Annotated in this window: 100 protein-coding genes and 2 pseudogenes; 59 read left to right on the forward strand and 43 right to left on the reverse strand. The window is 61.3% G+C overall.

Annotation, left to right across the window (positions count from 1 at the left end; genetic code table 11):
• Nucleotides 1-38: 38 nt before the first annotated feature.
• Nucleotides 39-722 (reverse strand): DNA-3-methyladenine glycosylase, encoded by a 684-nt coding sequence (locus DYL61_RS10260; protein WP_135308250.1) that lies wholly within the window; start codon nt 720-722, stop codon nt 39-41.
• Nucleotides 723-896: 174 nt separating this feature from the next.
• On the opposite strand from DYL61_RS10260, the gene DYL61_RS10265 reads away from it, so the two are divergent.
• The 13 genes from DYL61_RS10265 (at nt 897) to DYL61_RS10325 (ending at nt 13364) form a co-directional block, all read left to right on the forward strand.
• Nucleotides 897-2162 carry a glutamate-5-semialdehyde dehydrogenase gene (locus tag DYL61_RS10265; protein ID WP_135308251.1) on the forward strand — a complete coding sequence of 422 codons (1266 nt, stop codon included), beginning with the start codon at nt 897-899 and terminating at the stop codon, nt 2160-2162.
• On the forward strand, nt 2162-2806 hold the full coding sequence (nadD, locus tag DYL61_RS10270; protein WP_135308252.1) for a nicotinate-nucleotide adenylyltransferase: 645 nt from the start codon (nt 2162-2164) through the stop codon (nt 2804-2806). Before DYL61_RS10265 ends, nadD begins: the two co-directional genes overlap by 1 nt.
• A gap of 69 nt (nt 2807-2875) precedes the next feature.
• Nucleotides 2876-3370, forward strand: a complete 495-nt coding sequence (gene rsfS / locus DYL61_RS10275; RefSeq protein WP_003215432.1) for a ribosome silencing factor — start codon at nt 2876-2878, stop codon at nt 3368-3370.
• Nucleotides 3371-3379: 9 nt separating this feature from the next.
• Nucleotides 3380-3847 carry a 23S rRNA (pseudouridine(1915)-N(3))-methyltransferase RlmH gene (gene rlmH, locus DYL61_RS10280; protein WP_003176297.1) on the forward strand — a complete coding sequence of 156 codons (468 nt, stop codon included), beginning with the start codon at nt 3380-3382 and terminating at the stop codon, nt 3845-3847.
• 15 nt (nt 3848-3862) lie between these two features.
• Complete coding sequence (gene mrdA, locus DYL61_RS10285; RefSeq protein ID WP_135308253.1) at nt 3863-5761, forward strand: penicillin-binding protein 2; 1899 nt, start codon at nt 3863-3865, stop codon at nt 5759-5761.
• A 31-nt stretch (nt 5762-5792) separates the two neighbouring features.
• Entirely contained in the window at nt 5793-6896 is a 1104-nt protein-coding gene (gene rodA / locus DYL61_RS10290; protein WP_167497955.1) for a rod shape-determining protein RodA, read from the forward strand.
• A gap of 17 nt (nt 6897-6913) precedes the next feature.
• Nucleotides 6914-7924, forward strand: a complete 1011-nt coding sequence (gene mltB, locus DYL61_RS10295) for a lytic murein transglycosylase B (protein ID WP_135308254.1) — start codon at nt 6914-6916, stop codon at nt 7922-7924.
• Nucleotides 7924-8919, forward strand: a complete 996-nt coding sequence (locus DYL61_RS10300; RefSeq protein ID WP_105698777.1) for a septal ring lytic transglycosylase RlpA family protein — start codon at nt 7924-7926, stop codon at nt 8917-8919. Before mltB ends, DYL61_RS10300 begins: the two co-directional genes overlap by 1 nt.
• A gap of 179 nt (nt 8920-9098) precedes the next feature.
• Nucleotides 9099-10256, forward strand: coding sequence for a D-alanyl-D-alanine carboxypeptidase family protein (locus DYL61_RS10305; protein WP_135308255.1), 1158 nt, complete (start codon nt 9099-9101; stop codon nt 10254-10256).
• An 84-nt stretch (nt 10257-10340) separates the two neighbouring features.
• Nucleotides 10341-10622 carry a DUF493 domain-containing protein gene (locus DYL61_RS10310; RefSeq protein WP_135308256.1) on the forward strand — a complete coding sequence of 94 codons (282 nt, stop codon included), beginning with the start codon at nt 10341-10343 and terminating at the stop codon, nt 10620-10622.
• Nucleotides 10622-11269, forward strand: a complete 648-nt coding sequence (gene lipB, locus DYL61_RS10315; RefSeq protein ID WP_105698780.1) for a lipoyl(octanoyl) transferase LipB — start codon at nt 10622-10624, stop codon at nt 11267-11269. The genes DYL61_RS10310 and lipB overlap by 1 nt, the downstream gene beginning before the upstream one ends.
• 26 nt (nt 11270-11295) lie before the next feature.
• Nucleotides 11296-12297 carry a lipoyl synthase gene (gene lipA, locus DYL61_RS10320; RefSeq protein ID WP_165448252.1) on the forward strand — a complete coding sequence of 334 codons (1002 nt, stop codon included), beginning with the start codon at nt 11296-11298 and terminating at the stop codon, nt 12295-12297.
• A gap of 149 nt (nt 12298-12446) precedes the next feature.
• Nucleotides 12447-13364, forward strand: a complete 918-nt coding sequence (locus DYL61_RS10325; RefSeq protein ID WP_135308257.1) for a S66 peptidase family protein — start codon at nt 12447-12449, stop codon at nt 13362-13364.
• 125 nt (nt 13365-13489) lie between these two features.
• Here DYL61_RS10325 and DYL61_RS10330 read toward each other — a convergent pair whose 3' ends face one another.
• The 5 genes from DYL61_RS10330 to leuS all read right to left on the reverse strand — a co-directional run bounded on the left by DYL61_RS10330 (nt 13490) and on the right by leuS (nt 19637).
• Complete coding sequence (locus DYL61_RS10330; RefSeq protein WP_135308258.1) at nt 13490-14815, reverse strand: lytic murein transglycosylase; 1326 nt, start codon at nt 14813-14815, stop codon at nt 13490-13492.
• 61 nt (nt 14816-14876) lie between these two features.
• Nucleotides 14877-15041: an alternative ribosome rescue factor ArfA gene (gene arfA / locus DYL61_RS10335; protein WP_003176285.1), complete on the reverse strand. Its 165-nt coding sequence runs from the start codon at nt 15039-15041 to the stop codon at nt 14877-14879.
• Between the two features lie 218 nt (nt 15042-15259).
• Nucleotides 15260-16297, reverse strand: a complete 1038-nt coding sequence (gene holA / locus DYL61_RS10340; protein WP_135308259.1) for a DNA polymerase III subunit delta — start codon at nt 16295-16297, stop codon at nt 15260-15262.
• Nucleotides 16298-16336: 39 nt separating this feature from the next.
• Nucleotides 16337-16942 (reverse strand): LPS-assembly lipoprotein LptE, encoded by a 606-nt coding sequence (locus DYL61_RS10345; RefSeq protein ID WP_135308260.1) that lies wholly within the window; start codon nt 16940-16942, stop codon nt 16337-16339.
• Between the two features lie 88 nt (nt 16943-17030).
• Nucleotides 17031-19637: a leucine--tRNA ligase gene (leuS, locus tag DYL61_RS10350; RefSeq protein WP_135308261.1), complete on the reverse strand. Its 2607-nt coding sequence runs from the start codon at nt 19635-19637 to the stop codon at nt 17031-17033.
• A gap of 261 nt (nt 19638-19898) precedes the next feature.
• On the opposite strand from leuS, the gene DYL61_RS31570 reads away from it, so the two are divergent.
• Both DYL61_RS31570 and DYL61_RS10360 read left to right on the forward strand, forming a co-directional pair.
• Nucleotides 19899-20216, forward strand: coding sequence for a hypothetical protein (locus DYL61_RS31570; protein ID WP_135308262.1), 318 nt, complete (start codon nt 19899-19901; stop codon nt 20214-20216).
• A 97-nt stretch (nt 20217-20313) separates the two neighbouring features.
• A complete protein-coding gene (locus DYL61_RS10360) occupies nt 20314-21075 on the forward strand; it encodes a YdcF family protein (protein WP_135308263.1) in 762 nt (253 codons plus the stop codon).
• 133 nt (nt 21076-21208) lie between these two features.
• Here the strand turns inward: DYL61_RS10360 and lnt are convergent, their stop codons facing one another.
• From lnt to miaB, 5 genes are all read right to left on the reverse strand, one after another.
• Nucleotides 21209-22732 (reverse strand): apolipoprotein N-acyltransferase, encoded by a 1524-nt coding sequence (lnt, locus tag DYL61_RS10365; protein ID WP_135308264.1) that lies wholly within the window; start codon nt 22730-22732, stop codon nt 21209-21211.
• Nucleotides 22733-22740: 8 nt separating this feature from the next.
• Nucleotides 22741-23580, reverse strand: coding sequence for an HlyC/CorC family transporter (locus DYL61_RS10370; protein WP_005791724.1), 840 nt, complete (start codon nt 23578-23580; stop codon nt 22741-22743).
• Between the two features lie 42 nt (nt 23581-23622).
• Entirely contained in the window at nt 23623-24081 is a 459-nt protein-coding gene (ybeY, locus tag DYL61_RS10375; RefSeq protein ID WP_105698789.1) for an rRNA maturation RNase YbeY, read from the reverse strand.
• Nucleotides 24074-25078, reverse strand: a complete 1005-nt coding sequence (locus DYL61_RS10380) for a PhoH family protein (RefSeq protein ID WP_135308265.1) — start codon at nt 25076-25078, stop codon at nt 24074-24076. The genes ybeY and DYL61_RS10380 overlap by 8 nt, the downstream gene beginning before the upstream one ends.
• 205 nt (nt 25079-25283) lie before the next feature.
• On the reverse strand, nt 25284-26612 hold the full coding sequence (gene miaB / locus DYL61_RS10385) for a tRNA (N6-isopentenyl adenosine(37)-C2)-methylthiotransferase MiaB (RefSeq protein ID WP_135308266.1): 1329 nt from the start codon (nt 26610-26612) through the stop codon (nt 25284-25286).
• Nucleotides 26613-26743: 131 nt separating this feature from the next.
• On the opposite strand from miaB, the gene DYL61_RS10390 reads away from it, so the two are divergent.
• Nucleotides 26744-27073, forward strand: a complete 330-nt coding sequence (locus DYL61_RS10390) for a DUF1820 family protein (RefSeq protein WP_135308267.1) — start codon at nt 26744-26746, stop codon at nt 27071-27073.
• Between the two features lie 45 nt (nt 27074-27118).
• Here the strand turns inward: DYL61_RS10390 and DYL61_RS10395 are convergent, their stop codons facing one another.
• The 4 genes from DYL61_RS10395 to DYL61_RS10410 form a co-directional block, all read right to left on the reverse strand.
• Nucleotides 27119-27673 (reverse strand): tetratricopeptide repeat protein, encoded by a 555-nt coding sequence (locus DYL61_RS10395; protein WP_105698793.1) that lies wholly within the window; start codon nt 27671-27673, stop codon nt 27119-27121.
• A gap of 225 nt (nt 27674-27898) precedes the next feature.
• Entirely contained in the window at nt 27899-29182 is a 1284-nt protein-coding gene (gene hemL, locus DYL61_RS10400; protein WP_105698794.1) for a glutamate-1-semialdehyde 2,1-aminomutase, read from the reverse strand.
• A gap of 11 nt (nt 29183-29193) precedes the next feature.
• Nucleotides 29194-29823, reverse strand: coding sequence for a thiamine phosphate synthase (gene thiE / locus DYL61_RS10405; RefSeq protein ID WP_135308268.1), 630 nt, complete (start codon nt 29821-29823; stop codon nt 29194-29196).
• 21 nt (nt 29824-29844) lie between these two features.
• On the reverse strand, nt 29845-30642 hold the full coding sequence (locus DYL61_RS10410) for a hydroxymethylpyrimidine/phosphomethylpyrimidine kinase (protein WP_135308269.1): 798 nt from the start codon (nt 30640-30642) through the stop codon (nt 29845-29847).
• Between the two features lie 277 nt (nt 30643-30919).
• Here DYL61_RS10410 and DYL61_RS10415 point away from each other — a divergent pair, with 277 nt between their 5' ends.
• From DYL61_RS10415 to DYL61_RS10430, 4 genes are all read left to right on the forward strand, one after another.
• A complete protein-coding gene (locus DYL61_RS10415) occupies nt 30920-33289 on the forward strand; it encodes a hybrid sensor histidine kinase/response regulator (protein WP_135308270.1) in 2370 nt (789 codons plus the stop codon).
• Nucleotides 33290-33377: 88 nt separating this feature from the next.
• Entirely contained in the window at nt 33378-35033 is a 1656-nt protein-coding gene (locus DYL61_RS10420; protein WP_135308271.1) for an acyl-CoA dehydrogenase family protein, read from the forward strand.
• A 181-nt stretch (nt 35034-35214) separates the two neighbouring features.
• On the forward strand, nt 35215-36687 hold the full coding sequence (gene amn, locus DYL61_RS10425) for an AMP nucleosidase (RefSeq protein ID WP_167497954.1): 1473 nt from the start codon (nt 35215-35217) through the stop codon (nt 36685-36687).
• A gap of 71 nt (nt 36688-36758) precedes the next feature.
• Nucleotides 36759-37394: a pseudouridine synthase gene (locus DYL61_RS10430; RefSeq protein WP_105698800.1), complete on the forward strand. Its 636-nt coding sequence runs from the start codon at nt 36759-36761 to the stop codon at nt 37392-37394.
• Here DYL61_RS10430 and DYL61_RS10435 read toward each other — a convergent pair.
• Together DYL61_RS10435 and DYL61_RS10440 are read right to left on the reverse strand one after the other, a co-directional pair.
• Nucleotides 37389-37598, reverse strand: a complete 210-nt coding sequence (locus tag DYL61_RS10435) for a DUF2788 domain-containing protein (protein ID WP_025999909.1) — start codon at nt 37596-37598, stop codon at nt 37389-37391. The two genes, DYL61_RS10430 and DYL61_RS10435, sit on opposite strands and share 6 nt — an antisense overlap.
• Nucleotides 37599-37813: 215 nt before the next feature.
• Nucleotides 37814-38293 carry an Lrp/AsnC family transcriptional regulator gene (locus DYL61_RS10440; protein WP_003194418.1) on the reverse strand — a complete coding sequence of 160 codons (480 nt, stop codon included), beginning with the start codon at nt 38291-38293 and terminating at the stop codon, nt 37814-37816.
• Nucleotides 38294-38690: 397 nt separating this feature from the next.
• On the opposite strand from DYL61_RS10440, the gene DYL61_RS10445 reads away from it, so the two are divergent.
• Entirely contained in the window at nt 38691-39686 is a 996-nt protein-coding gene (locus DYL61_RS10445) for a DUF6515 family protein (protein ID WP_135308272.1), read from the forward strand.
• Here DYL61_RS10445 and DYL61_RS10450 read toward each other — a convergent pair.
• Nucleotides 39683-40576, reverse strand: a complete 894-nt coding sequence (locus tag DYL61_RS10450; protein WP_105698802.1) for a cation diffusion facilitator family transporter — start codon at nt 40574-40576, stop codon at nt 39683-39685. The genes DYL61_RS10445 and DYL61_RS10450 overlap by 4 nt on opposite strands.
• A 3-nt stretch (nt 40577-40579) precedes the next feature.
• A complete protein-coding gene (locus tag DYL61_RS10455) occupies nt 40580-40999 on the reverse strand; it encodes a polyribonucleotide nucleotidyltransferase (protein ID WP_105698803.1) in 420 nt (139 codons plus the stop codon).
• Between the two features lie 253 nt (nt 41000-41252).
• On the opposite strand from DYL61_RS10455, the gene hrpB reads away from it, so the two are divergent.
• From hrpB to DYL61_RS10480, 5 genes are all read left to right on the forward strand, one after another.
• The gene (gene hrpB / locus DYL61_RS10460; protein WP_135308273.1) at nt 41253-43772 is read left to right on the forward strand and encodes an ATP-dependent helicase HrpB; all 2520 of its coding nucleotides are present in this window, start codon (nt 41253-41255) and stop codon (nt 43770-43772) included.
• Nucleotides 43773-43944: 172 nt separating this feature from the next.
• On the forward strand, nt 43945-45291 hold the full coding sequence (locus DYL61_RS10465) for a short-chain fatty acid transporter (RefSeq protein ID WP_135308274.1): 1347 nt from the start codon (nt 43945-43947) through the stop codon (nt 45289-45291).
• Nucleotides 45292-45328: 37 nt separating this feature from the next.
• Nucleotides 45329-45613: a muconolactone Delta-isomerase gene (gene catC / locus DYL61_RS10470; RefSeq protein WP_105698806.1), complete on the forward strand. Its 285-nt coding sequence runs from the start codon at nt 45329-45331 to the stop codon at nt 45611-45613.
• Nucleotides 45614-45622: 9 nt separating this feature from the next.
• The gene (locus DYL61_RS10475; RefSeq protein WP_135308275.1) at nt 45623-45919 is read left to right on the forward strand and encodes a YciI family protein; all 297 of its coding nucleotides are present in this window, start codon (nt 45623-45625) and stop codon (nt 45917-45919) included.
• A gap of 21 nt (nt 45920-45940) precedes the next feature.
• Nucleotides 45941-46993, forward strand: a complete 1053-nt coding sequence (locus DYL61_RS10480) for a cyclase family protein (RefSeq protein ID WP_135308276.1) — start codon at nt 45941-45943, stop codon at nt 46991-46993.
• 164 nt (nt 46994-47157) lie between these two features.
• Here DYL61_RS10480 and DYL61_RS10485 read toward each other — a convergent pair whose 3' ends face one another.
• The 3 genes from DYL61_RS10485 to DYL61_RS10495 form a co-directional block, all read right to left on the reverse strand.
• Nucleotides 47158-48177 carry an alpha/beta hydrolase gene (locus DYL61_RS10485; RefSeq protein ID WP_135308277.1) on the reverse strand — a complete coding sequence of 340 codons (1020 nt, stop codon included), beginning with the start codon at nt 48175-48177 and terminating at the stop codon, nt 47158-47160.
• 159 nt (nt 48178-48336) lie between these two features.
• Complete coding sequence (locus DYL61_RS10490) at nt 48337-49425, reverse strand: endonuclease/exonuclease/phosphatase family protein (protein WP_135308278.1); 1089 nt, start codon at nt 49423-49425, stop codon at nt 48337-48339.
• A 40-nt stretch (nt 49426-49465) separates the two neighbouring features.
• Entirely contained in the window at nt 49466-50125 is a 660-nt protein-coding gene (locus DYL61_RS10495) for a YciC family protein (protein ID WP_105698817.1), read from the reverse strand.
• Between the two features lie 159 nt (nt 50126-50284).
• On the opposite strand from DYL61_RS10495, the gene DYL61_RS10500 reads away from it, so the two are divergent.
• The 3 genes from DYL61_RS10500 (at nt 50285) to DYL61_RS10510 (ending at nt 52242) form a co-directional block, all read left to right on the forward strand.
• A complete protein-coding gene (locus tag DYL61_RS10500; protein ID WP_135308279.1) occupies nt 50285-51007 on the forward strand; it encodes a DUF2076 domain-containing protein in 723 nt (240 codons plus the stop codon).
• Between the two features lie 106 nt (nt 51008-51113).
• Nucleotides 51114-51605, forward strand: a complete 492-nt coding sequence (locus DYL61_RS10505) for a LabA-like NYN domain-containing protein (RefSeq protein ID WP_181157345.1) — start codon at nt 51114-51116, stop codon at nt 51603-51605.
• A 25-nt stretch (nt 51606-51630) separates the two neighbouring features.
• Nucleotides 51631-52242, forward strand: a complete 612-nt coding sequence (locus DYL61_RS10510; protein WP_135308280.1) for a 3'-5' exonuclease — start codon at nt 51631-51633, stop codon at nt 52240-52242.
• A gap of 140 nt (nt 52243-52382) precedes the next feature.
• On the opposite strand, the pseudogene DYL61_RS10515 reads toward DYL61_RS10510, so the two are convergent.
• Together DYL61_RS10515 and DYL61_RS10520 are read right to left on the reverse strand one after the other, a co-directional pair.
• Nucleotides 52383-52526: pseudogene (locus DYL61_RS10515) on the reverse strand (DUF3077 domain-containing protein); the annotation flags it as partial.
• Between the two features lie 272 nt (nt 52527-52798).
• Nucleotides 52799-53260 carry an Lrp/AsnC family transcriptional regulator gene (locus DYL61_RS10520; RefSeq protein ID WP_105698814.1) on the reverse strand — a complete coding sequence of 154 codons (462 nt, stop codon included), beginning with the start codon at nt 53258-53260 and terminating at the stop codon, nt 52799-52801.
• Between the two features lie 160 nt (nt 53261-53420).
• Between DYL61_RS10520 and yedA the strand changes: the two genes are divergently transcribed.
• Both yedA and DYL61_RS10530 read left to right on the forward strand, forming a co-directional pair.
• The gene (yedA, locus tag DYL61_RS10525) at nt 53421-54317 is read left to right on the forward strand and encodes a drug/metabolite exporter YedA (RefSeq protein WP_135308281.1); all 897 of its coding nucleotides are present in this window, start codon (nt 53421-53423) and stop codon (nt 54315-54317) included.
• Between the two features lie 48 nt (nt 54318-54365).
• The gene (locus DYL61_RS10530; protein WP_135308282.1) at nt 54366-55700 is read left to right on the forward strand and encodes an RNA helicase RhlE1; all 1335 of its coding nucleotides are present in this window, start codon (nt 54366-54368) and stop codon (nt 55698-55700) included.
• A gap of 123 nt (nt 55701-55823) precedes the next feature.
• Here DYL61_RS10530 and DYL61_RS10535 read toward each other — a convergent pair whose 3' ends face one another.
• Entirely contained in the window at nt 55824-57050 is a 1227-nt protein-coding gene (locus DYL61_RS10535; RefSeq protein ID WP_135308283.1) for a TIGR03862 family flavoprotein, read from the reverse strand.
• A gap of 171 nt (nt 57051-57221) precedes the next feature.
• Nucleotides 57222-58142: a histone deacetylase family protein gene (locus tag DYL61_RS10540; RefSeq protein WP_135308284.1), complete on the reverse strand. Its 921-nt coding sequence runs from the start codon at nt 58140-58142 to the stop codon at nt 57222-57224.
• A gap of 76 nt (nt 58143-58218) precedes the next feature.
• On the opposite strand from DYL61_RS10540, the gene DYL61_RS10545 reads away from it, so the two are divergent.
• Genes DYL61_RS10545 through DYL61_RS10555 form a run of 3 tightly spaced genes read left to right on the forward strand, consistent with a single transcriptional unit; the run spans nt 58219 to nt 60292 of the window.
• Nucleotides 58219-58788 carry a GNAT family N-acetyltransferase gene (locus tag DYL61_RS10545; RefSeq protein ID WP_135308285.1) on the forward strand — a complete coding sequence of 190 codons (570 nt, stop codon included), beginning with the start codon at nt 58219-58221 and terminating at the stop codon, nt 58786-58788.
• A gap of 38 nt (nt 58789-58826) precedes the next feature.
• Nucleotides 58827-59696, forward strand: a complete 870-nt coding sequence (tesB, locus tag DYL61_RS10550; RefSeq protein ID WP_135308286.1) for an acyl-CoA thioesterase II — start codon at nt 58827-58829, stop codon at nt 59694-59696.
• Complete coding sequence (locus DYL61_RS10555; RefSeq protein WP_135308287.1) at nt 59693-60292, forward strand: HAD family hydrolase; 600 nt, start codon at nt 59693-59695, stop codon at nt 60290-60292. Before tesB ends, DYL61_RS10555 begins: the two co-directional genes overlap by 4 nt.
• 119 nt (nt 60293-60411) lie before the next feature.
• On the opposite strand, the gene DYL61_RS10560 is transcribed toward DYL61_RS10555, so the two are convergent.
• The 3 genes from DYL61_RS10560 to DYL61_RS10570 all read right to left on the reverse strand — a co-directional run bounded on the left by DYL61_RS10560 (nt 60412) and on the right by DYL61_RS10570 (nt 62807).
• Nucleotides 60412-61359 carry an alpha/beta hydrolase gene (locus DYL61_RS10560; protein ID WP_135308288.1) on the reverse strand — a complete coding sequence of 316 codons (948 nt, stop codon included), beginning with the start codon at nt 61357-61359 and terminating at the stop codon, nt 60412-60414.
• Nucleotides 61360-62247: a KPN_02809 family neutral zinc metallopeptidase gene (gene ypfJ / locus DYL61_RS10565; protein WP_135308320.1), complete on the reverse strand. Its 888-nt coding sequence runs from the start codon at nt 62245-62247 to the stop codon at nt 61360-61362. It lies immediately after the preceding gene.
• Between the two features lie 143 nt (nt 62248-62390).
• Nucleotides 62391-62807: a membrane lipoprotein lipid attachment site-containing protein gene (locus tag DYL61_RS10570; protein WP_135308289.1), complete on the reverse strand. Its 417-nt coding sequence runs from the start codon at nt 62805-62807 to the stop codon at nt 62391-62393.
• 177 nt (nt 62808-62984) lie between these two features.
• Here DYL61_RS10570 and DYL61_RS10575 point away from each other — a divergent pair, with 177 nt between their 5' ends.
• A complete protein-coding gene (locus DYL61_RS10575) occupies nt 62985-63863 on the forward strand; it encodes a DMT family transporter (protein WP_105700223.1) in 879 nt (292 codons plus the stop codon).
• 1 nt (nt 63864) lies between these two features.
• Here the strand turns inward: DYL61_RS10575 and DYL61_RS10580 are convergent, their stop codons facing one another.
• The gene (locus tag DYL61_RS10580; RefSeq protein ID WP_135308290.1) at nt 63865-65199 is read right to left on the reverse strand and encodes an MFS transporter; all 1335 of its coding nucleotides are present in this window, start codon (nt 65197-65199) and stop codon (nt 63865-63867) included.
• 209 nt (nt 65200-65408) lie between these two features.
• On the opposite strand from DYL61_RS10580, the gene quiC reads away from it, so the two are divergent.
• The gene (quiC, locus tag DYL61_RS10585; RefSeq protein WP_135308291.1) at nt 65409-67310 is read left to right on the forward strand and encodes a 3-dehydroshikimate dehydratase QuiC; all 1902 of its coding nucleotides are present in this window, start codon (nt 65409-65411) and stop codon (nt 67308-67310) included.
• A gap of 77 nt (nt 67311-67387) precedes the next feature.
• Nucleotides 67388-68029 carry a TetR/AcrR family transcriptional regulator gene (locus DYL61_RS10590; RefSeq protein WP_135308292.1) on the forward strand — a complete coding sequence of 214 codons (642 nt, stop codon included), beginning with the start codon at nt 67388-67390 and terminating at the stop codon, nt 68027-68029.
• 136 nt (nt 68030-68165) lie between these two features.
• Here DYL61_RS10590 and DYL61_RS10595 read toward each other — a convergent pair whose 3' ends face one another.
• Both DYL61_RS10595 and aroQ read right to left on the reverse strand, forming a co-directional pair.
• Nucleotides 68166-69014 (reverse strand): shikimate dehydrogenase, encoded by an 849-nt coding sequence (locus tag DYL61_RS10595; RefSeq protein WP_135308293.1) that lies wholly within the window; start codon nt 69012-69014, stop codon nt 68166-68168.
• Nucleotides 69011-69451 carry a type II 3-dehydroquinate dehydratase gene (aroQ, locus tag DYL61_RS10600; RefSeq protein WP_135308294.1) on the reverse strand — a complete coding sequence of 147 codons (441 nt, stop codon included), beginning with the start codon at nt 69449-69451 and terminating at the stop codon, nt 69011-69013. The genes DYL61_RS10595 and aroQ overlap by 4 nt, the downstream gene beginning before the upstream one ends.
• Before the next feature lie 196 nt (nt 69452-69647).
• On the opposite strand from aroQ, the gene DYL61_RS10605 reads away from it, so the two are divergent.
• From DYL61_RS10605 to DYL61_RS10635, 7 genes are all read left to right on the forward strand, one after another.
• On the forward strand, nt 69648-70169 hold the full coding sequence (locus DYL61_RS10605; RefSeq protein ID WP_105698989.1) for an RNA polymerase sigma factor: 522 nt from the start codon (nt 69648-69650) through the stop codon (nt 70167-70169).
• Between the two features lie 63 nt (nt 70170-70232).
• On the forward strand, nt 70233-71231 hold the full coding sequence (locus DYL61_RS10610) for a FecR family protein (RefSeq protein ID WP_135308295.1): 999 nt from the start codon (nt 70233-70235) through the stop codon (nt 71229-71231).
• Nucleotides 71232-71451: 220 nt separating this feature from the next.
• Nucleotides 71452-74109, forward strand: coding sequence for a TonB-dependent receptor (locus DYL61_RS10615; protein WP_135308296.1), 2658 nt, complete (start codon nt 71452-71454; stop codon nt 74107-74109).
• Between the two features lie 81 nt (nt 74110-74190).
• A complete protein-coding gene (locus DYL61_RS10620) occupies nt 74191-74811 on the forward strand; it encodes a heme acquisition protein HasA (protein WP_105698992.1) in 621 nt (206 codons plus the stop codon).
• A gap of 165 nt (nt 74812-74976) precedes the next feature.
• Complete coding sequence (locus DYL61_RS10625) at nt 74977-76713, forward strand: type I secretion system permease/ATPase (RefSeq protein WP_135308297.1); 1737 nt, start codon at nt 74977-74979, stop codon at nt 76711-76713.
• Nucleotides 76710-78035, forward strand: coding sequence for an HlyD family type I secretion periplasmic adaptor subunit (locus DYL61_RS10630; RefSeq protein ID WP_135308298.1), 1326 nt, complete (start codon nt 76710-76712; stop codon nt 78033-78035). The genes DYL61_RS10625 and DYL61_RS10630 overlap by 4 nt, the downstream gene beginning before the upstream one ends.
• Nucleotides 78032-79348: a TolC family outer membrane protein gene (locus tag DYL61_RS10635; RefSeq protein ID WP_135308299.1), complete on the forward strand. Its 1317-nt coding sequence runs from the start codon at nt 78032-78034 to the stop codon at nt 79346-79348. Before DYL61_RS10630 ends, DYL61_RS10635 begins: the two co-directional genes overlap by 4 nt.
• A gap of 134 nt (nt 79349-79482) precedes the next feature.
• On the opposite strand, the gene trmA is transcribed toward DYL61_RS10635, so the two are convergent.
• Together trmA and DYL61_RS10645 are read right to left on the reverse strand one after the other, a co-directional pair.
• Nucleotides 79483-80562, reverse strand: coding sequence for a tRNA (uridine(54)-C5)-methyltransferase TrmA (gene trmA / locus DYL61_RS10640; protein ID WP_135308300.1), 1080 nt, complete (start codon nt 80560-80562; stop codon nt 79483-79485).
• Complete coding sequence (locus DYL61_RS10645; protein WP_135308301.1) at nt 80559-81854, reverse strand: NCS2 family permease; 1296 nt, start codon at nt 81852-81854, stop codon at nt 80559-80561. Before DYL61_RS10645 ends, trmA begins: the two co-directional genes overlap by 4 nt.
• A 188-nt stretch (nt 81855-82042) precedes the next feature.
• Between DYL61_RS10645 and DYL61_RS10650 the strand changes: the two genes are divergently transcribed.
• The 4 genes from DYL61_RS10650 to DYL61_RS10665 all read left to right on the forward strand — a co-directional run bounded on the left by DYL61_RS10650 (nt 82043) and on the right by DYL61_RS10665 (nt 86258).
• On the forward strand, nt 82043-82489 hold the full coding sequence (locus DYL61_RS10650) for a DUF4879 domain-containing protein (protein ID WP_135308302.1): 447 nt from the start codon (nt 82043-82045) through the stop codon (nt 82487-82489).
• Nucleotides 82490-82585: 96 nt separating this feature from the next.
• Entirely contained in the window at nt 82586-83092 is a 507-nt protein-coding gene (locus DYL61_RS10655) for a (2Fe-2S)-binding protein (protein WP_135308303.1), read from the forward strand.
• Nucleotides 83089-84078: an FAD binding domain-containing protein gene (locus DYL61_RS10660; RefSeq protein WP_135308304.1), complete on the forward strand. Its 990-nt coding sequence runs from the start codon at nt 83089-83091 to the stop codon at nt 84076-84078. The genes DYL61_RS10655 and DYL61_RS10660 overlap by 4 nt, the downstream gene beginning before the upstream one ends.
• A complete protein-coding gene (locus tag DYL61_RS10665; RefSeq protein WP_135308305.1) occupies nt 84075-86258 on the forward strand; it encodes a xanthine dehydrogenase family protein molybdopterin-binding subunit in 2184 nt (727 codons plus the stop codon). The genes DYL61_RS10660 and DYL61_RS10665 overlap by 4 nt, the downstream gene beginning before the upstream one ends.
• A gap of 139 nt (nt 86259-86397) precedes the next feature.
• Here the strand turns inward: DYL61_RS10665 and DYL61_RS10670 are convergent, their stop codons facing one another.
• The gene (locus DYL61_RS10670) at nt 86398-87645 is read right to left on the reverse strand and encodes an MFS transporter (RefSeq protein WP_135308306.1); all 1248 of its coding nucleotides are present in this window, start codon (nt 87643-87645) and stop codon (nt 86398-86400) included.
• Between the two features lie 317 nt (nt 87646-87962).
• On the opposite strand from DYL61_RS10670, the gene DYL61_RS10675 reads away from it, so the two are divergent.
• From DYL61_RS10675 to DYL61_RS10685, 3 genes are read left to right on the forward strand one after another with little or no spacing between them, the layout of a single operon-like run.
• Nucleotides 87963-89402: a cytochrome ubiquinol oxidase subunit I gene (locus DYL61_RS10675; protein ID WP_135308307.1), complete on the forward strand. Its 1440-nt coding sequence runs from the start codon at nt 87963-87965 to the stop codon at nt 89400-89402.
• 1 nt (nt 89403) lies between these two features.
• Complete coding sequence (cydB, locus tag DYL61_RS10680) at nt 89404-90411, forward strand: cytochrome d ubiquinol oxidase subunit II (RefSeq protein WP_105699004.1); 1008 nt, start codon at nt 89404-89406, stop codon at nt 90409-90411.
• Between the two features lie 12 nt (nt 90412-90423).
• Nucleotides 90424-90591, forward strand: coding sequence for a DUF2474 domain-containing protein (locus tag DYL61_RS10685; protein ID WP_016973853.1), 168 nt, complete (start codon nt 90424-90426; stop codon nt 90589-90591).
• 66 nt (nt 90592-90657) lie between these two features.
• On the opposite strand, the gene DYL61_RS10690 is transcribed toward DYL61_RS10685, so the two are convergent.
• Entirely contained in the window at nt 90658-91782 is a 1125-nt protein-coding gene (locus DYL61_RS10690; RefSeq protein ID WP_135308308.1) for a methyltransferase, read from the reverse strand.
• Between the two features lie 156 nt (nt 91783-91938).
• Nucleotides 91939-92649 carry a helix-turn-helix transcriptional regulator gene (locus DYL61_RS10695; RefSeq protein WP_135308309.1) on the reverse strand — a complete coding sequence of 237 codons (711 nt, stop codon included), beginning with the start codon at nt 92647-92649 and terminating at the stop codon, nt 91939-91941.
• A 368-nt stretch (nt 92650-93017) separates the two neighbouring features.
• Between DYL61_RS10695 and DYL61_RS10700 the strand changes: the two genes are divergently transcribed.
• Nucleotides 93018-93794: a ferredoxin--NADP reductase gene (locus DYL61_RS10700; protein ID WP_135308310.1), complete on the forward strand. Its 777-nt coding sequence runs from the start codon at nt 93018-93020 to the stop codon at nt 93792-93794.
• 45 nt (nt 93795-93839) lie between these two features.
• On the opposite strand, the gene mscL is transcribed toward DYL61_RS10700, so the two are convergent.
• Nucleotides 93840-94256, reverse strand: coding sequence for a large-conductance mechanosensitive channel protein MscL (gene mscL / locus DYL61_RS10705; RefSeq protein ID WP_105699008.1), 417 nt, complete (start codon nt 94254-94256; stop codon nt 93840-93842).
• Nucleotides 94257-94543: 287 nt separating this feature from the next.
• Here mscL and katB point away from each other — a divergent pair, with 287 nt between their 5' ends.
• A complete protein-coding gene (gene katB, locus DYL61_RS10710) occupies nt 94544-96085 on the forward strand; it encodes a catalase KatB (RefSeq protein WP_135308311.1) in 1542 nt (513 codons plus the stop codon).
• A gap of 78 nt (nt 96086-96163) precedes the next feature.
• Nucleotides 96164-97531: a DNA repair protein RadA gene (gene radA / locus DYL61_RS10715; protein ID WP_135308312.1), complete on the forward strand. Its 1368-nt coding sequence runs from the start codon at nt 96164-96166 to the stop codon at nt 97529-97531.
• A gap of 122 nt (nt 97532-97653) precedes the next feature.
• Here the strand turns inward: radA and DYL61_RS10720 are convergent, their stop codons facing one another.
• Nucleotides 97654-98022 carry a PilZ domain-containing protein gene (locus DYL61_RS10720; protein ID WP_135308313.1) on the reverse strand — a complete coding sequence of 123 codons (369 nt, stop codon included), beginning with the start codon at nt 98020-98022 and terminating at the stop codon, nt 97654-97656.
• 174 nt (nt 98023-98196) lie between these two features.
• Between DYL61_RS10720 and DYL61_RS10725 the strand changes: the two genes are divergently transcribed.
• From DYL61_RS10725 to yjiA, 3 genes are all read left to right on the forward strand, one after another.
• Nucleotides 98197-100263 (forward strand): carbon starvation CstA family protein, encoded by a 2067-nt coding sequence (locus DYL61_RS10725; RefSeq protein ID WP_135308314.1) that lies wholly within the window; start codon nt 98197-98199, stop codon nt 100261-100263.
• A 15-nt stretch (nt 100264-100278) separates the two neighbouring features.
• On the forward strand, nt 100279-100476 hold the full coding sequence (locus tag DYL61_RS10730) for a YbdD/YjiX family protein (RefSeq protein ID WP_003194308.1): 198 nt from the start codon (nt 100279-100281) through the stop codon (nt 100474-100476).
• Between the two features lie 156 nt (nt 100477-100632).
• A complete protein-coding gene (gene yjiA, locus DYL61_RS10735; RefSeq protein WP_135308315.1) occupies nt 100633-101592 on the forward strand; it encodes a GTPase in 960 nt (319 codons plus the stop codon).
• Nucleotides 101593-101787: 195 nt separating this feature from the next.
• Here the strand turns inward: yjiA and glyA are convergent, their stop codons facing one another.
• A complete protein-coding gene (glyA, locus tag DYL61_RS10740; protein WP_135308316.1) occupies nt 101788-103041 on the reverse strand; it encodes a serine hydroxymethyltransferase in 1254 nt (417 codons plus the stop codon).
• A gap of 222 nt (nt 103042-103263) precedes the next feature.
• Nucleotides 103264-107115: a sensor domain-containing protein gene (locus DYL61_RS10745; protein ID WP_135308317.1), complete on the reverse strand. Its 3852-nt coding sequence runs from the start codon at nt 107113-107115 to the stop codon at nt 103264-103266.
• A gap of 285 nt (nt 107116-107400) precedes the next feature.
• On the opposite strand from DYL61_RS10745, the gene ettA reads away from it, so the two are divergent.
• On the forward strand, nt 107401-109065 hold the full coding sequence (gene ettA, locus DYL61_RS10750) for an energy-dependent translational throttle protein EttA (protein WP_105699016.1): 1665 nt from the start codon (nt 107401-107403) through the stop codon (nt 109063-109065).
• 357 nt (nt 109066-109422) lie between these two features.
• Complete coding sequence (gene gdhA / locus DYL61_RS10755) at nt 109423-110760, forward strand: NADP-specific glutamate dehydrogenase (RefSeq protein WP_135308318.1); 1338 nt, start codon at nt 109423-109425, stop codon at nt 110758-110760.
• Here the strand turns inward: gdhA and DYL61_RS10760 are convergent.
• Both DYL61_RS10760 and DYL61_RS10765 read right to left on the reverse strand, forming a co-directional pair.
• Nucleotides 110757-110831, reverse strand: a pseudogene (locus DYL61_RS10760) (transcription elongation factor GreAB); the annotation flags it as partial. The gene gdhA and the pseudogene DYL61_RS10760 sit on opposite strands and share 4 nt — an antisense overlap.
• 72 nt (nt 110832-110903) lie before the next feature.
• A complete protein-coding gene (locus DYL61_RS10765; protein WP_135308319.1) occupies nt 110904-111254 on the reverse strand; it encodes a hypothetical protein in 351 nt (116 codons plus the stop codon).
• Nucleotides 111255-111454 lie beyond the last annotated feature (200 nt).

The raw sequence follows: 111454 nt of genomic DNA on the forward strand, positions 1-111454 counted from the left end.
CTGGCATTAGGGCAAGCCCCCTCCCACATTGAGTCCGTTTAAATCAGAAAATAATCGCTGCCTTCGACCTGCCCCCGGCGCAGTGGGTTGCGTGTGCAATACGGCGCATACCCCGCGTCCACAAAGCGATACATCAGATGCTCATCACGCCCGCTCGGAATGCCCAGGCGGGTGGTCTGGATAATCTGCGAAGGCGTTTTGCCCACGTCTTCAACATAGAGCCGTTCCTGGTCAAAACGCTTGGCATCCCACACCGGCACCTTCAACCCCAGCGCCTTGCACAGCAACGTCTGGCCCGCACACAGCTTTTGCGACGGACGCGGCCGGCCGCTGGCATCGGGATTGTTCAACAGCATCTGCGCCAGGCTCGCCGGGCCCGATACTTCATCGACCCACGGATAGCCCGATTTGATCAATACGGCATTGCCCGGCCCCTGGGCACTGAAGTTCAGCGAATCCCCACCGCGGGCGTAGTACATGTAGATGTGGCCACCGTCCAGAAACAAAGCCTTACGCTTTTCTGTGTAGCCCAATGAGGCGTGGCTGCCTTTTTCGGCCACGTAATAGGCTTCGGTTTCAATAATTCGCGCGGAAAGCCAGATTTCGCCGACGCGATGACGGATGACTTTTCCGAGCAAGTCGCGCGCGAGGATTTGTGCATCCCGGTCGAAGAAGCAGTCGGGCAGGGCGCTGGCGGGAAGTTGGGGCGCTGAGCTAGGCATGGCAGGAAGGGTTAATACGGCTAAATGTGACGGAATAATAACAACTCCCAGCTTAATTACGGCTGAACCCCAAGTTTTTACAGTTCATTTCGACCATCCGCCCCTCACCGCTGTCAGTCGGGCGGCGTCACAGCTATAATCTGCCGCTTTCCTCTCTGCCAAGACTCCCTGACCATGACTGAGTCCGTTCTTGACTACATGACCCGCCTGGGTCGCGCTGCCCGCCAGGCTTCGCGATTGATCGCCCGTGCGAGCACTGCGCAGAAGAATCGCGCCCTGCTGGCGGCCGCCGACGCTCTGGATGCCTCGCGCTCCGAGCTTACCGCCGCCAACGAACAGGACTTGGCCAACGGCCGCGCCAATGGCCTGGAGCCGGCCCTGCTGGACCGCCTTGCGCTGACCCCGGCGCGTATCGACGACATGATCGAAGGCCTGCGTCAGGTGGCCAAGCTGCCTGACCCCATCGGTGAAATCCGCGATATGCGCTACCTGCCGTCCGGCATCCAAGTGGGCAAGATGCGCGTGCCCCTGGGCGTGATCGGCATCATCTATGAGTCGCGCCCGAACGTGACCATCGACGCTGCGAGCCTGTGCCTCAAGTCCGGCAACGCCACCATCCTGCGTGGCGGTTCCGAGGCGATCAATTCCAACCGTGCCATTGCGGCTTGCATCCAGCAGGGCCTGGCCGTGGCCGAATTGCCGGCCGAAGTGGTGCAAGTGGTGGAAACCACTGACCGCGCCGCCGTCGGCGCGCTGATCACCATGCCGGAGTTCGTCGACGTGATCGTGCCGCGCGGTGGCAAGAGCCTGATCGAACGCGTCAGCCGCGATGCCAAGGTGCCGGTGATCAAGCACCTGGACGGCGTATGCCACGTGTACATCGACATCGCCGCCGACCTCGACAAGGCGATCCGCATCGCCGACAACGCCAAGACCCACCGTTACGCGCCGTGCAACACCATGGAAACCCTGCTGGTGCACGCCGGCATTGCCGAGCGCGTGCTGCCGCCGCTGGCTGCCATCTACCGTGACAAAGGCGTAGAACTGCGCGGTTGCGTGCGGACCCGTGCGCTGCTGGGGGCGGACGTGATCGAGGCAACCGAGCTGGACTGGTACACCGAATACACGGCACCGATCCTGTCGATCAAGATCGTCGACGATTTGGACGAGGCCATCGAACACATCAACACCTACGGCTCCAAGCACACCGACGCCATTGTCTCCGAGCATTTCAGCGATGCGCGGCGTTTCCTCAACGAAGTGGACTCCGCTTCGGTGATGATCAACGCCTCGACACGTTTTGCCGATGGCTTCGAATACGGCCTGGGGGCGGAGATCGGTATCTCCACCGACAAGCTCCACGCACGCGGTCCGGTTGGCCTGGAAGGCCTGACCAGCGAGAAGTACGTGGTGTTCGGCGACGGTCACGTGCGCACTTGATGGCTAAACGCATCGGGCTGCTCGGCGGCACCTTCGACCCCGTGCACATCGGCCATTTGCGCAGTGCCCTGGAAGTCGCGGATGCCCTCGCGCTGGATGAGTTGCGAGTGATGCCCAACGCGCGGCCGCCCCACCGTGATACGCCGCAAGTGTCGCCGCAGCAGCGCCTGGAAATGGTGCGCCTGGCGGTGGAAGGCATTGCGCCGTTGGTGGTGGACGACCACGAGCTCAAGCGTGATAAACCGTCCTACACTGTCGATACCCTGGAAGTGATGCGCGCTGAAATGGCCGCGGACGACCAGTTGTTTCTGCTTTTGGGCTGGGACGCATTTTGCGGCCTGCCCTCTTGGCATCGCTGGGAGGAACTCCTCCAGCATTGCCACATCCTGGTTTTGCAACGCCCGGATGCCGACAGCGAACCGCCGGATGCCTTGCGCAACCTGCTGGCCGCGCGGTCGGTAAGTGACCCCTTGGCCCTGACCGGGCCGAACGGGAATATTGCATTCGTCTGGCAGACCCCGCTTGCGGTGTCCGCCACCCAGATCCGTCAACTGCTGGCCAGCGGTAAGTCGGTACGTTTCCTGGTGCCTGACGCGGTCCTGGCCTACATCGATGCGCACGGACTTTACCGTGCGTCGAACTGAAAAGGCGCGCTTGAACGTACGCACATTCGTACAGCGAGCGCCCGAACATACGAGCAAAACGAGTTTTATATGACGAACAAAGACGTAAGCAAAGTTAAGCGCAAAGGCACCTTCAAAAGCGCCCCGCTGCCAGTAGAAGCCCATACCGGCCCTGAGCTGGCTGGCGAAGAACTGGTGAAAGTCGCCGTGGCGGCCCTGGAAGACGTTAAAGCCCAGGACATCCAGGTGCTGGACGTGCGCGACAAGCAAAGCATCACCGACTTCATGATCATCGCCACCGGTACGTCGAACCGCCAGATCGGCGCGATGCTGGACAAGGTCCGCGAAGCCGTCAAAGCCCAAGGCGTCAAGCCGCTGGGTGAAGAAGGCAAGGGCGACAGCGACTGGGTGCTGCTGGACATGGACGACGTAATCGTTCACATGATGACCTCCAACGCCCGTCAGTTCTACGACCTGGAGCGTCTGTGGAAAGGCGCCGAGCAGAGCCGTGCCGCTGATGGCAAGCACCACAGCCCGGAAGTGGGCCACGCGCACTTCGACAAGCTCAACAAAGACCAGGAATAAGGAACGGCTGTGCGCCTGCGTCTGATTGCTGTCGGTTCACGCATGCCCAAGTGGGTGGAAGAAGGCTGGCACGAGTATGCCAAGCGTCTGCCTGCTGAGCTGTCGCTGGAATTGGTAGAGATTCCGCTCAATACCCGGGGCAAGAATGCCGACGTGGCGCGCTTTATCCGTCAGGAAGGCGAAGCCATGTTGGCCAAGGTCGGCCCCAACGAGCGCATCGTCACCCTCGAAGTGCACGGCAAACCCTGGAGCACCGAGCAGTTGGCGGTGGAACTGGACCGCTGGCGCCTGGACTCGCGCACCGTCAACTTCATGGTCGGCGGCCCCGAAGGGCTGGCGCCGGAAGTGTGCGCGCGGGCGGACCAGCGCTGGTCGCTGTCGGCGCTCACGTTGCCGCACCCGTTGGTAAGGATTCTGATCGGTGAACAGCTGTATCGCGCCTGGACAGTCCTGTCCGGGCACCCTTACCACAAATAGTCTGCGCCTCTCCCGATGACCCAGCCGATCCGCATCAAGGACCACGAGAAAGACGCACGTCTGGTACGCGCTCGCGTGGTGTTTGGTGCGGTGCTGGTGGTGGCCCTGCTCGGGGTGCTGATCGCCCGCCTGTATTTCCTGCAAGTGATCCAGTACGACTATCACTCTACGTTGTCGGAAAACAACCGGGTGCATGTGCAGCCGATTCCGCCGACCCGTGGGCTGATTTTCGACCGCAATGGCGTGGTGGTCGCGGATAACCGCCCCAGTTTCAGCCTGAGCATGACCCGAGAACGCTCCGGCGACTGGCAGCAGATCCTCGATGTGATTGTCGAGGTGTTGCAGCTCACACCGGAAGACAGGGTGATCTTCGAAAAGCGCATGAAGCAGGGGCGCCGGCCGTTTGAACCGGTGCCGATCCTGTTTGAGCTGACCGAAGAACAGATCGCGCGGATCGCGGTGAACCAGTTCCGCTTGCCCGGTGTGGAGGTGGTGGCGCAGTTGGTGCGGCACTATCCGCAGGGGCCGCACTTTGCCCACTCGGTCGGTTACATGGGGCGGATCAACGAGAAAGAGCTGAAAAGTCTCGATCCGGTGAACTACAGCGGCACCCACCATATCGGCAAGACCGGCGTCGAGCGTTTCTACGAGCCCGAATTGCACGGCCAGGTGGGTTACGAGGAAGTCGAGACCAACGCCCGTGGCCGTGTGCTGCGGGTGCTCAAGCGTACCGACCCGGTGCCGGGCAAAGATATTGTGCTGAGCCTGGACATCAAGTTGCAGGAAGCGGCGGAGATGGCCTTGGGCGGTCGTCGTGGTGCGGTCGTTGCGCTGGACCCGAAAACCGGCGAAGTACTGGCCATGGTCAGTCAGCCCAGCTTCGATCCCAACCTGTTCGTGACCGGTATCAGCTTCAAGGCCTACGCCGAGTTGCGCGACTCCATCGACCGGCCACTGTTCAACCGCGTACTGCGCGGCCTGTATCCGCCGGGGTCGACTATCAAGCCGGCGGTGGCGATTGCCGGCCTGGACGCGGGCGTGGTCACGGCTTCCAGTCGGGTCTTTGACCCGGGCTACTACATGCTGCCCAACTACGATCACAAATACCGGAACTGGAACCGCACCGGTGACGGCTTTGTCGATTTGGACACCGCGATCATGCGCTCCAACGACACCTATTTTTACGACCTGGCCCACAAGCTGGGGATCGACCGCTTGTCGGCTTATATGGGCAAGTTCGGCCTCGGTCAGAAAGTCTCCCTGGATATGTTCGAAGAATCCCCTGGCCTGATGCCATCGCGGGAGTGGAAACGTGCGACCCGTCGGCAGGCATGGTTCCCGGGTGAAACCCTGATTCTCGGCATTGGCCAGGGCTATATGCAGGCCACACCGTTGCAGTTGGCCCAGGCCACGGCGCTGGTGGCCAACAAAGGCATCTGGAACCGTCCGCACCTGGCCAAGACCATCGAAGGCGAAAAACCGGTGGATGACAACCCGATCCCGGACATTGTGCTGCGCGATCCTTCGGACTGGACCAAGGTCAACCACGGCATGCAACAAGTGATGCACGGCGCTCGCGGTACTGCACGCAAAGCCGCCGTCGGCGCGCAATACCGCATTGCCGGCAAGAGCGGCACGGCCCAGGTAGTAGCGATCAAGCAGGGCGAGAAATACGACCGCTCCAAGGTTCAGGAGCGCCACCGCGACCACGCCTTGTTTGTCGGCTTCGCCCCGGCAGATGACCCGAAAATCGTCGTAGCGGTGATGGTCGAGAACGGCGAGTCCGGTTCCGGCGTCGCCGCGCCTGTGGTGCGCCAGGTCATGGACGCCTGGCTGCTGGCCGACGACGGCAGGCTCAAACCCGAATATGGCGGCCCCCCTTCAAGCACCGAGGTTACGGCCAGTGAAGAGTAATTTTGACCGCATCCTCTCCAGCGAGGATGTGATGCGTCGTCGTGCGACGTTACTGCAACGCATGCACATTGACGGCCCGCTGCTGATCCTGTTGCTGACCCTGGCGGCGGGTAGCCTGTTCGTGCTGTATTCGGCCAGTGGCAAGAACTGGGACCTGCTGATCAAGCAAGCGTCGTCGTTCGGCCTGGGCTTGTTGTCGATGGTGGTGATCGCCCAGCTGGAGCCGCGTTTCATGGCGCGCTGGGTGCCGCTGGGTTATGTCGCCGGGGTGTTGCTGCTGGTGGTGGTGGACGTGATGGGCCACAACGCCATGGGCGCGACCCGCTGGATCAACATTCCGGGGGTGATTCGCTTCCAGCCGTCGGAGTTCATGAAGATCCTGATGCCGGCGACCATCGCCTGGTACCTGTCCAAGCGCACGTTGCCGCCGCAGCTCAAGCACGTGGGCATCAGCTTGATTCTGATCGGCATACCGTTTGTGCTGATTGTGCGTCAGCCGGATCTGGGCACCTCGCTGCTGATCCTGGCCGGCGGTGCCTTCGTGCTGTTTATGGGTGGCCTGCGCTGGCGCTGGATTCTCAGTGTGCTCGCCGCCGCCGTGCCGGTGGCTGTGGCCATGTGGTTCTTCTTTATGCATGACTACCAGAAGCAACGGATTCTCACGTTCCTCGATCCTGAGAGCGACCCGCTGGGCACCGGCTGGAACATCATCCAGTCGAAAGCGGCCATCGGTTCCGGCGGCGTATTTGGCAAGGGTTGGTTGCTGGGCACCCAGTCGCACCTGGACTTCCTGCCGGAGAGCCACACCGACTTCATCATCGCGGTCATGGGTGAAGAGTTCGGCCTGGTGGGCATTTGCGCGCTGCTGCTGATCTACCTGCTGTTGATTGGTCGCGGCCTGGTGATCACCGCCCAGGCGCAGACGCTGTTCGGCAAACTGCTGGCCGGCGCGTTGACCATGACGTTTTTTGTTTATGTTTTCGTCAACATCGGTATGGTCAGTGGCCTGCTGCCGGTGGTGGGGGTGCCGTTGCCATTCATTAGCTACGGCGGAACTTCGCTGGTGACATTGCTGTCAGCGTTTGGGGTTTTGATGTCGATTCATACGCATCGCAAATGGATCGCACAGGTTTGAATAAGGTGAAGATGTCAATGCAAGTAATGCGCGGCTGGGCGACTCGGCATGCGTCCTGGATGGGCCTGATTGGCCTGCTGGGCGCGACGCAAGAGGCGCAGGCCGGTGACTACGATGGTTCACCCCAGGTCGCCGAGTTTGTCGGTGAAATGACCCGCGACTACGGTTTTGCCGGTGAGCAACTGATGGGCGTGTTCCGCGAGGCCCAGAAAAAGCAGGCGATCCTCGACGCCATCTCCCGCCCCGCCGAGCGCGTTAAACAGTGGAAGGAATATCGCCCGATGTTCCTCACCGACGCTCGCGTGGCTCGCGGTGTGGACTTCTGGCGTCAGCACGAGGCCGTGCTGGCCCGCGCCGAGCAGGAATACGGCGTGCCGGCCCAGGTGATTGTCGCGATCATCGGCATCGAAACCTTTTACGGGCGCAATACCGGCAGTTACCGGGTGATCGACGCCTTGTCGACCCTGGGCTTCGACTACCCGCCACGTGCCGACTTCTTCCGCAAGGAACTGCGCGAGTTCCTGCTGCTGGCTCGCGAAGAACAGGTCGACCCGCTGAGCCTCAAGGGGTCCTACGCCGGTGCGATGGGCTTGCCGCAGTTTATGCCCAGCAGCTTCCGCGCCTACGCGGTGGACTTTGACGGCGACGGCCACATCAATATCTGGAGCAATCCGGACGACGCCATCGGCAGTGTGGCCAGTTACTTCAAGCGCCACGGTTGGGTAGGCGGCGAACCGGTGGTGGTTCGCGCCGATGTTGCCGGGGATCGCGCCGATGAAGGCCTGACCCAGGGTATCGAGCCGGTCAAGACGGTCGGGGAGTTGCGGGCGCTGGGCTGGTCGAGTCAGAATGCGCCACGCGATGACATGCCAGTGACGGCGTTTCGCCTTGAAGGTGAAAATGGCCCGGAATACTGGATGGGCCTGAAGAATTTCTACGCAATCACGCGTTATAACCGCAGTGTGATGTACGCCATGGCCGTGCATCAGCTGTCAGACATGCTGGTCCAAGCACGGGGCAATAAGTAATGCGGGCATCGCCGTTCAATCAACCGCTCAAGCTGGTGGCGTTCGTCGCATTGTCCCTGCTGGTCGTCAGTTGCTCCACCAGCCGCGGCCCGGCGCAGAAGGGCGGCACTGCCGTCCGCTCGCAGCCCGGCCTGGACATCAACCGCGCGCACAAAGACGGCGCGCCGTGGTGGGATGTGGATGTCTCCAAGATCCCGGACGCCACCCCAACCCTGCATACCGGTGCCTACAAGGCCAACCCGTATACCGTGTTGGGCAAGACCTATTTCCCGTTGCAAGAATCCAAGACCTACGTGCAATCGGGCACCGCGTCCTGGTACGGCACCAAGTTCCACGGCCAGAACACCGCCAACGGCGAAGTGTATGACCTGTACGGCATGAGCGCGGCGCACAAGACCTTGCCGCTGCCCAGCTATGTGCGGGTAACCAACCTGGACAACAACCGCACGGTGATCCTGCGCGTGAACGACCGTGGGCCGTTCTATTCGGACCGCATCATCGACTTGTCCTACGCGGCGGCGAAGAAACTCGGTTACGCCGAAACCGGCACCGCTCGCGTGAAAGTTGAAGGCATCGACCCGGCGCAGTACTGGGCCCAGCGTGGCAAACCGGCGCCGTTGATGCTCAACGAGCCGCAAACACCACAACCGCAAATCACCGCTTCGGCTGGCAAGGTCGAGCAGTGGACGCCACCGCCACAACAGCATGCACCGGACACCGTGGCCGTGCCTCAGGCCGCGCAAGGCAGTTCGATGGCGGGCGGGCAATACCTGCAGGTCGGCGCATTTGCCAACCCGGATGCGGCAGAACTGCTAAGGTCGAAACTCAGCAGCATGGTCAACGCGCCGGTGTTCATCAGTTCCATCGTGCGTAACCAACAAACCCTGCACCGCGTGCGGATGGGGCCGATTGGCTCGCCAAGCGAAGTCGCACAAGTGCAGAACAGCGTGCGCCTGGCCAACCTGGGGCAACCCAGCGTGGTCACCGCCGAATAATAAAAGATTGAAGGTTCAGGCCCGGAGATGGGCTTGAACCCTGGTTGTTGGCTCGTTGAACAATAAAAACCCAGGGGCAAGGGGTGAGCGGGCAACCGAACACGTGACAGTCTGGTAGCGGGCTGTCTGAATAGTTTTGCCCGCGAGGGCAAGTTTCCATTAGCAATTTCGAGAGACGGATGAACATCACCACCTTAGCCAAACGCACGTGCCTGCTTCTTTCGCTGATCATCACCCCGGCCGCCTGGGCGGTTGAAATGGTGCCGGCTTCCCCGCAACTGGCTGCCAAGGCCTGGGTCCTGATGGACGCTGCCAGCGGCAACGTGCTGGTGGAGAACAACGGTGACCAGCGCCTGCCGCCTGCCAGCCTGACCAAACTGATGACGGCCTACATCGCGACCCTGGAAATCCGTCGCGGCCAGATCGGCGAGAACGACCCGGTCACCGTCAGCGAAAACGCCTGGCGCACCGGCGGTTCGCGGATGTTCATCAAGGTCGGTTCGCAAGTGACCGTGAGCGACCTGCTGCACGGCATCATCATCCAGTCGGGTAACGACGCCAGCGTGGCCCTGTCCGAGCACATCGCCGGCAGCGAAGACGCGTTCGCCGACATGATGAACAAAACCGTGACTGACCTGGGCATGACCAACAGCCACTTCATGAACCCGACCGGTCTGCCGAACCCGGAGCACTACTCGTCGGCTCACGACATGGCGATCCTGGCGCGCGCGATCATCCGCGTCGACCCGGTGCACTACGCGATCTACTCCCAGAAAGAGTTCTTCTGGAACAACATCAAGCAGCCTAACCGCAACCTGTTGCTGTGGCGTGACAAGACCGTCGACGGTCTGAAAACCGGCCACACCGAAGAGGCCGGCTACTGCATGGTGTCGTCCGCCGTACGTGATGGCCAACGCCTGATCGCCGTGGTCTTCGGCACCAACAGCGAGCAGGCCCGTGCGGCCGAGACGCAAAAACTGCTGACCTACGGTTTCCGCTTCTTCGAAACCCAGACCTTCTATCAGAAGGGTGCTGAGCTTGCGACCGCTCCGGTGTGGAAAGGCGCGACCTCCCAAGTCAAGGCCGGACTGGCCGAAGACCTGACCCTGACCATGCCTAAAGGCCAGCTGAAAAAGCTCGCGGCCAGCATGACCATGAACCCGCAGTTGGTGGCGCCAATCGCCAAGGGTGACGTGATCGGTAAGGTCGAGGTGAAGCTGGAAGACAAAGTGGTTCACAGTGCCGACCTGATCGCTCTGGACGCCGTCGACGAAGGTGGTATCTTCCGCCGCGTGTGGGATAGCATCCGTCTATTCTTCTATAGCTTGTTCAACTGATAGTGTGCACCTGCAAGGCCCCGTGTTGATCCGACACGGGGCTTTGCCCGTCGCCACGGCTTACGCTTACGAGGCCGTTACGCCATGACCGATAAAGAAGTAGAAGTAAAGGCGCCTAAGATCGAATTCCCTCAGACCGACTATCCGATCAAAGTGATCAGCGATACGGGTGTAGGTCGGGAAGCCGAGGTGATCGCCATTGTGTCCAAACACGCGGAGATCAACCTGGGCATGACCGTGGAGCGTCAAAGCAGCACGGGTAAATACACCACGACCCAGCTGTATATCCTGGCCACCGATCAAGACCAGCTCTACAACATCAACAGTGAACTGCGGGCCACCGGCTTCGTGCACATGGTGTTGTGATGTCACAGGTCCTGGGCTTTCGCGAGCTCGGCCAGATGGACTACGAGCCCGTCTGGCACGCCATGCAGCGGTTCACCAACGAACGCGGCACCTCGGCCCCTGATGAAATCTGGTTGGTGGAACACCCGCCGGTATTCACCCAGGGCCAGGCCGGCAAGGCCGAACACTTGCTGGTTCCGGGTGATATTCCGGTGGTGCAGGTCGACCGAGGTGGCCAAGTGACTTACCATGGCCCCGGACAACTTGTCGCATACCTATTGCTGGACGTGCGCAAGCTCGGTTTTGGCGTGCGCGATCTGGTCAGCCGTATGGAGGCTTGCCTGATCGAGCTATTGGCCAGCTACGGCGTGACCGCTGCGGCCAAGCCCGATGCCCCCGGTGTGTATGTCGATGGCGCGAAAATCGCCTCCCTGGGGCTGCGTATTCGCCACGGGTGTTCGTTTCATGGCCTGGCCCTGAACGTGGACATGGACCTGGCGCCGTTCCGACGGATCAACCCATGTGGTTATGCCGGGTTGGCGATGACCCAACTGAGCGAGCACGCGACACCGATTAAATTTGCCGAGGTAAGTGCCCGGCTGCGTGAGCAGCTCGTCAAACACCTCGACTATGCTGAGCAGACGACCCTTACGGGCGGAATCGACTGATTATGACTACTGATGCAGTGCAAACCATGATCCCGACGCTGGACGTTACCGACCGTCCGGCCCCGGCCCCGCGTGCCAAGGTGGAAGCCGGCGTCAAGCTGCGCGGCGCCGAGAAGGTTGCACGCATCCCGGTGAAGATCATTCCGACCACCGAACTGCCGAAGAAACCCGACTGGATCCGCGTGCGTATCCCGGTTTCGCCGGAAGTCGACCGTATCAAGGCCCTGCTGCGCAAGCACAAGCTGCACAGCGTGTGCGAAGAAGCTTCCTGCCCGAACCTGGGTGAGTGCTTCTCCGGCGGCACCGCCACCTTCATGATCATGGGTGACATCTGCACCCGTCGTTGCCCGTTCTGCGACGTCGGCCACGGCCGTCCGAAACCACTGGACGTCAACGAGCCGGAAAGCCTGGCCATCGCCATCGCTGACCTGCGCCTCAAATACGTAGTGATCACCTCGGTAGACCGCGACGACCTGCGTGACGGCGGTGCCCAGCACTTTGCCGACTGCATCCGCGAAATTCGCAAGCTGTCGCCGAACGTGATGCTCGAAACCCTGGTGCCGGACTACCGTGGCCGCATGGACGTGGCACTGGAAATCACCGCCGCCGAGCCGCCGGATGTGTTCAACCACAACCTGGAAACCGTACCGCGCCTGTACAAGGCTGCGCGTCCAGGTTCGGATTACCAGTGGTCGCTGACCCTGCTGCAGAAATTCAAGCAGATGATGCCGCATATCCCAACCAAGTCCGGCTTGATGCTCGGCCTGGGCGAGACCGACGAAGAAGTGATCGAAGTCATGAAGCGCATGCGCGAACACGACATCGACATGCTGACCCTGGGCCAGTACCTGCAACCGTCCCGCAGCCACTTGCCGGTGCAGCGTTTCGTGCACCCGGACACCTTCGCCTGGTTTGCCGAGGAAGGTTACAAGATGGGCTTCAAGAACGTGGCCTCGGGCCCGCTGGTGCGTTCCTCGTACCACGCAGACGAGCAGGCCAAGCTGGTCAAGGCAAGCCTGGTTTCCTGATGGAAATCTAAGCAGCACCGCAGGTCCAATGTGGGAGGGGGCTTGCCCCCGATAGCGGTGTGTCAGTCAGTAGAACTGTTGCTGACACACCGCCATCGGGGGCAAGCCCCCTCCCACATTTGGTTTGATGCTAATAGGGAGAGTTGTGTATGTCTGTCGCCGTACCCGCATTGCGTGCCGAGGGCACCATCGCCCTGATCGCTCCCGCCGGCCCTGCCGCACTGGACGTCGAAAAAGCCGGACAGTGGATGCGCACTCGTGGCTACGACCTGCGCATCTTCCCCGGCGTCTACGAACGCGACGGCTACCTCGCTGGCAGTGATGAAGTACGCCTGCGCGACCTGCACGCCGCTTTTGCCAACCCTGAAATCGACGCCATCTTCTGCCTGCGCGGCGGCTATGGCACACCCCGCTTGCTTGATCGCCTGGACTTCGACCTGCTGCGGGCCAACCCCAAGCCGTTCGTGGGCTACAGCGACATCACCGCCTTGCACCTGGCCATCAGCCGTTACGCGGGGTTCGTGACCTTTCACGGCCCCATGCTCAATGCCGACCTGCTCGGTGACAAACAACCACCTACCGAGTCTTCATTGCTCAGCCTGCTGCGTGGCCAACTGGGCGCTGGCAGCGTATTGACGCATCCAGTGGCCTACCCGTTGACCACAATTGCGCCTGGCATCGCCTGTGGGCGCTTGCTGGGGGGCAACCTGTCGATGATCGCAGCGGTGATGGGCACGCCTTACGAAATTGATGCAGAAGGCATCATCCTGTTGATCGAAGACGTCAACGAACCGATCTACCGGATCGACCGTTTGCTGACGCACCTGCGGCTGGCGGGCAAGTTGGCGCAAGTTGCCGGTGTGTTGGTGGGGGATGTGGCGGGTGTGGATTCGGCGGCCTTGGAGCGGTTGCTCAAGCAAACCTTCGAACCGTTGTGTATCCCGGTACTGGCGGGGTGGCGCAGTGGGCATTGTGATCCGAACCTGACGCTGCCGATGGGGGCGTTGGTGAGGTTGGATGCGGGGGAGCAGAGGGTGGTGTTGGAGCAGGATGTGGTCTTTAAATAGTTGTTGCCTGTGATGCAGTCATCGGGAGCAAGCCCCCTCCCACATTTGACTGCATTCCAAAGTTGGAACTCGGTCAACTGTGGGAGGGGGCTTGCCCCCGATAGCAATAGCCGCCATAACCAGATTCAACGGCTCTGCAACGACTCCAACAGCCTCACCGTCGGATACCCATCCGCCGGCCACCCCAGCGACTGCTGCGCCGCCCGAATCGCCTTACGCGTATTGGCCCCAATGATCCCATCCGGGTTGCCCGCGTCATAACCCTTGGCACTCAACGCCGTTTGCAACTCAATGCGCTGGGAACGACTCAACGGCAGCTCATCTTTCGGCCAATCACCGCGAATCACACCGCCACCGGTAAACCGCTCCGACAGCAGGCCAACCGCCAGCGCGTAGGACGACGAGTTGTTGTACTTGAGGATTGCGCGGAAGTTATCCAGCACCAGGAACGCCGGGCCACGGTAGCCCGCCGGCAGCAGCAGGGCGGCAGACAGTTGGTCGACGTTCGGCGGCATGGACGCGCCTGGCGGCAGCTGGATGCCCAGTTTCAGCCATTCCGCGACTGTCTTGCGCGTGCCGCCATCGGCCAGGGCGTAATCGAAATTCGCTGGCAGTTGGCGCACTTCGAAGCCCCACGGCTGGCCTTTCTGCCAGCCGGAGCTTTGCAGGTAGTGCGCGGTGGAGGCGAGGGCGTCGGTCTGGCTGTTCCAGATGTCGCGGCGACCGTCGCCGTCAAAATCCACGGCGTGGGTGTTGTAGGTGGTCGGGATGAATTGGGTCTGGCCCATGGCGCCGGCCCAGGAACCTTTCATCTGCTCGGCAGCGATATCGCCATGTTGGATGATCTGCAGCGCCGCCAGCAATTGCGCCTGGGCGAACGCCGGGCGACGGCCTTCATAGGCCAGGGTCGCCAGGGAACGGATCACCGAGTTATTGCCCTGGAACTGGCCGAAGTTGCTTTCCATGCCCCACACCGAGACCAGCGCCTGGCGATCAACGCCATAACGGTCCTCGATACGCTGGAGAATGTCGGCGTTTTTCACCAACAAGGCCTGGCCATTGCGCACGCGCAGTGGCGAGAGGGCGCCGTCGAGGTACTCCCACACCGGGCGGGAAAACTCCGGTTGGCTGCGGTCGGCGCGGATCACCGCCATGTCCGGGGTGACATTGGCGAAGGCGTTATCGAACACGGCAGCGGTGATACCTGCCTGCAGGGCTTGCACACGGAAACCGGCCTGCCATTCGGCAAAGGTCTGGGTCGGTTGGATATCCAGGTTGTCCACGGCCAATGGGGCCACGACGGCGGGGGCTGCAACCGGTGCGGTCTGGAGCGGCGGCAGGGGTTGTGCGTCGGCGGCGGTGGGTTTTTCCGCGCAGGCGACTAGCAGAATGAGGCTGGAGGCAGCGATCAATTGGCGAAGGTGCCAACGACGAGAAAGACAAGAGGGCATGCACAGGTCCAGGGATTACCAATCAGGTGCAGACCTTATCATGCCAGAGGGGCGCTTGCCTTCAGGCAGCCAGAAAGTAAGAAGCCTCCCAGCTATTAGACTGGAAGGCTTCGCGGCGGTAGCTGCCTTTGCCCTTGCCGGCTCGTTCCTGACGGCTGCGGAACAGTGGCTGGGCGATGATGGATTTGGCCTTGTTGGGGCCATGCTTGGATGGCTTTTTGCTCATGGTGGTTACTCTCTGGGTGGGTTTAAGCGGTGCAAATGATCTGCCGAAGTTTGGCGGCTGTAAAGTCCAGCAAGTTTTTAGAAATGTAAACACGGTCAAACTGTGGGAGGGGGCTTGCCCCCGATAGCAATCTGTCAGTTAGCACATCTGAGACTGGCACACTGCTATCGGGGGCAAGCCCCCTCCCACATGGGATTTACAGTGTGCTGAGAGAGGGTTTATTCGGCAGGCAGGCTCAGGCGCTGGCCAGCCATCAACAGCGACAAACGGCTCAAGCTCATCCATGGCGAACCCACCGCCTGGCCCTTGATCTGCGCATCGATGCGCTGGGCTTCCAGCAACAGTTGCGCCCAGCGTTGCGCCGAATGCCGTTGCAGGGCTTTGCTCATCAAGGGTTTGCGCTTGTCCCACACCGGCGGCCGTGCCTGGCTGAAGCATTTATCCAGCGGCGTGCCCTGGCTGTATTGCAGTGCAATATTGGCCAGCACCCGCAGTTCCCGGGCCAGGGCCCACAGGATCACTGGCGGCTCCACGCTTTCGCCGCGCAAGCCTTCAAGCATGCGCAGGGCGTGGGCGGGTTCGCCGTTGAGGATCGCGTCCACCAGCCCGAACACGTCAAAACGCGCACTGTCAGCCACCGCACCTTGCACGGTTTCGACAGTGATCTGCCCGTCCTCGGCCATCAGTTTGAGCTTTTCGATTTCCTGGGCGGCGGCAAGCAAGTTGCCTTCGACCCGAGCGGCGATAAGCTCCACTGCGTCCTGGGTAGCCGACAGCCCCGATTGGGACAGGCGCTGACGAATCCACTGCGGCAACTGGTTGCTGTCCACTGGCCAGATCTGGATGAACTGGGTCTGAGTCCCTTCCACCAGGGCCTTGCCCCACTTGGTTTTCTGCGCGCTGCCATCGAGCTTGGGCAGGCTGATCAGCAGCACCGTGTCTTCGGCAGGCCGCGAGCAGTATTCCATCAAGGCGGCCGCGCCTTTGTCGCCGGGCTTGCCCGAGGGCAGGCGCAGTTCCAGCAGGCGTTTTTCGGCAAACAGCGACATGCTCGCACCGGCTTGCAGCAGCGTACCCCAGTCGAAACTGGCGTCGGCGGCGAACACCTGGCGTTCATCGAAGCCTTGCTGGCGTGCGGCAGTGCGAATGGCGTCGGCGGCTTCCTGGCACAGCAGCGGGTCATCACCGCTGACGATATACACAGGCGCGAGGCCACCTTGCAGGTGTTTGGCGAGTTGGGCAGGGGCGAGTTTCATAGGCAGGATAAACGGGGCGCTTGCGGCGCCCCGTCTGGCTTACTCGACTGGGACTTCAACAGGCGATTGTTTCGGCGTGTTGTCTTCGTACTCTTGCGCGGCCTTCGCGGCGTCGGCGTCAGCCTTGGCCTTGTCGTCTGCGCGTTGTTGCAGAGTTGCGAGTTGTTCCGGGGTCAGCATCGACAGGCGCAGGACCATGCGTTGTACCAGCTCGCGGCGCATTTCCTTGCGTACCTGGGTGACTTCGGAGTCCGAACCCACCAGGTTGTTGCCGTCGTGGCTCACGACTTTCTGCACCTGGATCTTGTCACCCATCAGCGGCAAATGGTCGCGGCCCTGGATTTCGAAGTTGAGCGTAGTGGCCAATTCGATATCGGAGGAGCGGCCAGCACTGGCGTAGCTCAGGTTACGCTGGGTTTCTTTTTCATCCGCCAGGAACAGCTTGTAGGTCGCGCCGGTGTAGACGTGTACGCCACTGTTCTCCAGAACCTGACGCAGCTGGGTCACGGTTTGGCTGTAGGCGTCGCGGGCGCTGACGTCCAGTTCCTTGATCGCCAGTTCGTTGGTGCCGGTGCCGCGCAGCTGGAAGCCGCAAGCGCTCAGCAGTACGGCAAGGCCCATCACCAGCAGATTGCGTTTGATCATTTTGTTGCTCCCCTTGAAACCATGTGGGCCTTATCGAGGCCCTGAAGGCTTTGTTCGGCACGGGGCTTTGGCCCCGCGCCCGATCCGATTAGCTAGCGACGATATTGACCAGTTTGCCAGGCACCACGATCACTTTGCGGATCGTCAGGCCTTCGGTGAAGCGCAGCACGTTCTCATTGATACGTGCGGCAGCTTCGACTTCCTCGCGGGTCGCGCTGGCAGGCATGTCGATCTGGCCACGCAGTTTGCCGTTGACCTGGATCACCAGTTGCAACGTGTCCTGGACCAGGGCGCTGTCATCCTGCACCGGCCAGCGCGCGTCGATGACGGCACCGGTGTGGCCCAGGCGGTTCCACAGGTCGTGGCTGATGTGCGGCGTGATCGGTGCCAGCAGCAGGGTGACCGTTTCCAGGCCTTCCTGAATCAGCGCGCGATCCTGTTCGGTGGCTTGCGGGGCTTTTTCCAGCACGTTCATCAGCGTCATCACTTGGGCGATGGCGGTGTTGAACTTGTGGTTCTGGCCCACATCCTGGCTGGCTTGCTTGATGGCCAGGTGGGTGCTGCGGCGGATGACTTTCTGCTCGTCCGTCAGGCCGGCCACGTCCAGTTTGCCCGGCAGGCCCTGGCTGATATGAGCGTGAGCCAAACGCCAGACGCGCTTGAGGAAACGGTGCGAACCTTCGACGCCGGAGTCGGACCATTCGGCGCTCATGTCCGGCGGCGAGGCGAACATCATGAACAGGCGGCACGTGTCGGCGCCGAACTGGTCGATCATCGATTGAGGGTCAACGCCGTTGTTCTTCGACTTGGCCATCTTCTCGGTGCCGCCGATTTCCACCGGCAGGCCGTCGGCAATCAGTTTGGCGCTGATGACCTTGGCTTTGCTGTCGCGCTCAAGCTCGACGTCGGCCGGGTTGAACCAGGTGTAGGCGCCATTGGCTTCGCGACGATAGTACGTATCGGCGACCACCATGCCCTGTGTCAGCAGGTTCTTGAACGGCTCATCGGAGCTCACCAGGCCTTCGTCGCGCATCAGCTTGTGGAAGAAACGCGCGTACAGCAGGTGAAGAATGGCGTGCTCGATACCGCCGATGTATTGGTCAACTGGCAACCAATGGTCGGCGGCGGATTTTTCCACCAGACCACCCTCGTAGTGCGGCGAGGCGTAGCGCGCGTAGTACCACGAGGACTCGACGAAGGTGTCCATGGTGTCGGTTTCGCGCTTGGCCGGCTGGCCGCATTTCGGGCAGTTGCACTCGTAGAACTCGGGCATGCGCGCCAGCGGCGAACCGGCGCCGTCCGGCACCACGTCTTCCGGCAGCACGACCGGCAATTGGTCTTCCGGTACAGGCACGTCGCCACAGCTGGCGCAGTGAATGATCGGGATCGGGCAGCCCCAGTAGCGCTGGCGGCTGATGCCCCAGTCGCGCAGGCGGAACTGGGTACGCGAGGCGCCCAGGTTCTTCTTGATCAGCGCCACTTCCATTGCGTCGAACGCGCCCTGGAAGTCCAGGCCGTCGAATTCGCCGGAGTTGATCAGCGTGCCGTGTTCGCCGTAGGCGTCTTGCCACGGGGCCGGGTTGGTTTCGCCGGAACTGGTACGCACCACCGATTTGATCGGCAGGCTGTACTTGGTGGCGAATTCGAAGTCGCGCTCGTCGTGAGCCGGCACTGCCATTACGGCGCCATCGCCGTAGTGCATCAGCACGTAGTTGGCGACCCACACCGGCAACTTCTCGCCGGTCAACGGATGCTCGACGAACAGGCCGGTCGGCAGGCCTTTTTTCTCTTGGGTAGCAACGTCGGCTTCGGCCACGCTGCCGCCTTTGCATTCGGCGATGAACGCCTGCAGCTCAGGGTTGTTCTGTGCAGCTTGGGTGGCGAGCGGGTGCTCGGCGGCCACGGCGACATAGGTCGCGCCCATCAAGGTGTCTGGACGGGTGGTGAAGACTTTGAGTGCGCCGGCAACGCCAATGGAGTCGACGTTGTACGGGAACTGCACTTCCATGCCCTTGGATTTGCCGATCCAGTTGCGTTGCATGGTCTTGACCTGTTCAGGCCAGCCCGGCAAATCGTCGAGGCTCGACAAGAGCTCATCCGCGTAGGCGGTGATCTTGAAGTAGTACATCGGGATTTCGCGCTTTTCGATCAGCGCGCCGGAACGCCAGCCGCGACCGTCGATCACCTGTTCGTTGGCCAGTACGGTCTGGTCGATAGGGTCCCAGTTCACGGTGCCGCTTTTCTTGTAGATCACGCCTTTTTCGAACAGGCGAGTGAACAGCCATTGTTCCCAGCGGTAGTAGTCCGGCTTGCAGGTGGTGACTTCGCGGGACCAGTCCACCGCCAGGCCCAGGCTGCGCAGCTGGGTCTTCATGTAGGCGATGTTTTCGTAGGTCCACTTGGCGGGGGCCACGTTGTTTTTCATCGCGGCGTTTTCCGCCGGCATGCCGAAGGCGTCCCAACCCATGGGTTGCAGGACGTTCTTGCCTTGCATGCGCTGGTAGCGGGAAATCACGTCACCGATGGTGTAGTTGCGCACGTGCCCCATGTGTAGCTTGCCGCTGGGGTAAGGGAACATCGATAGGCAGTAGTAAGTCTCCTTGCCTGGCTGTTCACTGACTTCAAAGGACTTTTGCTCGTCCCAGAAAGTTTGGGCGGCGTTTTCTATTTCACGGGGCTGATATTGTTCGTGCATGGCTACTTTTGAACTGAATAGGGGTGGCCTAATCCTCTTCGGTGCAACATTCAGGTTGATCGACACCAAACAGCGGCGCGTCCGTGCCCAAACCCTGCGGGAAGTGGAGTTACAGGAAGCGCCGTAGCATACATGACCCCACTCTATCGAGGGAAACCCTGATTGCACGGCCAGGGCCGTCTGTCGCGGCGCCGGGCAGGTGCAGCCATGGGGGCTACGCTGTTTATTGGGGAGCAAGTCTTTCTTCAATGAGGTGAGGGGATGGTTGAATCGCAGCGAACTTTAACGAAACCGCAGTTGTATGAAGGGTTGATCGACCGTTTGGGTCGGGCATTGGATGCAGCAAGAACCGCAGGCCGATTGTGTAATGAGCGGCCTCAGGAGCTGGAGTTGCGAGGCTTGAGCCAGGCAGAGCTTGAACTGATCAAGGTCTACCTGGAATTGCATCACCCCCGCGCTTCTCCTGGGCAGGCCTCCCCGCCTGCGCAAGAGTCGACGCGTTCGGCCAAGGTGATCTGGCTGAGGGACTTGCCAACCGGTCGAGGCCCGGAAAAGCTTCGAGCTGTACGGTGCAAGTGAAACACAACGTTATCCGAAAACCTTCTCGAAATATGCTGGTAAAGATTGTCGCTAAATCCCGTTGCATCTAGGCTTCGGGCATCTTTGGAGATGCCCGATGCCTTTTCGTTATTTCATTAAACAAGTGTTGTTGCCGCCCGGCATTTTTTTGCTGCTGCTGGCGCTTGCCTGGTGGTTTCGTCGAAGCCGTCCGCGTCTTGCTGGAGCGTGTTTTGCATTGGGGTTCGGCGGGATGTGGTTGATGAGCCTACCGGTGATGGTGGAGTGGAGCGCACGCGCTTTGGAGACCGAACCCGCGTTGGCGCGGGAAAGCTGGGCGACGTTGGCCCAGCGCGCGGATGCCATTGTGGTACTCGGTTCGGGACGTGAGCGCGGTGATCCCGCCTGGGGCGCCGACCAGCCCACTGGTGTCGGCCTGGAGCGCCAGCGTTACGCCGCACGCCTGGCCAAGGCCTCCGGGCTGCCGGTGCTGACGTCGGGTGGCTTGCATTACGGCACGCCGCCCAGTGAGGCCGAGTTGATGGCGGTGTCGATGCAGGATGACTTCGGCGTGACCGTGCGCTGGAAGGAAGAACGAAGCCGCACCACGTGGGAAAACGCGCAGATGAGCGCCGCGATTCTGTTGCCCGAAGGCATCAAGCGCGTGGTGGTGGTGACCCAGGCGTGGCATATGCCGCGTTCGGTGTGGAGCTTCGAAAAGGCCGGTTTTACTGTGGTGCCGGCGCCGGTGGGGTTTCTCGGCGTGGACAATGCCCGACCGCTGGGTGGCTGGATGCCGGAGTTTGTGTCGGTGTGGCGCAGCGGGCAGTTGATCAATGAGGCGGTGGGGCAGGTGGGGTACCAGTTGTTCTACCGCTGACCCCCGCTGATTGAAATGCAGATTAAATGTGGGAGGGGGCTTGCCCCCGATGAGGGCGTGTCAGTGATATATCTTTGGCTGACACACCGATATCGGGGGCAAGCCCCCTCCCACATTGGTTTTTTGTTGTTCTTTAAACCGTTTTGGCCATCCGACTCGCCAACAGCGCCCAACCAAACAGCAGCACACACACAATGATCAACGGCCACGACCGCCATTGCAGGTACGGCGTGAGGTTATGCATCGGCACCACTTCGCCATACAGAATGCCGCGTTCGAACTGCGGGATCTGCACGGTGATCTGCCCAAACGGGTCGATCAGGCCGGTCACGCCGTTGTTGGTGGCTCGGATCATCCAGCGGCCGGCCTCCAGTGCACGCATCTGCGCCATTTGCAGGTGTTGCAGCGGGCCGATGGAGCGGCCGAACCAGGTGTCGTTGCTGATGGTCAGCAGCAGGTCGCTCTGGGCCGAAAGGCTGGCGGCGAACTCCGGGTACACCACTTCGTAGCAAATAAACGGCGCGATGTGATAGCCCTTGGCCTGGAGCATCGCCTGGTCGGCAGGGCCACGGGCGAAGTCGGACATCGGTAGGTCGAAGAAGGCGATCAGCCCGCGCAGCATCTCTTGCAGCGGTACGTATTCACCAAATGGCACCAGCTTCTGTTTCAGGTAGGTGCCGTCGCCTTCGCCCAGCACGGTAATACCGTTGAAGAAGCGTTTATGGTGGTGCACTTCCTGGCGGATCGGCACCCCGGTGATCAGCGCGCTGTGCCGGTCGGCGGCGAACTTGCCCATCATGCCCAAGTAGCCCCCAACCGATTCCATCAGCACTGGCACCGCCGTTTCCGGCCATACCAACAGATCAACCGGCTTGGAGCTGAAACTCATGTCGCGGTACAGCGCCAATTGCGCATTGAGCTGTTCCGGGTCCCATTTCATGCTTTGCTCGACGTTGCCCTGGATCGCGGCCACGGTCAGTGGTGCGCCGGAGGGCGAGGTCCACGCGTGATGCTTGAGCGCCAGGCCGATGGCCCAAGGTGCAACCAGCAACACCAGGCCTGCGCCGATAAACCCGTTGCGCTTGCCGGCCAGCAGGCGCGGCAGGTTGCACAGCAGGGCGGCGGTCAAGGCAATCGCAAATGAAATCAGCCATATCCCGCCCACTGGCGCGAGCCCGGAAAGGGGGCCGTCGAGTTGGCTGTAGCCTGAGTACAACCACGGGAAACCGGTGAGGAACCAGCCGCGAAACGCTTCCTGGCCCACCCACAGGGCGGCAAAGGTCAGTGCATCCGCCAGCGGCGCCTCATTGCGGCGCAACCAGCGCGCCCATACCCAGGCGGGCAGGGCAAAGAACCAGGCGATAGCGGCGGTGAACAGCAGCATCAGGAAACCCGCCAGCAGCACCGAAGCGCCGCCGAAGTGGTGGATGCTGTAGTAGATCCAGCTGGTGCCGGCGCCAAACAGGCCGAAACCGAAACACCAGCCACGGCCCAGGGCCTGGCGTGGGGTCAGGTCTCGCAGCCCGAGATAGAACACGCCGACGGCTAGCAGCGCAAAGGGCCACAGGTCGAACGGCGCCAGCGCCAGGGTGGTGATAGCACCGGCCACCACGGCCAGCAGATTACCGGGCCAGCCGGGAGTGGTGAGACGGCGCATTTCAGTCCTTAACGGGCAATAGGTGTCAGGCGAATCAAGTGAATCCGGCGGCTATCGGCATTCAGGATGCGGAAGCGGTACGCGCCGATCTCGGTGGTTTCGTTACGCTTTGGCAAGTGCCCAAACGCACTCATCACCAGGCCGCCCACGGTGTCGAACTCATCGTCGGAGAACTCGCTGTCGAAGAACTCGTTGAAGTTTTCGATAGGCGTCAGCGCCTTGACCAGGAAGTCTCCGCTTGGCAGCGGCTTGATGTAGCTGTCTTCTTCGACGTCGTGCTCGTCTTCGATATCGCCGACGATTTGTTCCAGCACATCTTCGATGGTGACGAGGCCGGCCACGCCGCCGTATTCGTCGATCACAATGGCCATGTGATTGTGGTTGGCGCGGAATTCACGCAGCAACACATTCAGGCGCTTGGACTCAGGCACGAAGGTGGCAGGACGCAGCAGGTCCTTGATGTTGAAGCTGTCGCCGTTCTCCTTGAGGATCAGTGGCAGCAGGTCCTTGGCCAGCAGGACGCCCATGACGTCGTCGTGGCTTTCACCGATGACCGGGTAGCGCGAGTGCGCCGAGTCGATCACGGCCGGGAGGAATTCCCGCGGGGTCTGAGTCGCCTTGATGCTGATCATCTGCGAGCGCGGGACCATGATGTCCCGCACTTGCAGGTCAGCCACCTGGATGGCGCCCTCGACGATGGCCAGCGCTTCGCTGTCTAGCAACTTGTTCTGATGGGCCTCGCGCAGCAGCTCCAGCAGCTCCTGGCGGTTTTTCGGCTCGTGGGCAAAAGCCTGGGTCAGTTTACCCAGCCATGACTTTTGCCCGTTGCTCGATCGGTCTTCGCTCATAGCGATTACTCTGAATCCTTTATTGTTACAGTTGAGTGTTTTTTAAGCTTCGTCGTCGGCATACGGGTCCGGATGACCCAATTCTGCAAGCAACGTTTGTTCCAGTGTTTCCATTTCCTCGGCTTCGTCATCGTCTATATGGTCGTAACCCAAGAGATGCAAGCAGCCGTGAATGACCAAGTGAGCCCAATGGGCCTCAAGGTCCTTGCCTTGCTCCTTCGCCTCACGCTCGACGACTTCGACGCAGATCACCAGGTCGCCCAGCAGTGGGATATCCAGTAACTCATCGGGTACGTCGGCGGGGAAGGACAACACGTTGGTCGCGTAATCCTTTTGGCGCCAGGTGTGATTCAGTTCACGGCCTTCGGGCTCGTCCACCAGACGAATGGTCAGTTCCGAGTCGGCGGTGCGCTGGCGCAAGGCCAGGGCGCACCATTGGCGGAACTGTTCTTCACTGGGGGCGGGCGCTTCGGTGGCCAGCTGCAGGTCTAGCTCAAGCATCGCGGCGAACGTCCTTCGACAGCCCATCGTCACGGTGTTCGAAGCGCTCGTAGGCTTCGACGATGCGCTGCACCAGCGGGTGGCGCACCACGTCCTTGGGCGAGAAGTGCGTGAAACTGATGCCCGGCACGTCCTTGAGCACTTCAACCACATGGCCCAGGCCCGACTTGGTGCCCTTGGGCAGGTCAACCTGGGTAATGTCGCCGGTGATAATGGCCGTGGAGCCGAACCCGATACGGGTCAGGAACATCTTCATCTGCTCCACCGTGGTGTTCTGGCTTTCGTCGAGGATGATGAAGCTGTTGCTCAAGGTGCGGCCGCGCATGTAGGCCAGCGGAGCGATCTCGATCACCTGGCGCTCGATCAGCTTGGCCACGTATTCAAAGCCCAGCATCTCGTAAAGTGCGTCGTAGAGCGGGCGCAGGTACGGGTCGATCTTCTGCGCGAGGTCGCCGGGCAGGAAGCCGAGCTTTTCGCCCGCTTCGACCGCCGGTCGCACCAGCAGGATGCGGCGCACTTGCTCGCGCTCCAGGGCATCCACGGCACAGGCCACGGCCAGGTAGGTCTTGCCGGTACCGGCGGGGCCGATGCCGAAGTTGATATCGTTACCGAGGATCGCCTTGACATACTTCTGCTGATTCAAGCCCTTGGGGCGAATCATGCCTTTTTTGGTACGCAGGGCCACGCTGGCTTCGGCTACAGGGTTGTTGACCAGGTCTTGCACGGCCGACTCCTGCAGGTACAGGTGCACGATTTCCGGCGACAGCTCACTACCCTTGGTTTCACGGTAGAGGCGGCGCAGCAGGTTTTCTGCAGACGTGGTGAGCTGGGGTTCACCAATGAGCTCGAACTGATTGCCGCGATTGCGGATCTCAATGCTCAGGCGTTGTTCGATCAAGCGCAGGTGCTCGTCGAACTGTCCGCACAGATTGGCGAAACGGCGAGCCTCAAAGGGCTCGAGGAGAAAACGATGGGGTTCTGCTATGGGTGCGTTCAAGGTCGCTTTTAGCCGCCCTTTGGCTGTTGAGGTGAAAGAGAGAATAACGCCAGTGGCGCGGGTACGAAAGCACTTATCTAACGCTGGTCAAATGTGGGAGGGGGCTTGCTCCCGATAGCAGTAGTTCAGCCAGCACATACAGTGACTGACACACCGCCATCGGGAGCAAGCCCCCTCCCACATTCGAATTGTGTTGTTTACAAAATCAAAGCAATAACGACCCGCGCAACGAATGCGGTTGCGCCGCATCGATGTGCACATCGGCAAACTGGCCGATCAAAGTTGGATTATCGCAGCGGAAGTTGACGATTCGGTTGTTCTCGGTACGGCCCTGCAATTCACCCGGGTCTTTTTTCGAGTAGTCGGTGACCAGAATGCGTTGCGTCGACCCGACCATTTGTCGGCTGATCTCGAAACCCTGCTGGTTCAAGCGATGTTGCAGCGCATTCAGGCGCTCTTTTTTCAGCGCCTCCGGCGTTTCGTCCACTAGATCGGCCGCTGGGGTGCCGGGGCGTTGGCTGTAGACGAACGAGTAGGAGAAGTCGAAACCGACGTCTTCGATCAGCTTCATGGTTTGCTGGAAGTCTTTCTCGGTCTCGCCGGGGAAACCGACGATAAAGTCCGAGCTGATGCAGATCCCCGGGACCGCTGCGCGCAGTTTGCGCAGTTTGGATTTGTATTCCAGGGCGGTGTGGTTGCGCTTCATCGCCGAAAGAATGCGGTCCGAGCCCGATTGCACCGGCAAGTGCAGGTGTTTGACCAGTTCCGGCACTTCGGCGTGGGCCTGGATCAGGCTGTCGGAAAATTCCAACGGGTGCGAGGTGGTGTAGCGAATGCGCTCGATACCGTCCACGGCCGCAACTACGCGGATCAGCTCCGCCAGGTCGGCCAAACGGCCATCGTCGGTCTGGCCGCGATAGCCGTTGACGTTCTGGCCCAGCAGGGTCACTTCTCGCACGCCGTTTTCGGCCAGGTGGATGATCTCCGACAGCACGTCGTCAAAGGGACGGCTGACTTCTTCGCCACGGGTGTAGGGCACCACGCAGAAGGTGCAGTACTTGCTGCAGCCTTCCATCACCGACACATAGGCGCTTGGCCCGTCGATACGCGGCTCGGGCAAATGGTCGAATTTTTCGATCTCGGGGAATGATACGTCGACCTGCGGCAGCTTGCTGATGCGTGCGGCATCGATCATTTCCGGCAGGCGGTGCAGGGTCTGCGGGCCGAAGACCACGTCGACATAGGGCGCGCGGTCGCGGATGGCGGCGCCTTCCTGGCTGGCCACGCAACCGCCGACGGCGATCACCATGTCCGGGTTGGCCAGTTTCAATTCACGCCAGCGGCCCAGCTGGGAGTACACGCGGTCCTGGGCGCGCTCGCGGATCGAGCAGGTATTGAGCAGGATCACGTCGGCATCTTCGGCGCGGGCGGTGACTTCCAGGGCCTGGTGTTCGCCCAGCAGATCGACCATGCGCGAGCTGTCGTACTCGTTCATCTGGCAACCGTGGGTTTCGATATAAAGCTTCTTGGCCATGGGAATCGTCAACTGGTGGTAAAGAACCGCGCATTATAGGGGGCATGCCCATTGGTTCCTAGCGTTGTGCATCGGGTGCCATGCTATAGTTCGCGCCCTCTTTTATAGCGCCGATGTGTTACTCGCCCACCATGACCAAACGTGAAGCTCCAATCTACAAGGTGATTTTCCTCAACCAGGGCCAAGTGTTCGAAATGTACGCCAAGCAGATCTATCAGAGCGATCTGTGGGGGTTCCTGGAAGTGGAAGAGTTCGTCTTTGGCGAGCGCACCCAGTTGGTCGTCGACCCGGGCGAAGAAAAGCTCAAGGCGCAATTCGAAGGCGTGGTGCGCAGCTTTGTGCCGATGCATTCGATTGTGCGCATTGATGAAGTCGAGCGTATGGGCACGCCGAAGATCAGCGAAGCGCGGGGCATGGGCGGGAATGTGATGCCGTTTCCGGTGCCGATGCCTGAGAAATAGGGCTGTTGTGGCTAGGGAGGAAGCTCCCTTTCCACAAAAAGCAGCTTAGGGAAGGGGTGAGAAAGGCGAACGTCCATCCGCACTTTGCAGTTGCTGCAAGTAATTGCGGAAAATCTGCCCCAGCACCTGGGTCGCCACTTCCAGCTCATCACGCTGCATATGCTCGGCCACTTCGTCGGCCGTATCCAGTGCATCCTCGGCGCCGTTGACCGCCGCCATTTTCAGCACGATATACGCCTGGACGTTATTCGCCGGCACACCTTCGCCGTGGAAGAACATGGTGCCCAGCTGGAATTGCGCCTCGGCATGCCCCTGCAACGAAGCTTTCTCGAAGTAACTCAAGGCTTTGTTGAGGTCGTGGGCGGGGTTTTTGCTGTCGTGGTAGTACTCGCCCAACTCGTATTGCGCCTGCGCATCCCCACCGTCGGCCTGTTTCTGGCACGCGCTCAGGGCTTCGGCCTGGCTGTCTGGCTGGGTATTGAGGGTGCAACGACCCATCGCTGGGATTAACAACGAGTTACCGCCTGCTTGTGCATGTGCCAGCAGCGGCTGAAGGAGCAACAGGCAGCCCAGAACCAGGGTGCGGCCGGTGCGTTTCATGGGAATCGACTTACCTCTGACGGGGCACGCGGATCCTCGCGGGATCCAATAAGCGCGCATTATGAAATAAGCAGGCCTCTGCTTACAAAGTCTTTACTCGTTTTTCTGCTGGTTGGGCAAGTTATCTGCCGGATTGCAGGTGATTTCTCGAAAAAACTCGGAAACGTCTGTAGGCAAAGTAGCCCATCAGGCACCGTTCGAGCGGTGCCTGATGGTTTTGGCTGGTTATTTCAGTGCAGCGAATGCGCGTTCGGCGGCATCCAGAGTCAGTTTCAACTCGGCTTCGCCATGGGCGATCGAGGTAAAGCCGGCTTCGAAGGCGCTCGGTGCCAGGTACACGCCGCCTTCCAGCATCAGGTGGAAGAAGCGCTTGAACAGATCGGCATCGCTGCCCATCACGTCATCGAAGGTGACGATGTCGTCGGCGCCGCTGAAATACAGGCCGAACATGCCACCGGCTTGCGTAGTCACGAACGGGATGCCGGCCGCGTCGGCGCGTTGTTGCAGGCCGTCCAGCAGGCGGGTGGTGTAGTCGGTCAGTTCGGCGTGGAAGCCCGGGCGGCTGATCAGGCGCAAGGTGGTCAGGCCGGCGGCCATGGCCAACGGGTTACCGGACAGGGTGCCCGCCTGGTACACCGGGCCCAGAGGCGCGATGTGCTGCATGATCGCGCGTTTGCCGCCGAAGCAGCCCACCGGCATGCCGCCGCCGATGATCTTGCCGAAGGTGCTCAGGTCTGGCGTAACACCGTAGTAAGCCTGGGCGCCGCCGAGGGCCACGCGGAAACCGGTCATCACTTCGTCGAAAATCAGCACCACGCCGTGCTTGTCGCACTGTTCGCGCAGGCCTTCCAGGAAGCCCGGTGCCGGCGGTACACAGTTCATGTTGCCGGCGACCGGCTCGACGATGATGCACGCTACGTCCTGGCCCACTTCATTGAGCATCTGCTCAACGGCGGCGATGTCGTTGAACGGCAGGGTCAGGGTGTGCTTGGCGAACGCTGCCGGTACACCGGCCGAGCTTGGCACGCCTTGGGTCAACAGGCCGGAGCCGGCTTTGACCAGCAGGCTGTCGGAGTGGCCGTGGTAGCAGCCTTCGAACTTGATGATGCTGTCGCGGCCAGTGAAGCCACGGGCCAGGCGGATGGCGCTCATGGTGGCTTCGGTGCCGGAGCTGACCATGCGCACCATTTCCATCGACGGCACGATTGCGCACACCAGGTCCGCCATCTCGGTTTCCATGGCGGTCGGCGCGCCGTAGGACAGGCCGTGTTCCAACTGCTTGCGCACCGCGTCCAGCACGTCCGGGTGGCTGTGGCCGAGGATCATCGGGCCCCAGGAACCCACGTAGTCAACGTAGCGTTTGTCATCTTCGTCGGTGACGTAGGCGCCTTCGGCATGTTTGAAGAACAGCGGCGTGCCGCCCACGCTCTTGAAGGCACGCACGGGGGAGTTAACACCGCCGGGGATGTGTTTCTGGGCGTTGGCAAACAGGGTTTCGGAACGGGACATGATCGGGCTCTCTAAACTGAATATTTAAGAAGGTCATTGAAGGCGCGGGCGCGGCGCGTGACTTCCTGGGTGCTGTCGGCGCCGAACAGGCCATGGACCACGGCCAGCAGGTCGGCGCCGTGGGCCACCAGCGGTTCGGCGTTCTCCAGGGTCACGCCGCCGATCACGCAGATCGGCAGGTTCAGGCGCGCGCGGGCCTGGGCGAGCATTTCGACGGTGGCGGCCGGAGCGCCCGGCTTGGTGCTGGAATTGAAGAAACGACCGAAGGCAACATAGCTGGCGCCTTCCTTCGCGGCCTGCTCGGCCAGTTCGATCTGGCTGTGGCAAGTGGCGCCGATGATCGCCTTGGAGCCCAGCAGTGCACGGGCCGGGGTCAGCGGGCCGTCGGTCTGGCCCAGGTGCACGCCGACGCCCAGGCGCGCGGCCAGTTCGGCGTCGTCATTGATGATCAGCTGAGTGCTGTAGCGCGAACACAGCTCCCGCAGCTTTTCCGCTTCGCGCAGGCGCCGGGCTTCGTCGTTGCTCTTGTCGCGGTATTGCAGCAGGGTCACGCCACCGTCCAGCGCCGCTTCGACGTAGGCGAGGAATTTGCCAGCCAACAGTTGGCTGTCGGTAATGGCGTAAAGGCCACGTAGTTTCATCGGGCAGGCCTCTTTTAAGTCTTACGAGCAGAAATCCAGCGGCAAGCGGCGCGGTACAAACTGGCCCTGGCCGAGTTGTTCGGCGTCACGCAGGGTGCGCCAAGTGTAGTTGAGGGCCGATTGCACGGCGCTCACCAGGCCTTCGCCCTGGGCGATCCGCCCGGCCAGTGCGCTGGCCAGCGTGCAGCCGGAACCGTGATAGCTGCCGGGCAGGCGCTGGCAGGTGAAGGTCTGCTGCGTACCGTCGCGGCTGTATAAACGGTTGTGCACTTCGTGCTCATCGCCATGGCCGCCAGTGATCAACAGATGCTTGATAAACGGCAGCAACTTCTCGGCGCATTCGTCGGCGGTGCCTTCGGGCAGCTCGGCGAGGATGCGCGCTTCGGGCAGGTTCGGCGTGGCGATCAGTGAGCGCGGGAACAGCCGCTCGCGCATCGCGTAACCGACTTCGTCCTTGCCCAGGCTGCCACCGCCGCCGGCCCGCAGTACCGGGTCGCACACCACGGGCAAGTGCGGGTGCGCCTGCAGCAGTTCGACCACGGTGTCGACCATCGCGGTGGAGCCGAGCATGCCCAGCTTGACCGCAGCCACCTCGGAGTCGCCAAGCACGGCATTGGCCTGGGCCAGCACCCACTCGCGGTCGAGCACGCGGAAATCGCTGACGTTGACGGTGTTCTGCACGGTCAGGGCGGTGACGGCCGGAGCCGCATGGCAACCCTGGGCGAGCAGGGCTTCGATATCTGCCTGCAAGCCGGCGCCACCACTGGGGTCGTGGCCGGAGAGACAGAGGACAACGGGGCGGGAGCTGTAGATATTCATGGTGCGCGAGCTTACCACCAAAAGGTTTTGGCGTGGCCGTTGGGCGATGCTTGTATTTTGCCGGTTGTGTGACGATTTTCTGGCGCTTTGCAGAGCTGGCAAATACGTCTGAAAGCCGCGTCCTAGAGCCTTTCAAAAAATTATTTCAGTAGTGTCCAATAGCCTTTAATGGCTATGCTAGAGTGGATCCAAATTACTTACTGTATCGCCGGTGTACGTCTTCTCAAAAGGAATGGGGGGCTTTTTGACATAACCGGACAGGCCACGCTGGGGCTCTATGCGCTATTTGCTGATTTTTTTGTTGTGCGGGCTACCGTTGCTCGCCAGCGCCGTCGAGTTCGATCAAAACACGCGAAGCCTGCCGCTGGGCCGGGTCATGCAAGTGCTTGAGGACCCGAGCGGCACCCTCACCATTGCCGAAGTCAGCTCCCCTGCCTACGCCGCTCAATTCAAGCCTCATGACAAAGCCACCCTCAATGCCGGCTATTCGCGCTCGGTGTTCTGGCTCAAGGTCGACCTGCATTACCTGGCCAAAGACCCTCGCGCCCCGCGCTCTTGGTTCCTGGAATTGGCCTACCCGCCGCTGAACCACCTGGACCTGTACCAGAACGATGGCAACGGCGCCTATCGATTGACCACCCGCACCGGCAGCGCGTTGCCGTTTTCCAGCCGCGAGGTGCGCCAGAGTAACTATCTGTTCAAGCTCAATTTCGTGCCCGACCAGCAGGAAACCGTGTACCTGCGCCTGCAAAGCGAAGGTTCGATCCAGGCCCCGTTGACCCTCTGGGCCGGCACCGCCTACCTGGAACAGCAGCCACTGCGCCTCTACGTACTCGGGGCGATCTACGGCGTGTTGCTCGGCATGCTGATCTACAACCTGTTCATCTACCTGAGCGTGCGCGACACCAGCTACCTCTATTACATCTTCTATATCGCCTCGTTCGGCCTCTACCAACTGTCGGTCAATGGCGTGGCCGTGGAGTACTTCTGGCCCAACAACCCCTGGTGGGCGAATGCGGCGGTGCCGTTCCTGATCGGTTCGGCGGCTCTGTTTGGCAGCCTGTTTGCCCGCAGTTTCCTGCACACCGCGCAGCACAGTCGCTGGCTGGACCGCATTCTGCTGGCGCTGGCGGCCTGTGGTGCTGCCGTAATGGCACTGGCCCTGTTGACCAGTTACGCGGTGGCGCTGCGTCTGGCCACAGGGCTGGCGCTGGTGTTCACCGTGACCATCTTCGTCGCCGCCATCAAGGCCTGGTACTGCGGCCAGCGCATGGCGCGGTATTTCATCATCGCCTGGTCGGCGTTCCTGCTGGGCGGGGTGGTCAACACGATGATGGTGCTGGGTTACCTGCCGAATATGTTCCTCACCATGTATGCCAGCCAGATCGGCTCGGCCATTGAAGTCGCGCTGTTGTCCCTGGCCCTCGCGGACCGCATCAACAGCATGCGCGAACAGCAGGCGCAGATCCTGTTTGACGCCAGCCAGAAGCTCGAAGTGCTCAACCAGCAACTGGCACGCAGCAACCGGCTCAAGGACGAGTTCCTCGCGACCCTGACCCACGAACTGCGCACCCCCATGAACGGCGTGATCGGCTCCCTCGAACTGATGCAAACCGTGCCCCTGGACGCCGATCTCGCGCAGTACCAACAAACCGCCGCCGGCTCGGCGCGGGACATGATGCGCATGGTCAACGGCATCCTCACTCTCACCGAATTGCAGGCCGGGCGCCTGAGTGCCCAGCCCCAGGTGTTCAGCCTGCGGGGTGTGCTCGACACCTTGCGTCAGCAGTTCGGGGCCAGCGCCCTGGCCAAGGGCTTGGCGTTTTCCATCGATGTGGCAGTTGAGCTGCCAGACCGTGTGATCGGCGATTCGACCAAGCTGGTCCAATGCCTGGATTGCCTGTTGGACAACGCCGTGAAGTTCACCCACGAAGGCTCGGTGCGCTTGCGTGTGGTGGGGGTGCCCCACAGTGATGGCGGCCTGCGCCTGAGCTTTATCGTGACGGACACCGGTATCGGCTTCGCATTCCTTGATGAAGCTGCGCTGTACCAGCGTTTCTTCCAGCTCGATGGTTCTACTACCCGCGAATACGGCGGCCTGGGCATCGGCTTGGCCATCTGTCGGCAATTGACCGAGCTGCTGGGCGGGCGTCTCACCCATCATTCCGAGCCGCGCAAGGGCAGTCGCTTCCAGCTGGAAATGGAAGTCAGCCCGGTGCCGGCACAGCCCCAGCAAGCGCTTGATAAACACAGGGCCCCGCAGGAGTGTGCGGTGCTGCTGGTGGATGACAACAGCGTCGGCCAACTGGTGGTGCGCGGTATGTTGCTCAAACTCGGTTATCGGGTGAAAACCGCCGACAGCGGGCCGGACGCATTGGCGGCCTTGCAGGGTGAGCGTTTCGACGCAGTCCTGTTGGATTTACCCGAGGGCGGGTTCTCGCTGTGTTGTCAGATCCGTGCCTTGCCCGGCTGCGGAGAGCTGCCGGTAATTGCCTTGAGTGCCTCGTTGAATACATCGGAACGCGAGCAATGCCATGGCATTGGGGTGACTGATCGCCTGGCCAAACCGGTGCGTTTCGAGGCGTTGCAAGCGGTGTTGGAACGCCGGTTGCTGCATTCGCTAGAGGGCGAAAGCGCCGGACATTAGGCGCGTATGTCGCTTTTTTAAGGCGGGTGTCGGTGCTTAACTGAAATTCGGGCCTCAAATCAATGCGGCCTTTTCCAGGAGGCCCGTCATGAACCTGCACCAGTTCGCCGAAACCCACGACGTCACCAACCAGCCCCCATCCCTGGACGGCACCAACCTCTATCGCATCGACCTGCCTCTGCAAGAATGGGCGCGGCGTTTTGGCGCCGGTTGGGCAGAAGGGCGCATGGATGCCTACGGTGCACTGGCGGGCGGGCCGCTGATGGAGGCCGGGTTCCTGGCGAACCAGAACAAACCGGTGTTCAGCAGCCATGACCGTTATGGTCATCGCATTGACCTGGTGGAGTTCCATCCGGCCTACCACGAGTTGATGCGCACCGCCGTCGAGCACGGCCTGCCATCGCTGCCGTGGGCCCACCCGCAACCCGGCGCCCATGTGGCCCGCGCTGCGATGACCTACCTGCACAGCCAGGCCGAAGCCGGCAGCGGCTGCCCGCTGACCATGACCTTCGCCTGTGTACCGGCGCTGCGCTTGCAGCCGGACTTGGCCGACATCTGGTTGCCGAAAATCCTCAACACCCAATACGACCCGCGCAATGTCGGTATCGCCCATAAGAGCGGCGCCACCATCGGCATGGCCATGACCGAGAAACAAGGCGGCACCGATGTGCGCGCCAACACCACCCGCGCCTATCCGGTGGGCGCCGGTGGCCCAGGCCAGGCCTATGAGCTGGTGGGCCACAAATGGTTCTGTTCGGCGCCGATGTGCGATGCCTTCCTGACCCTGGCCCAGACTGACAAAGGCCTCACCTGTTTCCTACTGCCTCGGCATCGTTCGGATGACACGCGCAACGAGTTCTATATCCAGCGTCTGAAAAACAAGCTCGGCAACTGCTCCAATGCCTCCAGCGAAGTGGAGTTCCGTGGCGCCCTGGCCTGGATGATCGGCGAAGAAGGCCGGGGCGTGCCGACCATCATCGAAATGGTTGCCATGACCCGCTTCGATTGCATGGTGGGTTCCAGCGCCCTGATGCGCCAGGCGTTGACCCAGGCCAGCCATCATTGTGCCCATCGTTCGGTGGGTGGCCGGGTGCTCAGTGAGCAACCGCTGATGCAAAATGTGCTGGCCGACCTGGCGCTGGAAAGCGAAGCCGCGCTGGCGCTGAGCATGCGCATGGGCCGCGCGCTGGACCACTTGGGCGATGAGCAGGAAGCCAAGTTCGCCCGGCTGGTGACGGCGGTGGGCAAGTATTGGATCTGCAAACGCGCGCCGGCCATGATCAACGAAGCCGCTGAATGCATGGGCGGCGCGGGGTATGTCGAGGACAGCATCCTGCCGCGCCTGTACCGCGAGGCACCGGTGAATTCGACGTGGGAAGGTTCCGGCAACGTGCAGTGCCTGGACGTGCTGCGGGCGCTCTCGAAAGAGCCCGGGGTATTGGAAGCATTATTCGTGGAATTGGGGGATGGGCACGGCGACCAGCAACTGGCGCGGCATATCGAGCACTTGAAGTCGGCGTTTATGGACACCCAGGACATCCAGTACCGGGCGCGGCAATTGACCGAGGATATTGCGCTGGCGTTGCAGGCCAAGTTGTTGCTGGAGGCGGGGAATGCAGCGGTGAGTGATGGGTTTATTGCCAGCCGCCTTGGAGAGTCGTCGGGGCGGGTGTATGGCACCTTGCCGCGTGGGGTGGATGTGGAGGCTATCGTCACTCGCTCCACCCCCAATCCACTGGTGTAAATACAGTCAAAATGTGGGAGGGGGCTTGCCCCCGATGGCGGTGTGTCAGCTACCCATATGCTGACTGACACTCAGCTATCGGGGGCAAGCCCCCTCCCACAGTGTTAATCGCATTCCAATTTCACTGTTTCGGTGAACTCTGGTTACAGGCAAGATAAAGCCCTGCACGTCAGAACACAGGATGCTTACCGTGACCGAAGCTTTTGTTGTCGTTCAATCCGCCGAAGAGGCCGTCGACCGGCTGGCGGCTCTGCATGAGCGTGCTACCGGCGCGCTCAACCAAGCCCTCAAGCAATACCTCAAGGACCGCGTCGAGCCTGACGCCGAACAACGCGCGCTGTTTCGCTACCCGGAACTGCGCCTGACCTACCATTGCCACGGCGAAGTCCCACAGACCACGCGGGCGTATGCCAAGGTTCAGTTGCCGGGGACGTACAGCGTCACCGTCACCCATCCTGCGGCGTTCCGTAAATACCTGCTGGAGCAACTGGTGCCGTTGATGCACGACTTCACCGTGACGGTGGAAGTGGGCGTCAGCCAGCAGAATATCCCGTACCCGTACGTGGTGGAGCAGGGCGACGAGCTCGCCGGTTCCGGCGTCACCGCCGCGACCCTGGCCCGTGTATTCCCCAGCACCGACTTGTCGGCCGCCACCGATGGCATCGCCGATGGCCTCTACGATTGGGAAAACACCGACCCGCTGCCCCTGGCGCTGTTCGACGCGGCACGCGTGGACTTTTCCCTGCGTCGCCTGGTGCATTACACCGGCAGCGACTGGCGCCATGTGCAGCCGTGGATCCTGTTGACCAACTACCACCGCTACGTTGACCAGTTCATCCTGCATGGCCTGGAACAACTGCGCAGCGACCCGCGTTTTGTGCGCATGGTGTTGCCGGGCAACGTGGTGATCGACAAGGCTATGGACCACGGCGAAGCGTCGGCCATTGCCGCCGGCGTGGTGTGGCACCGCTATCAGATGCCGGCCTATCACCTGCAAGCCAGTGACGGCCACGGCGTGACCCTGGTGAACATCGGCGTCGGCCCGTCCAACGCCAAGAACATCACCGATCACCTTGCCGTACTGCGTCCGCATTGCTGGCTGATGATTGGCCACTGCGGCGGCTTGCGCCAATCCCAGACCATCGGTGACTACGTGTTGGCCCACGCCTATATGCGTCGCGACGGGATTCTCGACCGCGTGGTGCCGCCGAACATTCCGATCCCGGCCCTGGCCGAAGTGCAGTTGGCACTGCAACAGGCGGCGGCCAACGTTACCGGCGAAAAAGGCGAAGAACTGAAAAAGCGCCTGCGCACCGGCACCGTGTTGACCTACGACGACCGCAACTGGGAGCTGCGTTGGGCTCAGGAACGGCCGTTGATCAACCTGTCCCGCGCCGTGGCGGTGGACATGGAAAGCGGCACCATCGCTGCACAAGGCTACCGTTTGCGCGTGCCGTACGGCACTTTGCTGTGTGTGTCGGACAAGCCGCTGCACAGCGAGATCAAGCTGCCGGGTTCGGCCAACGCGTTCTATGAGCGTGCGGTCAGCCAACACTTGAAGATCGGTATCGAGGCGGTGGATTTGCTGCGCACCGAACTCAACTCGTTGCACTCGCGCAAACTGCGCAGCTTCGACGAGCCGCCGTTCCGCTAAGCGGTTGGGATGGTTATTTAACGGTCAGGCCACTAGCATTGTCGGTCCTGACCGTTAGATGTACCGAAGCCATGTCCCGTCCTACCCGTCCCGATTCGCGCCGTCCTGGTGTGAAACCTCCGTATTCCGCTGCACGTCGCGTTGCCAAGGCACCGCCGGCCGAGCCGAAGTTGATTCTGTTCAACAAACCTTTCGATGTGCTGACCCAGTTCAGCGATGAGGGCGGGCGCGCGACCCTCAAGGATTTTATCGACATCCCCGGCATCTACCCGGCGGGACGCCTTGACCGAGACAGCGAAGGCTTGCTGCTGCTGACCAACGATGGCCAGTTGCAGGCGCGCATTGCCGACCCCAAGCATAAGTTGGCGAAAACCTATTGGGTGCAAGTGGAAGGTGAGCCGACCGAAGAACAGCTGCAACGCCTGCGCGATGGCGTGGAGTTGAACGACGGCATGACCTTGCCCGCCGAAGCCCGGCAGTTGGAAGAACCCACGTTGTGGCCGCGCAACCCGCCCGTGCGCTTTCGCAAAAGCGTGCCCACGCACTGGTTGGAACTGGTGATTCGTGAAGGGCGCAACCGTCAGGTACGGCGCATGACGGCGGCGGTGGGCTTGCCCACATTGCGCCTGGTGCGCGTGCGCATTGGTGATTGGTCGATTGACGGCCTGGATCAAGGCCAATGGAAGGAAGTACCGGCGCGTTTATAAAGCGCCGGACTCGATCAGGCCGATCACCACGCTCTTGATGATGAACGCGGCCACGCCCAGCCCCAGCACGAAGAACAGGATGAACGAGCCAAAGCGCCCGGCCTTGGACTTCTTCGCCAAGTCCCAGACGATAAAACCCATGAAGATGATGAGGATGGTGACCAGGCCGGTCATCATCCATTCTTCGAAGAGGGCGGGGTCGATGTTGTTCATGGGGATTTTTCCGACAGAAACAGGCGCGCAGTATAAGGCAGTGCTACAGACACAACATTGACCTGGATCGAAGTGCAATCCAAATGTGGGAGGGGGCTTGCCCCCGATGGGGGTGTGTCAGTCAACACATGCATCAACTGACAGATTGCTATCGGGGGCAAGTCGAATCGTCGCACCGCCCCTCCCACATTGGGTTTTCATTGGTCTTAAGTGCGCAGGTGAGTCAGGGGCAGTTCAGTGCTATTGAGCACCTGGTTCAGCACAAAACTCGAGCGCACACTGGTCACCCCTTCAATCCGGGTCAAATGCCCGAGCAGCAGTTTCTGGTAGTGATCCATATCCGGCACCACCACTTTCAACTGATAGTCCGCGTCCATCCCGGTTACCAGGCTGCATTCCAACACCTGAGGCAAGGTGCGAATCGCGGCTTCGAAGTTCTCGAAACGCTCCGGTGTATGCCGGTCCATGCCGATCAGCACGTAGGCCGTGAGGCTCAGGCCGAGCATCTTGCGATCGAGCAGCGCAACCTGGCGGGCGATGTAGCCGTCGTCCTCCAACTGCTTGACCCGGCGCGAGCACGGCGACGGCGACAAGCCGATGCGTTCGGCCAGCTCCTGGTTGGAGATCCTCGCATCGCGCTGCAATTCCGCCAAAATACTCAGGTCGTATCGGTCAAGCTTGCTCATTGGGTTGGCCTTTGTCGTAACTATTGCGACGAATTATCCATGAAGGGTTAAAAATTGCGCAAGCACTGTTTATTGACGCAATCTTCGCAATCCTATGTCGGGCGCGGGCGGGTATCGTTACCAACAGAATCACCGCCTGGACAATAGTCCAAAGCAGCTCGCCCAATCAGGCCCGCTGCGGCCGCCACCCCAGCAGGGTTGAGCCGGCCTCCAGGCTGCACACTGTCCACAAGACGGCGTGAGGTGAGCCAACGTCAAAAGCGTTGAGCCAGGACGAAGTTCTCAAGGGGTGGCCGACGGGTCACCCCTTTTCTTTTGCCTGCTGATAACCTGTCCGAGAACCGGGCCGTGGTTTTCCAGTCTCATGTACAGGCCCCAATCCGCAGTGAGGAATAGCATGAAGCGCATCTGGCGTTTGGCAGGTGTTGGTTTGCTGATGGTCACCGTTGGCGCCCACGCGGTGGCCGACGAACGTGATAACGCACCGCGTCCTGAAGGCGGTGGGCAACATGAACGAGGGCAGGGCGGCGGTGGGCGACAAGGCAACGAACAACCGCGTCCGCAAAATAACCAGCCGCGCCCGCAGAACCCGCATTTCGAACAGCGGGGGGCGGGCCAATGGCAAGGCAGGCCGCAGGGTAATGAACAGGGTCGACCGGTCCAGCAACCGCAGCCGTCGAACAACCTGCCGATCCAAAGTCGCCCGGACACCGTGCGCCAGACCCAGGAGCCGCGCCAGGGCAACTACCGTGATATTCCGCGCCGTAACGACGGCAATCAGCACTGGGAGGCCGGTGGCCCAGGCTCGCGCCCTGGCGACAATCGCTGGCCAGGCCGCCCCGACGGACACGGCAATGGCTGGGGGCCTGGCCCACAACATCGCCCCGGTTATGTGATCGACCGCTTCCCCGACCGCAACTACCGCGTGCCTTACCGTGGCCAGGATTACTTCTATTCCGGCGGCTACTGGTATCGCCCGCAAGGCCCGCGTTATGTGGTGGTGAGGCCTCCTTATGGCATACGCGTGCATTACTTGCCGGATTACGCCCGTGAAGTGTGGATAGGCAGCGCGTTGTTCTTCCTCGCAGCGGGCTCTTATTACACCTACGAAAGCAGCACCCAGCAGTACGTGGTGGTGCAACCGCCGACCGAAGTCCCGGTGGCCCAGCCTGCGCCGCAAGGCAATGGTTATGACGTGGTCGCTTACCCGGCCAACGGTCAGTCACCGGCCCAGGTGCAACAGGATGGCTACGACTGTTATCGCTGGGCCGTGCAGCAAAGTGGCTTCGACCCACAGCAAGTCACCTATGCCCCGGACCCGGCGGTGGTGCAAACCTACCGTCAGGCCCAGGGCAATTGCCTGGCCAGTCGTGGCTACCAGGTGCAGTACTAGGCCTTGTTACCCGTGACCACTTCCCGCGGGTCGGCGTGCACCAGCACTTCGGCGCGCGGGTAGGCCTGGTGAATGGCATCGGCGGCCTGGTCGCTGATGCCGTGGGCGACTGACAGGGTCAACTCGCCCGGCAATTCCAGGTGCAACTGCACAAACCAGTGGTTGCCCGAAATGCGCGTGCGCAGGTCATGTGCACCCAACACCCCCGGCACGCCACGGGCCAGTTCCAGCATATGCTGGCTAACCTCCGCTGGCAGTTCCTCGTCCATCAATACCGCGAAACTTTCCCGTGCGATCTGCACCGCGCTCCACAGAATGTAGGCGGCGATACCCAGGCCGAACCACGCATCCACTTGATGAAAGCCCATGCCCGCCAGTACCAGCGCCACCAGGATGCTGCCATTGAGCATCAGGTCCGAACGGTAATGCAGCGAGTCCGCGCGCACGGCGTTGGAGCCGGTTTCGCGGATGACCCGGTGTTGCAGCATCAGCAAGGCGACGGTCAGCACCAGGGAAAAGATGATCACGCCAATGCTCAACCACGGCGCGCCCACCGGTTCCGGGTGTTGCAGGCGCTCATAGGCCTGGAAGGCGATCAACACCGCGCTGCCACCGATAAACAGCGCCTGGGCCATGCCCGACAACGATTCCGCCTTGCCATGCCCATACCGATGATCGTCATCGGCGGGGCGCAGCGCGTAGTGCACCGCGAGCAAATTCAGCAACGAGGTCACGCCGTCCAGCAACGAGTCGGTCAACCCGGCGAGCATGCTCACCGAGCCGCTGAGCCACCAGGCGATGGCCTTGGTGATAATCAGCGCACAAGCCACGCCCACCGAGGCGCGAGTGGCCAGGCGCAGGAGCCTGGCGTGTTCGGGGCTGCTGGTCATGGATCAGGCCGCCGGTTGCAGGCCGAGGGACGCCAGTTGCTGCACGCTGCCCTTGAACTGGATCAGACGCGGGTCGTCCAGCGGCAACGTGCGGCCGGTTTCTTTCTGGATGATGGATTGCAGCTTGGCGTTATCGACCTTGCCGTCAGCGCCAATGGCTTCGTGGAGTTTCGCCGGGTCGACCTGGGCGGTCTTGCCCGGTTCGAAGTAGATGGCGCCAGTGGCGAAATCCACACCAAAGGCGATCAGGCCGGGGATCACATAGAACAGCAGGCCGATGGCATCGAGCACGGCGATGGTCGGGTCGATCTTGCCGTCGATCTGGCCACGGCGGTCGGGGTAGAAGATCGAACCGCAGGCCGTCAGTTGACTCAACAGGGTGACGGCGAGGACACCGCCGATGACACGGGAAGCGATACGCATGGGGGAATCTCCAGAACATGTTTAAAAGTGACTATAAGCCAGATCGACCAGGCGACAATGAACCAATGTGGGAGGGGGCTTGCCCCCGATAGCAATCTGTCTGTTGGTGCATGTGTTGACTGACACACTGCCATCGGGGGCAAGCCCCCTCCCACAGTAGACCGTGTCCACAGTCCAAGTGGTGGTGCCTTTGAGACCATCATCGGCACTCAGCCGTTCGCCGTTATACTCGCCGCTCTGCTTTGGAGCCAGTATGAATTCGTTGCCGATCGATGATGTTTTACCCGCCCTGCGTGACGCCTTGGCGACGCGCCATGAAGCCGTGCTGGAAGCGCCCCCCGGCGCGGGTAAAACCACCCGCGTGCCCTTGGCGTTGTTGAACGAGCCATGGCTGGCCGGGCAGACCATTTTGATGCTGGAACCGCGTCGATTGGCCGCCCGCGCAGCAGCGGAACGACTGGCCAGTGAGCTGGGGGAAAAGGTCGGCGAAACCGTCGGCTATCGCATTCGCCTCGACAGCAAGGTCGGGCCCAACACCCGTATCGAAGTGGTCACCGAGGGCATTCTCACCCGCCGCTTGCAGGATGACCCGGCGCTGGACGGCGTAGGTTTGCTGATCTTCGACGAGTTCCACGAGCGCAGCCTCGACGCCGATCTCGCGCTGGCCTTGAGCCTTAACGGCCGCGACCTGTTTCGCGATGAACAGCCGCTGAAAATCCTGCTGATGTCCGCCACCCTCGAAGGCGAGCGCCTGGCGGGCTTGCTGGACAACGCACCGATCCTGCGCAGCGAAGGGCGCATGTTCCCGGTGCAGATGCGCTGGGGGCGGCCTTATCAAGCCGGCGAATTTATCCAGCCGCGTTTGGTGCAAACCATCCTCGAAGCCCTGCATGACGAAACCGGCAGCGTGCTGGTGTTCTTGCCTGGGCAGGCGGAAATTCGTCGAGTCAACCAGCAACTGGCCGACGCCCTGGGTGATCGCAACGATGTGCTGTTATGCCCGCTGCACGGCGAACTGGACCTCAACGCCCAGCGCGCCGCCATCGACCCGGCCCCCGCCGGCAAACGCAAGGTGGTACTGGCCACCAACATCGCCGAGACCAGCCTCACCATCAACGGCGTGCGCGTGGTGATCGACGCCGGGCTGGCGCGGGTGCCGCGTTTCGACCCCGGCAGCGGCATGACCCGCCTCGACACCCAGCGCATCTCCCGCGCCAGCGCCACCCAACGTGCCGGTCGGGCAGGGCGGTTGGAGCCTGGCGTGTGTTATCGGTTGTGGTCCGAGGACCAGCATGAAGGCTTGGCGGCCTACAGCAGTGCGGAAATTCTTGCGGCCGATCTGGCCGGATTAGCCTTGCAGTTGGCGCGCTGGGGCGTCACCCCTGATCAATTGGTGTGGCTGGATGTGCCGCCAACCGCCGCCTATGCCCAAGCCCAGGAGTTGCTGGTGCGCCTTGGCGCCTTGAATGACGACACACTCACCGCCCATGGCCAGAAAATGGCCGAACTGCCGGCTCACCCGCGTATCGGCCATTTGCTGCTGCGTGGTCAGGAACTGGGCTTGGCGGCGACAGCGTGTGATGTGGCCGCGCTGTTGGGTGAGCGCGATATCTTGCGCGGTGGCGGCGCGGATTTGCACAGCCGCCTGGCGCTGTTATCGGGCGAAGAACGCGCACGCGGCACCCAAGGCGGCGTACAGCGGGCCAGGCAACTGGCACGGCAGTATCGAGGTTATCTGCGGGGGCAGGCGATGCAACCGGTGGCCGATCCCGATCACCCGCGCTGGCTCGGCGCCTTGCTGGCGCTGGCTTACCCGGATCGCGTTGCCCGGCAACGTCGCCCAGGCGGCGCCGAATATCGCCTGGCCAATGGCCGTGCCGCGCTGTTCGCCGAGGCCGACAGCTTGATGAAACAACCGTGGCTGGTGGTTGCCGATCTGGGTAGCCGACAAGGCCAGCGCGAAGAACGCATCTACCTGGCGAGCGACCTTGATCCGACGCTTTTCGAGGATGAGTTGGCCGACCTGGTGCGCTCGGTCGATGAGGTCGATTGGGATGAAAAGGAAGGCGTGCTCAAGGCCGAGCGGCAGTTGAAGGTGGGGCAGTTGGTGCTGTCCACCGCGCCTCTGCCCCACCTGGATGAGCACACCCGTTCGCTTGCGCTGGTCAACCTGGTGCGACGCAAGGGCCTCGAACTTCTGCCCTGGAACCCTGAATTGCGGCAATGGCAAGCGCGGGTGGGGCTGCTGCGTCAGTTGGATATTCAACAAGGCCAGGGCGAGAGCCAATGGCCTGATCTGAGCGATGCCCATCTGCTGGAGACGCTGGAGGACTGGCTCACGCCGTACCTGGGCAAAGTCACCCGGCTCAGCCACTTCAGTCAGCTGGACCTGTCTTCCATCGTCAGGAACCTACTGCCATGGCCGCTTCCACAAGCGTTGGAGGCCCAGGCGCCGCAGGCGATTCAAGTGCCGTCCGGGTCGAACATTCGCATCGACTATTCACAGTACCCTCCCGTCCTGGCGGTGCGACTGCAGGAGCTGTTTGGCCTGGCGCAAACACCGCGCATAGCCCAGGGCCGACAGGTCCTGACGTTGCACCTGCTGTCCCCGGCCCGCAGGCCGGTGCAGGTCACCCAGGACCTCGCCAACTTTTGGCGCAGCACCTATGGGGACGTGAAGAAAGACCTTAAAGGCCGATACCCCAAACACTATTGGCCCGAAGACCCATTGGTGGCCGAGGCGACCGCACGCGCCAAGCCAAGGGGGACGTAGCGCTTCGTTTCAAGGTTTCCAGGTCGGAAGACGCATGTCGTTCGATTACCGAACAGATAATCGAGCACCGGGTTGTACGGGCCTGACCCCTTGGCTACCGTGCTGTCGTCCTGCGCGCCGAGACTGGCGACGCGGCTTGACCTGACAGAAAAAAAATAAAACGGAGTCATCATTGAACAAACTCACCGGGTTTTTCACGGAGTTGATGCGTCGCTACCTGCCTGATCCCTTTGTCTTCGCCATCGGCCTGACCTTATTGACGATGGCGCTTGCGGTACTCGTCGAAGGGCAGAACCCGGTTCAGACGCTGCAAAGCTGGGGCGATGGTTTCTGGAGCCTGCTGGCGTTCACCACCCAGATGGCCGTGATCCTGGCCATGGGTTATGCGTTGGCCGCCTCGCCGTTGATCGACGGGCTCCTCGAGAAGATCGTCAGCCGCGTCAAAAGCCCACACGCGGCGATCATTGTTGCCACCCTGGTCGGCGGTATCGGCAGCTACCTGAACTGGGGCTTCGGCCTGGTGATCGGCGGCATCGTGGCGCGCAAGCTCGCGCTTCGCGTACGCGGGGTGCATTACCCCCTGATCATTGCCGCGGCGTACAGCGGTTTTACCCTTTACGGCCTGGGGCTTTCCGCGACGATTCCGGTGCTGATCTCCACGCCTGGGCATCCACTGGAATCGAAGATGGGCCTGATCGGGCTCAGCGAGACGATCTTCTCACTGCCCATGCTCCTGACGGCAGCAGCCGTGCTGATCACCATGCCACTGCTCAATGCCTGGCTGCATCCTCGACGGGCGGAAGACATCGTTGAAGTGGACCGCACCCTCGACGAGCGCCAGGACAACAAAGGCGCCGCCAAGGTCGATGAGTTGTTCGCCGACGGCACCCTCGCTTCGCGCCTGAACAACAGCCGTCTGCTGAGCCTGTTGATCGGTGTGCTGGGCCTCGGCTATCTGGTCATGCACTTCGTCAATGGCGGCAGCCTCGACCTCAACAAGGTCAACTTCCTGATTCTGTTCCTCGGCGTGCTGCTGCTCGGCACGCCGGCCAACTACATTGCCAAGCTGACCGAAGGGATCAAAACCATCAGCGGCATCATCCTGCAGTACCCGTTCTATGCGGGCATCATGGCGATGATGCACAGCTCGGGACTGGTCGACAGCATCTCCCGGGTTTTCGTCGAGATTTCCACTGCGCAAACCCTGCCGTTCTGGGGGTTGCTGAGCTCGTACGTGATCAACTTCTTCGCGCCATCGGGTGGCGGTCACTGGGCCATCCAGGGGCCATTCATGATCGAGGCCGCGAAGTCGCTGAACAGCTCGCTGGCCCAGACGTCCATGGCCGTCATGCTGGGCAATGCCTGGAACGACCTGGTTCAACCGTTCTGGATTCTGCCGGCGCTGGCCCTGTCACGTCTCAAGCTCAAGGATGTGATGGGCTACACCGTGATCATCATGCTGTGGGTCGGCCTGATTTATATCGCTGCGGTGCTGCTGTGGGGCTACCTGAGCCACTGATGCCACTGCCATACAGACAATAGAAATAGGTACGCCAATGCTTTTTCTGGTCCAGATGCACGTGAACATTCCCTCGACATTCGATCCGCAGGAAGCGGCCAGGCTTATCGCCGAAGAGAAGGCTTTTTCACAGGAGCTGCAGCGCGATGGCCGCTGGCGGCATTTGTGGCGGGTGGTGGGGCAATACGCCAACTACAGCGTGTTCGACGTTGCCAGCAACGATGAGCTGCATCAGTTGCTCAGCGCGCTGCCGCTGTACCCGTTCATGACGATCCAGGTGACGCCGCTGGCGCAACACCCATCTGCCATTAGTGCCAATTGAGGGCTGCCGATGCCGTTTCTGATCGAGACCTGGGATAAGCCAGGCAATCAACAGCTGCGCCGCGACACCCGCGATGAGCACCTGGCGTTTCTGGCGCAGCACAAGGCGTTGCTGCTGGCCTGCGGTGCCAAGCTTCACGACGACGGCACTGACCAGGGCGGCGGGCTGTATGTGGTTGACCTGGCTACACGGGAAGAAGCCGAGCAGTTCATTGCCTCGGACCCGTTCCACCGGGTCCAGCTATTTGAACGGGTGGCGATCACGCGCTGGCGCAAAGCCTACGTGGCGGGTGAGTGCCTGCTTTAACTTTTGTAGCGGGAGTACTTCATGTCCAATCCACGCTGGGCGCGTCGCCCCGAAGGGTCCAACTGGGGTGACTTTGGGGCTGACGATCAACTCGGTCGCCTGAACCTCATTACCCGCGAAAAAACCCGCCAGGGCATCGCGCAGGTCATTGAGGGCAGGACGTTCTGCTTGAGCCTTCCCCTGGATTATCCCGGTGGCAACGGGCTCAACCCCAACCGGCACCCACCGGTTCTGCGACCCACGTTGCGACGCGGCCAGGTCAATTTCAATTGCCTGCTGGGCGAACTGGAACCCGGCCGGCCCGACGTACTCAGCGATGACTTGGCGATCCTGCATTTGCAGTACTCGACCCAATGGGACGGCCTTGCCCACGTTGGCTCGCTGTTCGATGTTGACGGCAGCGGCACAGCCAAAGCGGTCTACTACAACGGCTTTGCGGCGGGTGAGCATGTGGTGGGCCCCACCACGGCGGACGACTGTGGCATCCAGGATCACATGCGCGATACCAGTACCTCGGCCGCCACGGCATTGGGTATCGAGCAAATGGCGCAAAGCTGTGTGCAAGGTCGTGCTGCACTGATCGACCTGCGCGCGCACCTGGGTGACGCCCGTACCCTGGTCGGCTACGACACGCTCATGCGGGTATTGGAGGCTGATCGGGTGGAGGTCGAAGCGGGCGATATCGTCTGCCTGCACACCGGTTTCGCCGACGTCGTGTTGGGCATGCAACGCAAGCCCGATGCCCAGCGGCTGAGCGACAGCTGTGCGGTGCTCGATGGCCGTGATGAGAAATTGCTGCAGTGGATTACCGACAGTCAATTGGCGGCGATTGCAGCCGACAACTATGCCGTCGAGGCACACCCCGCGACGGGAGGCGATGCCTGCTGTGCGGCGCTGCCGTTGCACCAGCACTGCCTGTTCAAACTGGGCGTGCATCTGGGCGAGTTATGGCACCTCACCCCTCTGGCCAACTACCTGCGTTCGGTGGGCCGCTATCGATTCCTGCTGACCGCGCCCCCACTACGACTGCCGGGTGCTGTTGCGTCACCGTTGACGCCGGTGGCCACCGTTTAAAGGCACTTGTAGTGAGCGGGCTTGCCCCGCGCTGGGGGGCGAAGCCGCCCCAAATCCATACACCTCGGTCTGGCTGAAACACCGCGGTGCCAGGGTTTAGGGCGGCTTCGCCACCCAGCGCGGGGCAAGCCCGCTCACTACAGAGTTTCCAGTCACAAGGTGAATCAGTTCAGGTGCGCTTTCAACTCACCCGCCGCCTGACGCATCGCTGCTTTCACTTCCGGGATATTGCTCAGCGGGTTGAGCAAACCATAGTCATGGATCATCCCGTTGTAGCGCACCGCCGTCACGTCCACACCGGCTGCGTCGAGCTTGCGGGCATAGGCCTCGCCTTCATCGCGCAGTACGTCCAGGCCAGCGGTTTGCACCAGCGCCGGTGGCAGGCCAGTCAGTTGCGCCGGGGTTGCCCGCAGTGGCGATGCGTAGATCTCGGCGCGTTGCTTGGCGTCGGTGGTGTAGCTGTCCCAGAACCAGCTCATCATGTTTTTGGTGAGGAAGTGGCCTTCGGCGTACTGCTTGTACGACGGGGTGTCGAAGTTCGCATCGGTCACCGGCCACAGCAGCAACTGGAAGCGCAGTTTCGGTGTGTTCTGCTCCTTGGCTTTCAGGGCCACCACCGCCGCCATGTTGCCGCCGACGCTGTTACCGGCCACTGCCAGGCGGGTGCTGTCGACGTTGATCTGCTTGCCATGCTCGGCCACCCAACGGGTCGCGGCGTAGGCCTGGTTGAAGGCGGTCGGGTAGTGCGCTTCCGGGGACGGCGTGTAGTCCACGTACACCGCTACCGCGCCGGAGCCAACCACCAAGTCACGAATCAGACGGGCGTGGGTCGGGTAGTCGCCGAGCACCCAGCCACCGCCGTGGAAGTACATGAACACCGGCAGCTCACCCTTGATGTTGGCGGGACGCACGATGGTCAGCTTGATGTTCTGGCCATCCACCTTGATGGTCTTGTCGCTGACTTCAATGCCGGACATGTCCACTTTCACCGAGTTCTGCGCGCCGGTCAGGACCGCACGTGCATCCTTGGGGCTCAGTTGTTCAAGCGGGCGACCGCCGCCGGCGGCCAGGGCGTTGAGAAACGCCTGGGTCTGATGCTCGGGCACTGCGGTGTCGGCGGCGTAGGCGCTGCCGATGGACAGGGCGAGGACGGTGGCGGTCAGGGCTTTTTTGAAAGTGTTCATGTCGTTTGCGCTCACTTGAAGTATTGGAATTGGAGGGCCGCTTCAGCGCCTCTGGCTGTCTGCGTGCTGGCTTGGGAGTGAATTTACGGCCTGATCGAGTGAGAGACAATTAGGCTGAATCGAGATTAATTGTCCCCTTTGCGGGGACAATTCTGTGAGCTACTGCGCGGCGGGCAGCAGGAAGCGTGCAATCACCGGCAAATGGTTGGAAATACGCAGCGTGTCGTCCTGGCGCACCTTGGCCTCTACCCGCTTGATACGCGGGCTGTAGAACAGGTAATCGAGTGTGCGATCCGGGCCCTCCACGCTCGGGTCATTGGGAAAGTTCGTCAGCCATTGCTCACGGTCGATACCGCTGGCTTGGCTGTTGCTCGGGATCATCGGGTATTTGTCCCACAGCAGGTGCAGCTCGCTGTCTGGCGAATACTGCCCGCGTTTGCTGGCATCCAGGCGTAGGAATTGCCCCAGGGGCAGCAGGTTGAAATCCCCGCCGATCAGCCACGGCGTGCCGCGACCTTCGAATTTATCCAGCAGTTTGACCGTGGTGTGTACCTGTTCCTGCACCGCGCTGCGACCGGGAGCGTCACCGTCCAGGCGGGTATTGAGTACCGCCAGTTGACCACCGTCGCTCAGGGGCAGATAGGTCAGCAACAGGGCCGGCTTGGGTTGAAACTGACGACTGATGAAGTTGGCGGGCGACACCGGCAATTGCAGGCGCTCGGCGTGTTCGATCTGGTAGCGGCTGAGGGTTGCGAGTTTGCGCCCGACGCTGCCAAAGATGTGCCAGTCGGGCACGAAGTCGGCCTTCCAGTCGAAGGCTTGGGTGCTGCACGGGTAGAGGTCGGCCAGGCGCTCTTGCAGCAGGGCGAGTTGGTCCTGGTAGTGGGAGGGCTTGGCGTTTTCGTCGAGTTCCTGCAGCAGCAGAATGTCGGGTTGTTCGTCGCGAATCACCCGCGCCACTTCGTCGAGGCTGGCGGCCATGTCTTCTACGGTGGGGCGCTCGTCGGGGCCGGAGCCATCGGCGGTGTCGTACCAGAACACATAGTTTTTGCCGGCCAGGTATTGCACGTTCCAGGTCATCACCTTGAGCGCCTGCCCCGGCAACAGCGTCGGTGCACGCGGTGCTACGCAGCTGACGGGCAGGGTTTGCTTGGGTTCCGGGCGCCAGGTCAGGCTGTAGATCAGGGTGGCGAGCAGGCCTGCGATGATCAACAGGCCCAGCAGGGTTATGCGCAATAAACGGGTCATCGGCTCGGCTTATAGCGTTTCAGAGGAGCCACGGAGCATATCACCGCGCGTCGGCATCGCCACCGATCAGCATGAATAAACGGAACAGGACGACGCTGGTAAACAGTTGCAGGAAGCTGTGGGCACTGTCCATCAGCAAGCCCAGCAGCGGCGCCGGGTCTGGATAGGCCGCAACGCTGGCGCCCTTGAGCAGCCACAGCGGCGTCATCACGCACAGCAGGCACAGCAGGATTCGCCAGAAATGCCCGCGGGTCAGGCGCAGGCTTTCTTTCATCGCCTCCAGCGCCGACATGCCGCGCAACACCAGCAGGTATTCGGCAAAGGCCAGCAGCACCATCAGAATCAAGCCCGGCAGGAAATACAGCGACAGCCCCAACAGAATCAGCAGCGTGCTCATGGCCGTCAGCAGGGCGAAGCGCGGCCACAGGGTCAGGGCCATGGCCCACACATCCTTGGTGCGCGGCGACTCGCCTCGAGTACGGGCATCGAGAAACAGGATCAACGCGCCGGTGTACAGCGGGTACACCAACAATCCCACCACCACGCTGTAACCGGGGAAGGCATCCGGGCCGACGGCGTGGTTGAGCACCTGTTGCAGCAGGGCTTCGAGAATCACCAACGGCAAGCACAGCTGCACGATGGCGCCCAGGTTGCGTTGGGTGAAACGGAAGGAGTCGCGCAGTACGTCTAACGGATTCATCAGGTTCATCGCAGGCCTAAAAGCAAGGGCGACACTTTAACCGATCAGGAGCTTCGGCACGCAAACGTAAACCTTGAGTAAAGACCATTGAAACAACTGGTAACAGCCCCATAACTAGCGCGTACTCACGATTTCTACCGGCAATCTAACGAGGTCGCCATGAACAGCGAAGAGCAAACCCTGATCGATGGACTGTTTTCACGGTTGCAGCAAGCCGAAACGGATTCAGCCCCCCGCGACGCCCAGGCCGAGGCGCGGATCAAGGAGCATATGACTCGCCAACCGGCGGCCGGGTACTACATGACCCAGTCGATTCTGGTGCAGGAACACGCGCTCAAGAGCCTCGACGCGCAGAACAAGCAACAGGCGCAGCAGATCCAGCAGTTGCAGGATGAATTGCAGCAGGCCAGGTCCGCGCAACCGGCGCCGTCGAGCGGCGGAGGGTTTTTGTCGAGCATCTTTGGTGGCGGTTCCCGTGATCCGCAACCGGCACAGGCTGCCCCGTCGTCTTCTGGCGGCTGGCGTGAACCGGCTCGCCCGGCATTCAATCAACCGGCACCGCAGCAGAATTATCAACAGCCACCGGCCGCACCTGCTGGCAGCGGCTTCTTGGGCGGCGCGATGAAAACCGCTGCGGGCGTGGCCGGGGGTGTATTGCTGGCCGAGGGCATCAGCAGCCTGTTCCATCACAACCAGCAGCCGCAGATTGTCGAAGAAATCATCGAGCAACCGGCACCGGCCAGTGACCAAGGCGGTTGGGGCAACGATGACCAACGCTTTGCCGGCAATGACAGCTGGGGCAGCAACAACTCGGATAGCTTTGCCGACAGCGATTATTCCGACGACTCCTCTTCCTTCGGCGACGACGATTCCTTCGTCTGACCCACCTCAAACCCGGGGCGCATCGTCGCCCCGGTCTGATTTTTCCCGGCAACCGGCTCGCGGCTGGCATACTGGCAGCCTTTTCGGGCCCTGATGCCTGGCTGTTATGAGGGAAAGCGCGGTGAAGAAAATTGCAGTATTTGCCGATGTGCAAAACCTCTACTACACCGTTCGCCAGGCCTATGGTTGCCACTTCAACTACGCCGCGCTGTGGGCTGACATCAGCTCGCGCGGGCAGATCGTCGAGGCGTACGCGTATGCCATCGACCGTGGCGACAGCAAGCAGCAGCAATTCCAGCAGATCCTGCGCAACCTGGGCTTTACGGTAAAACTCAAGCCTTACATCCAGCGCAGCGACGGCTCGGCCAAGGGCGACTGGGACGTGGGCATCACCATCGATATCATGGACGCCGCCGACCACGTCGACGAAATCGTCCTGGCCTCGGGCGACGGTGACTTCGACATGCTGCTCGACCGGGTTATCCACAAACATGGCGTGCAGGCTGTGGCCTATGGCGTACCGGGGCTGACGGCGAACTCACTGATACGCGCCGCCAGCCGCTACGTGCCCATCGAAGGCGCGTTGCTGCTCAAATAATGGCTTGAACGGAGTTGGAACAGGTTTGGAACGTATAGCGGTCATCGACTTTGAAACCACCGGCATCACCCCGAGCAGCCACTGCCGGGCCACGGAAATCGCGGTGGTCATCCTTGAGCGCGGCCAGATCGTGGACCGCTACCAGAGCCTGATGAACACCGGCGTGCGCGTCCCCGCGTTCATCGAACAACTCACCGGCATCAGCAACGCCATGCTGCGCAGCGCGCCACCGGCCGAGCGGGTGATGAACGAAGTGAATGAGTTCGTCGGCACCACGCCACTGCTGGCGCATAACGCTGCGTTCGACCAGAAATTCTGGGACTACGAGTTGGGCCTGATCCGCCGCACCCGTTTGCAGAAATTCGCCTGTTCGCTGTTGCTGGCGCGGCGGTTGATGCCTACGGCGCCGAATCACAAACTCGGCACATTAAATGCCTTCGCCCAACTGCCACACACCGGCAAGGCTCACCGGGCGATGGCGGATGCAGAAATGGCGGCCAACCTGACCGCCCATCTGGCCCAGGAACTGCGCAGCACCCACGGCTTGCGCGAACTGTCCCATGACCTGCTGTGTACGTTGCAGAAAGTGCCGGCGGCGAAGATCAACGAGCATTTGAAGAAGCATCGCGGGTTCTGAGCCCGAGCCCGGCTTTCAATATCAATGAAATTCAAATGTGGGAGGGGGCTTGCCCCCGATAGCGGTGGATCAGCCAGCTTATTTGTAGCTGACACACTGCCATCGGGGGCAAGCCCCCTCCCACATTAGTTATGTGGTGTTCATCGAGACTGTGTGCAATCCAGAGCCTGATCCACCACCACCTTCGCCATCTCCACCAAATGCATCACCGCCCGTTGCTGCGCGCTCAGCACTTCCCCCGACGCCTGCACCGTCTCCACCGCGCAATGCAGCAAATCCGCCGCATCCATCGGGGGCAAGCCCTAATGCCAGTCAGTTAAGGCAAAGACTGTACCTGTGGCGAGGGAGCTTGCTCCCGCTGGGCCGCGAAGCGGCCCCAAAAAATGGGCCTGCTGCGCAGTCCAGCGGGAGCAAGCTCCCTCGCCACAGGTTACTTTTTATCCTTCCGATCTCTTAACTGACTGGCATTGGGGCAAGCCCCTCCCACAGTTGACCGGGTTCCAACATGAGAATGCGGTCAAAATGTGGGAGCAGGCTTGCCTGCGATAGCGATAGGTCAGCCACCATTTTTCCCATTGCCCTCCAGTTGCCCCAACGGCACCCGCCGCTCTATCGCGCTCGACAAGATGATCGAGGTCTTGCTGAACCCGAACTTCGCCACGCGGTTGATCAGGTTCTCAAGCTCCGGCATCGAGCCCACCGCCGCTTGCATGATCACGCACGGGTCACCGGTTACGCGGTGGCATTCGGTCAGTTCGGGGATTTCCGCCAGGGCGTCGTACACCTTCTGGCTGCCATGGTTGGTCAGCCTCAGTTCGATCATGCATTGGATCGGCAAACCGACTTTGGACAGGTCCACCTTGGCCTGGTACCCGGTGATCACGCCACTGGCTTCCAACTTGGCGACTCGTTCAGCCACGGCCGGGGCCGAGAGGTTTACCTTGCGTGCCAGTTGCGCGTAGGACGCGCGGCCGTCTTCGAGCAGGGCGCTGAGGAGCATGCGGTCGTATTTGTCCATGATAAGGCTCCTGTTGCACGTGGCTTTCGAAAGCACGGTTTATAGCCTTCATAACCATGCTTTGAAAAGTGTATGGGCGGTTTAAACAGGTTTTGTAACTTATGTTCAGCAGGCCGCTTTTCTAGAATAAGCGTCCTTCCTCCTGCCATAGAGCCACCCAATGCCTGGCCCACGTCGCTTTCCCTTACCGTTGATCGCCGCTTTTTTTGCGTTGTATGTGATTTGGGGTTCCACCTACCTGGTGATCCGCATTGGCGTGGAGTCCTGGCCGCCGTTGATGCTCGGCGGGATTCGCTTTTTGGCGGCGGGGGCGGTGATGTATGGCTTCTTGCGCTGGCGCGGGGTGCCGGCGCCGACCTGGGAACAGTGGAAGGCCGCGGCCAAGATCGGCATTTTGCTGCTGACCTTCGGCAACGGTGGGGTGACGTTGGCCGAGCACTCGGGTGTGTCGTCCGGGGTGGCCGCGCTGGCCGTGGCGACGGTGCCGTTGTTTACCTTGCTCTGTGGGTTTTTCTGGGGGGCGCGTAATACCCGTCTGGAATGGGCCGGTGTGTTTTTGGGGATCGCCGGGATTGCCATGCTCAACATGGGCAGCACCTTGCAATCGAGCCCGACCGGCGCCGCGTTGCTGTTGTTCGCAGCGGCGTCGTGGGCCTTTGGTTCGGTGTGGAGCCGGCGCCTGCCGTTGCCCCAGGGCGCCATGGCCAGTGCGGCGGAAATGCTGGTGGCCGGTGTGACGCTATTGATCGGCAGCGCCCTCTCCGGTGAGCGCCTGCACGCCATGCCGCCGATAGAAGGTTGGCTGGCCCTGGCGTATCTGGCGGTGTTCGGCTCGATCATCGCCTTCAACGCCTACATGTACCTGCTCAAGCACGTGCGTCCGGCGGCGGCGACCAGTTATGCCTATGTGAACCCGGCGGTGGCAGTGTTGCTGGGGATTGTCTTCGTCGGCGAGACCATTGGCCTGGAAGAGGCCCTGGCCATGCTGGTGATCATCAGCGCCGTGCTGTTGATCAGCCTGCCCCAGTGGCGCAAGCCCAAGCCGGAAATAAGGTAAACTGCGGCCCATTGCGTTCCTTGCGCTGAATTTTCCTACGGTAACTACATGACTTTCGCCACACTTGGCCTGATCGAACCCTTGCTGCGCGCCCTTGAGACGCTCGGCTACCAGACCCCGACGCCGGTGCAGGCGCAAGCCATTCCGGCGGTGCTGGCCGGTCGCGACCTGATGGCTGCGGCCCAGACCGGCACCGGCAAGACCGCCGGTTTCGCCGTACCGCTCCTGCAATTGCTGACGATGGAAGGGCCGAAAGTCGCGCCTAACTCGGCGCGTGCGCTGATCCTGTGCCCTACTCGTGAACTGGCCGAGCAGGTTCACGCCAGTGTCGCCGAGTACGCGCAAAACCTGCCGCTCACCACCTACGCGGTGTACGGCGGCGTGAGCATCAACCCACAGATGATGAAGCTGCGCAAGGGCGTCGACATTTTGGTCGCCACCCCTGGCCGGCTGATCGACCTGTTCCGCCAGAACGCGCTGAAACTCAACCAGCTGCAAACCCTGGTGCTGGACGAAGCCGACCGCATGCTCGACCTGGGCTTTTCCGAAGAGCTGGCGAACATCTATCGCATGCTGCCGAAGAAGCGTCAGACCCTGCTGTTTTCCGCGACCTTCTCCGATGACATCCGCCAGTTGGCCGGGCAGATGCTCAATGACCCGCTGAGCATCGAAGTCAGCCCGCGCAACGTTGCCGCCAACACCGTGAAGCAGTGGATCGTGCCGGTGGACAAGAAGCGCAAGCCGGAGCTGTTTGTGCACCTGATGCGCAAAGGCCACTGGAAGCAGGTGCTGGTGTTCGCCAAGACCCGCAACGGTGTGGACGCGCTGGTGGATAAGTTGCAGGGCCTGGGCGTCAATGCCGATGGCATCCATGGCGACAAACCGCAGGCTACGCGCCAACGTGCGTTGGACCGTTTCAAGTCGAGCGATGTGCAGATTCTGGTGGCTACGGATGTGGCGGCGCGTGGTTTGGATATCGAAGACCTGCCGCTGGTGGTCAACTTCGACCTGCCCATCGTTGCCGAGGATTACATCCACCGTATCGGCCGGACTGGCCGAGCAGGCAACACCGGTGAGGCGATTTCCCTGGTGTGTGCCGATGAGGTGAACATGCTCTCGGCCATCGAGATGCTGACCCGTCAGACCCTGGCGCGCCATATGGAACAGGACTTCGAACCGGAACACCGCGTGCCGGAGACCGATGCCAGTGGGCAAGTGGTGAAGAAGCCGAAGAAACCGAAGAAGCCGAAAGCGTCCGGCGGTGGCGGTAAGCGCAACCTGGGCAAGTGGGTGGACAGCGGCGAAGTGGCGCCGGCGGAGCCTTCGATCAAGCCGGTGCGCAAGGTGCCGGTGTTTAATACCGGGCCGCGTAAGAAGAAGTGATTTTGTGTTGTAGCTGAGGGCCTCATCGGGGGCAAGCCCCCTCCCACATTTTTGACCTGTGAATACATTTAAAGTGTGGGAGGGGGCTTGCCCCCGATGGCGGCCTTGAACTCAACAAAGACCTCAGCCCTTAAGCCACTCCACCATCCCCCGCCCAGCCGCCCGCCCACTGGCAAAACACCCGGTTAGCAAGTAGCCGCCCGTCGGCGCCTCCCAGTCCAACATCTCCCCGGCACAAAACACCCCCGGCATTTGCTTGAGCATCAACCGCTCATCCAACGCCTCGAACGGCACGCCGCCCGCCGTGCTGATCGCCTCATCCATCGGCCGAGTCTTAACCAGGGTCAAGGGAAGCGCCTTGATATCCACCGCCAATTGCGCCGGATCACTGAAATGCCCAGCAGGCGCCAACTCCCGCAACAACGCCGCCTTCACCCCATCCAACCCCAATTGACTGTGCAAATGCTTGCTCATCGAACGTGAGCCACGGGGCTTGGCCAGCGCGGCTTGCACCTTGTTCAGCGGCTTGCTCGGCAGCAAGTCGATATGCACCGTGGCCGAGCCGTCGCGGTTGATTGCTTCACGAATCGGCGCCGACAGCGCATAGATCAAACTGCCTTCGATGCCGGTGGCGGTGATCACGCATTCACCGAGCCGGGGTTTGTCATCCCCTAAGCCAATGGCGACATTTTTCAACGGTGCGCCAGCGAATTTGCTGACCATCAATTCGCTCCAGGCCGACACCTCAAACCCGCAATTGCTCGGTTGCAGCGCAACGTAAGGCACGCCCTGGTCTTCCAGCAGCTTGAGCCAGGCGCCATCTGAGCCCAGGCGCGACCAACTGCCACCGCCGAGGGCCAGCAGCACCGCATCGCTGTGGACAACTTTTTCGCCGTCGGGGCTGTGGATAACTAACCCACCGTCATCCGCCCAGCCCGTCCAGCGATGTCGGGTGTGGATAACCACGCCCTGGTCCCGCAGGCGCTTGAGCCAGGCGCGCAGCAGTGGGGCGGCTTTCATGTCGGTAGGAAATACACGGCCGGACGTGCCGACAAAGGTTTCGATCCCCAGCCCGTGTATCCATTCGCACAACGCCTCGGCGCCAAACGCCCGCAGCAACGGCGCCATGTGCGGCGCACGTTCGGCGTAGCGCGACAGGAACGCCGGGTAATCTTCGGAGTGGGTGATGTTCATGCCGCCCACGCCGGCCAGCAGGAACTTGCGCCCCACCGATGGCATGCCGTCGTACACGTCGACCCGCACGCCCGCCTGGCTCAGGACTTCGGCGGCCATCAGCCCGGCGGGGCCGCCGCCGATAATGATGACGTGGTGAGGAGCGGTCTGGGACATGGCAAAGGCTACGGTCGAATAAACAGGCCGAGCATTCTACCCGACGACGACGCAAACGCCTGATCAAAAAACGTACAGCTTCCTACAGGCCATACAGATAGTGTCTCTCAGACGCTTACGCTCAAGTTATCCACAGGCCGTTCCACAGCCATTGTGGGTAAGGTTCACAACTCAATGACAACCTGATGACGTCCACACCCGTTGTGCGCTGTGGTGCAGGATGCCGTGGCGGCGGGCCAGGGCCGGGCGGTCTTTGCTGTAGCCGCCGCCGATCACGCCCATTACCGGGATATCGCGGCCCAGGCAGTGGCGCATCACGCTTTCATCGCGGGCGGCCACGCCTTCGTCTGTCAGCTTGAGGTAACCGAGGGCGTCGTCCTTGTGCACATCCACACCGGCGTCGTACAGCACCAGGTCGGGCTGGTACAGCGGCAGCAGGTAGTTGAGCGCGTCGTCCACCACCTTGAGGTAGTCGCCATCGCCCATGCCCATGGGGAGTGGGATGTCCCAATCGCTCTGGGCCTTGCGCGCCGGGAAGTTTTTTTCACAGTGCAGCGACACGGTGATCGCCTCTGGCGTGTCGTGCAGGATGCGTGCGGTGCCATCGCCCTGGTGCACATCGCAGTCGAAGATCAGTACGCGGTTGACCCGGCCGCTGGCCAGCAGGTAGTGGCTGATCACCGCCAGGTCATTGAAGATGCAAAAGCCCGCCGGGTAATCGTAGTGCGCGTGGTGGGTGCCGCCGGCCAAGTGGCAGGCCAGGCCATGTTCCAGGGCTTTTTCGGCGGCCAGGATCGAACCACCCACCGCCCGTACGGTGCGTCGGGCCAGGGCTTCGTTCCACGGCAGGCCGAGGCGGCGCTGGTCTTCGCGGGACAGTTCGCCGCCCATGTAGCGTTCGATGTAGTCGGGGGCGTGGGCCAGGGCCAGGATCTCCGGCGGGCACAGCTGTGGGCGCAGCAGTTGGCTGTCCTCGGTCAGCCCGCTGGACACCAGGTGGTCACGCAACAGGCGGAACTTGTCCATGGGGAAGCGGTGGTCCGCCGGGAACTCGGGGCTGTAGTCGTCGTGGTAGATCAATGGCAAAGGCATGGGATTTTCTGACGGGAACCTGCGACGCATCTTACCCGCGTTGTACACTCTCGCACATGGCAAGGGGAGGGGACCCATGGAGCCGATACTCGAACTGGAAAGTGCACGCCTGGTGCTGCGCCAATGGCGCGACAGCGACTTGCCGGAATTTGCGCGCATGTGCGCCGACCCGCAGGTGATGCGTTATTTCCCGGCCATGTTGAGCCATCTGGAGAGCGCCGCCATGATCGGGCGCATTCGCGGGCACTTCGCCGAATACGGTTTTGGCCTGTGGGCCTTGCAGCGCAAGGACACCGGCGAATTTATCGGCCTGACCGGGTTGCTGCATGTCGGCTTTGATGCAGCCTTCACCCCAGCGGTGGAAATCGGCTGGCGCCTGGCCCGTGAACATTGGGGCCTGGGTTACGCCAGTGAAGCGGCGTGGACCGCGCTGCGCTGTGGGTTCGACCGCGTGCAGTTGGACGAGATCGTCGCCTTTACCACCGAAGCCAATCTGCCATCACAAAAAGTCATGCAGGCCATCGGTATGCATTACGATCCCCAGGCAGATTTTGAACACCCCAAGGTCGCAGCCGATGACCCGCTGCGCCATCATGTGTTGTACCGCATCTCCCGCGCCCAATGGTTGGACACGTTGCACGGATAAGCAGCCCGGAATGCCCCATCGATTGTAGGAGTTGCTCTATGAGCCAAGTATTGGAAGATCTGGTGGACTTGCTGACCCTGGAGCCGATCGAGGAAAACCTCTTTCGCGGCCGCAGCCAGGACCTGGGTTTTCGCCAACTGTTCGGCGGCCAGGTGCTGGGCCAGTCGCTGTCGGCTGCCAGCCAGACTGTAGAAGACGCGCGGCACGTGCATTCCCTGCACGGTTATTTCCTGCGTCCAGGTGATGCCGCGTTGCCCGTTGTCTACTCGGTGGACCGCGTGCGCGATGGCGGCAGTTTCAGCACCCGTCGTGTCACGGCGATCCAGAAAGGCCATCCGATCTTCACCTGCAGCGCTTCGTTCCAATACGACGAGCAAGGCTTTGAACACCAGAGCACCATGCCCGTGGTGGTCGGCCCGGAGAACCTGCCGTCGGAGCTGGAACTGATCCAGCAACGCGCGCACCTGATCCCCGAGCACATGCGCGACAAGCTGCTGTGCCCCAAGCCGATTGAAGTGCGCCCGGTCACCGAAAAAGACCCGTTCAACCCGCAGCCGTCCGACCCGGTCAAGTACGTGTGGTTCCGCGCCGACGGCGCCCTGGCCGACACCCCGGCGCTGCATAAATACCTGCTGGCCTACGCCTCGGATTTCGGCCTGCTGACCACGTCGCTGCTGCCCCATGGCAAGACCGTGTGGCAGAAAGACATGCAAGTCGCCAGCCTTGACCATGCGCTTTGGTTCCACGCCGACCTGCGCGCCGACGACTGGCTGCTATATGCCATGGACAGCCCATGGGCCGGCAATTCCCGCGGGTTCTCCCGTGGCAGCGTGTACAACCGTGCCGGGCAACTGGTGGCGTCGGTGACCCAGGAAGGTTTGATTCGCCATCGCAAGGATTGGGCATGAGCCTGTCGGACGTTAAACATTGGGTGTTCGACATGGACGGCACCTTGACGGTGGCCGTGCATGATTTTGCGGCGATTCGCGTGGCCCTGGAGATTCCGCCAGAGGACGACATCCTCACGCACTTGGCGGCGTTGCCGGCGGACGTGGCGGCGGCCAAGCATGCGTGGTTGCTGGAGCATGAGCGCGAGCTGGCGGTGGGTTCCGTGGCCGCCGAAGGTGCGGTGGAGTTGGTACGTGAATTGGCCGCCCGTGGCTATCGCCTGGGCATCCTGACGCGCAATGCGCGGGAGTTGGCGCATATCACCCTGGAGGCGATTGGCCTGGCGGACTGCTTTGCCATCGACGATGTGTTGGGGCGGGATGATGCGCAACCCAAGCCGGATCCGGATGGTTTGTTGAAGTTGGCGGCGGCTTGGGATGTGGCGCCAAGCGAGATGGTGATGGTGGGGGATTATCGCTTTGACCTGGATTGCGGCCGGGCGGCGGGGACGCGCACGGTGTTGGTCAACTTGCCGGAGAACCCGTGGCCGGAGTTGGTTGACTGGCATGCCGAAGACTGCTCGGCCTTGCGCCGGATGATCCAGCCCAAGCAATGAGGTCAAATGTGGGAGGGGGCTTGCCCCCGATAGCAGAGTGTCAGTCAGCTAATCTGTAGCTGATACACTGCAATCGGGGGCAAGCCCCCTCCCACATTTGAACCGAGTTCGTCCAGTGACTACTGGGGGAACAACACCCTCTGCCCCTCAGGCGACGTAAACATCCCATCCCCGTTATGCCCCACCCCTGGCACTTCCACCAACTGATGCCCCAGCTGCGGATGCCGCTGCTTGAGGTAGTCGAAGTAGTTGTGCCCACGAATCAGCCGATACGCGCCCTGAGCCTCCGCTTCACAGCCAATATCCAGCGCGTGATGTTTCGGGTCGATGTCCTGTTGGCCCAACAGGTAGGTGATGTCGCGTGACACATAGGTCTGCTCAACTTGCACTGCGCCTTTGGCGTAGGCCGGCAGCTTGTTCAGCCCGTATTTCCAGTCATTGAAGCCGGGGCAGGTGGCCGGGTCGAACTTAACCGGGCGTTGCGGGGTGAAGTAGGCGTAGGACGAAGGATTGGCCACCACGTAACGCAGGCGGATGGCTTCGGCTTGCAGTTTCGGGTGGTCGTGGCTGAGGAGGGCAAAACGCTGCACCACCTGGCCACCGCCGGAATGCCCGGCCACGACGATTTCTTTCAGCGCCGGGAACAGCTTGCGATTGCCCAGATGCTTGATGATTTGGTCGAGTGCGCCGTAGGAACTGATATGGCCTGGGGCGGTGGAGGGTTCACCGGCCATCCAGCCGTTGTCGGTCCAGCGCAGCACTTGATCGTCCACATGCTCGTGACGTGCGTCCGACTCAATCAGGAAGCGTGGCGCGATCACCAGGGTGTTGGCGCCTTGCCCGGCATTCGCGGCAGCCTTTTCGCCGCTTTCCAGATAGGTCTGCGCATCGCGAAGGCGACCATGCACGATGATCAGCGCACGCGTAACGCCGGGCAGGGGTTGGCGCCAATCCTGGCTCAAGCCGACGCTAAGGTCGCCGGCGTTCAGGTGAAATCGATCCAGGTCAGCAGCCAACGTTGAACAACTGACCAGCAGTCCCAGCAGCCATCCCCATCGTTTAGTCATTTAAAGGCTCTTGGCGGAAAAGGTGTCGCATTGAGTGATCTGGCCCTGGGCGAAGCCGGTCTTGAACCAGCGCACGCGCTGTGCCGAGGTGCCGTGGGTAAACGAGTCGGGCACCACACGGCCTTGGCCCTGTTGCTGCAAGCGGTCATCGCCAATGGCGTTGGCGGCATTCAAGGCTTCTTCAATGTCGCCGGGTTCCAGCCAGTTCAGGCGTTTTTGCGCTCGGTTGGCCCATACGCCGGCAAAGCAGTCGGCCTGTAGCTCCTGGCGGACCAGCAGGCCCCCATCGCCTTGCATCTGGCGACCTTGCTGGCGTGCGGACTGGATCTTGGCCGAAATGCCCAGCAGCGTCTGCACGTGGTGCCCGACTTCGTGGGCGATCACATACGCCTGGGCGAAGTCGCCGGCGGCCTGGAAGCGTTGGGACATTTCGCGGAAGAAATCCAGGTCGAGGTACACCTGTTGGTCCGCCGGGCAGTAGAACGGGCCGCTGGCCGAGGTGGCGCCACCGCAGGCGGAGTTTACGCGGCCGCGGAACAGGATCAGTTTCGGGTTCTGGTACGCCACGCCGTTTTCCTTGAACACCTGGGCCCAGGTGTCTTCGGTGTCGCCGAGGATCGCCCGCACGAAATCGGCTTGCTCATCGTTGGCCGGCGGCGCCTGGCGCGTCTGGGTGCTGACCGACGGTGCCTGTTCCATCTGGCCGCTGAGCTGGCCGAGGATCTGCAACGGGTCTTGGCCGGTGATCCAGCCAATGCCGACGATCAGCAGAATCGCGCCCAGGCTCAGGCCCTTGCCGCCGCCGAAGCGCATGCCACCGCCACCACCGCCGCTGTCATCGCGGGCATCCACTACGTTGTCGCTGCGTCGGCCTTTTTTCCATAGCATCGTGGCGGTCCTCTTTGTGAGCTGTGTGTAACTGTGGCGAGGGAGCTTGCTCCCGCTGGAGTGCGAAGCGCTCCCAAGCTTTTGGGGCTGCTGCGCAACCCAGCGGGAGCAAGCTCCCTCGCCACAAGGATTGAGTATGGACGTTATTGGCGGCAGTAACCTTCGCCGCTCACCACGATCAGGCAGTCCTTTTTATCCGCCAGCCATTTCAGGCCAGTGTCTGCGCCGTCACCAGCACGCAGCAGTTGCGGGCCGTCCGGGCGGTTGAAGGCGATGCCGTCTTCGTTGGCTTCACCCTTGAAGGTGCCCGCATCGTCGGCGTCGAGGCCGTATTGCATGGTGAGGAGGTAATGCCCGCGGCCAATGCTGTCGTCCTTGGCGATGGTCAGGTAGAGGCCTTCGACGCCGATCCATTTACCCACCCATTGGTCGGTGGGCGGGGTTTCTGGCACCAGGGTCGCCTGCACCGAGGCCGGTGCAGGTTTGGGGGCGTCCTTGGTCTCTTGATTACAGGCAGTCAGCAGGGCAAGGGCAGAAACAACAAAGAGGGCTTTTTTCATAGCAGCAAGGCCTTGGTTAAAAAGTGTACAACACCGGGTCAACGTGCAGCGTTGGACTCAAATCCCGTGATTTAGTGCGCTGTTCGCACGGTGTTTGGTTATGCTCTTGGGGCAGACGCAGGCCCGGCTGCTAGATTACCGGGTTGAATGCCACCGCGCGCCCCGCACGAGAACTCAATGACCGTCAGTACCCCCCTTTCCGGCGTCAACCATCCCTTCAAAGGCATTCTGTTGATTGTGGTGGCGACGTTCCTGTTCTCCAGCCACGACGCCTTGTCCAAATACCTCGCCGGGTTTTACCCGATTGTGATGGTGGTGTGGGCGCGCTACCTGGTGCACACCTTGCTGATGGCCGGGATCTTCCTGCCGCAGTCGGGCCTGCGGGTGCTGCGCAGCAAGCGGCCGGGGATGCAGGTGGTGCGGGCGCTGTGCCTGCTGGGCACCAGTTTGTTTTTCACCGCGGCGTTGCATTACATCCCGCTGGCGGAAGCCACGGCGGTGAACTTCCTGGCGCCGATCCTGGTGACCGCGCTGTCGGTGCCACTGCTTGGTGAACACGTGACGCGCGGCCAATGGCTGGCGGTGATCAGCGGGTTTATCGGCGTGCTGATCATCATCCACCCCGGCGGCGAACTGTTTACCCCGGCGGTCTTGCTGCCGCTGTGTTCGGCGCTGTTCTTCTGCTTCTACCAACTGCTCACGCGCATCCTCAGCCAATACGACACACCGACCACCAGCAACTTCTTTGCCGGGTTGTGCAATACCTTGGTGATGAGTGCGTTGGTGCCGTTCTTCTGGCAGATCCCGACGCTGTGGCATGCCGCGCTGATGCTGGCGCTGGGCACCTGTGGGATGACCGCGCACTTGATGCTGACCCAGGCGTTCCGCTTTGCGGCGCCAGCGTTGCTGGCTCCGTTCGGCTATTGCCAGATCGTGTTTGCGGGGTTGTTGGGCTGGCTGGTGTTCAGTCATACCCCCGACTTGACCACGGTGGTCGGCATCGGGGTGATCTGCATGAGCGGGTTGGCCGCTGCCTGGCAGCAGCGGCGCAGGTAAGTTACAGGTCTACGGTAGGAATCTTGCGCGGCGCCATGAAGTACATCCAGGTCAGCGCGAGGAAGTACATCGCCGGGATCAGCGTGAACAACACGGTGTAGTTGTTGTTCGTCACGGTGAGGATATGGCCGACGATCTGGGTCATGAACATGCCGCCGATGGCCGCGCACATGCCGCCGAAACCGAACACAGTGCTCATCATGTGCTTGGGCGTGTAGTCCATCACCAGGCTCCAGATATTCGCGGTCCAGGCCTGGTGCGCACCGATGGCCAGGGAGATGGCGAACACCGCGACCCACAGGTGGCTGGAACCGGCCGCCATGACCACGCCAACGATGCAGCAGGCAAACAGCAGCATCGACAGCAACCGCGCCTTGATCGAGTTCATGCCACGGCCGATCAGGAATGACGACAGAATCCCGCCCCCCACGCTGCCGAAGTCGGCGGTCAGGTAGATGATGATCAGCGGAATGCCCATCTGGGTCACGTTGATGCCCAGGTTGTATTGCTGGTTCAGGAACGGCGGCAGCCAATACAGGTAGAACCAGAACACCGGGGCGGTCAGCGCGTAGGCAATGGCGAACGCCCAGGTGCCGCGCATGCGCAGGATACGGCTGAACGGCACGCCCGGTTGTTCCGGTTCGGCTTGCTGTTGCACGTAGTCCAATTCGGATTGTTTAACGGTAGGGTGGTCTTCCGGGTTGTAGTACTTCAAGCCCCAGCACACCAGCCAGATCAACCCCAGTGCCGCCATGCACAGGAACGCCGCCTGCCAGCCCCATACGTGCAGGATCAGCGGCAGCAGCATGGGCGTCATCATCGCGCCGACGTTGGTGCCGGCGTTGAAGATCCCGGTGGCCACTGCGCGCTCTCCGGCAGGGAACCACAACCGCGTGGTCTTGACGCAGGCCGGGTAGTTGGCGGCTTCGGTCAGCCCGAGGATAAAGCGACAGACCATAAAGCCCACCGCCGAGGTGGCCAAACCGTGGGCGCCGGTGGCCAGGCTCCACAGCAGCACGGCGCAGAAGAACACGCGCTTCACGCCGATGCGGTCGATCAAGCGGCCTTGCAGCACAAAGCCAATGGCATAGCCGACCTGGAACCAGAAGTTGATGTTGGCGTAGTCCATCGCCGTCCAGCTCATTTCCTTGGCGAGGATCGGCTGCATCACGCCCAGGGCTGCGCGGTCGATGTAGTTCAGGGTGGTGGCGAAGAACACCAGGGCCAACATGCCCCAGCGAGTTTTACCCACGGCCAGGGCGCCGCGGATTTTATCGCCGATGCCGGCGTGCGGGGTGCCCGGGCGCGCGGCCAGGACGGTGTTTTGCAGAGGCATGAGGTCGTACCCGTTTTTGAAATTTTTATGGTGTGTTCTGGGTCTTGTTACTGAATCGATGGTGCGCAGCGGTTAAAAAATCGTCAATTCGCCAAATCGGCAAAGTGTTCGATAATCGCACCAAAAACTAACCGGTTCGTACATTTTAATTGCTGCCACTAGGCTGGGGGCGATAATTTGCCACAAACAACAATTGCCGGGAGTCGTCCATGCAACGTTCCATTGCCACCGTTTCCTTGAGCGGCACCCTGCCGGAAAAACTCGAAGCCATTGCCGCCGCCGGGTTCGATGGGGTCGAGATCTTCGAAAACGACTTGTTGTATTACGACGGCAGTCCGCGAGAAGTTAGGCAGATGTGCGCCGACCTGGGCATTGCCATCACCTTGTTCCAGCCGTTTCGCGACTTTGAAGGCTGCCGCCGCGACCGCCTGGCGCGCAACCTGGAACGGGCCGAGCGCAAATTTGACCTGATGCAAGAGCTGGGCACTGACCTGGTGCTGGTGTGCAGCAATGCGTCGGCCGATTGCGTCGGCGATGAACGGATTTTGCTGGATGACTTGAGCCTGCTCGCCGAACACGCAGGCCGCCGTGGCGTGCGCATTGGCTATGAAGCGCTGGCCTGGGGCAAGCATGTGAACACCTGGCAACAGGTATGGAGCCTGGTGCGGCAGGTTGATCACCCGGCGCTCGGCGTGTTGCTCGACAGCTTCCACACCCTGTCCCTCAAGGGCGATCCGAGTGGGATTGCCCAGATCCCCGGCGACAAGATCTTCTTCGTGCAAATGGCCGACGCGCCGATTCTGGCCATGGATGTGCTGGAGTGGAGCCGGCATTTCCGCTGCTTCCCCGGCCAGGGTGAATTCGACTTGGCGGGCTTCCTCGCGCCGATCATCAAAAGTGGCTACACCGGTCCGCTGTCCCTGGAAATTTTCAACGACGGTTTCCGCGCTGCGCCAACCCGTGCCAACGCGGCAGATGGCCTGCGTTCCTTGTTGTATCTGGAAGAGAAAACCCGCGAACGTTTGCAGCAGGAAGCGCCCGCGCAACCGGTCGAGGTCCTGTTCGACACCCCGGCCGCCAGCGAGTACGACGGCATCGAATTCCTCGAATTCGCCGTGGACGAAAGCCTCGGCGCCAAGCTGACCCACTGGCTGGAGCGCCTGGGCTTCGTCAAGGCCGGGCAACACCGCTCCAAGAGCGTGAGCCTGTTGCGCCAGGGCGATATCAACCTGATCCTCAACTGCGAACCTTATTCCTTCGCCCACAACTTCTTCGAAGCCCACGGCCCGTCGTTGTGCGCCACGGCGGTGCGGGTCAAGGACAGCGCCAAGGCCCTGGAGCGGGCGGTGGCGTACAAGGGCCAGCCCTATCGCGGCCTGGTCGGGCCCAACGAGCTGGAGTTGGCCGCCGTGCGTGCACCCGATGGCAGCCTGATTTACCTGGTGGACCAAAACGAGGGCGGCCTGTACGACACCGACTTCAACTTGCAGGCGAGCACGGCCTCCAGCGGCGGCCTGCTGCGCATCGACCATATGGCCATGGCCCTGCCGGCCGACAGCCTCGACAGTTGGGTGCTGTTCTACAAGAGCCTGCTGGATTTCGAAGCCGATGACGAAGTGGTGCTGCCTGATCCCTACGGCCTGGTGAAAAGCCGTGCGCTGCGCAGCCGTTGCAGCTCGATCCGCCTGCCGCTGAATATTTCCGAGAACCGCAACACCGCCATTTCCCACGCGCTGTCGAGCTATCGCGGCTCGGGTGTGCACCACATTGCCTTCGACTGCACGGACATTTTCGCCGAGGTGCGCCGGGCCAAAGAGGCTGGCGTGCCGCTGCTGGATATCCCGCTCAACTATTACGACGACCTGGCGGCGCGCTTCGATTTTGACGATGAGTTTCTCAGCGAACTGGCGTACTACAACGTGCTGTACGACCGCGACGCCCAGGGCGGTGAGTTGTTTCACGTGTACACCGAGCCGTTCGAAGGGCGGTTTTTCTTCGAGATCATCCAGCGCAAGAACGGTTATGCCGGTTATGGCGCGGCCAATGTGGCGGTGCGCCTGGCCGCCATGGCCAAATCCCGCAGCGGCGCGGTTCGCCAGGCACGTTTATAAGGGCAGGGGAGGTGCTTCCTTCGGGGAGCATCGCGGCCCATAATCACCGCCTGCATAACACTGGCCGTGAGCGCACCATGACCTCCGAGGCACCCCGCAAGAGTCGTAAGAACAATCCGGAAAAGACCCGCGAAAACATACTCCAGGAAGCCATCGTCGAGTTTGTCCAGCAGGGCCTTTCCGGCGCCCGCGTGGACGCCATCGCCGAGCGCATCCACACCTCCAAGCGCATGATCTATTACTACTTCGGCAGCAAGGAGCAGTTGTACGTCGAGGTGCTGGAGAAGCTCTACGGCGATATCCGCAACACCGAAACCCGCATGAACCTCACCGCCCTGGAGCCCCGCGAAGCGATCCGGCGCCTGGTGGAATTCACCTTTGATCACCATGACCAGAATGTGGATTTTGTGCGCATCGTCAGCATCGAAAATATCCACAATGCCGAGTACGTAAAGCGCACCAACACCATCAAGGCGATGAACAGCAAAATCCTTGAAGGGCTGGGGGAAACCTTGCGCCGTGGCGCCGAGCTGGGCTTGTTCCGGGAAGGGCTGGAACCGTTGGACGTGCACCTGCTGATCAACTCATTCAGCTTTTACCGGGTGTCGAACCGGCATACGTTCAGTGAGATCTTTCAGATCGAACTGTCGGATGAGGCGATCAAGCAGCGGCATCGGGAGATGATTTGTGAGTCGGTGATGCGGTATCTCCAAGCCTGAGACCTCAAGTTGGAATGCATTCAAAATGTGGGAGGGGGCTTGCCCCCGATAGCGGTGGATCAGTCAGCTTATCTATTGCTGACCCACTGTCATCGGGGGCAAGCCCCCTCCCACATTTTAAATTTCATTTTGCCAGTCAGGTATTCATGCTCTGAAAGTGCGCCAGCATCCTCTGCGCATCCGCCACTTCCCCACTGAACAACTCAAACGCCTTCACCGCCTGGAACACCGCCATATTCCCCCCATCCAGCGTACGACACCCCAACGCCCGCGCGTCGCGCAGCAGTTGGGTCTCCAGCGGGAAATACACGATCTCCGCCACCCATAACTCAGCGCGCAAAAAGCCCGCTGGCACCGGCGTACCCGGCAACTTGGCCATGCCCATCGGCGTGGTGTTCACCAACCCATCGGCCTCGGCCATGGCGTTTTCCAGGTGCTTGCCGACTTGAGCGCGGCCGCTGCCAAAACGCTGTGCAAGGTTATCCACCAGGTCGTGGGCGCGGGCCAGGTCCACGTCGAAAATACTCAGCTGCTCCACACCTTCGGCCAACAGGGCATGAGCCACCGCCGCACCCGCACCGCCGGCGCCCATCTGCACCACGCGTTGGCGGGCTGCATCATTCAAGTTGCGCCGAAAACCTTCGGCAAAACCCAGGCAGTCGGTGTTGTGGCCGATACGTTTGCCGTCCTTGAACACCACCGTGTTGACTGCACCAATGCCCCGCGCCTCGTCGGACAAGTCATCCAACAACGGTAGGATCGCCTGCTTGCATGGGTAGGTAATGTTCAGTCCGGTAAAGCGCATCAACTCGGCGGCGTCCAGCAGGTCGGGCAGGGCGTTGAGGTCCAAGTGCAGGGGCTCAAGGTCGATCAGGCGATACAGGTAGCGCAGGCCTTGGGCGTCACCTTCCTGTTCATGCAGGGCGGGGGTGCGGGACGCCTGGATGCCGGAGCCGATCAGGCCCGCGAGAATGCGCGGCTTCATGCCTTCAACACCTGGCTGAAATGCTCCAGGGCGAGGTGGTAGCCATGACTGCCGAACCCAGCCAATACGGCTTTGGCGATAGGCGACACAAACGAGTGATGCCGGAACGCTTCACGGGCATGCACGTTGGATAAATGCACTTCGATCACCGGCACTTCACTGGCGACCAGCGCATCGCGAATGGCGACGGAGGTGTGGGTCCAGGCCGCCGGGTTGATCACGATACCGGCGCATCGGCCGCGGGCGCCGTGGATCCAGTCCAGCAATTCGCCCTCGTGATTGGTCTGGCGAAATTCGATTTTCAGGCCGAGTTGCTCAGCACTGCGACCGCACAGGGCGGCGACATCGGCCAGGGTTTCATGGCCGTAGGTGGCGGGTTCGCGGGTGCCGAGCAGGTTGAGGTTGGGGCCATTGAGTACCAGCACGATTGGCGGCATTGAGGGATCTCCACAGTTCTTGTTAGTTGTGCGGATAAAATGTACTGAATGGTTAATTTGGTCAATTGGCCCAGGAATATCTGTTCGATTATCGAACCCTTATCAAGGGCGCGGATCGGATTAGATATCAATTGAAAATCATTCTCGACAACGCTTAAGATGCCCGCCTGTTTCCTTTACATTCCAGGGAGTCGGTTTGTCGGACGTGGATCTCAAAGGCCTGTTTCTCAAGCATGCCGATACCCTGCGCGGGTATCTGGCGCGCAAGGTACGGGACCCGCAGTTGGCCGCAGACCTGGTGCAGGAGAGCTTCCTGCGCCTGGCGGAAAAACCGGCCGGCGAGCGCATCGACAACTCCCAGGGCTATCTCTATCGAACGGCGAGCAATCTGCTGATCGACCATATTCGCCAGGAAGCGCGGCGCAAGACAGACTCCGTGCCCCACGAGGCGCTGGCCGAGATTGAAGATGAAGTGGCCGGGTTGGAGGCTCAGGCAATGGCGCAGCAACAGCGACTGGCATTGAAGCAGGCTCTGGCGGAATTGCCGGAACGCACCCAGCAGATTTTCCGTCTTAACCGCATCGAAGGCATGACCCACGCCCAGGTCGCCCGGCACCTGGACATTTCCGACAGCTCCGTGCAAAAGCATCTGGCCAAGGCCCTGGCCTATGTGATGCAGCGCCTGCAGGACGGCGAGGTGGCATCATCCGACGAATGAATTACCGAAATACGCCAGGTCAGACGTCACAGCGTTACATAACGAAAAATTCGAGATTCACACGTGAATAGCCAGGGTCCGCAACAGCACAGCATTACCGAGGCGGCCGCCGACTGGGCGGTGCGCCTGCACGCCGGTGCCCTGACCGACCAGGAGCAGGCCGAGCTGCGCCAGTGGATCGCCCGCGACAGCCGCCACGAAGCCGCGTTGCGCTTTGCCGAGCAGACGTGGGCGGCGTTGGGCGAAGTGCATAAAGACGAACCGGTGCACCGCCGGCGCCCGGCGTCCACGGTGATGCCTGTGCGTCGCTCCAAGCGGCGAAGGCCCTGGCAGCGGGCAGCCGCCGTGGCGTTGGTCGTGGTGGTGGCGGGCGTTGGCTGGCTGCGCGGCCCGGACGTGGTGCTGCGCCTGCAAGCCGACTACGTCACCCAGAAGGGCGAAGTGCGCACGGTGCAGTTGGCCGATGGCAGCCAGGTGGAGCTGGATTCCGACAGCGCCATCCGCCTGGAGTACGACGGTGTGCAGCGGCGCGTCAGCCTGATCCAGGGCTCGGCGATTTTTGACGTGGCGCCCATGGTCGGCCAGGAAACCCGGCCGTTCGTGGTGCAGAGCGCCGGCGGGCAAACGCGTGCGCTGGGCACCCGATTTGTGGTGGCGCGCGAGGACGACAGCCAGGCCTGGGTCGGCATGTTGGCGCACAGTGTCGAGATTTCACTGCCTACCCAACCGAAAAAAGGCGCGGCCGCCCGCGTGCTCAAGGAAGGCCAGGCGGCACGCTACAGCCCGCAGGAAGGCATCGTGCCCCTCGATCAATTCGATGTGGAACGTGCCACCAGTTGGCGGCGTGGTGTGCTGATTTTTGATCGGCAACCGCTGGCCAAGGTGGTCGAGCAGCTTAATCACTACCGCCCCGGACGCGTGGTGTTGACTGACTCGGCCCTGGGCGAGCGTGAAGTCAGCGGCGTGTTCCGCCTGGACATGCTCGACACCGCCCTCGCGACCCTGACCCAGGAACTCCAGGTGCAACGCCTGGACCTGGCCGGCCTCAGCCTGATCTATTGATTCTCCCCTGTAGGAGCGAGCTTGCTCGCGAAGAACCTCAACGATAACGCGTACATCCAGGATGAGCGCGTCGTCTACGAGTTCTTCGCGAGCAAGCTCGCTCCTACAGGTATTTAAAAAACTTTCAAAAAATTCTTACTGACTTCCTGCGCGTCGCACGTCTTGCTAGGTGAGAAGCATTCGCATAAACAAAAAATCGCTTAGCGCAGGGAAACCAGCAATGTCAGCACTCAACAAGGGGCGCATCACCGGTAGTCGGTTGGCCCTGGCCATTCACTTGGGACTGTTCGCCGCCGTGGCGCCCGTGTATGCCGCACAGCCTCAGGTGAAGGCTGCCCAACCTGCGGTGCTGATGATCGACATCCCTGCGCAATCCTTGGGCAGTGCCGTGCTGACCTTCGCTGACCAGGCGGGCCTGCAAGTGCTGTTCGACAGCCAGCGCCTGGCCGGTTTACAGAGCACGACGGTGAAGGGGCAGTACGGCGTGCAGGAAGGGCTGGCGCGGTTGTTGGGCAATGCGCCGGTGGAATATCGCTTCACCGGCGAGCGCCAGGTCACCCTGACCCGTGTCGAGCAGGGCGACGCCGCTTTGGCGTTGGCGACCACTACGATTACTGGCTTGCACCCCAATGACTGGGTGTATTCATCGCCGCACTCGGTCAGCGTGGTCGGGCGTGAGCAGTTGGACCGCAACCCGCCGCGCCATGCCGCCGAGATGCTTGAAGAAGCTCCGGGCGTCTACTCGGCCGTCAGCCAGCAAGACCCCGGCTTGTCGGTGAACATCCGCGGTCTCCAGGACTATGGCCGGGTCAACATGTCGGTCGATGGCATGCGCCAGAACTATCAGCAAAGTGGTCACCAGCAACGCAACGGCACGCTGTATGTCGATTCGGAGTTGCTGTCCGAAGTCGTGATCGAAAAGGGCGCGACATCCACAATGGGCGGTGCCGGTGTGATCGGTGGCGTCGCCAACTTTCGCACCATCGAGGCCGCCGACTTGCTTAAAGACGGCAAGGAAATCGGCGGGCGCGTCCGTGTGACCACCGGCCTGGGTGGGCGCAGCAACGGCACGCACTTTATCGGCAGTGCGGCGTTTGCCGTGGGCACCGATGTGTGGGACATGCTGGTGGCGGCCAGTGAGCGGCACCTCGGTGATTACAACCCAGGCACCAAGGGCAGCATCGGCGATCTGCGTACCGGCAGTTCTTTCCTGCCGGCCAGCCAGGACCGGATCAAGAACTCCACCGTCGAATACACCGGCTCGGTGATGCGTTCCCGCCTGCTCAAGCTGGGCATCAACCTGCCGCAGGATCAGCGCCTGCAACTGAGCTACCTGACCACCGAAGTCGACTATGACGACGTCAACATGATGACTGCCGAAAAAGCCCAACTATGGGAAAAACTCGGTAGCAGCAACGTCACCGCGCAGAACTTTGCGCTGGACTACAGCTACACCCCGGACAACCCACTGATCGACTTCAAGGCCAAGCTCTACCACGTCGACACGCGCAATGATCAGACCACGCTCACCCGTGGTAGCACCAAGGGCTACGAGGTCACCTACCAGACCAATACCTACGGCTTTCAGGGCCAGAACACCTCGACGTTCGGCTTGAGCGAGCTGTCCGTGCTCAAGGCCAATTACGGGCTGGAGTTTTTCTACGACAAGGTGCGACCGGACTCTAACCAGGCGGTGGCCGCCGACTCGGCAGTGGAGGCCACGGCGGCGGAAAGCATCACGCCCAAAGGTGATCGGGCGATGGCCAGCCTGTTCGCCCGCCTGGATTACGATTACGACAACTGGCTGAACGTTAACGCAGGCCTGCGCTACGACCGCTATCGACTGCGCGGCAAAACGGGTTTGAACACCCGCACGTTCGTCATCGGCACTACGCGGCAAATCGGCTTGCCCATAACCTATGACGTGGATCGGGAAGAGGGGCATTTCTCGCCCACCTTCGGCTTGTCGATCAAGCCGGGCGTGGATTGGCTGCAACTGTTTGCCACGTACGGCAAGGGTTGGCGCCCGCCGGCCGTCACCGAGTCGCTGGTCAGCGGTCGGCCCCATGGCGGGGGCTCGGAGTCGATTCTTCCTAACCCCTACTTGAAGCCTGAGACGTCCACGGCCTGGGAGCTCGGTTTCAATGTGTTCAAGGAAGACCTGCTGTTCACCGATGACCGTGTGGGCATGAAGGTGTCCTACTTCAATACCCGCGTGGATGACTTCTCTTACATGGCCCTTGGCGTGCAGCCGCCGGGTTATGGCATTGCCAATATCGGCAACGCGGCATACGTCAACAACCTGGAGACCACCCGTTTTCGCGGCCTCGAATACCAATTTGATTACGACGCAGGCTTTGCCTACGGCCAGTTGAACTACACGCGCATGCTCGGCAGCAATAAGTTCTGCAGCAAGACGGCGTGGCTGGGCGGTGTCACCAAGATTCAGAGCGGGACAGGCTCCCGTCCTCCGGTGGTCGCGATGGTGCCGGATGATGTGGCCAATGGCGCCCAGAGCTGCAACGCCATCCTGGGCTCTTCCGAACACATGCCGATGGACCGTGGCACCGCAACGCTGGGCGCGCGGTTCTTTGAGCGCAAGTTGGATGTCGGCGTTCGTGCCCGCTACAGCGCCGGTTATTACGTCAAAGGCGGCGTCGGCGTGACCACTTCCCAAACCGGCGTCTACCCGGCCGACTGGAAGCCCTACACCGTCTACGACCTCTACAGCAGCTACCGCGCCACCGACCAATTGACCCTGCGCCTGGCCATGGAAAACGTCACTGACCGCGCCTACCTGGTGCCGTTGGGGGACGTGTTGGCCTTCACCCTGGGCCGTGGCCGCACTGTGCAGGGCACCGTTGAATATCAGTTCTGACCGATTTTGCCCAGTGACGGGCAAAACCACAGCAGGCACAGGCTTGCTGCGGAGATACCACCCCATGACTTGGAGTTTTGCATGAGCATTTCTATTTCATACAGCACGACCTACGCCGCCAATACCGTTGCCGAGTACCTGAGCGACTGGTCGGCTTTCTTTGGCGACCTGAACCACCGTGAAGGTTCGGTCAAAGAGGGTACTAACACTGGTGGTTTCAACCCTGGCCCGTTCGACGGCACCCAATACGGTGTGTCGAGCACGGTCAGCAACGCGGCCGTCGTTGCTGACGGCGACCTGCATTACACCCTGTTCAACCCGCCAGCACACACGCTGTGGGGTTCGCTCGACGCCCTGAACCTGGGCAGTGTTTTGGCGGGCGGCGCTACCAGCGGCGGCTACACCATCACTCATCAGGAAGTCAGCTTCACCGACCTGGGCCTGTCGAGCCTGCAATCGGAAGGCCAAAATGGCCAGGTGCATCAGATCATCTACGGCCTGATGAGCGGCGACAGCACCGCGCTGGCCTCGGCTATCGACTCCCTGCTCAAGGACATCGACCCAAGCCTGTCGATCAACTCCACGTTTGACCAACTGGCCGCTGCCGGTGTGGCGCATGTGGATTCGGCGTCGGTCGCCGCTGCCGACGTGGCGCTGGTGGGCGTGCAAGACGTGCCTCAGGACTTCGCGCTGGCGGCCTGATGTCATGAAAAAAGCGAATGGAAGATCACTCTCCCATTCGCCGCATTACACCGCCGTCGCCCAAGCCTTCTAATTCTTCAGCGACGGCGGTGCCAAATTCTGCGCAGCGTCGTATCGCCTGTCAACGCGGCGAGGCTGCACGCTTAACCCTTCGAGAATCCCCAGATGCGCCACGCCGGCAACGAAACCCTGGCCGCCCTCACGGCCTATAAAAGTGGCTTCTTCAACATCGGCCTGTTCTCGGCGGTGATCAACCTGCTGATGCTGGCTCCGGCGCTGTACATGTTGCAGGTGTACGACCGGGTGCTGGCCTCAGGCAATCAGATGACCCTGTTGATGTTGACGCTGATGATCCTCGGCCTGTTCGGCTTGATGGGCGCGTTGGAATGGGTGCGCAGCCAGGTGGTGATCCGTCTTGGCACGCAGATGGACATGCGCTTGAACCAGCGGGTGTACGACGCCGCGTTCGAAGCGCAACTCAAGGGCGGCACCCAGGCGGCGGGCCAGGCCCTGAATGACCTGACCACCTTGCGTCAGTTCGCCACTGGCCAGGCGCTGTTCGCGTTTTTCGATGCGCCGTGGTTTCCGGTATACCTGCTAGTGATCTTTATGTTTCATCCATGGCTTGGCCTGTTGGCGTTGGGCGGTGCGGTGCTGTTGATCGCGCTGGCCTGGATCAACCATCGCGTAAGCCAGGCGCCGATGGCCCTGGCCAGCCAGTTGGCCATCAGCGCCAGCCAGCAGGCCACCACCAACCTGCGCAATGCCGACACCATCGAAGCCATGGGCATGCTCGCCACGTTACGCGCGCGCTGGTTCGGCCAGCATCAAGCGTTCCTGGCCCAGCAGAACCTGGCCAGCGAAAAGACCGCTGCCGTCACCGCGTGGTCCAAGGGCGTGCGGCTGGCGTTGCAGTCGTTGGTACTGGGGCTGGGCGCGTTGCTGGCGGTGCAGGGCGATATTACGCCGGGGATGATGATTGCCGGTTCGATCCTGATGGGCCGGGTGTTGAGCCCCATCGACCAACTGATCGGCGTGTGGAAACAATGGGGCTCGGCGCGCCTGGCGTTTGAGCGGTTGTCGCAATTGCTCGAAGCCAATCCAGCGCGCGCGGTACGGATGAGCCTGCCGGTGCCAAAGGGCCAACTGACGCTGGAGCACATCAGCGCCTGCGCACCGGGTAGCCGTCGACCGGCGCTGGCGAATTTGGGATTCAACCTGCCGGCGGGCGAAGTGCTGGGGGTGATCGGGCCGTCGGGCTGCGGCAAATCCACCCTGGCCCGAATCGTGGTGGGTGCCTGGGCGCCGTTGTCCGGCAAGGTGCGGCTCGACGGCGCCGACCTGGCCCAGTGGGACAAACAGCAACTCGGCCCACACATCGGCTACCTGCCCCAGGACATCCAACTGTTCGCCGGCAGCATCGCCGATAACATCGCGCGGTTCGCCGAGGTGGACGCCGATAACGTCCTGGCCGCTGCACAAATGGCTGGCGTGCACGAGATGATCCTGCAACTGCCCCAAGGCTACGACACGATGCTCGGAGAGGGCGGCGCCGGTCTGTCGGGCGGCCAGAAGCAACGCGTGGGCCTGGCCCGGGCGCTGTACGGTTTGCCCGCGTTGATCGTGCTGGATGAACCCAACGCCAACCTTGATGAGGTGGGCGAGCAGGCGTTGCTCCAGGCCATCGCCCAGCTCAAGCAGCAGCGCCGCACGGTGATTCTGATTACCCACAAACCCAACGTACTGAGCCTGACCGACCAGTTGCTGATCCTCAAGGACGGCCAGTTGCAGGCCTTCGGGCCGACGGCGCGGGTGTTGGAGGCGCGGCAGAAACCGGCACCGGCCAAGCCGGTGTCGACCATGAGCATGAGCTACCGCCTCGGTGAAGGAAAACAGGCATGAGCGTGAGTAAACCGGTGTTGGCCAGCGATCAGCCGAATAACGTGTTGGCGCTGGATGACAAAAAGTATTCGCGGCTGGGGTGGTGGCTGGTGTTGGGCGGCTTCGCCGGTTTTATCGGCTGGGCGGCGCTGGCGCCGTTGGACAAGGGCGTGGCGGTGTCGGGCAAGGTCATGGTCTCGGGGCATCGCAAGACGGTGCAGCATCCGGCGGGTGGCATTGTCGAGCGTATCGAGGTGCGTGATGGCGATGTCGTCAATGCCGGTCAGGTGTTGCTGCGTTTAAAGGAAACCCCATTGCGCGGGCAGATGCAGTCCCTGCGCAGCCAGTACCTGGCGTCCCTGGCCAGCGAAGCGCGTTTGAGCGCGGAAAGTGAAGGGTTGTCGGCGATCACTTTCGGGCCGGAACTGCTCAATGATCCGGAAGCGGCGGCCACGTTGAGCCTGCAACGCCAACTGTTCAGCAGCCGCGCCCAGGCATTGGCCACCGAGCAACAAGGCTTGCGCGAAACCATCGCTGGGGCCGAGGCGCAATTGCGTGGCACACGGGATTCCCAGGCGAGCAAGGTCCAGCAACGGGCCGCTTTGAATGAGCAACTGCACGGGCTGCGGGAACTGGCGCGTGACGGCTATATCCCACGCAATCGCCTGCTGGACAGCGAGCGTTTGTACTCCCAGGTCGACGGCAGCATCGCAGAAGATTACGGGCGCATCGGCCTGCTGCAACGCCAGGTCATGGAGCTGCGTCTGCGCATCCGCCAACTCGGCGAAGACTTCCAGAAAGACCTGCGCGGCCAGTTGGCCGAGGCCCGTACCCGCAGCGATGACCTGCGCAATCGCCTGGCCTCCGCTGAGTTCGAATTGGCCAACAGCCTGGTGCGTGCACCCGCGTCCGGGGTCGTGGTCGGGCTGGAGGTGTACACCGAGGGCGGCGTGATCAAGCCCGGCCAGGCGCTGATGGACATCGTGCCCCAGGGCGAACCGCTGCTGGTGGAAGCACGAGTGCCGGTGCAGATGATCGACAAGGTGCACCCCGGCTTGCCGGTGGAGCTGATGTTCCCCGCGTTCAACCAGGCCACCACGCCACGGGTGGCGGGCGAGGTAACGCTGGTGTCCGCCGACCGCCAAGTGGATGAACGCACCGATGAGCCGTATTACACCGTACGCGCCCAGGTCAGTGCGGCCGGTATGCAACAACTGGAGGGCGTGCAGATTCGTCCGGGCATGCCGGTGGAAACCTTCGTCAAGACCGGCGAGCGCTCGATGCTCAACTACCTGTTCAAACCGCTGCTGGATCGTACTCACATGGCCTTGGTGGAAGAATGAAGGCGCTGTTTTTTACCCTGTGTTTGAGCTGTGCACCGGTGGCGCATGCCATGGGTTTGCTGGATGCCTACGACTTGGCCCTACGCAATGATCCGACCTTTCAGGCAGCCATCCAGGAACGTGAGGCGGGCGAAGAGAACCGCGTGATCGGCCGCTCGGCGCTGCTGCCGAACCTGTCATGGAGCTACAACAATTCGCGCAACGAGTCCGAAGTGACGGCGGGAGATGTCACCAGCGACCGCGATTACCGCAGCTATGCGTCGACCCTGACCTTGCAGCAACCGTTGCTGGATTACGAAGCCTACGCACGCTTTCGTCAGGGCACGGCCCAGGCGCTGATGGCCGATGAACGTTTTCGCGGCAAGAGCCAGGAACTGGCGGTACGGGTGCTCAGTGCCTACAGCCAGGCCTTGCTGGCTCAAGAGCGCATCGAATTGAGCCGGGCGCAGAAACGCGCGTTTGCCGAACGCCTGCAACTCAATGACCGCTTGCTCAAAGGCGGTGAAGGCACGCGCACCGATGTGCTGGAAACCCAGGCCCGCCTGAGCCTGGCCCAGGCCGAAGAGATTGAGTCACTGGATGCCCAGGACAGTGCTTTGCGCGAGCTGGAAGCCATTGTCGGCCAACCGTTGCAGGTCGAAGCACTGGCACCGCTGACCCGCCAGTTCGACATCCCGCCCCTGGAGCCCAACCGCTTCGAAACCTGGCGCGAGATGGCCATGGCCAACAACCCGGAACTCAAATCCCAGCACCATGCGTTGGATGTGGCGTCGTATGAGGTTGAGCGCAAACGCGCCGGGCATCTGCCCAAGGTCAGCCTGTACGCCACCAGCCGCCAGACCAGTTCCGATTCGGAAAGCAGCTACAACCAGAAGTACGACACCAACAGTGTCGGCATCCAGGTCAGCCTGCCGTTGTTTGCCGGTGGCTCGGTGTCGGCGTCTACACGCCAGGCGGCGAACCAGTTGTCCCAGGCCCAGTACGAACTGGACGCCCACACTTCGGCGACGCTGGTGGAGTTGCGCAAGCAGTTCAACCTCAACACCAGCGGCGCGGCGAAAGTGCGCGCCTATGAGATGGCGGTCAGCTCTGCCACGGCCTTGGTCACCGCCACCCAAAAAAGCGTCACGGGGGGCGAGCGGGTCAACCTCGACGTGCTCGACGCCGAGCAACAACTGTTCAGCGCCCGCCGCGACCTGGCCACTGCGCGGCATGCGTATTTGCTGGCGAGGATTCAGTTGAAGTATTACGCGGGGTTGCTGAGTGAGCAGGACTTGCGGGCGTTAGCGGGGTATTTCCAGCCGTCGGCATGATGCCAGCACAGAGATCCACTGTGGGAGGGGGCTTGCCCCCGATGGCGACGGGTCAGCTTGCGCGTGTGTTGACTGACACACCGCCATCGGGGGCAAGCCCCCTCCCACATTTGGATCTACTGTGTCCTGAGGACTTAGCGCCGGGTCAGCAACACCCCAGACTCCATATGATGCGTCCACGGAAACTGGTCAAACATCGCACACTGGGTAATGCGGTGCGTGTCATGCAGTTGCGCAATGTTGGCCGCCAACGTCTCCGGGTTGCAGGAGATGTACAGGATGTTGTCGAAGCGCCGGGTCAGTTCGCAGGTGTCCGGGTCCATGCCGGCACGCGGCGGGTCGACGAACACGCTGCCGAACTCGTAGCTTTTCAGGTCGATGCCATGCAGGCGACGGAACGGGCGCACTTCGTTCAGCGCTTCGGTGAGTTCTTCGGCGGAGAGCCGCACCAGCGTGACGTTATCCACCGCATTTTCATCGAGGTTGCTGAGCGCGGCGTTGACCGAGGTCTTGCTGATCTCGGTGGCCAGCACTTTGCGCACACGGGTTGCCAACGGCAGGGTGAAGTTGCCGTTGCCGCAATACAGCTCGAGCAAGTCATCCGGGCGATCGCCCAGCGCTTCATAGGCCCAGTTGAGCATCTTCTGGTTCACCGTGCCGTTGGGCTGGGTGAACGCGCCCTCGGGTTGGCGATAACTGAACGTGCGGCCGCCGACCTCGAGTTTTTCCACCACGTAGTCGTGGCCGATCACATCACGCTTGCCCTTGGAGCGGCCGATGATGCTCACGTTCAAGTCCGCAGCCAGTTTGTTCGCGGCAGTGTGCCAATGCTCGTCCAGCGGGCGGTGATAGCACAGCGTGATCATCGCATCGCCGGCCAGCGTGGTAAGGAACTCCACCTGGAACAGCTTGTGGCTCAGGGCGGCGCTGGCTTGCCAGGCGGCCTTGAGCTGCGGCATCAACTGGTTGATGCGCAGGCTGGCGATGGGGAATTCTTCGATCAGGATCGGCGTGCGTTTGTCGTCCTGGGAGAACATCGCGTAATGGCGCTCACCGCCTTCGCGCCACAGGCGGAACTCCGCGCGCAGGCGGAAGTTCTGCAACGGCGAGTCGAATACCTGCGGCTCCGGTGCATCGAACGGGGCCAACAGGTCACGCAAGCGCGTGACCTTGTCTTGCAGTTGAGCGGTGTAGCGTGCGGCGTCAAAAGTCATGCGTTGAACCAGCCCAGCTTGATCACGAACAGAATCGACAGAATCACCAGCGCCGGGTTCAGCTCACGGTAGCGGCCCGAAAGCAGCTTGATGGCAGTCCACGCGATGAAGCCGAAGGCGATGCCGTTGGCGATGGAGTAAGTGAAGGGCATCGCCAGGGCGGTGATCACCACCGGCGCTGCCACAGTAATGTCGTCCCAGTCGATTTCGGCCAGGCCCTGGGTCATCAGCACGGCCACGAACAGCAAGGCCGGTGCAGTGGCGAAGGCGGGAACGCTGGCGGCCAATGGCGAGAAGAACAACGCCAACAGGAACAGGATCGCTACCACGATGGCAGTCAAACCGGTACGGCCGCCGGCGCTCACGCCCGCAGCGGATTCGATGTAGCTGGTGGTGGTCGAGGTGCCCAGCAGGGAGCCGGCCATGGCGGCGGTACTGTCGGCGATCAGCGCACGGCCCATCTTTGGCATGTGGCCGTCCTTGCCCATCAGGCCGGCGCGCTTGGCCACGCCGATCAGGGTGCCGGAGTTGTCGAACAGGTCGACGAACAGGAAGGCGAAGATCACGCTGACCAGGCCGATATCCAGCGCACCCTTGATATCCAGTTGCAGGAAGGTCGGCGCCAGGGACGGCGGCATCGAGACCACGCCGCCGAACGGGGTCACGTTCAGGGCAATGGAGACGATGGTCACGGCCAGGATGCCGATCAGCACCGCGCCACGCACGGCCAGGGCTTCCAGCGCGACGATCAGCACAAAACCGAATGTGGCCAGGATAGGCGCGGCTTTGGTGAGGTCACCCAGGCCCACCAGCGTGGCCGGGTTCGCTACCACGATTTCGGCGTTATGCAGGGCGATCAGCGCCAGGAACAGGCCGATACCGGCGGCAATCGCCGAGCGCAGGGGCAGCGGAATGGCGTTGATGATCCACTCGCGAATGCGAAAGATCGACAGCAGGAAGAACAGCACCGCCGAAATGAATACCGCACCCAGCGCCACCTGCCAGGTATGGCCCATGTGCAGCACCACGGTGTAGGTAAAGAAGGCGTTGAGGCCCATGCCCGGCGCCAGCGCGATCGGGTAGTTGGCGATCAGGCCCATCACGGTCGAACCGATGGCGGCGGCCAGGCAGGTCGCGACAAAGATCGCGCCCTTGTCCATGCCGGTCTCGCCGAGGATGCTCGGGTTCACGAACAGGATGTAGGCCATGGCCAGGAACGTGGTGATACCCGCGAGAATCTCGGTGCGCACATTGGTGTTGTGGGCTTTGAGTTGAAACAGCTTTTCCAGCATGCCGGCTCCCTGTGACGCTATCTTGCGTCGTGATTTGTTGACCTCTAAGTCAAAGCACAAACTGCGCCAAGCGCCTGTGGATTCAGAGAGGATCGGAAAAAGCGGCGCATCATACCAGCAGCCGAGGCTGTGTGGCGCATGGCCTTGAGGCATACTGCGCCGACGTTTAAACGAAGGTCACCCGCCCCATGAAAAAAGCCAACGCGTGGAGTCTAGCTCTGATCTCCTGTATCAGCCTGTGGCTCGCTGCAGCACCGGCCTGGGGCGCGACTGCACCGGCCTTGAGCGAGGTGCGCGTGTTCAAGGTCGAATCGGCGCGCTGCACCGAAACCATCCCGGAGCGGGCGCAGGGCACGCAAATGTGCACCCATCGCGGGCCCACCAAGGTCTCGGTGATGGAAGTCGGCCTGGGTAACAACCCCATGGGCCGCTTCGACGGCGCCGAATTGAACGGGCAACGCACGCCGGTGTGCCAGGTCGGCAACATCAGCCAGGTGTGCAGTGGCGCGGGCACGGTGATGGGCTACATCTATGTGTTCGACGTCAATGTCGAGGCCCCGGGCTGGTTTGAATACACCAACTCGTCGATCAACGGCCCGCAGAACACCTTGAAGACGCTGCTCAATATCCGCTGATCAATCCCCTTGAACGCTCAAAACCCCGGGCAGTCGTACCCCTGAGACGGCGACTTTCCTGAACGCCGCGGACGTACACCAACCCGTGAGGTGTTTATGAGCGCAACTCCCAATGGCGCGGCGGTTCAACCGTTCGTCAGCCACCCGATTCGCCTGCGCCTCAATGGCCAGGACCGCCAACTGGATGTGTTGCCCTGGACCACGCTGCTGGACCTGCTGCGCGAACACCTCGACCTGGTCGGCAGCAAAAAGGGCTGCGACCACGGTCAATGCGGCGCTTGCACCGTGTTGCGCGATGGCAAGCGGATCAATGCCTGCCTGACCCTCGCCGTGATGTGCGACGGCGCCGAGTTGACCACCATCGAAGGCCTGGCCAGCGGTGACGTGCTTCACCCAATGCAACAGGCGTTCATCAAGCACGATGCTTTCCAGTGCGGTTACTGCACCCCCGGCCAGATCTGTTCCGCCGTGGGCCTGGCCAATGAAGGCCGCGCCCAAGACAGCGCGCAAATCCAGGAACTGATGAGCGGCAACCTGTGCCGCTGCGGTGCCTACAGCAATATCCGCGATGCAATTGAAGATGTTGTAGGAGGTGAACGATGAATCCCTTCCATTACAGCAAACCGGCCAATGTACACGACGCCGTGCACCTGAGCAGTGCCGCATCGCGATTCATTGCCGGGGGCACCAACCTGCTGGACCTGATGAAAGAAAACATCAGCCGCCCCGAACACCTCATCGACATCACCGGCCTGCCCCTCAGCGATATCCAGCAAACCGACGCCGGCGGCCTGATGATTGGCGCCCTGGTGAGCAATGCCGACCTGGCCTGGCACCCGCTGATCGAACAGCGCTACCCGTTGTTGTCCCAGGCCATCCTCGCCGGCGCCTCGCCACAATTGCGCAATATGGCGAGCACCGGCGGCAACCTGTTGCAGCGCACCCGCTGCTATTACTTCTACGACGCCGCGGTGCCGTGCAATAAGCGCGAGCCCGGCAGCGGCTGCCCGGCGCGCACGGGCTTGAACCGCATCCATGCGATTCTCGGCGCCAGCGAGCAGTGCGTCGCGACTCATCCGTCAGACATGTGCGTCGCCCTGGCCGCACTGGACGCACGCGTGCATGTGGAAGGGCGCGGCGGTGCGCGGGTGATCGAGTTTGCCGACTTCCATCGGCTGCCTGCCGATGCGCCGCAACGTGACAACCAATTGGCCGACGATGAGCTGATCACCGCCATCGAACTGCCCGCCAACCCGCTGGCGCAACACAGTCACTACCTGAAAATCCGCGACCGCGCTTCCTACGCCTTTGCCCTGGTCTCCGTGGCGGCCGCCCTTGAGTTGGACGGCGAGCAGATTATCGATGCACGCCTGGCCCTCGGCGGCGTGGCGCATAAACCCTGGCGGGACCGCGCAGTGGAAGCTGCGCTGATCGGTCAGGCGGTCAGCCGCGAAACCTTCAGCCACGCCGCCGATGCGCTGCTGCAAGACGCCGAGCCGTTGGCGCACAACGGTTTCAAGATCAAGCTGGCCCGCCGCGCGATTATCCGCGCCTTGAGCGACGCCGCCGTCGCAGGAGAACAGCCATGAGCGCCCTCGGCAAACCTCTGGACCGGGTTGACGGTCTGCTCAAAGTCACCGGTCAGGCGCGCTACGCCGGTGAGTTTGCCGAAGCAGGCCTGCTGCATGGCAGCGTGGTCTCCAGCACCGTGGCCAAGGGGCGGATCACCAGGATTGATGCCTCCAGGGCCCTGGCGCTGCCGGGTGTGATCAGCGTTATCGATCACCTCAACCGCCCGAAAATCGCCAGCTACGACGCCGCCTTCGAAGACGCCGACGCCGCCGATGGCTCGCCGTTTCGTCCGCTGTACAACGACCGCGTGCTGTACAGCGGCCAGCCGCTGGCCCTGGTGATCGCCGATAACCTGGAGTTGGCGCGGCATGCCGGCTCCCTGATCGACATCGAATACGCCACCGAGGCCTTCGACACCGACCTGCTGGCGTTGCAGGACCAGGCCCATGCCTCACCGCAGGCGCCACCCGAGCCGCGTGGAAATTTCCAGGCGCAATGGGCTGGGGCGGCGGTCAGCCTGGATCTGCACTACAGCACTCCCATCGAACACCACAATCCCATGGAGCCCCATGCCAGCACCGTGCTGTATCAGCCGGACGGCACGCTGCATATCCATGACAAGACCCAAGGCCCGCAAAACTGCCAGGCCTACGTGCAAAAGGTATTCGGCCTGGATAAAAGCCAGGTGCGGATCTTCGCGGCGTTCGTGGGCGGCGCTTTCGGCTCCGGGTTGCGCCCGCAATATCAGCTGCCTTTGGCGGTGATGGCGTCGTTGGCGCTTAAACGTTCGGTGCGTGTCACGCTCACCCGCCAACAGATGTTCACCTTTGGCTACCGCCCGCGCACCTTGCAGCGTTTGCAAATGGGTGCCGCCGCCAACGGCAAGCTCATGGCCATCGGGCATACCGCCATTGGCCAAACCTCGCGCTTCGAGGATTTCAGCGAACACGTGGTGGAGTGGAGCGGCATGCTTTATCACTGCGACAACGTGCAATTGACCTACAAACTGGTGCCGCTGGACGTGTTCACGCCGCTGGACATGCGCGCACCGGGCGCTGCCCTCGGGGTGATCGGCCTGGAGTGCGCCATGGACGAACTGGCCTGCGCGCTGGGCATCGACCCGGTGCAACTGCGTCTGATCAATTACGCCGAACGCAACCAGAACGAAGACAAACCCTGGTCGAGCAAGGCTCTGCGCGAGTGTTACCGCGAAGGTGCCGAACGGTTCGGCTGGAGCGCACGCAACCCGGAACCGCGCAGCATGCGCGATGGCCGTCAGTTGATCGGCTGGGGCATGGCCGGTGGTGTGTGGGAAGCCATGCAGATGAAGGCCAGTGCCAAGGCGCGAATCGATGCACAGGGCAAATTGACGGTGAGCAGTGCCACCACCGATATCGGCACCGGCACATACACGGTCATGACCCAGATCGCGGCGCAGGCCAGTGGCGTGGCGGTGGAGGATGTGAGCTTTCTGCTCGGCGATTCGTCATTGCCGACAGCACCGTTACAGGGGGGCTCATTTACCGTTTCGTCGGTCGGGACGGCGGTGCAGCAAGCCTGTGAGGCGCTGAACGCCAAGTTGCTGGAAGTCGCCAGGCAAACGTATCCGGTGTTCAAGGAGGCCGAGGCCGTGCGCTTTGAAGACGGTCAGCTCCATACCGGTGACGTGGGTGTGTCATTGGCGCAGTTGGTCAAGGACGCGGGCGAAGAGGCGCTGGAAGTACAGGTCGACAGCGAGCCCGACAAAAAGCGCGAAGGTTATTCAACCGCGACTCACTCGGCGGTGTTTGTCGAAGTGCGGGTGGATGAAGACCTGGGCACCGTCAAGGTCAGCCGCGTGGTCAGTGCGATTGCCGCCGGGCGGGTGGTCAACCCCAAGATGGCCCGTAGCCAGATCCTCGGTGGCGTGGTGTGGGGCATCGGCATGGCCTTGCATGAAGAAACCCAGATCGACCATCAACTAGGGCGCTACATGAACCACAGCCTGGCCGAGTATCACATCCCGGTAAATGCGGATATCGGCGACGTTGATGTGGTTTTTGTCGAAGAACACGACGAGATTGTTAATGCGTTGGGGTCCAAGGGGGTCGGTGAGATTGGCATTGTCGGCGTGGCGGCGGCGGTGGCGAATGCGGTTTATCACGCCACTGGGAAGCGGGTGCGAGATTTTCCCGTCACCCTGGATAAGGTGCTGTAACTCGATCTTCCAAACGCCGAAGATCCAAATGTGGGAGGGGGCTTGCCCCCGATGAGGGAGTGTCAGTGATATATCTTTGACTGACACACCGCTATCGGGGGCAAGCCCCCTCCCACATTGGCCTTATTGCCAAATTGGGCTAGGCGGCGGACTTGATGTTTTCTTCCACCGGCACATGCATCCGATCCCGATTCGCCAGAGTCGGGAACAACTTGATCCACACGCCCGTGACCACCAGCGTACCAATCCCGCCCATGACCACCGCTGGCACCGTGCCAAACCAGTGAGCGGTAATCCCCGATTCAAACTCACCCAACTGATTCGACGCACCGATAAACAGCCCGTTGACCGCACTGACCCGCCCGCGCATTTCGTCCGGGGTTTCCAACTGCACGAACGACGCGCGGATCACCATGCTGATCATGTCCGCCGCGCCCAACACCACCAGCACGCCCAAGGAAAACCAGAACGAGGTGGACAGGCCGAAGGCGATGGTCGCCACGCCAAATATGCCGACGGCGGTGAACATCACGCGGCCCACGTGGCGATCCACCGAAAACCGCGCCAGCCAAAGCGACATCAACAACGCGCCCACCGCCGGGGCAGAGCGCAACAGGCCCAGGCCCCAGGCCCCCGTCAGCAGGATGTCCTTGGCGAACACCGGCAGCAATGCGGTGGCACCGCCCAGCAGTACGGCGAACAGGTCCAGGGAGATGGCGCCGAGGATGTCCGGGCGGCTGCGGATAAAGCGGATGCCGGCCAGCAACGAATCCAGGGTGGCCTTGCCCTTGTTGAGCGGAGTCTGGCGGGCGGGCAGGTTGAGGGTCAGCACGCAGGCGATGATGTACAGCGCCACGGTGGGGCCGTATACCCAGACGCTGCCGAACGCATACAGCAAACCGCCGAGCGCCGGGGCAACGATGGTGGCCAGTTGCTGGGCCGACTGCGACGAGGCCACTGCACGCGGAAACAGCGCACTGGGCACGATGCTTGGCAGCAGCGCCTGGGTGGTGGGCATTTCAAAGGAGCGCGCGGCGCCGAGCAGGAAGGCGAGGATAAAGATCATCTCGCGGGTCACGTTGCCGGTCAGGCCGCCGATGGCCAGGGACAGGGCGATCAGCGCCTGTACGGTCTGGCAGATGGCCGCTACCTTGCGTCGCTCATAGCGGTCCGCCACATGCCCGGTGTGCAGCATGAACAACACGCGGGGCACGAACTCCACCAGACCCACCAAACCCAGGTCCAGCACATTGCCGGTCAGTTGGTAGAGGTTCCAGCCGATGGCGACGGTAAGCATCTGGAAGCCGCTGGCGGTGAAGATGCGCGCCAGCCAGAAAGCGATGAAAGGGCGGTGATGACGCAACAGCAACACGGGTTCACTAGGCATCGGGCGTTCAGGTCAGGGCCGGAGGGAGCGCCGAGATTATCATCAAGTTGTAACAGATGGTTGCAGGATCTGATCTGAGGCAGTCTGTCACGCGGCAAAAGACCACAACGTCCTACAGCCAAATCCGGACTACTCTTTCAGCAATGCTTGATCCAGATCAACACCTCCCCAGGGATTGGTCTGGCGGCCTCAGGGCCAGATTCCCGACGTGGTTGGTTAAAAAAGAAACGAATTGAAATTCGACAGACTCCATATCCGTGGGGGCAGTGGGTGCAGGCTCCCGCCAGCAGCCGGTATTACCTGACAGAGGAAGACTTATGTTCGGTTTGGAGGCGCTAGATCTCGCCCGAATTCAATTCGCATTCACCATCTCGTTCCACATCCTGTTCCCGGCGATCACCATCGGCCTGGCCAGTTACCTTGCGGTGCTGGAAGGCTTGTGGCTCAAGACCCATAACGACACCTACCGTGACCTCTACCATTTCTGGTCGAAGATCTTTGCCGTCAACTTCGGCATGGGCGTGGTTTCCGGGTTGGTCATGGCTTACCAGTTCGGCACCAACTGGAGCCGCTTTTCGGACTTCGCGGGCGCCGTCACCGGGCCGCTTCTGACGTATGAAGTGCTCACGGCCTTCTTCCTTGAGGCCGGTTTCCTCGGGGTGATGCTGTTCGGTTGGAACAAGGTGGGGCGCAAGCTGCACTTCTTCTCCACCGTGATGGTGGCTGTCGGTACGTTGATCTCCACGTTCTGGATTCTGTCGTCCAACAGCTGGATGCAGACGCCCCAGGGCTTTGAAATCATCGATGGCCGCGTGATCCCGACCGATTGGTTCGCTGTGGTGTTCAACCCATCGTTCCCTTATCGCCTGGCACACATGGCCACGGCGGCCTTCGTGGCGACGGCGTTCTTCGTCGGTTCCTCGGCGGCCTGGCACTTGCTGCGCGGCAAGGACAACCCGGCGATCCGCAAAATGCTCTCGATGGCGATGTGGATGGCGTTGATCGTTGCGCCGATCCAGGCGGTGATCGGTGACTTCCACGGCCTCAATACCTTGAAGCACCAACCGGCAAAAATTGCCGCGATTGAAGGCCACTGGGAAAACATCGGCAACGAGCCGACACCGTTGATCCTGTTCGGCTGGCCGGACATGAAAGCGGAAAAAACCAAATATGCCGTGGAGATCCCGTACCTCGGCAGCCTGATCCTCACCCACTCCCTGGATAAACAGGTGCCGGCCCTCAAGGAATTCCCGCCTGAGGACCGCCCCAACTCGACCATCGTGTTCTGGTCGTTCCGGGTCATGGTGGGCCTGGGCTTCCTGATGATCTTTACCGGTCTGTTCAGCCTGTGGCTGCGCCGGGGCGACAAGATGTACACGTCCAAGCCGTTCCTGTACCTGGCGTTGTGGATGGGGCCGTCCGGCCTGATCGCGATTCTTGCCGGCTGGTTCACCACCGAAATCGGTCGCCAGCCGTGGGTGGTCTACGGCTTGATGCGCACGGCGGATGCGTCTTCCGGGCATAGCCTGGCGCAGATGACCATCACCCTGGTGTTGTTCGTGGTGGTGTACTTCGCGCTGTTCGGCGCAGGTCTGGGCTACATGATGCGCCTAGTCCGTAAGGGGCCTCAGACCCACGAAGGCAGCGAGCCTACCCACGGCGGCCCTGGCCAGAAACGTACACCGGCCCGTCCGTTGTCGGCTGCCGATGATGGCGGCGATGACGACCACACCCACATCCAGCACAAGGGGCATTGAGATGGGTATTGATCTTCCGCTGATCTGGGCCGTGATCATCATCTTCGGCATCATGATGTACGTGGTCATGGACGGCTTCGACCTGGGTATCGGCATCCTCTTTCCGTTTATCCCCGGCAAAGTCGACCGTGACGTGATGATGAACACCGTCGCCCCCGTGTGGGACGGTAACGAAACCTGGCTGGTATTGGGCGGTGCGGCGTTGTTTGGCGCATTCCCGCTGGCGTATTCGGTGGTGTTGTCGGCGTTGTACTTGCCGCTGATCCTGATGCTGATCGGGCTGATCTTTCGCGGCGTGGCGTTCGAGTTCCGCTTCAAGGCCAAGGACCACAAGCGTCACCTATGGGACAAGGCGTTTATCGGCGGCTCGATTGCGGCAACGTTCTTCCAGGGGGTGGCGCTGGGCGCATTTATCGACGGCCTGCCGGTGGTGGACCGCCAGTTTGCCGGCGGCTCGCTGGACTGGCTTACGCCGTTCACGATGTTCTGCGGCGTCGCGCTGATCGTGGCCTACGCGTTGCTGGGTTGCACCTGGCTGATCATGAAGACCGAAGGTTCATTGCAAGAGAAGATGCACAACCTGGGGCGGCCACTGGCTTTCGCGCTGCTGGCAGTGATTGGCATTGTCAGTATCTGGACGCCGCTGGCGCACCCGGAAATCGCTTCGCGCTGGTTCACCCTGCCAAACCTGTTCTGGTTCCTGCCGGTGCCGATCCTGGTGTTGGTGACTCTGTACGGGCTGATCCGCGCCGTGGCACGTAATGCGCACTACACACCGTTCCTGCTGACGTTGGTGTTGATCTTCCTCGGCTACAGCGGCCTGGGTATCAGCCTGTGGCCAAATATCATCCCGCCGTCGGTGTCGATCTGGGATGCCGCCGCGCCACCGCAAAGCCAGGGCTTTATGCTGGTGGGCACGTTATTCATCATCCCGTTTATCCTGGGCTACACCTTCTGGAGCTACTACGTGTTCCGCGGCAAGGTCACCCACGAAGACGGTTACCACTAGGAGGGTCGTTGCATGTCCGGCAAACCTACGTTGCAAGAGATCGAACAGGCCGAGAAGCAGCCGTTGTGGCGGCGTCTGGGGTGGCTGGCGATGATCTGGACGGGCAGCGTGCTGGCCCTGTTTATCGTGGCCAGCCTGATGCGCATGTTCATGAATGCGGCGGGCCTGACCACCCACTGACATCCCGATCCGGGCTTTGCGGCCCGGCTTTCCAACCCTGCCCCTCGCAAGAGCGGCAGGGTTTTTTTATTTGCGCGCTTTGAGGATGACGAATTTCGGCGTGGTGGCCACTTGTTCGACGCCACGAAACAGCCGTGCCAGTTTGGTGTGATAACCCAGGTGGCGATTGCCGACTATATAGAGGGCGCCGCCCACCACCAGGGTTTCGCGGGCCTGCTGGAACATGCGCCAGGCGAGGAAGTCGCCGACCACCTGCTGTTGGTGGAATGGCGGGTTGCACAGCACCACGTCCAGCGAGTGGGGTTCCTGGCCAGCCAGGCCATCGGCGGCGCGCAGGGTGACGTCGCGGTCGCCCAGGGCCGCCTGCCAATTCTCGGCCGCCGATTGCACGGCCATATAAGACTCGTCCACCAGGGTGTACTGCGCGTCGGGGTTTTGCAGTGCGCTGGCAATCGCCAATACGCCGTTGCCGCAACCCAGGTCCGCGACACGGGCGCTGCCGAGGTTGTTTGGCAGGTGCGGCAGGAAGGCGCGGGTGCCGATGTCCAGGCCTTCGCGGCAGAACACGTTGGCGTGGTTGAGCAGTTCGATGGCTGGCGAGTCCAGGGTGTAACGGGTCGGGTAGGGCGAGACCGTCAACGGGCGGTCTTCAACGGTGGCGATCAGCAACCTGGCTTTCTTCACGGCCAATGACGCCTGCATCGGTCCGATATAGCGCTCAAGCAAATCACCGGCCGCCCGTGGTAGGTGCTTGATCATGGCACCGGCGATGACTTGCGCGCCGGGGGCCAGTTGGCCTTGCAGGCGAATCAGCTGTTCTTCCAGCAGTGCCAGGGTCTTGGGCACGCGGATCAGTACCCGGTCGAACGGGCCCGTTGGCACTTGGCTCGCGGGGATGAAGCGCACTGCATCAAAGGCCTTGCCGTTGCGCGCCAGGTTTTTCTCCAGGCCTTGCGCGGCGAGGAAGGAATCGCCGCTCGACGTCACCTGCACCCGGCCCTCCAGGCTGGCGGCCAGGGCACCGAAACTGTCATTCAGCACCAGTACGCGGGTAGTCGCCGTTGGCTGTTGCTCAGCTAAATAGCTGAGCAAGTATTCGTCGGCCGCATCGAACGCTTGCAGCGGATCATTGTGTTGCTCTGGCTGGCGGATCAGATCGAGCTGGGCGAAGGGGCTGTCGAGCAGGGGCATGGCGGGGGAGGCTCTGGGTCATCGTGAGAGGTCGGCAGTCAGCTGCGCGACCCTCTGAGTGAACTGCGAGGCGGCCTTTGGGCTGCATCAACACTCAGAATCGGGCGTAAATGTTACTTTTTTTCCAGAGGGATTACATGCGGTGTTTCTGTGGGGTTAAAAGCAGCCCATTTTAGAGGCCCTGAGTACCGCGGCGATCTTGTTGTTGACCCCCAGTTTCTTGAATGAACTGCTGATATGAAAGCCCACCGTGCGCTCCGACAAGCAGAGAATGGTGGCGATGTCCGATGCGGTCTTGCCCATGGCTGACCACTTGAGGATTTCCGTTTCCCGAGGGGTCAGTTGGCTGACGGGTTTGACGCTAGGCTCATCGGCATATTTCTGCGCGACGACCGCGTGCATGGCGTGACACAACCACAGCACCTGGCCAGCTTTTTCGTACAGTTCCTCCGGGCTGACTTCGCCTTCACCCCGTGCGAGGGTCAGCATACTGAACACACCCTGAAAGTCATGAACGGCCTGGGTCCAGCCCAAGTGCACACCGTGGAGTTGGGCCAGCTCCCATAAATTGGGTGCAGCGCCGAAGACTTTTTTCTCCCAGACCAGTGGTAGTACGCAGCGCTTACAGTGTGTCACTACGGGATCAACGTCGAAAAAGTTTGCTTGCTTATAGAGTGTGTTCCATTCGTTTGGATAGTTATTGAGTCGGATCGGTTTCGTTCGGTTGTTAGGTTGTTGTGAACTCATGGTAAAGGAACAGAATTGAAAGCCGAGTTCTAAGGTTTGGTTGATGACCATTTCAAAAATACTGGTGATCTCGTTCTCGCCTTCCAGTTTGGGGAGTCTAGTGTTGCGCCAGTTGATCATTGGTAACTCTCCATGGGGTGTACGCGGCCTGGGTACGTCCAGAACCCCAAAGCTGCACGGAAATGAGTGTAGGACATTGGCTACGTTACGAGAGGAAATTTTCGTTCTTGCGCGATGAGGTTTAAGAAGTTTTCGGCAGATTTGTTAGTTAGCTTTGTAAATATTAAGTTGGTTTTTTGAGAGTTTTTAATAGGTTGAAGTCGCTGTAATGTTTAACTAACAGTTTGTTGGTAAGCCTGATAAGAGTGTTAATCGCGAATTGATTAAGGGTGCTATTAAATCGCCAGTCTAAGATGCCACTACAAACCATCAGTGTTTCCGTAGGTCACTTTGAGGGACACTAGGGCACCTGTAGAACGGAGCCCCCCATGACGGCCAGTGCTGAGAAATTTACCCGCCAGACCTTGCTCGACGTGCAATCGCTGACCCCCAGCCTGTTTACCCTGCGCACCACCCGTGATCCGGGTTTCCGGTTTACGGCGGGTCAATTCGTGCGCCTGGGAGTGACCAAGGCCGATGGCCGCACCGTGTGGCGCGCCTATTCCTTGGTGTCCTCGCCGTTCGATGAGCATTTGGATTTCTTTTCCATTGTCGTTCCGGGTGGCGAGTTCACCAGTGAGCTGAGCCGTCTCAAGGTCGGCGATACCTTGATGGTGGAACGCCAGGCCACGGGTTTCCTGACCTTGAATCGCTTTGTCGACGGCCGTGACTTGTGGATGCTGGGCACCGGCACCGGGGTGGCTCCGTTCCTGTCGATCCTGCAAGACTTCGAGGTCTGGGAGAAATTCGAGCGCATCGTCCTGGTCTACAGCGCGCGGGAAGCCAAGGAATTGGCCTACCAGTCGCTGATCAAGGAACTGGGCGAGCGTGAATACCTGGCCGAATACGCCCACAAGCTCACCTACATTCCAATCGTTACCCGTGAACAGCACCCGGGCACGCTGAATGGGCGCATTACCACATTGATCGAAAATGGCGAGCTGGAGCGCGCCGCCGGCGTCGAGCTGACCCCGGAGCATTCCCGCGTATTGATTTGCGGCAACCCGCAAATGGTCGATGACACGCGCCAGTTGCTCAAGCAGCGCGATATGAACCTGAGCTTGAGCCGACGCCCTGGCCAGGTGGCGGTGGAAAACTACTGGTAATAAAAAAGGCGCCTCAAACGGGCGCCTTTTTCAAACCGGCTTTGGTTATAACGGTTTGTCGTTCTGTGCCTTGAGCAGATCGCGGATCTCGCCCAGCAACACTTCTTCCTTGGTCGGCACTGGCGGTGCACTGGGTGCCACGGCCTCTTCGCGCTTCAGGCGGTTGATCGCCTTCACACCCATGAAGATCGCAAACGCGATGATCACAAAGTCGATCACGCTCTGGATGAACTTGCCGTACGCCAGCACAACCGCCGGGGCATCGCCCTGAGCCGCCTTGAGCGTAATCGCCAGGTCACCGAAGTCCACGCCACCGATCAACAGACCGAGCGGCGGCATCACCACGTCGCCTACAAACGAGGAAACAATTTTGCCGAAGGCGGCGCCGATGATAATACCGACGGCCATGTCGACCACATTACCTTTGACCGCGAAGGCCTTGAACTCACTGATCACGCCCATAGGTTATTCCTTGTTACAGATGAGAAGGGTGGGGCTCAGTGTAAGTCAGTCGTAGAGGGCTTGCCCGACACAACTGTTAACACTGTTAGTTTTTATCGACACATTAAATCGCAAATAGTTTGCAAAGTGCCATCAATCGCGCGCGAATTACCCATAATTTCAGTGGGTTACCAGACTATTTTCTTTATCGGGTTGGTACTGCTTTTCTATTTATCTTCTGGGCTCCAGCTCACTAGCCTCTGGCAAGCACAACTGAATGTGCATTAGAAAAACCAGAGGAAACCTCGATGAAAAACCCAATGAGCCGTGGGCCAATATCCGCGCGATCCGCGCTGGTTCTGGTAACCGCCAGCCTGCTTTCCCTCTCTGTACACGCCGCCAACCTCACCCGCGATAACGGCGCTGCCGTCGGCGACAACCAGAACTCACAAACCGCCGGTGCCAATGGCCCGGTGCTGCTGCAAGACGTGCAGCTCATCCAGAAGCTGCAGCGCTTCGACCGCGAGCGCATCCCTGAGCGCGTTGTACACGCCCGTGGCACCGGCGCCCACGGCACCTTCACGGTCACCGATAACCTCAGCGACCTGACCAAGGCCAAGGTCTTTGCGGCAGGTGAAGCCACCCCGGTGTTCGTGCGTTTCTCCGCCGTGGTCCACGGCAACCACTCCCCGGAAACCCTGCGCGACCCCCGTGGCTTCGCCACCAAGTTCTACACCGCCGACGGCAACTGGGACCTGGTGGGCAATAACTTCCCGACCTTCTTTATCCGTGATGCGATCAAGTTCCCGGACATGGTTCACGCCTTTAAACCGGATCCACGCACCAACCTGGATGACGATTCCCGGCGCTTCGACTTCTTCTCCCATGTACCCGAAGCCACGCGCACGTTGACCGAGCTGTACTCCAACTCCGGTACACCCGCCAGCTACCGGGAAATGGATGGTAATAGTGTGCACGCCTACAAGCTGATCAACGCCAAGGGCGAGGTGCACTACGTCAAGTTCCACTGGAAGAGCCTGCAAGGCATCAAGAACCTCGACCCCAAGCAAGTCACCGAAGTGCAGGGCAGGGATTACAGCCACATGACCAACGACCTGGTCACCCACATCAACCAGGGCGACTTCCCCAAGTGGGACCTGTACGTGCAGGTACTCAAGCCTGAGGACCTGGCCAAGTTCGACTTCGACCCCTTGGATGCCACCAAAATCTGGCCGAATGTGCCCGAGCGCAAAGTCGGCCAGATGGTGCTGAACCGCAACCCGGCCAACGTTTTCCAGGAGACCGAACAAGTCGCCATGGCCCCTGCCAACCTGGTGCCGGGCATCGAGCCCTCGGAGGATCGCCTGCTGCAAGGCCGGATATTTTCCTACGCCGACACCCAGATGTACCGCCTGGGCGCCAACGCGCTGCAACTGCCAATCAACGCACCACGGGTAACCGTCAACAACGGTAACCAGGACGGCGCGATGAATTTCGGCAAGACCAGCAGCGGCGTGAACTACCAGCCGAGCCGTCTTGAGCCTCGGGAAGAACCACAAACCGCACGCTACAGCCAGTCGGCGCTGGCGGGCAGCACCCAGCAGGCGAAGATTCAGCGTGAGCAGAACTTCAAGCAGGCCGGTGACCTGTATCGCTCGTTCAATAAGAAAGAGCGCCAGGACTTGATCGACAACTTCGGCGGCTCGCTGGCGACCACCGATGACGAGAGCAAGCACATTATCCTGTCGTTCCTCTACAAGGCCGACCCGGAGTACGGCGCTGGGGTGGCCAAGGTCGCCAAGGGAGACCTTGCACGGGTAAAAGTGCTGGCAGACAAATTGACTGACTGATCGCAGGTTTCGGCGAGGCGCCCTTGATCGGGCGCCGCGCTGAGCTATCATCGCGGTTTTTCGGTTGGAGGTTCTCAAATGGCAAAGGCCAAGCGCATGTACGGCTGCACGGAGTGCGGCGCGACCTTTCCCAAGTGGGCCGGCCAATGCGGCGAGTGCGGCGCATGGAACACCCTGACTGAAACCATGATCGAGAGCGGCGGCGCGGCTGCCCCCAGCGGTCGTGCCGGCTGGACCGGGCAACAGGCGCAGATCAAGACATTGGCTGAAGTCAGCGTCGAAGAAATCCCGCGTTTTTCTACCGCGTCTGGCGAACTGGACCGTGTGCTTGGCGGTGGCCTGGTGGACGGCTCCGTAGTGCTGATCGGTGGTGACCCCGGTATCGGCAAATCCACCATCCTGCTGCAAACCCTGTGCAGCATCGCCAGCCGTATGCCGGCGCTGTACGTCACCGGTGAGGAATCCCAGCAACAAGTGGCCATGCGCGCCAGGCGCCTGGGGTTGCCCCAGGACCAGCTGCGGGTCATGACCGAGACCTGCATCGAAAGCATCATCGCCACGGCGCGTATCGAAAAGCCCAAGGTCATGGTGATCGACTCGATCCAGACGATTTTCACCGAGCAATTGCAGTCGGCACCCGGCGGCGTATCCCAGGTGCGTGAAAGTGCGGCGCTGTTGGTGCGCTATGCCAAGCAGAGCGGCACGGCGATTTTCCTGGTGGGCCATGTGACCAAGGAGGGCGCGCTGGCCGGGCCGCGCGTGCTGGAACATATGGTCGATACCGTGTTGTATTTCGAGGGCGAATCCGATGGTCGCCTGCGTTTGTTGCGAGCGGTGAAAAACCGTTTCGGTGCAGTCAACGAATTGGGCGTGTTCGCCATGACGGATCGGGGGCTGAAAGAAGTCTCCAACCCTTCGGCGATTTTTCTTACCCGCGCCCAGGAAGAAGTCCCAGGCAGTGTGGTAATGGCAACGTGGGAAGGCACCCGGCCAATGCTGGTGGAAGTGCAAGCGCTGGTGGATGACAGCCATTTGGCCAACCCACGGCGTGTCACCTTGGGCCTGGATCAGAACCGCCTGGCGATGTTGCTGGCGGTGCTGCACCGGCATGGCGGCATCCCGACCCATGATCAGGACGTGTTCCTCAACGTGGTGGGCGGGGTCAAGGTGCTGGAGACCGCGTCGGACCTGGCGTTGATGGCGGCGGTGATGTCCAGCTTGCGTAACCGGCCACTGCCCCATGATTTGCTGGTGTTTGGTGAGGTGGGCTTGTCGGGTGAGGTGCGGCCGGTGCCGAGTGGCCAGGAGCGGTTGAAGGAGGCCGCGAAGCACGGCTTTAAACGGGCGATTGTGCCCAAGGGTAATGCGCCGAAGGAGTCGCCGGCGGGGTTGCAGATTATTGCAGTGACGCGCTTGGAACAGGCGTTGGATGCCTTGTTCGAATAATCAACAACACTGATAAACCCATGTGGGAGGGGGCTTGCCCCCGATAGCAGTGTGTCAGGCACTTATCTGTCACTGACATACCGCAATCGGGGGCAAGCCCCCTCCCACATTTGTTTTGCCTGTCAGGTAACCAGCAACGCCGCCAACTCTCGGTGCAGCTCCTCCTCATCTCCCAGATTCAGCTCGACAAACCGCCGCAAAAAGCTGATCGAATCCAGATCAATGTGCTGGCACACAAACCCCAACTGTCCATGATCCTCATGGGTCAGCCGCACTTGCATCTTGATGTGGGCCTTCGGGTCCAGGCGAATATCCACATCGAACGGCAGCGCCTTATTCCCCTTCCAGTCTTCGGGCCGTTGCACCAACAACCCCTTTAACGACAAATCCACCAATTGCACCGGCCATTCCCGGCCGTTTTGCCGAAGTTCGGTCTTGGCATCAAAGGCGATCCGGCGAAAACGACGACGGTCAGACGGCTGTTCGGTCATGGTGAAACCCTCTGTGGATAAAGGGATTGTAGCCCTGCGCCATCATTGGGCATTTATTTCGGCTTTTTTCGCCCGGAGAAGGCTCTAGACCAACGTAGGGGGGTGGTCTTTAAAGCCAACAGCGCTAAACTCGGAACGGCTGTCCTTTCTGTCCACCCTGGCTGGAATATAAAAATGAAAAATAATAATAGCCTGCTACGCCACCTACCCTGGCTGGTGCTGGCAATCGTAGGAGCGTGCGCCCTGGGCGTAGTGGCCTTGCGCCGCGGCGAGGCGATCAACGCCTTGTGGATTGTGGTCGCTGCTGTGGCCATCTACCTGGTTGCTTACCGCTACTACAGCCTGTTCATCGCGAATAACGTGATGCAACTCGATCCACGGCGGGCCACCCCCGCAGTGCTCAACAACGATGGTCTGGACTATGTGCCGACCAACAAACACATCCTGTTCGGTCACCACTTTGCGGCGATTGCCGGTGCAGGCCCGTTGGTCGGCCCGGTGCTGGCGGCGCAAATGGGCTACCTGCCCGGTACGCTCTGGCTGATTGCCGGCGTGGTGCTGGCCGGTGCGGTGCAGGACTTCATGGTGCTGTTCCTGTCCACCCGTCGCAACGGCCGTTCCCTGGGGGATATGGTCCGCGAAGAGATGGGCCGCATTCCGGGAACCATCGCGCTGTTCGGCTGCTTCCTGATCATGATCATCATCCTCGCGGTGCTGGCGCTGATCGTGGTCAAGGCCCTGGCCGAAAGCCCGTGGGGCATTTTCACGGTAATGGCGACCATCCCGATTGCGATGTTCATGGGCATCTACATGCGCTACATCCGCCCGGGCCGCATCGGTGAAATCTCGATTATCGGCGTGCTGTTGCTGCTGGGCTCGATCTGGCTGGGCGGGCAGATTGCCGCTGACCCAGTGTGGGCCAAGGCCTTTACCTTCACCGGTATTCAAATCACCTGGATGCTGATCGGCTACGGTTTCGTTGCCGCAGTATTGCCGGTGTGGCTGATCCTGGCACCGCGTGACTACCTGTCTACGTTCCTGAAAATCGGCACCATCATTGCCCTGGCCATCGGCATCCTGGTCACCATGCCAGAGCTGAAAATGCCCGCGCTGACCCAGTTCATCGACGGCACCGGCCCGGTGTGGAAGGGCGGTCTGTTCCCGTTCCTGTTCATCACCATCGCCTGTGGCGCGGTATCGGGTTTCCATGCGCTGATCTCCTCGGGCACCACGCCCAAGCTGCTGGATAACGAAACCAACGCCCGTTACATCGGTTACGGCGGCATGCTGATGGAGTCGTTCGTGGCCATCATGGCCATGGTTGCCGCTTCGGTGATCGAGCCAGGCGTGTACTTCGCCATGAACAGCCCGGCCGCAGTGGTTGGCGGTGATGTGGTGGCTGTGGCGCAAACCGTCAGCAGTTGGGGTTTTGCGATCACGCCAGAGGCGCTGCAAGCCGTGGCCCATGACATCGGTGAAACCACCATCCTGGCCCGTGCCGGCGGTGCGCCGACCTTGGCGGTCGGTATCGCGCAGATCCTGCACAGCGTACTGCCGGGTGAAAACACCATGGCGTTCTGGTACCACTTTGCGATCCTGTTCGAAGCGCTGTTTATCCTGACGGCCGTTGACGCCGGCACCCGTGCCGGTCGCTTCATGCTGCAAGACCTGTTGGGTTCGTTCGTGCCGGCGCTCAAACGCACCGAGTCCTGGACCGCCAACCTGATCGCCACCGCTGGTTGCGTGGCGATGTGGGGTTACCTGCTGTACCAAGGTGTGATCGACCCACTGGGCGGCATCAACACCTTGTGGCCGCTGTTCGGTATCTCGAACCAGATGCTGGCGGGTATCGCGCTGATGCTGGCCACCGTTGTGCTGATCAAAATGAAACGCCAACGCTACATCTGGGTGACCATGCTGCCAGCGGTCTGGCTGCTGATCTGCACCACCACGGCGGGCTTCATCAAGCTGTTCGACGCCAACCCGGCGGTGGGCTTCCTGTCCCTGGCCAAGAAGTACAGCGATGCCCTGGCCAACGGCCAGATCCTCGCCCCGGCCAAGAACATCGACCAGATGCAGCACGTGATCTACAACGCCTACACCAACGCAACGCTGACGGCGCTGTTCCTGTTCGTGGTATTCAGCATCCTGTTCTATGCGCTCAAGGTCGGCGTCGCCGCCTGGGGCAACAAAGAACGTACGGATAAAGAAGCCCCGTTCCAGGCCGTGCCGGACGCGTGATCGAGGATTGCAGCCATGTTCAATGACATCAGTCGCCTCGGTAAATACCTCGGTCAGGCCGCGCGCCTGATGGTCGGCATGCCCGACTACGACACCTACGTCGAGCATATGCAAACCAAACACCCGGACAAGCCGGTGATGGACTACAAGGCGTTCTTCCGGGAACGCCAGGAAGCCCGTTACGGTGGCAAGGGTGGGCCTAAATGCTGCTAACTCGGTAATTTTGAGTCAGTGGTGATCCCATGTGGGAGGGGGCTTGCCCCCGATTGCGGTATGTCAGTGACCGATAAGTGCCTGACACACTGCTATCGGGGGCAAGCCCCCTCCCACATTTGTTTTGTGTTCCTTCAGTTATAAGGAGAACTGTCTTTGTCCTCTCCCATTCCGGTAACGATCCTCAGCGGCTTCCTTGGTGCTGGCAAGACCACCTTGCTGCGCCACTTACTCAAAGCCGAACACGGGCTGAAAATCGCCGTGATCGAAAACGAATTCAGTGACGCCGGTATCGACACCCAGCTATTGGGCGACGAACCGGTGCAAGTCATGACCCTGTCCAACGGCTGCGTGTGCTGCACCATCCACACCGACCTGACCAAAGCCCTGTATCTGTTGCTTGAACGCCTGGACAGCGGCGAAATCGCCTTCGACCGCCTGGTGATCGAAACCACCGGCCTGGCCGACCCAGCGCCGGTGGCGCAAACCTTTTTCATCGACGAGGAACTGCGCGAGCGCTACATCCTCGACGGCATCATCACCCTGGTGGACGCCGCTCACGCCGAGCATCACCTGACCCAGACCATCGCCCAGGCGCAGATTGGTTTTGCCGACCGCCTGCTGGTGAGCAAGCGCGACCTGGTGGATGACGCCACCTTTGACGCGTTGAGCGAGCGCCTGACCCGCATCAACCGCCGCGCGCCGATCCGTGTGGTGGACCACGGCACTATCGACCTGGCTGAATTGCTGGATGTACGCGGTTTCAACCTCAACGCCGGCATGAGCCTGCGCCCGGTGAGTGCCGCGCCGTCCATCGACCGCATTTCCAGCCTGGTGCTGCGCACCGAGCAGCCGCTGGATATTGATCGGCTCAGCGAGTTCATGAATGAGCTGCTGGAAGATCATGGCAAGCAGTTGCTGCGCTATAAAGGCGTGCTGAATATTGCCGGGGAAGATCGGCGGATGGTGTTTCAGGGTGTGCTCAAACTTTACGGTTTCGACTGGGACACCGAGTGGGCCGAGGGCGAGGCGCGGGAGAGTGTGATTGTGTTTATTGCTGATGAATTGCCCGAAGACAAGATTCGCGAGGGCTTCCAGCGGGTCTACCAACCCTGACTTGAAATACGATCAACTGTGGGAGGGGGCTTGCCCCCGATTGCGGTGGGTCAGACAGCCCATCTATGACTGACACACTGCCATCGGGGGCAAGCCCCCTCCCACAGTTGATTGCATTTCAGGTTGAGAAAGCAGTGTCTTCAGGCACAAAAAAGCCCGGCTCAAGAGCCGGGCTTTTCATTCAAGCAACTGCAATCAAGCGCCGTACACCGGCAGCTTCTTGCAGATGGCCTTGACCTTCTCACGTACCGCGTCGATCACGGTTTCGTTGTTCAGGTCAGCCAGGATGTCGCAGATCCAGCCAGCCAGTTCCTTGCACTCTGCTTCCTTGAAGCCACGGGTGGTCACAGCCGGGGTGCCGAAGCGCAGGCCCGAGGTGACGAACGGCGAGCGTGGGTCGTTTGGCACGGAGTTCTTGTTCACGGTGATGAAGGCTTTGCCGAGGGCAGCGTCAGCATCTTTACCGGAAATGTCCTGCTTGATCAGCGACAGCAGGAACAGGTGGTTTTCAGTACCGCCGGACACCACGTCGAAGCCGCGCTCGATGAACACGCTGGCCATGGTCTGGGCGTTCTTGACCACTTGTTGCTGGTAGGTCTTGAACTCAGGTTGCAGCGCTTCCTTGAAGCAGATCGCTTTGGCGGCGATCACGTGCTCCAGTGGGCCGCCTTGGGCGCCTGGGAATACGGCAGAGTTCAGCTTCTTCTCGATGTCGGCGTTGGCGCGAGCCAGGATCAGGCCGCCACGTGGACCGCGCAGGGTCTTGTGGGTGGTGGTGGTCACCACGTCAGCGAAAGGCACCGGGTTCGGGTAGACGCCAGCGGCGACCAGACCGGCTACGTGAGCCATGTCAACGAACAGGTAGGCGCCGACCTTGTCAGCGATCTCGCGGAAACGTGGGAAGTCCAGGATCTGCGAGTAGGCAGAGAAACCGGCCACGATCATTTTCGGCTTGTGTTCAACCGCCAGGCGCTCGACTTCGTCGTAGTCGATCAGGCCGTTGGCATCGATACCGTATTGAACGGCGTTGTACAGCTTGCCGGAGGAGGAAACGCTGGCGCCGTGGGTCAGGTGACCGCCGTGGGCCAGGCTCATGCCCAGGATGGTGTCGCCGCCTTGCAGCAGGGCCAGGTACACGGCGCTGTTGGCTTGGGAACCGGCGTGCGGCTGGACGTTGGCGTAATCGGCGCCGAACAGCTCTTTGGCGCGGTCGATGGCCAACTGTTCAACCACGTCGACGTACTCGCAACCGCCGTAGTAGCGCTTGCCTGGGTAGCCTTCGGCGTACTTGTTGGTCAGAACCGAACCCTGAGCCTCCATGACCGCTGGGCTGGTGTAGTTTTCCGAAGCGATCAGCTCAATGTGCTCTTCCTGGCGCACGGCTTCTTGCTCCATGGCGGCAAAGAGATCGGCGTCGTACTTGGCAATAGTCAAATCACGGCTGAACATGGCGGTCCTCAAGGATCGGGGGCAGAAAAGGAGGGCATTCTAACCCAATGGGTTTTAGATGGCATATGAAAGGACATCATGTCGCGGACAAGTGGGGCTCATCTGGGGATAGGCGGTGACTGTGAGGGCCTCATCGGGGGCAAGCCCCCTCATACATTCGAGCGCATTCCAAGGTGGGAGGGGGCTTGCCCCCGATAGGGCCAGTGGCCTCACCCCAGAACCTCAGTCGAACATGAACAGCGCATCATTGCTGAACTGCGCCTCGAACCGATTCGCCGGCATCGGCCGCCCAAACAGATAACCCTGCACCTCATCGCAACCATGTTCACGCAGGAAATCCAACTGCTCATGGGTCTCCACACCCTCGGCGATCACCGCCAGGTTCAAGCTGTGGGCCATGGCAATAATGGCGCGGGCAATCTGCGCATCCTGCTCGCCGGACGGCAGGCCATCGACAAAGGTGCGGTCGATCTTCAACACGTCGATAGGGAATTGCTTGAGGTAGTTGAGCGACGAATACCCGGTGCCAAAGTCGTCCACCGCAATGCTCAGCCCCAGGTTTTTCAGGCTGTCGAGGATGTGCATGGCTTCGTTGACTTCGCGCATCAGGATACTTTCCGTCAGCTCCAGCTCCAGGCACGCCGGCGGTAGGCCGGTGTCCTTGAGGATGGTGGCGATGCGCGTGCCCAGTTGGCCGTCGGAGAACTGTCGCGCAGAGATGTTCACCGAGACTTTCGGCACCCGCACCTTGTTCTGGTGCCAGGTCTTGAGTTGGCGGCAGGCTTCGCTGATCACCCAGTCGCCCACGTCCACCACCAGGCCCAACTCTTCCAGCACCGGGATAAAGTCCCCCGGCGGCACCAGGCCACGTCGCGGGTGGCGCCAGCGCAGCAGGGCTTCGGCGCCGGTCAGGCGTTTGCCGTCGCCGCTGAACTGCGGCTGGTAATAGAGCACGAACTCGTTCTGGTCCAGGGCGTGGCGCAGGTCGCTTTCCAGTTCCAGGCGTTCCAGGGCGCTGGCGTTCATGTCGGACTGGTAGAACTGGAAGTTGTTCTTGCCGCGTTCCTTGGCGTGATACATCGCCGTGTCGGCGTTTTTCATCAGTTGGCTCAGCTCGTTGCCGTCTTGCGGGCTGAGGGCGATGCCGATACTGGCGGTCACAAAGAACTCGCGGCCTTCCAGCACGAACGGCTTCACCAGGCTGGCGAGGATCTGCTCGGCCACGTGAATCGCGCGGTTCAACGCCATCTCGCGGCTGACCCGTGGTTGCAGGAGCAAGGTGAACTCATCGCCGCCCATGCGTGCCACGGTGTCGTCTTCGGCCACGCAGCCGAGCAGGCGGGTCGCCATCTCCTTGAGCATGCGGTCGCCGGCGGCGTGGCCCAGGGAGTCGTTGATCGGCTTGAAGCGGTCGAGGTCGAGGAACATCAGTACCACCCACGACTTCTGTCGTTCGGCCGCCTGCAATGCTGTATGCAAGCGGTCCTGGAACAGGGTGCGGTTGGGCAAGTGGGTCAGGGCGTCGTAGTAGGCCAGGCGGTGGATGCGCTGTTCGCTGGCCTTGCGCTCACTGATATCGCTGAAGAAACACACGTAGCTGGCCAGGTCGCCTTCGTCGTCGAACACCGCCGTAATGCCGACCCATGCCGGGTAATGCTCGCCGTTGCGGCGCTTGAGCCACACTTCGCCTTCCCAGGTGCTGTGCTGGTGCAGTTGCTTGAGCACGTAGCGCAGGTGGGATTCCTGCTGTTCGTCGACGGTGAGCAGGTTCGGCAACTGGTCCAGCACATCGCTGACCGCGTAACCGCTGACGCGGCTGAATGCCTCGTTGGCCTGCACGATGTAACCCGCAGGGTCGGTAATCAGGATCGCCGAGGTGGAGTGCTCGAAGACCGTGGCCGCCATGCGCAGGTCTTTCTCGGCGCGGCGTTGCTGGCTGATATCGCGGCCCACACCGAGGATGCCTTCGAAGGTGCCGTGTTCGTCCCACACCAGTACCAGGCGTAGCTCAATCGGCACTTTGCGACCATCGGCGCGCAGGCAGTCAAACAGGAACAACTGAGTCTGCATTTCATCGCGCAGCTGGTTCAGCGCCTCGGCATCGCCCAGCGCACGGCTGACTTGCTCCACCAGGCTATAAATGCCGCTCAGTTGCTGCGGGTTGGCAACGATCGACTGCCAGCCGTTCTGGAATACCCAGTCCACGTCATAACCGAGCACCGCATTGACCGAGGGGCTGATGTAGTTGAGGGCCAATTGGCTGTCGGTGGAGCAGATGACGTCGCTGATGCTTTCGGCGAGCATGCGGTAGCGCTGTTCGCTGTCGCGCAGGGATTCGCTGGCTTCGATCTGGTCGGTGATGTCCTTGGCCACGCCAATGATGCGTGTGACCACGGCGGTCTTGTCCCGGGCCAGGGCCTGCTCGCGGATATCGAAGCGGCGCCATTGGTTGTTCCGATGGCGAAAGCGCAGTTGGCATTGCAGTTGTGTGGTGTAGCCGACCTGGCGCTGCTGTTGGCGCAGGTCGTGGTAATGCTCGGCGTCCTCGGGGTGCAGCAGGATTTCCCAGAAGTATTCGCCCATTTGGTGCAGTTCGGCCTTGTTATAGCCGAGGGTGTGGCCCAGGTGGTGGTTGCTGAAAATCATGCGCTGGCTGATCACGTCCTGCACATACAGGTGATCGGGCACGGTGCGCACCACGTCGGACCAGAAACTCTCACGCTCCACCAACGACAATTCGATCAGCTTGCGGCTGGTGATATCGCTGATGCTGAGGATCACCGCCTTGAAGTCATCGCGCTGTTCCGGCAGGCGCATCACCAGCCACAGGTATTGATCGTTGCTGGCGGCATCCTTGAGCTGAATTTCCAGCTCAAGCTGATCCTGTCGGGTCAGGACGGCTTCGAGTATCTGGTAACCAATGGAGGTGGCGTTGCGCGGGCAGTCATCGATCAGGCGCTCCCAGGCTTCTTCGCAGGAACCCACGTTCAACAGGCGTACCGCCACCTGGTTGACCTCGGTGATGCGCAGTTCCTTGAGCAATTGCTGGCGCTCGATGGGGTTGTCCTGCAGCCAGGTGTGCAACTGCGCGCGGGTCTCCAGTTGGGCCTTGGCGAAGAACGCATTGAGGCCCGACAAGTCCAGCACGCACAGCGCCACGCCGGTGCCTTCGAAAATATCCTGATACCGCCGCCGGCCCTCATGCACCTGGCGTTGGCGACGGCGCATGTTCAGCAGCACGATCACCGGGATCAGCGAAAATGCCAGGCCCAGCAGGCACTTGCCGATAAACGCGGGCAGCAGTTGCTCAAGCACTGCGGTGCGGTCGAACAGCCCGCGCAATTGCCAGTCGCTTTTGCTCAGGGGGGTCACCAGCACGCTTTTATTCAGCTCGTCCGGCGTCAGGGCGCTGGCCCATTGGGCTGGCATGCCGCTGTCACGGCTGATGACCTGGTGGTTGAGGCGATTCTCGATGGCCCACATCGGCCGCTGGCCCTGGCCGTCCTGGCGCGTCAGGTTGGCCAGGTAGCTGGGCGCCAGGCGCAGCACCCAATACACCCTGGAGCCGCCGCTGGGCTGGTGCAGTAATAGATAGATGAGGCTGCCGTCGTTGTTGTTGCTCAGGTAATACGACTGGGAGTGGCTGCGCTGCACCAACTCTTCGAGCCAGGCGGCGTCCTGGCTGTCGCTGGCGCTGTCGATGATCATTGCGCCGCTGGGGGCGAGCAGGGCGATGCTGCGCAACTCCGGCAGGGAACGCTGCAAGGTGTGCATCAACGCCTGTTGTTGTTCGCTGTCGTGGGGCGGCTCGACCATCGGCAGCAAGTTCAGGGCGATTTTTGCGCTGAGGGCCATGTTCAGGCTGATCTGTTCAGCCAGATCGGCGCTGTAGTCGATGGTGTATTGCTGCTGGTTCTTCTGGTTTTGCTGTAGCTGGTCAAGCAGTTGCCAGAACAATAACGCGAGCAGCAAAAGGACAAGCGTCGCCAATGCGCCTTTGAGGGTGCCGTGCAGGGGCGCTCCCGGCGCTATATGAGCGGCGCGCAGGGGAGTTGGCGGCGTGACTTTGGACAAGCTGTGATCCTGCGGTTTGGCTGGACTGGCGCGCGACGTGCACTATAAGCCGGGCGCCCGGAGGGCGGCTAGCATGCCTTGACTTGTGGCAAAGTGCCAGCCCCGCTTGGCTGGACTGACCAAGCGCATTCAGGTAGCTTTGCCGGTTACGCGGGGGCGTTCCAGCCCCAGACATTCAGGCTTTTTCCGCACGCAGGCATTGATCACCGTCAACGGCCCGCGCGGCGCATGGCCTGGCACGGGCTTCGCCCGCTTAATTCATCAGTCACTGACGCTAGGTTCACCATGGCTCAATACGTCTTCACCATGCATCGGCTGGGCAAAGTTGTCCCTCCGAAGCGGGAAATCCTGAAAAACATTTCGCTGTCCTTTTTCCCTGGCGCCAAGATCGGCGTACTCGGCCTCAACGGTTCGGGTAAGTCCACGCTGCTGAAGATCATGGCTGGCGTCGACACCGAGTTCGAAGGCGAAGCCCGCCCGATGCCCGAGCTGAACATCGGTTACCTGCCGCAAGAGCCGCAGTTGGATCCGTCCAAGACCGTGCGCGAAGTGGTTGAAGAAGCCGTCAGCGTGATCAAGGACGCTCAGGCCCGCCTGGACGAGGTCTACGCCGCCTACGCTGAGCCGGATGCCGACTTCGACAAGCTGGCCGCCGAACAGGCCAAGCTTGAAGCCATCTTGCAGGCCGGCGACGGTCACAACCTGGAGCGCCAGCTGGAAGTCGCCGCCGACGCGCTGCGCCTGCCGGCGTGGGACGCCAAGGTCGAACACCTGTCCGGTGGTGAGAAACGTCGTGTGGCCCTGTGCCGCCTGCTGCTGTCGGCGCCCGACATGCTGCTGCTCGACGAACCCACCAACCACTTGGACGCCGATTCCGTCGCCTGGCTGGAACATTTCCTTCACGACTTCCCGGGCACCGTGGTTGCGATCACGCACGACCGGTACTTCCTGGACAACGTTGCCGGCTGGATTCTGGAACTCGACCGTGGCGCCGGTATCCCTTACGAGGGCAACTACTCCGGTTGGCTGGAAGCCAAGTCCGACCGTCTGGCCGCCGAATCCAAGCAGCAATCGGCCCACGAAAAAGCCATGAAGGAAGAACTGGAGTGGGTGCGCAAAGGCGCCAAGGCCCGCCAGTCCAAGTCCAAGGCGCGTCTGCAACGCTTTGAAGAAATGCAGTCGCAGGAATTCCAGAAGCGTTCGGAAACCAACGAGATCTACATCCCGGCCGGTCCGCGCCTGGGTGACAAGGTCATCGAGTTCAAGAACGTTTCCAAAGGCTATGGCGACCGCGTGTTGATCGACAACCTGTCGTTCTCCATGCCAAAAGGCGCAATCGTCGGCGTTATCGGTGGTAACGGTGCGGGTAAGTCCACGCTGTTCCGCATGCTGATGGGCAAGGAAACCCCGGACTCCGGCAGCATCGAGATCGGCGAAACCGTGCAACTGGCCTGTGTGGACCAGAGCCGCGACGACCTCGACGGCAGCAAGACCGTGTTCCAGCAGATTTCCGACGGCTCCGACCAGATCCGCATCGGCAACTATGAAATCCCGTCGCGCACTTATGTGGGCCGTTTCAACTTCAAAGGCGGCGACCAGCAGAAGTTCGTCAAGGACCTGTCCGGTGGTGAGCGCGGTCGCTTGCACCTGGCCCTCACCTTGAAAGAGGGCGGCAACGTGTTGCTGCTCGACGAACCGTCCAACGACCTCGACGTTGAAACCCTGCGTTCCCTGGAAGAAGCCCTGCTGGACTTCCCGGGCGCCGCCATTGTGATCTCTCACGATCGGTGGTTCCTTGACCGCGTCGCGACTCACATCCTGGCGTACGAAGACGACTCCCAAGCAGTGTTCTTCGAAGGCAACTACACCGAGTACGAAGCGGACCGTAAGAAGCGCCTGGGCGAAGCCGCTGCCCAGCCGCACCGCGTGCGTCACAAAAAACTCGCCTGATTCTGGCAGGTTTAAAAGAACGGAGCCTTCGGGCTCCGTTTTTTTTTGCATGCTCTCAGGTAGACCGAGTTGGATTCATTCGCGAGCAAGCCCGCTCCCACATTTGATCGGGTTTCCAGATAAGAATGCGGTCGAATGTGGGAGGGGGCTTGCCCCCGATGGCTGTCTCACTGTTGGTGCATAACCCTGATCTGAAATCCCTTATAAGGTGCAAAAAAACCTGTTTATTGGATTTATTTATATCCAATGCACCATTTAAATTCACAAAGGCGACATTTTGCCCTGTCGCAGTGCGAAATGAATTGATAAAGTCCGGCTCAATCTCTGTTAACAACTAAAAATCTGCCGAGACTTTTGATGATCGAATCCGTCGAATCCTTCCTTGCCCGCCTCAAAAAACGCGACCCTGACCAGCCTGAATTCCATCAGGCGGTGGAAGAGGTCCTACGCAGTTTGTGGCCGTTTCTTGAAGCCAATCCCCATTACCTGACCTCAGGCATCCTGGAGCGCATCTGCGAGCCGGAACGTGCGATTACTTTCCGAGTGTCGTGGGTGGATGATCATGGCAAGGTCCAGGTCAATCGCGGTTTCCGTATCCAGATGAACAGCGCCATTGGTCCGTACAAAGGCGGCTTGCGCTTCCACCCGTCGGTGAACCTGGGTGTGCTCAAGTTCCTGGCCTTCGAGCAAACCTTCAAGAACTCCCTGACCTCGCTGCCCATGGGCGGCGGCAAAGGCGGCTCGGACTTCGACCCCAAGGGCAAGAGCGACGCCGAAGTCATGCGTTTCTGCCAGGCCTTCATGAGCGAGTTGTACCGCCACATTGGCGCCGACGTGGACGTGCCGGCTGGCGATATCGGCGTGGGCGCCCGGGAAATTGGCTTTATGTTTGGCCAGTACAAGCGCCTGAGCAACCAGTTCACCTCCGTGCTGACCGGCAAGGGCATGACCTACGGCGGCAGCCTGATCCGCCCGGAAGCCACCGGTTTCGGCTGTGTGTACTTCGCCGAAGAAATGCTCAAGCGCGACGGCCAGCGGGTTGAAGGCAAGCGCGTGGCCGTGTCGGGCTCCGGCAACGTGGCGCAATACGCGGCACGTAAGGTCATGGACCTGGGCGGCAAGGTGATTTCCCTGTCCGACTCCGAAGGCACCCTGTACGCCGAAAGCGGTTTGACCGAAGAACAATGGTTGGCCCTGCTGGAGCTGAAAAACGTGCAGCGCGGTCGCATCAGCGAACTGGCCGAGCGTTTCGGCCTGGAATTCCGCAAGGGTCAAACTCCGTGGGAGCTGGCCTGCGACATCGCCCTGCCATGCGCGACCCAGAACGAACTCGACGCCGATGCCGCCCGCACCCTGCTGCGCAACGGCTGCCTCTGCGTGGCCGAAGGCGCGAACATGCCGACCACGTTGGAGGCTGTGGATATCTTTATCGAGGCGGGCATTCTGTTTGCACCGGGCAAGGCGTCCAACGCCGGTGGTGTGGCCGTGAGTGGCCTGGAAATGTCACAGAACGCCATGCGCCTGCTGTGGACCGCCGGCGAAGTGGACAGCAAGCTGCACAACATCATGCAGTCGATCCACCACGCGTGCGTGCACTATGGTGAAGAAAACGGCCGGATCAACTACGTCAAAGGCGCAAACATCGCCGGTTTCGTAAAAGTCGCCGACGCGATGCTGGCCCAAGGCATCGTCTAAGCCTCGGGCTCAATGCGCAGCACTTCGATCAACTGATCGCCGACGGGGCGCTTCCACAGCACCTCGTCACCGTGCCACGTCGCAAAACGCGATCGTTCCCACGCTCCGCGTGGGAATGCAGCCCTGGACGCTCTGCGTCCGCTTTAGCGATAGGCCCTCGCGGCATCGCGGTCTTTTTCCCGTTGCCAGTCTTGATCCCGCTCATCCCAGTGACGTTGCTTGTAGTCGCGCAACTCTTCGTTCTCACGCATGGCCTTGCACTGGCGAAAACCGTCTTCCCAGCCTTCGGCGTATTCGCGGTCTTTCAGATAGCGCGGCACATTCTTGCGAAACTCCCCGCTGATCACCCCAGCCGCCTGGCGACCGCTGCTGCAACCGTCGTCAAAACCATCGGCAAACGCCGGGGGATAACCCTTGGCCAACAAATCCTGATGGGTTGATTGGCAACCCGCCAGCCACACCACCGCACACAGCATTACCGCATACCGCCACATGGCGTACTCCCTGGCCGTCTACCGGCTGATAGGGAGAAGTTTAGGTCGGGAATTGTCGGGGCGGTGTGAAAGGCAGGTGAGAAAGGTGTTGGATGTGGGAGGGGCTTGCCCTAATGCCAGTCAGTTAAGAGATGACAGGAGCAACACCGCCTCTGTAGTGAGCGGGCTTGCCCCGCGCTGGGTGGCGAAGCCGCCCCCAA

It is taken from the genome of Pseudomonas nabeulensis (assembly GCF_004682045.1).
GTDB classification, from domain to species: Bacteria; Pseudomonadota; Gammaproteobacteria; order Pseudomonadales; family Pseudomonadaceae; genus Aquipseudomonas; species Aquipseudomonas nabeulensis.

Coding starts and splice junctions, on each gene's coding strand:
- DYL61_RS10260 (WP_135308250.1), bottom strand. CDS start 722: ATGCCTAGCTCAGCGCCCCAACTTCCCGCCAGCGCCCTGCCCGACTGC.
- DYL61_RS10265 (WP_135308251.1), top strand. CDS start 897: ATGACTGAGTCCGTTCTTGACTACATGACCCGCCTGGGTCGCGCTGCC.
- nadD (WP_135308252.1), top strand. CDS start 2,162: ATGGCTAAACGCATCGGGCTGCTCGGCGGCACCTTCGACCCCGTGCAC.
- rsfS (WP_003215432.1), top strand. CDS start 2,876: ATGACGAACAAAGACGTAAGCAAAGTTAAGCGCAAAGGCACCTTCAAA.
- mrdA (WP_135308253.1), top strand. CDS start 3,863: ATGACCCAGCCGATCCGCATCAAGGACCACGAGAAAGACGCACGTCTG.
- rodA (WP_167497955.1), top strand. CDS start 5,793: ATGCGTCGTCGTGCGACGTTACTGCAACGCATGCACATTGACGGCCCG.
- mltB (WP_135308254.1), top strand. CDS start 6,914: ATGCAAGTAATGCGCGGCTGGGCGACTCGGCATGCGTCCTGGATGGGC.
- DYL61_RS10300 (WP_105698777.1), top strand. CDS start 7,924: ATGCGGGCATCGCCGTTCAATCAACCGCTCAAGCTGGTGGCGTTCGTC.
- DYL61_RS10305 (WP_135308255.1), top strand. CDS start 9,099: ATGAACATCACCACCTTAGCCAAACGCACGTGCCTGCTTCTTTCGCTG.
- DYL61_RS10310 (WP_135308256.1), top strand. CDS start 10,341: ATGACCGATAAAGAAGTAGAAGTAAAGGCGCCTAAGATCGAATTCCCT.
- lipB (WP_105698780.1), top strand. CDS start 10,622: ATGTCACAGGTCCTGGGCTTTCGCGAGCTCGGCCAGATGGACTACGAG.
- lipA (WP_165448252.1), top strand. CDS start 11,296: ATGATCCCGACGCTGGACGTTACCGACCGTCCGGCCCCGGCCCCGCGT.
- DYL61_RS10325 (WP_135308257.1), top strand. CDS start 12,447: ATGTCTGTCGCCGTACCCGCATTGCGTGCCGAGGGCACCATCGCCCTG.
- DYL61_RS10330 (WP_135308258.1), bottom strand. CDS start 14,815: ATGCCCTCTTGTCTTTCTCGTCGTTGGCACCTTCGCCAATTGATCGCT.
- arfA (WP_003176285.1), bottom strand. CDS start 15,041: ATGAGCAAAAAGCCATCCAAGCATGGCCCCAACAAGGCCAAATCCATC.
- holA (WP_135308259.1), bottom strand. CDS start 16,297: ATGAAACTCGCCCCTGCCCAACTCGCCAAACACCTGCAAGGTGGCCTC.
- DYL61_RS10345 (WP_135308260.1), bottom strand. CDS start 16,942: ATGATCAAACGCAATCTGCTGGTGATGGGCCTTGCCGTACTGCTGAGC.
- leuS (WP_135308261.1), bottom strand. CDS start 19,637: ATGCACGAACAATATCAGCCCCGTGAAATAGAAAACGCCGCCCAAACT.
- DYL61_RS31570 (WP_135308262.1), top strand. CDS start 19,899: ATGGTTGAATCGCAGCGAACTTTAACGAAACCGCAGTTGTATGAAGGG.
- DYL61_RS10360 (WP_135308263.1), top strand. CDS start 20,314: ATGCCTTTTCGTTATTTCATTAAACAAGTGTTGTTGCCGCCCGGCATT.
- lnt (WP_135308264.1), bottom strand. CDS start 22,732: ATGCGCCGTCTCACCACTCCCGGCTGGCCCGGTAATCTGCTGGCCGTG.
- DYL61_RS10370 (WP_005791724.1), bottom strand. CDS start 23,580: ATGAGCGAAGACCGATCGAGCAACGGGCAAAAGTCATGGCTGGGTAAA.
- ybeY (WP_105698789.1), bottom strand. CDS start 24,081: ATGCTTGAGCTAGACCTGCAGCTGGCCACCGAAGCGCCCGCCCCCAGT.
- miaB (WP_135308266.1), bottom strand. CDS start 26,612: ATGGCCAAGAAGCTTTATATCGAAACCCACGGTTGCCAGATGAACGAG.
- DYL61_RS10390 (WP_135308267.1), top strand. CDS start 26,744: ATGACCAAACGTGAAGCTCCAATCTACAAGGTGATTTTCCTCAACCAG.
- DYL61_RS10395 (WP_105698793.1), bottom strand. CDS start 27,673: ATGAAACGCACCGGCCGCACCCTGGTTCTGGGCTGCCTGTTGCTCCTT.
- hemL (WP_105698794.1), bottom strand. CDS start 29,182: ATGTCCCGTTCCGAAACCCTGTTTGCCAACGCCCAGAAACACATCCCC.
- thiE (WP_135308268.1), bottom strand. CDS start 29,823: ATGAAACTACGTGGCCTTTACGCCATTACCGACAGCCAACTGTTGGCT.
- DYL61_RS10410 (WP_135308269.1), bottom strand. CDS start 30,642: ATGAATATCTACAGCTCCCGCCCCGTTGTCCTCTGTCTCTCCGGCCAC.
- DYL61_RS10415 (WP_135308270.1), top strand. CDS start 30,920: ATGCGCTATTTGCTGATTTTTTTGTTGTGCGGGCTACCGTTGCTCGCC.
- DYL61_RS10420 (WP_135308271.1), top strand. CDS start 33,378: ATGAACCTGCACCAGTTCGCCGAAACCCACGACGTCACCAACCAGCCC.
- amn (WP_167497954.1), top strand. CDS start 35,215: ATGCTTACCGTGACCGAAGCTTTTGTTGTCGTTCAATCCGCCGAAGAG.
- DYL61_RS10430 (WP_105698800.1), top strand. CDS start 36,759: ATGTCCCGTCCTACCCGTCCCGATTCGCGCCGTCCTGGTGTGAAACCT.
- DYL61_RS10440 (WP_003194418.1), bottom strand. CDS start 38,293: ATGAGCAAGCTTGACCGATACGACCTGAGTATTTTGGCGGAATTGCAG.
- DYL61_RS10445 (WP_135308272.1), top strand. CDS start 38,691: ATGAAGCGCATCTGGCGTTTGGCAGGTGTTGGTTTGCTGATGGTCACC.
- DYL61_RS10450 (WP_105698802.1), bottom strand. CDS start 40,576: ATGACCAGCAGCCCCGAACACGCCAGGCTCCTGCGCCTGGCCACTCGC.
- DYL61_RS10455 (WP_105698803.1), bottom strand. CDS start 40,999: ATGCGTATCGCTTCCCGTGTCATCGGCGGTGTCCTCGCCGTCACCCTG.
- hrpB (WP_135308273.1), top strand. CDS start 41,253: ATGAATTCGTTGCCGATCGATGATGTTTTACCCGCCCTGCGTGACGCC.
- catC (WP_105698806.1), top strand. CDS start 45,329: ATGCTTTTTCTGGTCCAGATGCACGTGAACATTCCCTCGACATTCGAT.
- DYL61_RS10475 (WP_135308275.1), top strand. CDS start 45,623: ATGCCGTTTCTGATCGAGACCTGGGATAAGCCAGGCAATCAACAGCTG.
- DYL61_RS10480 (WP_135308276.1), top strand. CDS start 45,941: ATGTCCAATCCACGCTGGGCGCGTCGCCCCGAAGGGTCCAACTGGGGT.
- DYL61_RS10485 (WP_135308277.1), bottom strand. CDS start 48,177: ATGAACACTTTCAAAAAAGCCCTGACCGCCACCGTCCTCGCCCTGTCC.
- DYL61_RS10490 (WP_135308278.1), bottom strand. CDS start 49,425: ATGACCCGTTTATTGCGCATAACCCTGCTGGGCCTGTTGATCATCGCA.
- DYL61_RS10495 (WP_105698817.1), bottom strand. CDS start 50,125: ATGAATCCGTTAGACGTACTGCGCGACTCCTTCCGTTTCACCCAACGC.
- DYL61_RS10500 (WP_135308279.1), top strand. CDS start 50,285: ATGAACAGCGAAGAGCAAACCCTGATCGATGGACTGTTTTCACGGTTG.
- DYL61_RS10505 (WP_181157345.1), top strand. CDS start 51,114: ATGAGGGAAAGCGCGGTGAAGAAAATTGCAGTATTTGCCGATGTGCAA.
- DYL61_RS10520 (WP_105698814.1), bottom strand. CDS start 53,260: ATGGACAAATACGACCGCATGCTCCTCAGCGCCCTGCTCGAAGACGGC.
- yedA (WP_135308281.1), top strand. CDS start 53,421: ATGCCTGGCCCACGTCGCTTTCCCTTACCGTTGATCGCCGCTTTTTTT.
- DYL61_RS10530 (WP_135308282.1), top strand. CDS start 54,366: ATGACTTTCGCCACACTTGGCCTGATCGAACCCTTGCTGCGCGCCCTT.
- DYL61_RS10535 (WP_135308283.1), bottom strand. CDS start 57,050: ATGTCCCAGACCGCTCCTCACCACGTCATCATTATCGGCGGCGGCCCC.
- DYL61_RS10540 (WP_135308284.1), bottom strand. CDS start 58,142: ATGCCTTTGCCATTGATCTACCACGACGACTACAGCCCCGAGTTCCCG.
- DYL61_RS10545 (WP_135308285.1), top strand. CDS start 58,219: ATGGAGCCGATACTCGAACTGGAAAGTGCACGCCTGGTGCTGCGCCAA.
- tesB (WP_135308286.1), top strand. CDS start 58,827: ATGAGCCAAGTATTGGAAGATCTGGTGGACTTGCTGACCCTGGAGCCG.
- DYL61_RS10555 (WP_135308287.1), top strand. CDS start 59,693: ATGAGCCTGTCGGACGTTAAACATTGGGTGTTCGACATGGACGGCACC.
- DYL61_RS10560 (WP_135308288.1), bottom strand. CDS start 61,359: ATGACTAAACGATGGGGATGGCTGCTGGGACTGCTGGTCAGTTGTTCA.
- ypfJ (WP_135308320.1), bottom strand. CDS start 62,247: ATGCTATGGAAAAAAGGCCGACGCAGCGACAACGTAGTGGATGCCCGC.
- DYL61_RS10570 (WP_135308289.1), bottom strand. CDS start 62,807: ATGAAAAAAGCCCTCTTTGTTGTTTCTGCCCTTGCCCTGCTGACTGCC.
- DYL61_RS10575 (WP_105700223.1), top strand. CDS start 62,985: ATGACCGTCAGTACCCCCCTTTCCGGCGTCAACCATCCCTTCAAAGGC.
- DYL61_RS10580 (WP_135308290.1), bottom strand. CDS start 65,199: ATGCCTCTGCAAAACACCGTCCTGGCCGCGCGCCCGGGCACCCCGCAC.
- quiC (WP_135308291.1), top strand. CDS start 65,409: ATGCAACGTTCCATTGCCACCGTTTCCTTGAGCGGCACCCTGCCGGAA.
- DYL61_RS10590 (WP_135308292.1), top strand. CDS start 67,388: ATGACCTCCGAGGCACCCCGCAAGAGTCGTAAGAACAATCCGGAAAAG.
- DYL61_RS10595 (WP_135308293.1), bottom strand. CDS start 69,014: ATGAAGCCGCGCATTCTCGCGGGCCTGATCGGCTCCGGCATCCAGGCG.
- aroQ (WP_135308294.1), bottom strand. CDS start 69,451: ATGCCGCCAATCGTGCTGGTACTCAATGGCCCCAACCTCAACCTGCTC.
- DYL61_RS10615 (WP_135308296.1), top strand. CDS start 71,452: ATGTCAGCACTCAACAAGGGGCGCATCACCGGTAGTCGGTTGGCCCTG.
- DYL61_RS10620 (WP_105698992.1), top strand. CDS start 74,191: ATGAGCATTTCTATTTCATACAGCACGACCTACGCCGCCAATACCGTT.
- DYL61_RS10625 (WP_135308297.1), top strand. CDS start 74,977: ATGCGCCACGCCGGCAACGAAACCCTGGCCGCCCTCACGGCCTATAAA.
- DYL61_RS10630 (WP_135308298.1), top strand. CDS start 76,710: ATGAGCGTGAGTAAACCGGTGTTGGCCAGCGATCAGCCGAATAACGTG.
- DYL61_RS10635 (WP_135308299.1), top strand. CDS start 78,032: ATGAAGGCGCTGTTTTTTACCCTGTGTTTGAGCTGTGCACCGGTGGCG.
- trmA (WP_135308300.1), bottom strand. CDS start 80,562: ATGACTTTTGACGCCGCACGCTACACCGCTCAACTGCAAGACAAGGTC.
- DYL61_RS10645 (WP_135308301.1), bottom strand. CDS start 81,854: ATGCTGGAAAAGCTGTTTCAACTCAAAGCCCACAACACCAATGTGCGC.
- DYL61_RS10650 (WP_135308302.1), top strand. CDS start 82,043: ATGAAAAAAGCCAACGCGTGGAGTCTAGCTCTGATCTCCTGTATCAGC.
- DYL61_RS10655 (WP_135308303.1), top strand. CDS start 82,586: ATGAGCGCAACTCCCAATGGCGCGGCGGTTCAACCGTTCGTCAGCCAC.
- DYL61_RS10660 (WP_135308304.1), top strand. CDS start 83,089: ATGAATCCCTTCCATTACAGCAAACCGGCCAATGTACACGACGCCGTG.
- DYL61_RS10665 (WP_135308305.1), top strand. CDS start 84,075: ATGAGCGCCCTCGGCAAACCTCTGGACCGGGTTGACGGTCTGCTCAAA.
- DYL61_RS10670 (WP_135308306.1), bottom strand. CDS start 87,645: ATGCCTAGTGAACCCGTGTTGCTGTTGCGTCATCACCGCCCTTTCATC.
- DYL61_RS10675 (WP_135308307.1), top strand. CDS start 87,963: ATGTTCGGTTTGGAGGCGCTAGATCTCGCCCGAATTCAATTCGCATTC.
- cydB (WP_105699004.1), top strand. CDS start 89,404: ATGGGTATTGATCTTCCGCTGATCTGGGCCGTGATCATCATCTTCGGC.
- DYL61_RS10685 (WP_016973853.1), top strand. CDS start 90,424: ATGTCCGGCAAACCTACGTTGCAAGAGATCGAACAGGCCGAGAAGCAG.
- DYL61_RS10690 (WP_135308308.1), bottom strand. CDS start 91,782: ATGCCCCTGCTCGACAGCCCCTTCGCCCAGCTCGATCTGATCCGCCAG.
- DYL61_RS10695 (WP_135308309.1), bottom strand. CDS start 92,649: ATGATCAACTGGCGCAACACTAGACTCCCCAAACTGGAAGGCGAGAAC.
- DYL61_RS10700 (WP_135308310.1), top strand. CDS start 93,018: ATGACGGCCAGTGCTGAGAAATTTACCCGCCAGACCTTGCTCGACGTG.
- mscL (WP_105699008.1), bottom strand. CDS start 94,256: ATGGGCGTGATCAGTGAGTTCAAGGCCTTCGCGGTCAAAGGTAATGTG.
- katB (WP_135308311.1), top strand. CDS start 94,544: ATGAAAAACCCAATGAGCCGTGGGCCAATATCCGCGCGATCCGCGCTG.
- radA (WP_135308312.1), top strand. CDS start 96,164: ATGGCAAAGGCCAAGCGCATGTACGGCTGCACGGAGTGCGGCGCGACC.
- DYL61_RS10720 (WP_135308313.1), bottom strand. CDS start 98,022: ATGACCGAACAGCCGTCTGACCGTCGTCGTTTTCGCCGGATCGCCTTT.
- DYL61_RS10725 (WP_135308314.1), top strand. CDS start 98,197: ATGAAAAATAATAATAGCCTGCTACGCCACCTACCCTGGCTGGTGCTG.
- DYL61_RS10730 (WP_003194308.1), top strand. CDS start 100,279: ATGTTCAATGACATCAGTCGCCTCGGTAAATACCTCGGTCAGGCCGCG.
- glyA (WP_135308316.1), bottom strand. CDS start 103,041: ATGTTCAGCCGTGATTTGACTATTGCCAAGTACGACGCCGATCTCTTT.
- ettA (WP_105699016.1), top strand. CDS start 107,401: ATGGCTCAATACGTCTTCACCATGCATCGGCTGGGCAAAGTTGTCCCT.
- gdhA (WP_135308318.1), top strand. CDS start 109,423: ATGATCGAATCCGTCGAATCCTTCCTTGCCCGCCTCAAAAAACGCGAC.
- DYL61_RS10765 (WP_135308319.1), bottom strand. CDS start 111,254: ATGTGGCGGTATGCGGTAATGCTGTGTGCGGTGGTGTGGCTGGCGGGT.